The sequence below is a fragment of the Polaribacter sp. 2305UL8-11 genome (assembly GCF_058147165.1).
In genome coordinates, this window is the sequence record NZ_JBYVJW010000012.1 from 57672 (window position 1) to 152078 (window position 94407).

The window sequence follows — 94407 nt, forward strand, 5'->3', positions numbered from 1 at the left end:
CTGACTATTTGAATAATAGTTAACCTCTATTTTATAATCGCCTTTAATAGCATCTTTTAAAACAAATTGTTCAGGACCAAAACCATCAGTCATGTCATCAGAAATACGACCTCCAATTTTTGTTTTCTTATGGCTGTAGAAACACTTTTCTTTATTTGGGTCTGTTACCCACAAATCAATATCTGTGTCATTATGATTCCAATCTATTAAAACTCTGACATCTGTTTCTATTTTTTTGATATACTTTTTATCAATATGATTTAAATTTAGCTTATCTCCATATAAAGTTATTATCCTATTTAATTCTACTAATGCAATTTCTTCTATTCCAGAAAAACGTCTTTGTTTATCTTTAAGCAACAACTCTCCATTTACAATTTTGTACAACATATCTATTGCTTCTTGATATGCTCCTGTTTGCTCATATCCCAAAGCTAAATCTCTATAAGATTGTATGTCTTCTGGTCTTAGTTTAAGAATTTCTTCATAAATAAAAACAGCATAATTGTAAAGTTTGTATGCTTCAAATTTATAAGCTAGTGCTTTTAGTAATTCAAAATTATCTAGCTCTATTTCTGCAACATTGGTAAGAATTTGAAATGCGATTTCTTTCTCTTTTTTGTTTTTGAAAAAGTCTGCAACATCAATGTAAAAAGAAGGTGACTTTTCATATTTATTTCTAAGATTTAAATACACAGCATAAGCTTCTTCTGTTGTTTTTGTTTTATTTAAAACTTTCAAATATGGTGTTTTAGGATTCCATCCTTTTAATTCAAGTTTTTCAGAAACAAACTCTTCAAAATCTTCAATTTTATCTAAGCTATTTCTGTTTCCTTTTTTAGTAATTACAACAACTACCCCATTTTTACCTCTATTACCATAAATTAGTTCTCCTTGTTTGGGTTTTAAAACATAGATAGCATGTACTTTTTTAGGATTTAAATTCGGTTTATCAACTAAAACACCATCTACAACAAACAAAGGATTGTTGGCAATTTTAGTTGATGATGAATTATTAGTATCATTTAAAGCATCACCTCTTATAGTAACTCCAGAAACTCTACCCATTAAAGCATTACTAATACTACTTGAACCTCTTATTGCTACTGAAGATGTTGTTAGATTAGTTGTTGTGCCTCTAGCATAACCTACAACAACAATTTCCTCTAAAACACTATCATCTTCTTGTAAAATAACCCTTAAATTTCTACTATTTCCTACTGATTTTTCTACAGAAATATATCCTAAATAACTAAAAGATAAAACATCTGTAGACCTTACATTGATAGAAAATTTACCATCAAAATCTGTTTCAGTACCTCTACTTTTTCCTTTTACAGAGATAGAAACTCCTGGTAAAGCACCACTTGCATCTTTTACAACACCAGAAACTATAAATTCTCCTTGAGCAAGGTTTATATTTGTTGTTGTAGGATTATTATTTACAACAGATGCATTCCTTTTTATAGTGTCTAAAACCCTCTTGGATACAATAACTTTTGATGTGTAATTTTTATCTGTCCATTTAAAAAATTCTTCATATTTTTTAAAAAGTTGATTTTGTAATCTTGCAACACTTTCTTTTTCATTATCTATTCTTTGTAATGACAATGCATCATATCTTTCTTTTAATTCTTTTGGTGGTTCTATTTGATGTGTTACATAATCTTGTACTCTATCTAATATTAGCATGGATGTAAAAGAACTAATAATTTGATGTTTTTTACTTAAAGCAATAATTTCTTTTTCATTTAATTTAGAATTTCCTTCTAAAAAGTTAAGTTTTCTTTGTGCCCAAATCTTTGATAAAAACGGACTCTCATTTCCTTTTTTATTGATAGCAAATGATATTGTTTGTAAAGTATCTTTACCATAACCTATATAACACTCTAATTTTTTTTGAAATAGATTTGTTTTACCAGAAATTGTAAAATTTTGATGAATTGGCGCTCCTTTTTTTGGATATATCTCTAAATGAGTATCAGAAATATTTGTTCCTAATAACTGAAGTTGTTGACTAGTTATTTTTTCAAAAGCTTTATTTATAGATATCTGTTTAAAGTTTATGTATTTCCCTCCAGAAATCTGAGCTGCATTTTTTAATACAAGATGATTTGCAGATACTGCACTATTTACGATGTGTGTTTTATTATTTAAAATCAATTTTTTATTGCTTAGAGTACTCAACCCATCTGTAAATAAAAAACTTACCTTAGGTGTATTTTTATAGTTTGATAAAAATTCAAAATTAGAAGCTCCATCATAAATTACACTTCTAATCGCTTTTTTTAGTGCAACCCAGTTCCCATTTTTTACTGTAAAATTTTTCTCTGAACGAATCTCAGTATTAAATTGAACAAATTTTACATTTGCATATTGTACTTTTTTAAAATAGGTGTCTAAAAAAGAAATTTCGGTTTCAATTTTCTTGTTTTGTTGCGATTTCGATTTATCCCAAAAAATTGTAATCTCTTTTTCTAAGGCTACTTTTCTTGGTTTTATATTTAAATTTTTTAAAGCGTAAAAATAAGTATCATTACTTATTATTTTTTCTGTGTTTGCAGGGATTTTTATAAATATAGATTGGTTTACTTTAGATTTATTCCTCTCAATTTTCATATAATAAGCATCCTTTTTCTTATTGTATAAAAACTTACTAGCTAAGCCTTTTTCTGAAATTGGTTTTTGCTTCTGATTTAAAACCTCTAAGTAAAATGAGAAATTTTCTAGTCTTTTTGTAAACTTAAAAGGCAATTTGTAGTAGTAATTACCTTTATTTATTAATAACTTTTGTTGAAATCCAACTACCACTCTCTTATATCCTTTTGCAGGAATAGGATATACTCTTGCTTTGTAATTATTTCCTCTGGTTTTTTCTAATAAAGCTGGATCAATTTTAGTTCTAACTGTAGTTTCAAAAGCAACTCTTGCTTTTTCTCTTTCTATTACAACAGCTTCTCTTAAATTACCATTTATATCTAAAGCAAACCTATTTACAGACTGATTTTCTCCTAAAGGAAAAGACAACTCACCTTCTAAAACGCTGTTATTGGGGTTATAAAAATACATATCAAAAGTAGTTATTGCAATATCTCCTAAAACAGTAACTTTTACATTTAACCTTTTTACAGAAATAGTTTTTTTACCAGCTTTGATAATAGGAATATCTTGAGCATAAATAGTAGTAGAAAAAATAAAAATATATAATACAAATAATAGCTTAGTTTTCATAAGTTAATTTTTAAAGTTGATATAAAACTAATCAACCTTAAAAATTTACAAAATCAATAATTAGTATACTGTGCTACTTTAGACGTAAACTAAACATTTTAGTTAGGATTCATTTTAAATACTATAATAAATCCTATATTTATTGCTTATAATAATGAAACAAAAAACATGATTTTTTACGGAACAAAAGGATCTTTAATTCATACTAAAAAAACAAATCCTATAAAATGTGATAACTGTAATGAAATAGTACCACACACTATTTCTGTTTTCGGTAAATACGGATATTTGTATTGGGTGCCTGTTTTTCCAATGTCTAAAAAAGCATTTTCAGAATGTAATAATTGTAAAATTACTTCAGATTTTAAAATGATGAATGAAAAATTACGTCATACATCTGCAGATGCAAAAAGAAATGCCAAAACACCTCTTTGGTATTGGTCTGGCTTAGGCATAATTGCCATTTTAATTTCAATAATAATTTATACTACACAACAACATAATAAAGAGGTGATAAATTACATTAAAACTCCAAAAGTTGGAGATGTAATCAAATTTAAAAATGTGGATACCAATTTTTATTCCACACTAAAAATTTCTTCGGTTACCAAAGATTCTATTTTTGTGATACAGAATAATTTTGAAACTGATAAAATGGGTGGTGTTTATAAAATTAATAAATCTAAAAATTATACAACTAAACCTTTTGGTTTAGGAAAAAATCAAATTCAGAAAATGTTTGATGATAACATTTTTTATGATATTATTAGATAAAATTTAGAACGAAATCAAACTCAATGTTTTGGTACGCTGGATTTTTTTTGTGGTAGTTTCTACAAATTTATCTATAAAGTAAATTTCCTTCGGTTTTTCGAATTTAGATAAATTACTTTTTTCAAAATTGATGTTTTGTGCTTTACCTTCAATAATTAAAACTAATTTTTGCCCCAACTTTTCATCAGTAATACCAGTAACAAAAAAACGGTTTTTTATAATTTTCGATAATTTTTCTTCAATCTTTTCTGGATGTAATTTAATTCCACCAGAATTTATAACATTGTCAAAACGTCCTAACCATTCAAACTGAGTATCAGAAACTAAATTGATTATATCGTTTGTAAAAACGATTTCTTTGGCAACTTTTGGAGCATTGATAACCAAACAATCTCTAGAATCTTTATAAATTTTTACGTTTGGTAAAGTTTGGTAAAAAGATTTCTCAACTGTACTAAAAATGACCTTTGAAAAATTATTCAACTTTTTAACAGCTATATGTGTAATAGTTTCTGTCATCCCATAAGTTGCAAAAACTCTGGTTTTTAGGCTTTGTAGTTTTTCTTGAAGTTGTACTGAAACTACACCCCCTCCAACAATGAGTTTCTTAATAAGGTGCAGTTTATCTAAAGCGTTTTCTACTTGCAAAGGAACCATTGCTGCAAAACCGTACACTTTTGTAACATTTTTAAGAGGATTTAGATTAGGTTCTACAACATCTAAATGCCATCCTAAAACAATGGCTCTTACCAACATCATTTTACCAGCTATGTAATCTGAAGATAAACATAAAAGTACTTTCGAGTTTTCTTTTATGTTAAAAAATTCGCCAGTTGCTTTTGCAGAATTAATCATCAATTCTTTTTGTAATAGAATTGGTTTTGGTTTTCCTGTAGAACCAGAAGTTTGCACAGTAATGCAATTATTATTAGAAAACCATTCTTTTAGAAATAGATAAATTTGTGTAGAAAAAGTAGAAGAATACGCTAATAACTCATCAACAGAATGAAAAGAATTATCGTTTAATTTAAAGTTGGTATGTAATTTATTCTTGACCAATATCTTCTAATCTACCATAATTTTCTTTCAACTGAATAGGTTTCTCAATCTTACCTGTTAATTTTTCTAACCAATTTTGCCAGCCGTATTTTTTAGAAAAAATAAATAACATTAAAGGATATAAAACCAAAACTGGAAAAAACATTTCCCAACCTACAGAAGGCTCTGAAGTATCTATGTACAAGGCTTCTGTTTGAAAAACTGTCCAATCTGTAGTCACAAAAAATGCAGCTACAATATTATTAATGGCATGTAAACCCAAAGCAAGTTCAGTACCTTCGTCCATTAAAGTTGTAATTCCGTAAAAAAGTCCTGTACCAATATAAAACACCATAGAAATATATCCTAATTTTTCTACTTCTGGATTTGCTCCATGTAAAAGACCGAAAAATACAGAGGTAAATAATAAAGGAAACCATCTGTTTTTAGTTAAAATACCTAAACCTTGCATAAAGTACCCTCTAAACAAGAGCTCTTCAAAACTTGTTTGAAAAGGTAAAAACAGAAAAGAAATAGCAACTAATGTAAAAAATGGAGTGGCATTAAAGTTCCAAACATAGTTTTCTGGAGCTAATAAAATACCTACGTAAATAGCTACAACTGCAATACAGCCCCAAACCAAAAAACCATATCTAAAACGTTTCCAATCGATACTTTTTCTACTGGTTACTAAAGAAGTAATGCTTCTTTTATGAATGTATTTTACACCTATAAAAAGAAAAATAAGCCCTACTAAAAACATTAAAATCATTAAAAATAATAGTAGGTTTTTATCTATACCTGCATTCATAAAACTTGTTTCTGCAAACTTTAAGAATTCATTTACATCTTTAGATTTGGCAGCACCAGCCATAGCAATAGGAATTACTCCAATAATTTGCCAACCAATAAAAACTAAAACAATAGTTATTACCCAATGATACCACTCATTTTTACCTTTATATGCTTGTTGTATATAATTCATTTTCTATTTATATTTTATAATAAATTTTAAACCAAGTTAAAATTCCAATCTTTTTGTGAGTTGTAGTGTAGTGCTCCATTTTTAATTGCTAACGGACTTTTAAAATTGTTCGTAAACAAAGAGCCTGTACCCAAACCTTGTGGCATTTTGTTTTGTAATGTATATGTAAACTGGGCAATTGCATTTAAGCCTACATTGCTTTCTAAGGCAGAAGTAATCCACCAACCACAATTGTGTTGTGCTGCAAATTTAATCCATTCTTTACTCCCTGCAAAGCCACCAACCAAACTTGGTTTTAAAATAATGTATTGTGGCTTAATCTTTTTTAGCAACTCTTCTTTTTTTATTGATGAAAAAACACCAATCAATTCTTCGTCTAAAGCAATTGGTAAAGGTGTTGAAGCACATAATTGCGCCATTTCATAAATTTGACCTTGTTTAATTGGCTGCTCTATAGAATGAAGTTCTAAATCTGATAAAATCTTTAGTTTTTCTAAAGCTTCATTAGGAGTAAAAGCACCATTTGCATCAACTCTTAATTCAATTTCTTTAGATGAAAAATCTTTTCTAATTGATTTTAACAACTCTATTTCTGCGTGAAAATCAATCGCACCAATTTTCATTTTTATACAAGAAAAACCATTTTTTAGTTTCTCTTTTATTTGCGATTTCATAAACGCTTTATCTCCCATCCAAACCAATCCATTAATTTCTATAGATGCTTTTCCTTGTGTAAATTCTGAAGGAAATAAATCATAAGAAGTATTGCTTTGAAGCGATAAAAAAGCTTGTTCTAACCCAAATTGAATGGAAGGAAAATGTGCAACTTCTGGCAATAGTTTTTCTAAACCAGCATTAATATTTTTACAAACCCATTTTAATTTTTCTTCGTAATTAGGAACATCATCAATACTTAAACCTCTAAACAAACCTGTTTCTCCAATACCGATTTTATCATCCTTTTTTAAAATGATAAACCAAGTTTCTTTGGTTTTTAAAATTCCACGAGAAGTACCACTAGGGTTTTTAAAGTTTAATATATATTTTTTGTAAGTAGCTTTTATCAACTTTATTTTTTTATAAGATTTCTCGATTCTATTTTTCTTCCTCTGTCAGAAAAATAACTCGAAAAGACATTGCATATTAGTTTTGTTCTAAATAAGATTTAAAATTATTTAAATAAGCTTGGTCTTGTTCTCTAAATGTACTTTTAAAATAAGGAAACATACAAGCCATTATGTAAGAATCGCTTTGGCAGCTAGAGTTAAGAGTTACTGTAGTTACACCCTCATTTTCTGTAAAAATATAATCATCTTTTTTTAACATATTTTCGGCATCAAAAAAAAGTGTTACTTTTTCGTTAGGCACATAAGCCAAGACTTTTTCTGTCATTGTAATGTCTTGACCTTGATTGTTTACTACAATTCTAAATTCACTTCCTGTAAAACCTGGGTTTAAGTTTAAGGTGTCTATCGATTTTATTTCTGGAATCCATTTTTGTACATTTCCTGGTTGATTAAATGTTTTAAAAACTTCAGAAATTGGTTTATTTACAGAAATTTGAGCAGAGTAATTGGTTTCTTTCACTACTAATCCTGTTAAGAAAAAAGCTAGTACTAAAACTGAAATGATTCCTAAAATAATTTTTATTGTTTTCATAATATTCTTAAAATATGGTATTTGTAATCCCGAAAAGAATCGCAAATAAAAATGTACTTAATGCTACTTTTTTAAGTTCGCTATCTAATTCTGCTGGAATTTTATTTTTCGCGACAGTATTTATATTTTTAATTAAAGGAATAAAGGCTACTAAAAAAATAAGTTGATATACATTTCTAAAATCTAAAAAAACATACATTAAGGCAGTAATTAGTGCTCCAATTATTAAAAAATAATGATATTTTTTTGCATTTGCAGCACCTAATTTAACAACTAAAGTATTTTTACTATTTTTTTTATCCTCTTCTCTATCTCTTAAGTTATTTAGATTTAAAACAGCTGTACTTAGCAAACCTATAGAAATTGCTGGTAAAAAAATTTTAAAATTAATCTGTTTTGTATACAAAAAATAGCTTCCAACAACACTTAACAAACCAAAAAAAAGAAATACAAAAATATCTCCAAAACCAGAATATCCATAAGCAGAATTACCAACTGTATATTTTATAGCTGCAGCAATTGAAGCAATTCCTAATCCAAAAAACAGGATTGAATATCCAAAATTCTCACTTCCAAAAGCAACGTAAATTAATAATAAAGCAATAATTAAAGTGATAATTGTTGTAATTATCATCGCTAATTTCATTTGTTTGGGAGAAATTGCACCAGAAGCTACCATTCTTGCTTCTCCAGTTCTGTTTTTATCTGAACCTTTTAGCCCATCTCCATAATCATTGGCAAAATTTGATAATACCTGAAAACCAATTGTGGTTAGGATTGCTAACCAGAAAATGGCTGTTAACCAAACTGGTTTTTGGTCACTCAAATTATTATCAAGAATAACAAAATCACTTCCTATATATGACCCCACAATAATACCAGAAACAGATAAAGGAAGTGTTCTTAAACGTGCAGCTTTTATGTAGTTTTTAAGCATTTCTGTGTACCAATTCTAATTAATTAAAGCTTTTTTAATATGGATTGGTTTTCCATTTTTTAACGCTTGAACAAAAGCATCTGGATATGTTTTTAAAAGTAAAGCTCTAGTTTTTCGGGCTTCTTTGTAGGTAACAAATTCTCCAAATCTGTATTTTATTAAATCATTTTCTATATAAGTTTTAATGCCTTGAATATTATTAAGTGTGGTATTTTCATTTTTTAAAGCAGCTATTTGAACTGTAAAAATAATTTCAACATCATCATTAACAGGATCATTAATTGTTTCTTCTATTTCTGGCTCAACAACTTTAATTGGGATTTTTTTTTCTTCTTTTTTACTACAAGAAAATATCAACATAAAAGTTAAAAAAAAGGCATGAAAATTTTTCATCATTATAGTTTATTTGCCTCTGCAATTAATTCTGCAATGTCTTTAACAATTACTTCTGTTTCTTTTTCTTTAAATTTTATACCATCTGTAAGCATTGTGTTACAATATGGACAACCAGTAGCAATTATGTTTGGCTGCGTTTCTAAAGCATCTTCTGTTCTTAAAACATTTACTTCTTTGTCTCCAGGTTCTGCGTCTTTAAACATTTGTGCTCCTCCTGCTCCACAGCACAAAGCAGTTTGTTTATGGCGTTTCATTTCTGTTAAATTAACACCCAATCTTTTTATTAAATCTCTTGGAGATTCGTAAACTTCGTTTGCTCTTCCTAAATAACAAGGGTCATGAAAAGTAACTTTTTTTCCTTTTAATGTAGCATCGTCTATTTTTAAACGCCCTTCTGTTATTAAATTTTGTATGAATTGTGTATGATGAAAAACTTCATATTTTCCTCCTAAAGATGGATATTCATTTTTTAAAGTATTGAATGAATGAGGATCGCAAGTCACAATTTTTTTTATTTCGTAACCATTTAAAACCTCTATATTCATCATTGCTTGCATTTGAAACAAAAACTCGTTTCCAGCTCTTTTTGCTGCATCTCCTGTAGAAGATTCTTCTGTACCTAAAACAGCAAAATCTACATTAGCTTGATGTAATATTTTTACAAATGCTCTTGATATTTTTTTTGCTCTATCATCATAACTTCCTGCTGCTCCTACCCAAAACAACACTTCTGGTTGTTTGCCCTGAGCCATCATATCTGCCATTGTTGGTACTATCATCTTTTGTAATTTTTATTTTAGTTCTCAGTATTTCGTCTTGAATTAGCAATCTTCAGTTGGCAGTTTGTAGCTGACTTATTACTGCTGACTGAAGACTGTAGACTAATTTTTACTCTTCTTTAGCCCAATTTAACCTGTCTTGCTGACTGTATTGCCAAGGAGCACCATTGTTTTCAATATTTGTCATCATCATATTTAATTCTTGTGGTGCAGTACTTTGTTCCATTACCAAATACCTTCTCATATCCATAATAATTGATAGTGGGTCTATGTTTACTGGACATTCTTCTACACAAGCATTGCAACTTGTACACGCCCATAATTCTTCTGGTGTTATGTAATCATTTAATAACTGCTTACCATCATCTACAAAAGTTCCTTTGTTGGCATCTATGTTTCTTCCTACTTCTTCTAAACGATCTCTTGTATCCATCATAATTTTTCTGGGAGATAGTTTTTTTCCTGTTAAGTTTGCAGGACAAGAAGAAGTACATCTACCACATTCTGTGCAGGTATAAGCGTTTAATAATTGCACCCAATTTAAATCTGTCACTTCTGATGCTCCAAATTTTTCTGGGACTGCTTCTTCTGAACCAGGTTCTGGAGCAGCATAAGGATCTGCACTTGGATCCATCATTAATTTTACTTCATTAGTAACCGATTGTAAATTATTAAACTTTCCTTTTGGATCTAAATTTGCAAAATAGGTGTTTGGAAAAGCCAATAATATGTGTAAATGTTTAGAGTAGTACAAGTAGTTTAAGAAAACTAAGATTCCTAAAATATGAACCCACCAAGCAGCTCTTTCTATAGTGTGCAAAGTTGTATCTGAAAAGCCCTCAAAAAGTGGTGCTACAAATTGGCTTATTGGGTTTCCTATACCAGCATCTTGAAATGGAATATCTGTAGCATTCATTACAATAAAAAGCGTCATTAATACCATTTCAAAATATAGAATAAGGTTTCCATCTTTTTTAGGCCAACCTTTCATTTCTCTACTTAAAAATCTTTTGATGTTTGCAATATTTCTTCGTGTCCAAAAAATAATGACAGCTACAAAAACTAGTGCTGCTAAAATTTCGAAAGTACCGATTAAAAAGCCATAAAAAGCATCACCTAAAAAACCTTGAAAAACTCTATGTGTTCCAAATAAACCATCTACAATAATTTCTAGAACTTCTATATTTATAATAACAAAACCTATGTAAACGATAATATGCAAAAAGCCTGAAAATGGTCTTTTTACCATTTTAGATTGCCCCAAAGCAATCATCATCATGTTTTTTAGCCTTTCAGATTTTCTATCTTTTCTATCTATATCTTTTCCTAAATTAATGTTTCTTGATAATTTGCGAATATTCATCACAAAAAAACCAATTCCGACAGCTAAAATAATTGCAAATATAATGTTGGGTAAGTATTGCATATTAAATAAGTATATTAAAATTATTTATTTTTTTTCTCCTCTAACTCTTTGTCTTTATTTGGGGTGTAAGGTTTTGCTCTCTTACCAAATAAAGAAAAATGTACAAATCTTTTAGGATTTAATTTCATTTCCTTTAAGAGTTCTTCCAGCTCTTTAGACATTGTTGTTAGGTTATTGTACAGCTGTTCATCTGTAACTAACTTACCTAAAGTACCTTTTCCACTATTAATACCATCTAATAAAGTGTTAGAAGAATTTAAAGTAATTTCTGCTTTTCTAATAATTGCACCAATGTTTGAATTGGCTAATGTATCTGATACTTTAGAAAAGTTTTCGGTAATGTTTTTAGTATTTTGTAAACTTTCTTTTAAATCTGTTGATGTAGAATTGATAACCCCATTCATAGCTACAACCGTTTTTCTTACCTCTTTAATAGTTACTTCTAGATTTTTTACGGTAGATTTTAAGCTGTTTCTTGTATTGTTATCTAGTACATCATTAACGTTTTTAAACAGTAAATCTGCACTTATTAATACTTTTTCTAGTTTTGCTTGAAGCGGATCTAACCTTTCTCCAATAGAGGTAAATAAACTAGATTCTGCTTCTCCTATTAAAGTGTCTCCAGAAACCGCCATTTCTCCTTCATAACTTGGCACTATAGCTAAATTTGAAGCACTTAAAGGGTTGGGTGAATAAATTTTAACAACACTTTTATTAGAGAATTGAAAATCATCATCTACTGCAAAACGAACAATTAAATGACCTCTTTTTTCTGGTGATTGATCAAATTTAATGCTCTCTACTTTACCTACTTTAAGACCATTAATGGTTACAAAACTAGACCTTGTTAAACCACCAATCTTTTTATATTCGACATTAAAGTATCTCGTGTCTCCATCAAATAAATTTTGACCTTTTAAAAAATTAAAACCCCATACAAATAGTACGATTATAATTAAAGCAACAATACCTGTTTTTAACTCTCTAGACATAAATAGAAATTTAATAACAATATTACTAATTATTTTTGGGAGAAACGATTAAAATCACTGCATTTTAACAGCATCTTTTACAGAGATTTTAACACCGTTTTTAAAAGCCACAATAAACGCAGAAGTATATCCTTTAGATTTGGCTGTTTTTAAAGATTTTTTTACCTGATTATAATCTGATGTATTTGCATAATAATACTTGTAAAATTTATTTATTTTAAGTCTCTCTACTCCTTTTAAACCTTTAAAATTATAAGATTTTGTTGCGATTTTATTTTTTCCAGAAGCAATTTGAATTTTAAAAACAACATCATTAACTTCTTTATTATGTACAACTTTATCTACAACTGTATTTAACTTTAAATTAGAAATATAATTATTTATAGCATCTGCAATTGCAACTGCCATTTGGTTTTGTCCCTTTTTAGAATTTAAGAATCTGCCTTCTTTTTTGTTGGTTAAAAAACCTAATTCTACCAAAACACTTGGCATTATTGTTTCTCTTAAAACTTGAAAATTATTTTGTTTTACTTTTCTATTATTTCTTTTTAGTTTAAAGGCAAAGTTATTCTGAATTAAACTTGCTATCTCTAAACTTTTATCTAGATTTTCTTCTTGAAGTAAGGACAAACCTATTACAGATTCTGCAGAGTTTGGGTTAAAACCTTCATAGCGCTTTTCATAATTATCCTCTAATAAAATGGCAGCATTTTCTTTTTTTGCAATTTCTAAATTCTTTTTGTTACCACTTAAGCCCAAAACAAAAGTACCTGCTCCATAGGCATTAGTAGTATGAGAATCGCAATGAATAGACACAAATAAATCTGCTTTTGCTTCATTTGCAATACCTCCTCTTTTCCATAATTCTATAAAAACATCTTTTTTACGTGTGTAAATAACTTTAATATCCTTTTTCTTAGCTAGTTTTTTTCCAACTGCTAACGCTACTTTTAGTGCTATATTTTTTTCTTTATAACCATTTCCTAAATTACCAGGGTCTTTACCTCCATGACCTGCATCTATAACAATAACATATTTTTTTTGAGCATTTAACGTAGTTATGTTCAAAAAAAACAGCATTGTACATGTTAAAATAAATACTATTTTAAACTTGGTATTAAATTTGTTGTTTTGTTGGAAATGCATCAATAAAATTTAACTAATTTTGGCAACTTAAATTTGGTGCTTCAAATATTGAGCCATACTTTTACCTTAATACAAAAATAGTATTTATAGCATTGCAATCAAACCAATTATACATACTTTTATTTTGTTCTTTCTTTTTGATAGAAATGTCTTATGCCCAAGATATTAAACCTGATAAAAAGATAGCAACTCCTATTGTTAAAAAAGACACTTTACCTACCAAAGTAAAAAAATCTTTTTTAAAGAGTAAAAATGATACTTTACGCAATGTAAAAAAGGACTCTATTGCAAAAGATTCTTTAAAACCAAAAGAAACAATAGAAGACATAATTACCCATACTGCATTAGATTATACCATACAAAATGCTAAAAATAAAACTGTTACTTTATATAATGAAGCTCAAATAACCTACACAGATATCGATTTAAAAGCAGGTATTATTATTGTAGATTATAAAAAAAATACATTATTTGCAAAGGGGATTAAAGATAGCACTGGCTACACACAACGTCCTGTTTTTAAACAAGGTAGCCAAGAATCTGAGCAAGACTCTATCATTTACAATTTTAAAAGTAAACGTGCTTTAATTTATGGTTTAAAAACAAAACAAGGAGAAATGTTTACTTATGGCGAAAAAACCAAACGTGTAAACGACTCTACAATCTATGTAAGAAAAATTAGATTTACCACTTCAGAAAAAGACAACCCAGATTATTACATTGCTACAAACAAAGCAAAGTTAGTTCCAGGCAAGAAAATTATTGTAGGTGCTAGTAATTTAGTTTTAGCAGATGTACCAACACCACTATTTTTACCTTTTGCATATTTTCCTTTAAGTGAAACAAGTGTTTCTGGTTTTTTAATACCCGCTTTTGATACTGGAAGTAGTCCAAGAGGTATTGGTTTTCAAAATGGAGGGTACTATTTTGCAATTAGCGATTATGTAGATTTAGCTGTACGAGGAGATGCTTATTCTAATGGTAGTTGGGGATTAAGATTTAACTCTAACTACAGAAAAAGATATCGATTTAGTGGAAGTTTTATTTTTAATTTTGAGAACAACATTAGTGGTATTAGAGGATTTAGTAGTTTTAGTAGGAGTAACAATTTTAATGTTAGATGGTCTCATAATCAAGATGCAAAAGCAAGTCCTAATTCTAGATTTACAGCTTCTGTTAACTTGGGAAGTAGTCGGTTTTTTAGAGAATCTCAAAATCAATTTAATGTTTCGCAAACACAAACAAACACCTTTAATTCATCTATAAATTATAGCAAAACATTTGTTGGCACTCCTTTTAATATGAATTTGACTGCCACTCATCAACAAAACACAAATACAGAAAAAATTACAATGACATTACCTTCTTTAACAGTAAATATGAATAGGATTTATCCGTTTGCTAAAGGTGGTGTTAAGAAAAACCCGATTCAAAAACTTGGATTTAACTATACAATGCAAGGTCAGTATTTAATTAACACTAATGATGACGAGTTTTTTACTAGCAAAATGTTTAAAACTGCTACAGCAGGTGTACAACATAAAACCGGAACAAATACCAATATAAAAGCTTTTAAATATTTTACACTATCTCCTAGTGCTAATTTTGAAGAAACTTGGAATTTTAATCATATCAAAAAAAGTTATGACCCTGTTAAAAATGAAGTTGTGATTGATTCTTTAACCGGTTTCAAAGCATTTAGGACTTACAATTTAGGGGTTAGCTTAAGTACAAATATTTATGGAACATTTAACTTTACAAAAGGAAGGTTAAAAGCCATTAGACATACATTTAGACCTTCTATTTCTTATTCATATAGACCAGATTTTGGAACCAAATTTATAAAACAAGTACAACAAAGTGCAGACCCCTTAGACTTAGCTAATTACACTATTTTTGATTCTAGTTTATACAGAGCTCCTGGAGTTGGTTTAAGTAATTCTATTGGAATAACTTTAAATAACGTTTTAGAGGCTAAAGTTGCTCCAAAAGATCCTGATAGTGATGAGGAAGATGAAAAAATTACACTTTTAAACAACTTAAATTTTAGTAGCTCCTATAATATTGCTGCAGATAGTTTACGTTGGTCTCAAGTGAATTTTTCTGCTGGTACTCGTTTATTTAAAGACAAATTAGCTATAAATCTAAGTGGCTCTATGGATCCATATCAGGTAAATGATGCTGGACAGAGAATTAACAAATTCAACCCAGGTATTTTTAGAGTTACCAATGCAAGTTTAACTGCCAATTATTCTATTTCTAGTGCAGATTTTAAAAAGGATGCAAAAGGAAATCAAAATAATCAGAATAATGACCCTAACAACTCACAAGATGTTATTGGAGCTGATATAAACCCAAATGATAGATTTGGACAAAGAAAACCTATTAATTCTAGTAAAAAAGATAAAAATAAGACTGCAAATTTATACAAGGCAGATATACCTTGGTCTATTAATTTTGCTTATGCAACCAATTATATAAATAACGGAATTGACCCAGGAAAAATTGGTGTTCACAGTTTAATGTTTAGTGGTAATGTAGAATTGACACCTAAATGGAAATTAGGTTACTCTTCTGGATATGATATAAAATCTGGCGCATTTACTTTTTCTAGATTTAATTTTAGTAGAGATTTAGACAGTTGGCAATTCAACTTTAACTGGGTTCCTTTTGGCACAAACTCTTCTTACACCTTTTTTATTGGAGTAAAATCTTCTGTTTTGCAAGATTTAAAATGGGATAAAAACAAACCACCAGATAGAAGGTTGTTTTAGGAGTTAGGAGTTAGGAAAAATGAACCTTTTTTAAAATTAATAAACATACAATGAAAAAAATAATCACAACATTAAAAGCACCTGCACCAATTGGACCATACAATCAAGCAGTTTTAAGCGGAAATACACTTTACACTTCTGGACAAATTGCTATTAATCCAGAAAATGGCGAATTGGTTTTATCATCTATAAAAGAAGAAACCACTCAAGTTATGGAGAATTTAAAAGAGGTTTTAGCTGCAGCTGAAATGACTTTTGAGAATGTTATTAAAACAACTATCTTTATTTCTGATATGCATAATTTTGCAGAGATAAATGCAGTTTATGGTAATTATTTTAATGAAGAAACTGCACCTGCAAGAGAGACTGTAGAAGTTGCCAATTTACCAAAATTTGTAAACGTAGAAATTAGTGCAATTGCTGTGAAGTGAGCAGTGTGAAGTAAACTAAAAAAACCTGATAGATTAATTTCTATCAGTTTTTTTTAATGGCTTAATAGCTAAATTATTAAATTTTAAGAAGAGGCTGTCTGGAAAGTCAAAAAAATAATTACTTGTCATATTAAGTTTGTTAAAACACAACTGATAATCAATGAGTCACAAAGATTCGACAAAGCTGTCTTGAGCAAAGATGAAAAGCTCAGTTTGACATACTTAACTACTTTTTAGACAGCCTCTTCTTTGTCTTCTTCTTTATATACTAATGGATGATCTTCTTCACCTAAACCTACAATTTTAATAATACTAGAAACCGCATTAAATAACATTAAAACAACACTTATTAAACCTCCACTAAGTAAGGATGAAACCCCTAAACTTATATAGTAAAAATAAGAATACCACTCTGTTGGAACATTTTCAGCTTCAGTTACCGGAAAATTTAACAGTTGAAAAGCAATCATTGCTGTAATAAAAACGGTTGTATCTATTTTTGCAATTAATAATACATGCCTGTAATGACTTTCATTTAGTTTAGATTTTGTACTAGAACTAACACTTAATAGGGTTAAAAGTAACGCCAAAATTGTTGCTGATGCTAACACTATAGTATTGCATAAAATATTAATTCCTGGCAAAGAAGATTTTATGAGCTGTTTTGCTTCATAACCGCTTACGCTCCCTAAAGTAAAAGCTGCTAAACCTGTAAAAACAGCAGCTATTAAACCTCCAAAAAGAGCTCTTTTGTTATAGTTAGAAAGTTTTAAAAAATTTATCACTTACTAGCAAATAATTTAATATCATTTGCAGAAACTTCTTTTTCTCCTAATATAATTAAACGTTCTACAACATTTCTTAATTCACGAATATTACCTGTCCAGTCATATTCTTGTAAAAGCTTAATAGCAGCAGAAGAAAATTCTTTTTTAGGAGTTCCTTGTTCATCAGATATTTTTTTTGTGAAAAAATCTACTAGTAAAGGAATGTCTTCTCTTCTATCATTTAATGCAGGAACTTTAATTAAAATTACAGCCAACCTATGATACAAATCTTCTCTAAAACGCCCTTCTGCAATTTCTACTTTTAAATTCTTATTGGTTGCTGCAACTATACGTACATTTACTTTAATATCTTTATCAGAACCTACTCTTTGAATTTTATTTTCTTGCAAAGCACGTAAAACTTTTGCTTGTGCAGATAGGCTCATATCTCCAATTTCATCTAAAAAAATGGTTCCTCCATTTGCAGCTTCAAATTTACCTGCTCTGTCTTTATTTGCTCCAGTAAAAGATCCTTTTACATGACCAAACAACTCACTTTCTATTAATTCTGATGGAATTGCTGCACAGTTTACCTCAATCATTGGTGCTTTTACTCTTTCAGATTTTTCGTGTAACCAATGTGCTACTAGTTCTTTTCCTGTTCCATTTGGCCCCGTAATTAAAACTCTTGCATCTGTAGCTGCTACTTTTTCTATAATTTCTTTAATATGAGAAATGGCATCACTTTCTCCAACCATTTCATAATTTTTACTTACTTTTTTCTTTAAACGTTTGTTTTCTACTATTAACACTTTTTTTTCTAAAGCGTTTCTAACTGTGTTTAACAAACGGTTTAAATCTGGTGGTTTAGAAATGTAATCAAAAGCCCCTAAACGCATCGTATTTACAGCAGTATCTAAATCTCCATGACCAGATATCATTACAATAGGTACTTCTGGTTTTATTTTTTTTGCTTTTTCCAGCACCTCTACTCCATCCATCTTTGGCATTTTTATATCACAAAGAACCAAATCGTAATCGTTATTTTTAATCATTTCAATACCTAACAATCCATCTTCTGCTTCTTCTACATTATATGCACTACTTTCTTCTGATATAATTTTTGTTAAGACTCTTCTAATAGCAGCTTCGTCTTCGATAATTAATATTTTTGACATGTTTTTTATATTCTAAATTTAATTCCTGTTCTTAAATAAAATGAGTTTAGATTGTCTAAAGTATAAACATTATCTCTATTATCACTTCTTAAAACGTTATTTAATCTTAATGTGTAACCTGCGTAAGCATACCAAACTAAATGTTTATTTAATAAATACTCATAACCTAAACCAGCTGCCACAACTGATAAAGAAATATTATCAATATTTTTTCCTAAAACTGAAGTTGGTCTTTGTAAATGAGCAAAATATCCATCTAGTGCTGTAAATGCTTGGATATTGTTTTTAGTATTGATGTTGTATTTTAAATTCATCTTGGGCACACCAACTGTATAAGACCATTTATTGTTTACTTCTCTGTAATAACTTATTAAAGGAAGAGGAAATGGAATACCTGCTGTTGTATTATAAGTTAGTCCTAAAATTAATCTGTATGGATGTACGTCTTTTACATTAGTTCTATCTTTTATAAAAAAAGCTCCTCCATTTATAAATAAATCTTTTCCTGTAATTTTTCCATTCAATGTTGATGCTAATCTTGGTGTAATTTTAAAAGCAGCTCTCCATTTAGTATTCATTTTATAGGTATAAGCTAAATTTAAATCTAACACAGTAATTGTTTCTACCAAAGATTTATCAAAAGGGTAATTGTCTCTTAAATTTAAGTAAATACGATTGTACTGTGTACCTACAACAAAATAGGTATCTTTTTTTAATTGAATTGGATAATTAAATAAAGCTCGTATTCTTGTATATTGATCTCCTGAGTTTTTTTTGGGGATAAAAGAATACTCTAGTCTTGCTAAATCTGTAAGTTGTGAATGAGTTACAGAACAATATAGTAGTGTAACTATTAATAAAATTTTCTTTAGCATAAATTTTTTGACTTATATTATTACTTATTTCATTCTGATACTTTTTCTTTTGTAGAATAAAAATGAACATCTCTTTGTGGAAAAGGAATTGTTACATTATTTTCTCTGAATAATTTATCTATTTCAAATCGAATATCACTTTGTACAAAAGGTGTTTCAAAACTATTATTAAGAGAAAAAACAACTTTAAAATTTAAAGAACTGTCTCCAAAATCTGTAAATAAAATTTTTGGTGCTGGTATTTTTAAAACTTTATCATGACTTTTAGCTGCTTGGGTAAGTAATTTTTTTACTTTATCTACATCACTTCCATACGCTACTCCAACACTAACAGACTCTCTTGTTTCTACTCCATTTTCTGTCCAATTAAATAAAATATTGGTTAAATATAAATGATTTGGTATTACCAAAACTTTATTATCTATTGTTACTGCTCTAGTAGTTCTTAACCTAATTTCTATAACTCTACCTACTTTTCCATCCAATTCTATAATATCTCCAACATGAACAGATTGATCCATCAATATAAAAATTCCAGAAAAAATATCCTGAAACAGCGTTTGTAAAGCCAGACCAACACCAATTAAAAGTGCTGCAGATGCTGCAAACACAGCTGTTACATTAACGCCAGCAGCATTTACTCCTATTAAGAAAATAACCAAATACACAAACCAACGTATGTAACTAAAAACGGTTACAAATTTTTGTTTGTCATTTTCTGGTAGTTTTCTTGTTAAAAAATTTCTTACAAATTTAAGTACTATAGAAGTTAATATTAATGCAATCGCTATAATTAGTAATCCTTTTACAGAAATACTAATTTCTTTAGTAAATGTAAAAGTATAATCTAAAACAGAATTTGCTTCTTCTACAATAGTATCTTGAAGTTGTTCTAACTTATCTTGCATTAACCTTTGTATTTAATCCATTTATATAAATCTTTATAAGTAGGTTTTTTACCATACATTAAAATACCTACTCTATAAATTTTGGCAGCTAGCCAAACCATAAATATAAAGGTAATTACTAATAAAGTCATAGAAATTGCCAATTCATACCAAGAAACTCCAAAAGGAACTCTCATTAACATAACTATAGGACTTGTAAATGGTATGTAAGAAAACAACACAGCAATAGATCCATGAGGATCATTAATAACCGTTGCAAAACCAACATAAACAGCTAATATTAATGGCAACATTATTGGCAACATAAATTGTTGCGTATCTGTTTCATTATCTACTGCTGCACCCACTGCTGCAAATAATGAGCTGTATAACATATAACCACCTAAAAAGTAGAAAATAAAAAGTACAAATAACTTTAAGATTGGTAACCTTAAAATTTCTTGAATAACTAATTGCCCTTTATCTCCAGATGCTGCTTGTTTTGCAACTTCCATTTGTTCTGCAGGCACTCTTGATGATTGCATTTCTACAACATCTACTCCAAAAACCGATGATGCTACAGTAATTATGGCAAACAATATAATACCCCAAATAAAGAATTGTAGTAAACCAGCAGAAGCATTACCAATAATTTTACCCAACATTAACTGAAAAGGTTTTACTGATGATACTATAACTTCTATAATTCTACTTGTTTTTTCTTCGATAACACTTCTCATTACAGAGGTTCCGTAAATCATAACAAACATCATTAAAAAGTAACCTGCAATCGCCCCAACTCCAATTTTTAATCCGTTTATTAATTTTGATGATTCTTCTCCAGAAAAATTAAACATTTTAATATCTGATTGAATTCTTGATGCATTGATTTTATCGATGTCAATCCCAAAAGTATTTAGTTTTTGATTTCTTAATTTTCTTTCTATTTTATTCTCTATAGAATTCATCACAGACATACCTGGAGAGTCTTTTGAGTAAAATTCAATAGATTTTGCTAATATTTCTAAGCTATCTTTTTGCGGAATAATTAAAGCTCCATAATAATTCCCTGCTTCTACTTTTTTCTTAGTTTCTTCAATTCCAAGAGCTGTATAATCTGAATAATGAATGGTTTTAGAATCTTTAAAATCTTCTTTAGAAAACAGCCCAGAATTGTCTACATAAACTATTTTCTTAACTTTTTCGTCATTTTTTTGCATCAAAAAATAAACCAAAGCACCCATTCCTACCATAATTAGCGGACTTAAAAAAGTCATCACTATAAATGATTTATTACGAACTTTCGCAATAAACTCTCTCTGTATAATTAGTTTTAACTTGCTCATTTTTTAACTGTTTTTATTTACTGCTTGAATAAAAATATCGTTCGCACTTGGTATTAATTCTACAAAATGTTGCACTTCTCCTCTATTGGTTAAAAATGACAATAAGTCGTTTGCAGAATTTGTTTCATTTAGCTTTACATTTAAAGTCAATTCATTTCCAAGCAACTTAAAATCAGCTGGAAAAACTTTAAAATTTTCTTTTAATTGATTTTCCACTTCGTCTGGATTGCTTGTGTTTAGTCCTACTTGAAAAGTATGTGTTCTAAACTTACGTTTGATATCATCTAACTTTCCATCTAAAATCTTGTTCGATTTATCAATCAGCGCAATTTCGTCACACATTTCTTCTACAGATTCCATTCTATGAGTAGAGAAAATGATAGTTGCACCTTCATCTCTTAATTGTAAAATTTCTTTAGCAATTAATTGTGCGTTTATGGGGTCGAAACCAGAAAAAGGCTCATCAAAAATTAATAACTTAGGATTGTGCATCACTGTAACAATAAACTGCACTTTCTGCGCCATTCCTTTTGAAAGTTCTTCTATTTTCTTTCCCCACCAAGCAGAAATATCAAATTTATCAAACCAATATTTTAAACGTTTTTTAGCTTCATTTTTAGACAATCCTTTTAATTGTGCCAAATACAAAGCCTGCTCGCCTACTTTCATAGATTTATATAAACCACGTTCTTCTGGCAAATAACCAATTTGAGCTGTATGTTTTGGTGCCAATACTTCTCCATCTAAAAAAATAGAACCAGCATCTGGCATTGTAATTTGGTTGATAATTCTAATTAACGATGTTTTTCCTGCTCCATTTGGACCTAATAATCCAAAAACACTTCCTTTAGGAATATGTAATGAAACATCATTTAATGCTGTAAAATCTCCATATTTTTTTACAACATTATTAATTTCTAATAAATTCTCCATTGATTATTGTTGATTTTTATTGAAAGCTTTCAGTAGATACAAACTTACATATTTTCTAAGTATTAGTATTCATTAGAATTAAAACGTTACAATAAATATTTTGTTAAAATTTACTATGCATGCATAACTTTTTCGCAATTTACTATGCGTGCATAATAAATTTTTATATATTTGGCACAATGGATAAATATAAATCAATAGATCATCAATTAAGAGCAACTTGGCAAGCTGTTGCAAAGATGTATAATGAGCAGGCTGCAAAGCATGATAGTACAATGGCTACAGCCTTTGTTTTATTAAATATTGATAAAGAAAAAGGAACTCCTTCTACAGCTTTAGGACCACTAATGGGAATGGAACCTACAAGTCTTTCTAGAATTTTAAAAAACATGGAAGATAAAGGTGCTATTTGTAGAGAGAGAAACCCAGATGATGGTAGAAGTGTAATTATTAAATTGACTGATTTCGGAAAAGAAATGCGAAAAGTTTCTAAAGGTCATGTTATCCAATTTAACGATGCAATTAGAGAGCATGTTTCAGAAAAAGATTTAGAAGGTTTTTTTAATGTAACATCAACAATTAATAAATTAATTGCTGACAAAGATATTTATGTAGAAGTTAGTAATAAAGCAGTATAAACAAACAAACTAATGACAAGAAGAATTAAAAAAGTAGCAATAATTGGTTCTGGAATAATGGGTAGTGGAATTGCCTGTCATTTTGCCAATATTGGTGTAGAAGTTCTTTTGTTGGACATAGTTCCAAGAGAATTAACTGACAAAGAAAAAGCAAAAGGATTAACTTTAGAAGATAAAGTGGTTCGCAATCGTTTGGTAAATGACGCCTTAACAGCTTCATTAAAATCAAAACCTTCTCCTATTTATAATCAAAAATTTGCAAACAGAATTACCACTGGTAATTTAGAAGATGATATTGCAAAAGTGGCTGATGTAGATTGGATTATGGAGGTTGTTGTAGAAAGATTAGACATCAAAAAAATAGTTTTCGAAAAACTAGAAAAATACAGAACTCCTGGTACTATAATCTCTTCTAATACTTCAGGAATTCCTATCAAATTTATGAACGAAGGAAGAAGTGAAGATTTTCAGCAACATTTTGCAGTTACACACTTTTTTAATCCTCCAAGATATTTAAAACTTTTTGAAGTGGTTCCTGGACCCAATTGTAAACAAGAAGTTACAGATTTCTTAATGATGTATGGAGAAAAATTTTTAGGTAAAACATCTGTTTTAGCTAAAGATACGCCTGCATTTATCGGAAATAGAATTGGAATTTTCGGAATTCAATCTTTATTTCATCAAGTAAAAGAATTAGGATTAACAGTTGAAGAAGTTGATAAATTAACAGGCCCAGTAATTGGTCGTCCAAAATCGGCTACTTTTAGAACCGTTGATGTAGTTGGGTTAGATACATTGGTACATGTTGCAAACGGAATTTATGAGAACTGTCCTAATGATGAAGCGCACGATTTATTCAAATTACCAGATTTCATCAATACAATGATGGAAAACAAATGGTTAGGAAGCAAAACAGGACAAGGTTTTTACAAAAAAGCTGTGGTAGATGGTAAGAAAGAAATTCTAACGTTAGATTTAGATACGATGGAATATCGTTCTAAAAAACGCGCAAAATTTGCCACTTTAGAATTGACAAAAACCATTGATAAACCAATTGATAGATTTAAAGTTTTAATTAACGGAAAAGACAAAGCTGGCGAGTTTTACAGAAAAAACTTTGCAGCAATGTTTGCGTATGTACAAAATAGAATTCCAGAAATATCTGACGAATTGTATAAGATTGATGATGCCATGAAAGCTGGTTTTGGCTGGGAGAATGGACCTTTCGAAATTTGGGATGCTGTTGGTGTAGAAAAAGGAATCGAATTAATGAAAGCAGAAGGTAATGAACCTGCAACTTGGGTTACAGGAATGTTGGCTGCTGGTTCTAAATCTTTTTATTCAGTGAAAGAAGGAGCAACTTATTATTATGATATTCCTTCTAAATCACAAACCAAAAAACCAGGACAAGATGGATTTATCATCTTAGATAATATTAGAAAATCTAACGAAGTTTTCAAAAACTCTGGTGTTGTAATTGAAGATATTGGAGATGGAATTTTAAATATAGAATTCCAATCTAAAATGAACACAATTGGTGGTGATGTTTTAGCAGGAATTAATAAAGGAATAGATTTAGCAGAAAAGAATTTCCAAGGATTGGTTGTTGGAAATCAAGCAGCAAACTTCTCTGTAGGTGCAAATATTGGTATGATTTTTATGATGGCTGTAGAGCAAGAATATGATGAGTTAAATTATGCTATCAAATATTTCCAAGACACCATGATGCGTATGCGTTATTCTTCAATTCCAACTATTTCTGCACCTCATGGAATGGCATTAGGTGGTGGTTGCGAAATTTCTTTGCATGCAGACAAAGTAGTTGCAGCTGCAGAAACGTATATGGGATTAGTTGAGTTTGGAGTTGGTGTAATTCCAGGTGGTGGAGGTTCTAAAGAAATGGCTTTAAGAGCATCAGACTCTTTTAGTAAAGGAGATGTAGAGTTAAACATTTTACAAGAAAACTTCTTAACTATTGGAATGGCAAAAGTATCTACTTCTGCTTATGAAGCGTTCGATTTAGGCTTAATGCAAAAAGGAAAAGATGTTGTAGTTGTAAATAAAGACAGACAAATTGCTACTGCAAAAGCACACGCAAAATTAATGGCAGAAAGTGGTTATACACAGCCTGTAAAAAGAAAAGATGTAAAGGTTTTAGGAAAACAAGCCTTAGGTATGTTCTTAGTAGGAACAGATTCTATGGAACATTCTAAATACATCTCTGAACACGATCAAAAAATAGCCAATAAGTTAGCTTATGTAATGGCTGGAGGAGATTTATCTGAACCAACTTTAGTTACAGAGCAATATTTATTAGATTTAGAAAGAGAAGCATTTTTATCGCTTTGTACAGAACGTAAAACGTTGGAAAGAATTCAACAGATGTTAAAAACTGGAAAACCACTTAGGAATTAAGATTTTAGTAGATAGTATTAAGTATAAAGACAACAAAAACAAAATATAAACTTAATATCCGATACTAAAATCTAAATACTATTATTATGCACAGATTCGAAGAGTTGAAAATATGGCAAAAAGCAATGGACATTACAGAAAAATGTTACAGAGCTTCAGAAAATTTCCCTAAAGAGGAAAAATATGGTTTGACATCACAACTTAGAAGAAGTGCTGTTTCTATTCCTTCGAACATATCTGAAGGAGCAGGAAGAAATACAAATGGAGAATTCAAACAATTTTTAGGAATTGCAAATGGTTCTTCTTATGAATTATTAACTCAATTATATTTATCAAAAAGATTAAATCTAATTAATGAAGAAAATGTAAGACCTATAATTAATGAAATTATTGAAGTAACCAAAATGAACTATTCGCTTCAAAAATCACTTACAAAGTCTTAATTCTTTATACTAAAATCTTAATACAACTATGAGCAAAACAGCATATATAGTAAAAGCATACAGAACTGCAGTTGGCAAAGCTCCAAAAGGTGTTTTCCGCTTTAAACGTGCAGACGAGTTGGGTGCAGAAACCATTCAACATATGATGAAAGAATTACCAAATTTAGACGTAAAACGTATAGATGATGTAATTGTAGGAAATGCAATGCCAGAAGGTTCTCAAGGATTAAATATGGCTCGCTTTATTTCTTTAATAGGATTAAATTCTGTGGATGTTCCTGGGGTTACTGTCAATCGTTTTTGTTCTTCAGGATTGGAAACTATTGCAATGGCAGCAGCTAAAATTCAAGCAGGAATGGCAGATTGTATTATTGCAGGTGGAGCAGAAAGTATGAGTTCTGTTCCGATGACAGGTTTTAAACCAGAATTAAATTACGATACCATAAAATCTGGTCACGCAGATTATTATTGGGGAATGGGAAATACAGCAGAAGCTGTAGCAAATCAGTTTAAAGTTTCGAGAGAAGATCAAGATGAATTTGCATACAATTCTCACGTTAAAGCTTTAAGAGCACAGGCCGAAAATCGTTTTCAAGACCAAATAGCTCCGATTGAAGTTGAACAAACGTATTTGGATGCAAACGGAAAAAAGCAAACTAAAAAATATACAGTTACTAAAGATGAAGGACCAAGAGCAGGAACCTCAACAGCTGTTTTAAATAAATTAAGAGCTGTTTTTGCAGCTAATGGAAGTGTAACAGCAGGAAACTCATCGCAAATGAGTGATGGTGCTGCTTTTGTTATGGTAATGAGCGAGGAAATGGTTAAGGAACTAAACCTAGAACCTATAGCAAGAGTCGTAAATTATGCTGCTGCTGGTGTAGAACCAAGAATTATGGGAATTGGACCTGTAGCTGCAATACCAAAAGCTTTAAAACAAGCAGGTTTACAACAAAATGATATTGAATTAATTGAATTAAATGAAGCTTTTGCATCACAATCTTTAGCAGTGATGCGTGAATTAAACTTAAATCAAGAAATTGTAAATGTAAATGGTGGAGCGATTGCTTTAGGGCATCCATTAGGTTGTACAGGAGCTAAACTATCTGTGCAACTATTTGATGAAATGCGCAAAAGAAACATGAAAAACAAATTCGGAATGGTAACAATGTGTGTAGGAACTGGACAAGGTGCTGCTGGTATATTTGAATTTCTTTCTTAAAAAAGAAAAGAGAAAATAGAGAAAAGAAAATAGACGAATGTGCGCTAAACAAAGACATAATTATAAAAACCTGAAAATCTGGATTCTCGGATTAGAGATAACAAATGACATTTCAGATATTTTAGTAAACTTTCCAAAGCACGAAAGATTTGATTTAAGTTCACAAATGAGTAGATGTTCTGTTTCTATGCCAAGTAACATTGCAGAAGGATCCTCAAGAACAGATAAGTCTTTTAGTCATTTTCTTGATATTTCTTTGGGTTCTTCATTCGAATTAGGAACTCAATTACTAGTAGCAAAATATAGAAATTATATTAATAACGAAACTTTAAATAAAATTGAAGAAAAAATAGAAGAATTCCAAAGGATGACAATGGGATTTCAAAATAGCCTTAAATAAGGTCTATTTTCTATATTCTTTCTTCTATAATCTTATAAAAACAAACAAAAAATGGCAGAATTATTAAGAGGTGGTCAATTTCTTGTAAAAGAAACAAACTGTGAAGACGTTTTTACTCCTGAAGATTTTACTGAGGAGCAACAAATGATGAAAGAAGCTGTGATGGAATTTAATGATAGAGAAATCATTCCACATAAAGCTCGTTTTGAAGCAAAAGATTATGCATTAACTGAAGAAGTAATGCGTAAAGCTGGAGAATTAGGCTTCTTAGGAGTTGCTGTTCCTGAAGCGTATGGTGGTTTAGGAATGGGATTTGTTTCTACTTTATTAACTTGTGACTACATTTCAAGTGGAACTGGTTCTTTTAGTACTGCTTTTGGTGCACATACAGGAATTGGAACCATGCCAATTACTTTATATGGAACTGAAGAACAAAAGCAAAAATACGTACCTAAATTAGCTACTGGAGAGTGGTTTGGGGCTTATTGTTTAACAGAACCAGGCGCTGGATCTGATGCAAATTCTGGTAAAACTACTGCAGAATTATCTGCAGATGGAAAATCATACAAAATTAACGGACAAAAAATGTGGATTTCTAATGCAGGTTTTTGTCGATTAATGATTGTTTTTGCACGTATTGAAAACGATAAAAATATTACAGGATTTATTGTAGAATATGATGAAAAAAATCCAAATGGAATTACATTAGGAGAAGAAGAACATAAATTAGGAATTAGAGCATCATCAACAAGACAAGTATTTTTTAACGACACAGTTGTTCCTGTAGAAAACATGTTAGCTGGACGTGGAGAAGGATTTAAAATTGCAATGAATGCTTTAAATGTTGGTCGTATAAAATTGGCTGGTGCTTGTTTAGACTCTCAACGTAGAATTATTTCTTATGCTGTAGATTATGCTAATGAGCGTAAACAATTTAAAACTCCAATTTCAGATTTTGGTGCTATTAAAGTAAAATTAGCAGAAATGGCAACCAACACCTATGTTGGTGAATCTGCAACTTACAGAGCTGCTAAAGATATTGAAGATAGAATTGCATTAAGAGTAGAAGCAGGAAACACTCACCAAGAAGCAGAATTAAAAGGTGTAGAAGAATATGCTATAGAATGCTCAATCTTAAAAGTTGCTGTTTCTGAAGATGTACAAAATTGTGCAGATGAAGGAATTCAAATTTTTGGTGGAATGGGATTCTCTGAAGAAACACCTATGGAATCTGCTTGGAGAGATGCAAGAATTGCTCGTATTTACGAAGGAACCAACGAAATTAACAGGATGCTTTCTGTTGGAATGTTGATTAAAAAAGCAATGAAAGGTCATGTAGATTTATTAGGCCCAGCAACAGAAGTTGCCAATAGTTTAATGGGAATACCTTCTTTTGAAACTCCAGATTTTTCTGAATTATTTTCTGAAGAAAAAGTAATAATTTCTAAATTAAAAAAGACTTTTTTAATGGTTGCTGGTGCAGCATTGCAAAAATATGGCCCAGAAATTGAAAAGCATCAACAGTTATTAATTGCGGCTTCAGATATTTTAATTGAGATTTATATGGCAGAATCTGCAATTTTAAGAACCGAGAAAAATGCAAAACGTTTTGGTGAAGATTCTCAATCTGCACAAATTGCAATGTCTAAATTATATTTATATCATGCAGTAGATATTATTGAAGAAAAAGGAAAAGAAAGCATTATTTCTTTTGCAGAAGGTGATGAACAACGTATGATGTTAATGGGGTTAAAGCGTTTTACAAAGTACGCAAACTATCCAGACATTGTAGATTTACGAAACGAAATCGCAGAAAAAGTAAAAGCAGAAAATAAATACTGCTTCTAAAAATCTCTTGATGTCAAATTGAGTTTGTTGAAAGCCAATAATTTCTTCAGACTCAACTGACAATCAAAAAAATATAAAAATTTAATTTAAAACATCAAGTTTTAGGTTATAGTTAGTTGTTTGTTTAAAAACCATCATTTATTTGATGGTTTTTTTTGTATTAAATTGATGTTAACAACCTCATATCAAATTAAATTAGTCCTTTTTATCGTAAATTAGTATTTTCTAAAATATTAAGATGAAACGAATGATGAATATTTACACACCAATTATTTGCAGCTTTTTATTGCTATTTTGTGCAAAACCTGCATCAGAAAAAGAAAAAATTACAGCAAAAATAACCACTATAAAAACTGTTAAAAAACACCCGAAATTTAATGCCTATTGGTATGCAGGAAAAGCAGAGATAACCTCGTACAAATTATCACAAGTTAGGTATGGAGAAATTCACGAAGGAACTGCAGTAAACATTTTTGTAACTGAAGATTTCTTGCCTAAAAAACAAGTAAAAGCAGATACTCAAAATAAGAAAAACATTCCTGTTTTAAAATTGAATAGCACCAAAAAATTTACCACAGGAATTTACCCATACTCTATAATGACAAGTACCTTTTCTCCTGTTGATGATAACAAAAAAGCGATTAAAATTTCTTTTTCAGCACAAGAATGGTGTGGAAACACCTTTGTTCAACTAAATAATAAAGCTAATTTTCAAATTGATTTTCATTCCTATTTTGAGAGTAATGCTGATAGACAAAAAACCCTTAAAAAAGATGTTTTAGAAAATGAACTTTGGAATAAAATTAGAATAAATCCTTATGGAGTTCCAAAAGGTAGGTATAAAGTAATCCCCTCTTTTGAGTTTTTAGCATTGAATCATCAAAAAATTAAAGCCTATGATGCAGAAATCAATTTGATAGAAAAAGAAGGTTTTATTTATTTTTCTGTTTTCTATCCAGGGTTAAAAAGAAAACTAACAATAAAATTAACCAAAGAATTTCCTTATACTATTGAAGGTTGGGAAGAAATCATCAGTTCTCTTGGAAAAACATTAACTACAAAAGCTACAAAAATAAAAACCATTAAATCTGCTTATTGGAGTAAAAATGGAGTGAACAATATTGAAGAAAGAAAAGAATTGGGTTTAGAGTAAAATCTATAATTTTAACTTAAAAGCACATTTAAAATGAAAAAATATATATGCTATTTTCTAACTATTACTATACTTGCTTTTGGTTGTCAATCAAAAAAAACAATACAAATTGATGAAAATACATTATTAGAAAATATAAAAATTCTTTCTCACGATTCTTTAGAAGGAAGAGGTTTTTCGAAAAAAGGAAATTACAAAGCCCAAAAATTTATTGCAAATCAGTTTGAGAAAATTGGCTTAGAAAAAATAAATGGAGATAAATTTATTCAAGAATTTCCGTATACTTTTTCTGGAAAAAGAAGACAACGAATGTTTCCTGTTAAAAATGCTGCTGAAGATTTTTCTAATGTAAAAGACACCACTGTTATTGGTGGAAATGTAATTGGAAAAATATCAGGAAAAACAAATAAAACTATTGTAATTACAGGACATTTAGATCATCTAGGCATCAGAAATGGACAAATTTATAATGGTGCAGATGATGATGCTTCTGGAACTGCTGCGCTTTTTGCAATTGCAGAATATTTTTTAAAAAACAAACCAAAACACACCTTAGTTTTTGCTGCTGTAGATGCAGAAGAAATAGGTTCTTTAGGTGCTGATTATTTCTTGAAAAATTACTCCTCTAAAGAAAACATTGTCTTAAATATAAATATGGATATGATTGCTCATAACGATTCCTTACAATTGTACGCTTGTGGATTGTATCATTATCCACAGTTAAAAAAACCTATAGAAAATATAGAATCTCCTATCAATTTATTATTTGGGCATGACAATCCTAATGACAAAACCAAAGACGATTGGACGTTTTCTTCTGACCACAGAATCTTTCATAAAGAGAAAATTCCGTTTATATATTTTGGTGTAGAAGATCATAAAGATTATCATAAAGCAACAGATACTTTTGAGAACATCAATAAACAATTCTATATAGATGCTGTAAAACTCATAATAAATGCCATTAAAAATTATGATGAATTTTTAGAGTAAATACAATTATAATCCATTTAATATCAATACTTTTGCACGCAATTTGAAAACAGTGTAAATGAAACGTATTAAACAATATAAAAAGCTTTTTAACGTAGAAGGTGCTATAGATTTAAAAGATCTTAAAAAAACTTACAGGAGTTTGGTTAAAGAGTGGCACCCAGATAAATTTACTGACGAAGTAAAAAAAGAAGAAGCAGATGTTATGAGTACTCAAATTATTGATGGATATCATTTTTTGGTAAGCATTGCTCCAGAAACCAAAGAAGCTAATTTAGAAGCTTATAAAAAAACAATTACAGAGTTTCAAGTTGTAGATTGGCATCATAAAAGCATGTTGCTAGAAGTTACTTTTACAGACGGAAATAAATATGAATATTTTGGTGTAAACAAAATTCTTTTTGGGAAATTTGTAAACGCAAAATCGATGAATAATTTTGGAAAAAGAAATATCTTTAACAAATTTACTTACAGAAAATCGATGAAAGCATCAGTTATGGCTTAGTTGATAAACTAATTATTAATATTCATGTTTTCTCAGGAAAAATAAAAAAAGAGATTACACATCCTGTAATCTCTTTTCTATTTTCTTTCTTCTATTTTCTAAAAACTATTTCGCTCTAATAATTACATCACCATTAAAATTTTTAAAGAGTATTTCTGCTCCACCTCCATTAATAGATCCAGTAATCCATTTTTCAACTTTTACGCTGTATGCATTTCCTTTTCTATCATTGCCTTTGGTAATTTTTGCTTGAGATGGTTTTGCTTTTAAATCGAAATCTGTATAAATTTCTCCTCTATCAGATTTTACTTTTATATTTGCTTTTAACGTTTTAGGAAACGTAATATCAATATCTCCATTCATACTACTAAAAGCCATTGCTACATTGGGTGTTACCTTTATAAAATTAACAATAATATCTCTATTTAAAGCGTCTGCACTTACAGAACCACTAATATCTTTTAAGGTTATTTTTCCATTAATATTGCTAATATCCATAGTTCCGTTTACATTTTCTACATAAATTTCACCTCTATTTATGGTAGATATTTTTAACGAAAAGTTCTTAGGAACCTGAATTTCAAAATCTGTTGTTCCATGAACAGAACCTTTAACATGTACTATATTCTCATATTCTTCTGCACTAAACTCCAAAGAATTATTAGAAATTCTTTTTAAACCATTTATTTCATTTTTACTGGTTTTTCTTCCACTATAATACTTTTTATCTTCTCTTTTTGTTCCTGTAATAATTACCTCTTTTCCATTGGTTCCTTTAACAGAAATAGAACCGTTGATAATTCCCATTTTTAAAGAACCAGGTTTGGATGGGCTGCTTAACGGAATTGTAATTGTTTCTTGTGCAAATAAATTAGCAGTAAGTAGAAATACAAAACTTACTATGATTGATTTTATATATTTAGTTTTCATTTTATGATGTTTTTGTTGTCTATAATTATTTTTCTTTTCTATTTTTTTACAATTGCATCTCCATTTAATTGATTAAAATGCAAGTGTACTTTTCCATTTCCTATTTTAAAATGTCTGTTAGAATCTACTTTAAATTTTGTTTTTTTATCTCTGTACTCTTTAGTAGACTTTAATTTTGGTATGGTTTTAGTCACCTCAAAATTGGTGTAAAAACTTCCATTCATTGTTTTATAACTAATGCTTGCATCTAAATTATCTTTAAATTTTATATTGATATCTCCGTTTAAAGAATTGTAAAAACTCTCTTCTTTTGGATTTTCACTATACACAATATTAATGTCTTTATTCAGTGCATTTACATCTGTTGTTCCAGATACATTTTTCATATCAATAGCACCATTTATATTACGAACAATTAATAATTTTCCGTGTACATTTTCTACAGTAATATTACCATTATTTACTGCTTTTATATCTACACTTGCATTTTTTGGTACTTTAATTTTAAAATCCAATCTATATTTGTACATACGTTTACTTCTGTGCTTATAATTTCTTCGGTAATTGTAACTAAATTCTCTATGATCAAACTGACCTGTTTTTAGATCGAAAGTTGAATATGGAGAATCTAAATACACATAAACAGCATCGTCTTTTTTAGCAGATTTAATTCCGATTTCTTCTTTGCCAGTTTGTAAATCTTTTTCAGTATCTGCTGATATTGTTTTTGTAACCTCAACTTGAATAGTTTTTCCATTATAACCTTCTACATCTATAGAACCATAAACATTGTCTACTACTAAAATGTTATCTGGAGAATTTCTATTAAATTGATATTCTCTGCTTATTTTTTCTGTTGTTTTTAGTTTTTTATCTTTTTGATTTCTTTGCGCAGATATTGTAATGGCACAAGCAAAAAGTACAATTATTGTAAGTGATTTTAAAAATTTCATAATTCTGGGTTTTGATGAATGACTATTGTTTCTCTCTGTAAAAAGCGACCTAGGATTTGCCAGTTACATCAAATTTTATTTGTTGTCAATTCGAGTGAATTTCACGATTGAAATGAGTGAAATTTGTATCGAGAATAATTTTCTTGATAAAGAGCTCTCAAACTGACATATTATTTATATAATACTCTGTATACTTTCTTTCATTTTTTCTTTGGCAGTTGTATTTACGTCTTTCTCTTTGATGAGTTTTTCAAACGATTTTACAGCTTTTTTTTCTTGCAAAACCACCATTAAATCTGCCAATTCCATCTGTACCATTGGTGATGTTTGATGAGTAATTGACTTTACCAACCCTTCTCTAACTAAAGGAATGTGCGTATATTTTTTTAAAGCTTCTATTGCAGATAAACGAACGTTTACATTATCATCATTATTTAAAGTAGAAAACAGTGCTTTTAATATGGTTTCTGTAACATCATTTAATTTATTCACTTCATTTACAGCTTGTAATCTTTTATTTGCTGATGGTTGATCTAATAAAGTTAACACCAATTGAGAACGAACATTTTCGGTTTCCTTTTGTGCCACTTCAATTGTTTCTGCATTTACTGCTTTGTTAGAGTTAAATCCATTTCCTATAAAAAACCCAACAGTTAATATTGCCAAAGTATATGCTAATTGCTTTGGAAAGCTTCCAATAAAAAAGTTTTCTATCTTTTGGATGAAAGAAATTTTATTAACTCTCTTTTCTTCTGCATTTAACATCGAATAAAACTTTACATCCATTGCTGTTGTTGGTTCTGGAATTTCTTCTGAAGCATTCCAAAAAGTTTTTATTGCCTCAAATTCTTTTTGATGTTCTGGATTTTCTAGTAAAAACTGCTCAAATTCTTGTTGTTTTTCATCAGATAAATTTCCTGATAAATAATCAATCATTATTTCTTTAAATTCTACTGTTTTCATATTATTGTTTTTCTAAGGTTAGAAAAATAGTTTTTAATTCGTTAATGGCTCTGTGTACTTTTGTCCTTGCATTTCCTTCTGTACACCCTATAATTTCGCCTACTTCTTTGTATTTTAATTCTTTAAATTTGCTCAACACCAATAATTCTTTCTTTTCTGGCGATAATAAATGCAATGCCTTTTTTAAGGTTGATGTGTTTTCTAAAACTTCAATTTCTATATCAATAGAATCATTTTCAGATATTGCATAACTCACTTCATCTATATCTTGATGTTGGTTTTTTTTCTGTTTTTTAAATTCGTCATACATTTCATTTCTAGCAATTTGAAAAATCCACGTAATAAATTTACTTTCTTGATGAAACGTGTGTTTGTATTTTAATACTCTTATAAATACATTTTGCACTAAATCTTCACTTAAACTTGCATCTTTATTCATTTTATAAAAGAAGCCAAACAATCTTTTTTTGTAACGCTCATATAATAAGCCTAAATTATGATTTTGACCTTCTTTTACTTTTAGCATCAATGCATTATCTGATAATGTATTCAACTTATTTGGGTTTGGTTGGTTTTCTGAACAGATATACTGTTCATTTTTTAAAACGTTACAAATTAATCAATTTTATTTTCAGAAAAATGTAAAACAAAAAAGAGATTGTATTTCTACAACCTCTTTTTTTATACTTAAGTAACTGTGTTACTTATTCTAAAGCACCTAGATAACGTTCTGCATCTAAAGCTGCCATACATCCTGTACCTGCTGCTGTAACTGCTTGTCTGTATTCTTTATCTTGAATATCTCCAGCTGCAAAAACTCCTGGTAAATTTGTTTTGGTGGTTTTTCCTTTGGTAATTAAATAGCCTGTTTCATCCATATCTAAAACCCCTTTAAACAAGTCTGAATTTGGTTTGTGACCAATTGCAATAAAAACTCCTGTTACAGGAATTTCAAAAGTTTCTTTTGTTTGATTGTTGATGGCTCTTACACCTTCAACAACATTAGCTCCTAAAACCTCATCTATTTCTGTATTGTATAAAACTTCTATGTTTTCAGTTTTATTAACTCTATGTTGCATCGCTTTAGAAGCCCTCATAAAATCTTTACGCACTAACATAGTTACTTTATTACAAATATTTGATAAATAAGTAGCTTCTTCTGCTGCAGTATCTCCTGCTCCAACCACAACTACATCTTGACCTTTGTAGAAAAACCCATCGCAAGTTGCGCAAGCAGAAACTCCACCACCAATTAAACGTTGCTCGCTTTCTATTCCTAAATACTTTGCAGTAGCTCCAGTACAAATAATAATGGTTTCTGCTTCTATATGTTTAGATTCATCAACAATAATTTTATGAATTCCGCCAACTTCTTCATTTAAATCAACAGAAGTAACCAAACCAAAACGCACTTCAGTTCCAAAACGTTCTGCTTGATGTTTCAAATCTTCCATCATTGCAGTTCCATCAGTTCCATCTTTATAACCCGGAAAATTATCAACCTCTGTAGTAGTTGTTAATTGCCCACCCATTTGCATTCCTGTATACATTATCGGTTTCATATCTGCTCTTGCTGCATAAATAGCGGCTGTGTAACCTGCAGGACCAGAACCAATAATTAAACATTTTATTTTTTCTGTAGTATCTGACATAATCTTTATTTCTATAATTATAGAGAACAAAAATATTGTTTTTTACTCCTTATAAAAACGATTGTTTATAAGTTTTTATAATGAAAAAATAAAGGAAAAGAATGGTGCTTTTGTAAGTAAATGAATTATTGAGGAAGTAAATGAATTATTGAGGAAGTAAACGAACAATTCCTAAATTTTCTACACCAACGTAGATATAACCATCTAAACCTTGCTCTACAGACCTTACTCTACCTACATTTTTTAGCATTTTCACTTCTTTAAAAACCTTATTATCTTTTAAAATACATCTGCTTAAATATTGGAACTTTAAAGACCCTACTAACAAATTTCCTTTCCATTTTCCATACTTATTACTGTTTATAAACGCCATTCCACTTGGAGCTATGGAGGGTGTCCAATAATGAATAGGAGATTCCATAGTTGGTAAATAAGTTTTATCGGTAAATTTTGTGCCATTATAATTGATACCATAACTCACTTTTGGCCAACCATAGTTTTTTCCTTTTAAAATGATATTGATTTCATCTCCTCCTTTTGGACCATGCTCATGAGCCCAAATTTGATTGGTAAAAGGATTGATTTCCATACCTTGTGGATTTCTATGACCATAACTATAAATGGCTTTTTTAGCATTTTTAGTATTTACAAATGGATTGTCTTTAGGTATTGATCCATCATCATTTAATCGATAAATTTTACCACAATCTTTGGTAATATCTTGTGGATTTTTGTCCCTATTCCCTCTATCACCAATACTAAAATATACATGATTCTCTTTGTCAAAAGCTATTCTAGAACCAAAATGTTGTCCTCTTTTAGAATTCGGACTCGCTTTATACAAAACTTCTTGATTAATTAATTGCCTACCTTTTAATTTAGCTCTCATTAAGGCTGTATTTCCTCCATTTCCTTTACCTTCTGATGAAACGTACGTAAAATAAATCCAGCCATTTTTTTTGTAGTTAGGATGCAACTCAATATCCATAAATCCACCTTGACCACGAACATAAACATCTGGAACGCCACTTACTTCTGTTTTAACTCCATTTTTAAAATGGATTAATTTTCCTTCTTTCTCCGTAATTAATATTGAATTATCAGGCAGAAAAGTAAATCCCCAAGGATTGGTTAAATCTGGCACAACAATCTCATATTCTTTACTTTGAGAAAAACCTGATAAAACCAAACTAAAAAACAGTATTAAAAAAGAAAGATGTTGCTTCATAATCGAATAAATTTAATTATTAAAATTAATACAATATATAAATATTATTCTATCTTTGCAGTCCTTAAATGAGCAATCATTTTCGGGGTGTAGCGTAGCCCGGTCATCGCGCCTCGTTTGGGACGAGGAGGTCGCAGGTTCGAATCCTGCCACCCCGACTAAAATGAATACCAACAGAAACTAAAACCTTGTAAATCGTACGATTTACAAGGTTTTGTGGTTTTTAGGTCATCATAAGAATTGAATTAATATAGTTTAGTTTGGTTCACAATTCGGTTCACAGTTTCAAAATAAAGAAAGTGTGAACCAAATTAAACCTTAATAAACTGTAATTGAAATAGTTGATTTGACTTTCGTCTAGAAGAATATTTAATTAAAAGACGACAACTATGCAATCACAAATTAACTTTACCTTATCTTTTTGGGTAAACGCAACACGTATTAAAAACAATGAAGTTTCTGTGTATGGCAGGATAACTGTAAATGGTAAAAGAGCTAATATAAGCTTACAACGAAAAGTTATCTTATCTGAATGGGATTCTAAAAGAGGAAGAGCAAAAGGTAACAAACAAGAGTCACGTTTACTTAACAGGTATTTAGACCAAGTAAAAAATAGAATTTATATAGCTTATGATGAGCTTATTAAAGAAAAAGCATTTATCTGTTCTCAATCTATTAAGTCCCGTTTTTTAGGTGAAGATAATGAAGAGTATTCACTACTAACTTTAATCGATTATCATAATACTCAAATGAGCGAATCATTATCTTATGGTACTTTAAAGAATTATTTCACAACTCAAAAATATATCAAGATATTTCTAAATAAAAAGAAAATTCAAGATATATATTTATCACAATTAACTTTTCGGTTTTTAGTTGATTTTGAAAAATTCCTACGTTGTTATACCCCAGAAGACCATCAAAAGAAAATGGAGAATAACACAGTGATGAAGCATATTCAAAGACTTCGCAAAATGGTTACCTTGGCTTATAAAATGGAATGGATTGATAAAGACCCTTTTATAAAGTTTAAACCTTCATATATCAAAAATGAACGTGAATTTTTAAGAAAAGATGAATTGCAAGATATCATAGAAAAAGAATTTAAAATAGAGAGATTAATACTGGTCAAAGATTTGTTTATTTTTAGTTGTTATACTGGCTTATCATATATTGATGTTATGCACTTAAATGAAGATAATATTGCTTTAGGAATAGATGGTGGTAGATGGCTTATTACGAATAGACAAAAAACACATAATAAAGTTAAAATACCACTACTACCAATAGCTGAAGCGCTAATAAAGAAATATACCAATCATATTAAAACAAAGAAAACGAAAACCTTATTTCCTAACATTTCTAATCAAAAATTGAACTCATACTTAAAAGAAATCGCAGATTTATGTGCTATCAAAAAGAATCTAACATTCCATATAGCTAGACATACTTTTGCAACAACAATAACCTTAAGTAATGGAGTACCAATAGAAACGGTTTCAAAATTATTAGGTCATACTAAAATTGCTACAACTCAAATCTATGCAAAAGTTATAGAAAGAAAAGTAAGTGATGATATGTCAATATTAAGAAGAAAGTTATCAAAAAATATTTTAAAAACTAATATCAGTTAGGGTTATTAAAACTTCACACGTTATTAAAATAGTTGTATCTCATTGGCGGATTACAACAAAATGAAATGGTGGTTAATTTTTAAGCACCATTTCTATTTATTAATTGAAAGATGTATATTTCTACCAAATAATAAAAATAAAATACCGTCAACTTTATCTCCAATTACTTTTCTTAAAATACTAAAGGCTTTTGTAATATGAGCTTCAACAGATTTTATAGAAACGTTTAAATATTCTGCAATTTCTATATTGGTAAGCCCTTCTTGTTTACTTAATAAAAACGTTTGTTTACATTTTGGAGGTAAATTTTCAATCTCATTCTTTACAAGCCTCATAAGTCTGTCAATTGATTTCTCGTCCTCCTCTTCCACAATATAGGTCAAAGCATCTATATATTTCTTTTCGAGAGTTAAAACAGTTTTCTTTTTCCTGTACTGATCAATAAATTCATTGTAGACAGATCGATATAGATAACTTCTAACAACAAATTCTTTTTTAAGTTTATTTCTATTTTTCCAAATACTCATAAAAACATTCTGAACAATATCTTCAGCCAAATCAGAATCATTGGCCAAGCTAAAAGCATAAGTACATAACTTTTGATGATAAGAAGTTACTAGAAATTTATAACCACTAGAATCCCCTCTTTTTAAGGAACTTATCAATTCTACATCATTTAAAAAAATTGATTTCATTTTAGAATATCATAAAATTTGAGGTTATTTAATACGAATGTAGAAAAAAAGTTGCTATAAAAGTTAGGGTTAGACAAATTTATAACGTTTTGTTAGTATATAGCTAACATTAATGGTTTCCAAAAAAATACAAAATATACTAGTAAAGTATTTAAACAATCAAGCTTCTATTATAGAAATAGAAGAAATAGATGACTGGTTAAACAATGAGACGAATAAGAAAATCTTTATAGAATATGTTAAGGTTAATTATTTAATTGACTTAAACTTAAAAAAGTTTAATACATCTAGCTCTCAGAAAAAAATATTAGAATTTATTTCTCAACAAAAAAGAGTTAAAAGAATTAGAAGCATTAGAGTTTTCTCAAAATATGCTGCAGCTATTTTAGTTTTTTTAGGCATATTTTATTTTGTTAAAAACGATATAATTACGAAACCTACTATTGAAAAAACACCAACAGAAAGTATAACTTTAAAAATGAGTGATGGAACTGTGAAAGTGATTGATGAGAAAGGGAATTTTAAAATAAAAGATAAAGATGGTAATGAGTTAGGTACTCAAAATGGAAATGCAATTGTTTACAGTAATAAGAGTAAATTAGAAAAATTAGTTTACAACACATTAACGGTTCCTAATGGTAAACGATTTGCTTTAAAGCTGTCCGATGGTACCAAAGTAAATTTAAATGCAGGTACATCTTTAAGATATCCTGTTAAGTTTATAGAGGGGCAAAACAGACAAGTATATGTTGAAAACGGAGAAGCTTATTTTAATGTTACCAAAGATACAAAGCACCCATTTATAGTAACAAATAACAAAGTAAACGTTAGAGTTTTAGGTACTCAATTTAACATAAGCTCGTATCCAGAAGATTCCAGTGTTTCTACTGTATTAGTTGAAGGTAGTATAAGCTTATATAATGTTGGTGATGCTTATGATACTAAAAAAGCTACACTATTAAAACCTGGATATCTTGCAGACTGGAACAAAACTAATAAATTTATCAAAATAGAAAAGGCAGATATAGAAGTTCATACAGCTTGGATTAACGGTAGAATTATTCTGAAGCATATGAAGTTTAATGATATTATTAAAAAATTAGAGCGTCATTACAATGTCAAGATATTTAATAATAATAAATCTTTAGGAGAGGACTTTATTACTGCAACATTTGACATTGAAACAATAGAGCAAGTCTTTGAGGTAATCAGTGAAATACATCCTATCAAATTCAAAATAAATAATAATCAAATAACAATTAACTAAAAACATTCCAAAATAGCTTAGCCAATGAAATAAACATTTCTATTAATCTAAAATAAAGTCATCATTATTTAAAATAAAAATCGAAAGATGCTGTAACATCTTCCGATTATAAAATGTGACTAAAATTAATTAATCACTTAATACACAACAAAAATATGAAAAAAGTAATTAGGCTAAGAACAAAATGTTCTTTACCAATAAAACTCAATTTAAAAATGAGGATTACTACGTTATTATTATTATTATCTCTTTTCCAACTTCAGGCAAATGAGTCTTATGCACAAAAAACAAAAGTTACATTAAATTATAATAATGTTACCCTCGAAACTGTGTTCAATAAAATTGAATCCATTACAGATTTTAAGTTTATTTACAAAGACAAAGAGATAGATTACAATCAAAAAGTAACTATAAAAGCAAAAAAGGAACAACTTTCCAAGGTTTTAAAAAAATTACTTACCAATTCAAAAATATCTTATTTGGTAAATGGTAAACAAATTATCTTAAAACCTCTTAAAATTACTGCTAATACCAAACAAGTAATTAAAAAAGTAGAACTTCAAAAAAAAGCTATTACTGGAAGTGTAGTTGACAAAGAAGGAAATCTATTGCCAGGAGCTAGTATTATAGAAAAAGGAACAACAAATGGAACTGAAACAGATTTTGATGGTAATTTTAAAATTTCTGTAAAAGATGAAAATGCAATTCTAATAATACAATACTTAGGATATACTTCACAAGAAATTGCTATCAAAGGCAAAACTAATATTAAAATTATATTAATTGAAGAGGCTGGTGTTTTAGACGAAATTGTAGTTGTAGGATATGGATCAGTAAAAAAAGAAAATTTAACAGGAGCAGTTGAATCTATAGGTTCTAAACAAATAGAAAATAATATTGGCCCGAATACCAGTCAAATATTACAAGGTGTTGCTCCAAACTTAAACATTACTTTAGATAATGGAGGTATAAATGAAGAAGCTAATATAGATATTAGGGGTATTGGTTCTATAAATGGAGGTAACCCTTTAATACTTATTGACGGTGTTCAAGGAAATTTAAACCGTATAAACCCTAGAGATATAAAATCTATATCTGTATTAAAAGATGCAGCTTCCGCATCTATTTACGGAGCTAGAGCAGCATTTGGAGTAATTTTAGTAACTACTAAAAATGCTCGTTCTGGTGATATAAAAATTAATTATAATACTAATTATGGCTGGAGTTCACCAACTATTAGAACAGACAACTTTATTACTGATGGATTAGACTGGGCAAGATTAAGTGATAAATTAAGCTTGCTAGAAAACACCAGTACTTACTTAGGATATACAGATGAAGATTATGCTTATTTAGAAGCAAGAAGAAAGGACCCGTCTCTACCATCTGTATTAATTAAAACAGTTAATGGAGCCGAACGTTATGTACATTATGGAAACACCGATTGGTGGAATACACTTTTCAGTAATCAACAATTATCGACTGAACATAATTTAAGTTTGTCTGGAGGTACTGATAAAATGAATTTTTATTTATCTGGAAGGTTTTATAAAAGAGATGGAATTTATAAAATTAATAAAGACAAACTTAAAACCTATACTCTACGAGCTAAAATACAGGCTAAACCTTATGAATGGTTAGATGTAACTAATTCAATTAATGTTTATAAGAAAAAATATTCTGAACCAGCAACTAATACACGTAGAGTTAACGGATCAAATAATAGTGAAGATTGGCGTAAATATACCTTTCATGCTTCACCATTATATTTACCAAGAAATCCAGACGGTTCACTAATTATAAAAGGTGCTTATACAAATAATAGAGATATAGCTGATGGTACTTTTGCTGATATCTTAAATGGAAAAAGTAGAGCTGTAGAGGATGATTTTGAAGTATTTAATACCACTTCTATTTCCATGAAAATAATAGATGGTTTAGAAGTAAAAGGAGATTATAGTTTTAGGAAAAGACAACAAAGTGAATGGGTACGAATCATATCTTCTCCTTTTACAAACCAACCTAATGGAGAAGGTGTTTCATTTTTTAAAGAAAATAAACAACTTTATAAAGAATTAGAAAGAAATTCATTATACCAATCTATAAATGCATATGTAGATTACTCATTTAACCCTATAGAAAACCATACATTTTCTGCTTTGGTAGGCTATAATCAAGAATGGAATAGTTTTAAAAGAAATATAGCAAGTAGAAACGGAAACCTTTCTCAAAATTTAAACTCATTTAATCTAGCAACTGGAGAAAACATATTCTTAACCTCTTTAGAAGAAGAATGGGCTATTAGAGCCGGTTTTTTTAGAGTAAAATACAACCTTTTAGACAAGTACTTAATAGAATTTAATGGAAGATTTGACTTATCTTCAAGATTTCCAGTTGATAATAGATTGGGGCTATTCCCATCAACATCTATTGCATGGAAAATAAGTGAAGAAAATTTTTGGAGTAAATTAAAACCGTATGTTGGAACCTTAAAACTAAGAGGATCTTTTGGTTCTTTAGGTAATCAAAATATTGGAGCTTATGATTATATCTCTACATTAGATATTAGACAAAGCAAATATATAGTTGGTGGTAATAGAATTAATTATTTTTCTTCACCAGAACCTGTATCTTCAAATTTTACTTGGGAAACTTCAGAAACACTTGATTTTGGTTTTGATTTATCAGCATTTAAGAATCGTTTTACAACAAGTTTTGACTGGTATAGACGTGATGTTAAAGACATGCTTACTCAAGGCAAACAATTACCATCCGTTTTTGGAGCTAATGAACCTGAAGAAAATGCAGCTGACTTGCGTACTAAAGGTTTTGAAATCTCTCTAAAATGGAAAGATCAGTTTGAATTAGGAAACAAACCTTTTAGATACAATTTAGGCTTTACTTTAGGAGATAGTAAAACACATATAACAAAGTTTGACAACCCTAATGGAGATATAGAACAATTTTATGTAGGACAAGAAGTTGGAGAAATTTGGGGTTATACTGTTGAAGGTTTTTTTCAAACAGATAATGAATATTTAAATCATGCAGATCAAACATTAGTGAATGAGCGAATTCAAAATAATTATCTAATCAATCATCCAGTAGCGGGAGATATTAAATTTGCAGATTTAGATGGTGATGGTAAGATTACCCCTGGTAATAGAACTTTAAAAAATCATGGAGACTTAAAACGAATTGGTAATACAAACCCAAGATACAATTATGGAATAAACCTTGGTGCAGATTATAGAGGTTTTGATTTGAATATCTTTGCTCAAGGTGTTATGCAACGAGATTGGGATCCAGGTAAAGACAATGGTTTTTTCTTTGGACCTTTTGCTAGACAATACCAAACTTTCTACCCTAAAAGTATAGAAAGTAACTCTTGGACTCCAGAAAACCCTAATGCTTATTTTCCAAGACTCGCTGTTTATGCAGATAGAGGTGGTAAGTACAATGGAGCTCAATTAGGAGTAAATTCTGATAAATATCTTCAAAATGCTGCTTATTTAAGAATTAAAAATATAACTCTTGGTTATACATTGCCTGAAAAACTATCAAATAAATTACATATTAGTAGTTTACGATTGTATGCAACTGGTACTAACCTTTTTACTTTCTCTCCTTTATATAAAAATAATCCTGATCGTACAGTAGACCCAGAGCAATTGGGCAATGGTAATGCTTATCCTTTTACCAAGACTTACGTATTTGGATTAGACATAAAACTCTAAAAATAAAAAAAATGAAAAAAATAACAGTTATTATATTACTAACAATTTTATTTTCTGGGTGCAATGATGAGTTTTTGGATAGACAACCATTATCAGAAATAGCTCCTGAAAACTCATTTAATACAGCTTCCGATTTAGAACTTTACACCAATAGTTTTTATAATGATTTACCAGGAATTGGCGGAATTATTGAAAGTGATAACAGAAGTGACAATGTTCTATTTAACGGTGTACCTAATGAACAATCTGGAAACAGAATTATTCCTGCTACAGCTGGGAGCAGTGACTGGAGTTGGGGAGATTTAAGAAAAATCAATATTTTCTTTGAAAATTTTGAACGTTCTAATGATGACGCTGCAAAAAAAGAATTTAGTGGAGTTGCTTACTTTTTTAGAGCCTTATTTTATTATAATAAAGTAAAACGTTTTGGTGACGTACCTTGGTATAATACTGTAATTGGAAGTCAAGACAAAGAATTATTATTAAAACCAAGAGATTCTAGAGAGTTTGTCATTCAAAAAATCATAGAAGATTTAGACAAAGCCGTTGAAAATTTAAATTCAAAAAAATCTTCAGATAGAGTAAACAAGTGGACAGCACTTGCTTTAAAATCTAGAGTGTGCCTATTTGAAGGAACATATAGAAAATATCATAAAAAACAAGATGCAGACCAATTACTTAACTTAGCTCAACAAGCAGCAAAAAAAGTTATAGATGAAGGTCCGTATAAACTGTACACAACAGGTAGCCCAAATACCGATTATCGAGATTTATTTGCATCTAACGATGCTATAGAAGATGAAATAATGCTAACCAGAAGATACAGTAATGTGTTAGACGTTATTAATAGTATTAACTATTCTTTTACATCTCCAACACAAAAAGATGTAGGATTAACAAAATCTATTGTTAATACCTACTTACTAAAAGATGGAACCCCCTTTACAAGTCAAAATGGTTTTGAAACGTTTAACTTTTCTCAAGAATCTAAGAATCGTGATCCGAGATTAGAGCAAACTATACGTACACCAGGCTATATTAGAATTGGAGGTAATACTTCTGTTTTACCAGATTTCTCTGCATCTATTAGCGGATATCAAATCTCAAAATATGTAAATGATGAATCGCAAGATGGTTTTCAAACAGGTTATCAAGATATCCCTATTTTTAGATATGCTGAGGTTTTACTAAACTTTGCCGAAGCTAAAGCAGAATTAGGAACTTTAACACAAGCAGATTTAGATGTGTCTATTGGTTTATTAAGAACTCGTGTAGGTATGCCTGCATTAAATATTACCAATGCCAATACAACACCAGACCCAATATTACAAGCACGTTATTCAAATGTTACTGGATCTAATGCAGGAATCATTTTAGAAATAAGAAGAGAAAGAAGAATCGAACTTGTTTTAGAAGGATTTAGGTATGATGATTTAATGCGTTGGAAAAATGGAAAACTTTTAGAACAACATTTTAAAGGTATGTATTTTTCTGGCTTAGGACAATTTGATTTAGATGAAAATGGCTCTTTAGATTTAGAATTATTTCAAGGTTCTTCAAATTCAAATGCACCACAAAAATTAGAAATTGGCGGTGTTATTTCATTATCAAATGGTCAAAATGGAAACTTAGTGCCATTTGCTAATAGAAGTAAAAGTTTTGATGAAAACAAAGACTATTTATACCCAATACCTTTAGGAGATATTCAATTAAATCCAAACTTGATTCAAAACCCTGGGTGGAAATAAGTAGAACTTTAAAATCATAATAATGAAGCGTAAATTTACTTTTTATAAGTTAAATATAATTATCTTAATTTTATTTCTATCAATAGAATCATGTTCAAAAAACGAACTTGAAAGTAACGATGATTTAAAAGAAATTGTAGCTGCTTTTAATATTCCAGAAATACCTTTTTTAGTTGGAGAAACAATACAGTTTACAAATAAATCAATGGGTATTGATAGTAGCACCAAGTATTTATGGGATTTTGGTGATGGCACATCATCAACTTTAAAAAACCCAATACATACATACAAAAAAATAGGCAATTATATTATTACGCTAACTGTAACAAGAGATGCATTAGAAAAGGCAATCTCTAAGGAGATTGCTATTTCTCTTTCTAATAACATTGTTGGTAGAAAATCATTAATAACAACATTAAATGATTTAAATGGTAAAATTATGATCTGTGCACATCGTGCAAATCATATTAATGCCCCAGAAAATTCTTTAAAATCCATTTCTGATGCTATTAATTACAATGTTGGCATGATAGAATTGGACGTTCGTCAAACCAAAGATGGAGAATTGGTGCTAATGCACGATAAAACTATAGATAGAACAACAAATGGTTCTGGTGAGATAAGCAATTTTTTATTAGAAGAACTCAAACAGTTTAATCTATATAAAAAAAATGGAACATTAACTAACGAAAAAATTCCAACTTTAAAAGAAGCTTTAATACTCTCAAGGGGTAAAATTTTTATCGATTTAGATGTTAAAATTGAAAGTTATGCAAAAATATATAATGTAATCAATCAATATGGAATGCTTGGACAAGTAATGTTTACTATTAATAATGTAACAGATGGAAAAACACTTGTAGATTTAAATAAAGAAAGCATAATTTTTCCAATTGTTAGAAGTCAGTCAGATTATAATAAATATACAAATGCAAATTTAAACATATCTGTCATGCAGTTCAATTCTAATGCACTAAATAATGCATCACTCGTTGAAACAGCAAAAAAAGCTACTATTTCAATTTTTGGGAACATTTATATCAATACAACTATTACTCCTAAATCAGATCATTATAGACAAGTAAACAATTTTATTGGCCTTAAAGGATCAATTATACAAACGGACCATCCAATAAAGATTAAAAATTATTTAAAATCTAAAAATTTAAATTAAAATGAAAAAATTAACAATTTTTATAAAAATGATATTAATTCTGGGGTTTACCTCATTAATATCATGTAGCGAAGATGATTTAGTAATTGACACAAAACCAGTAGCCGCATTTAAGATAGCAGAACCAATTGTAGATAAAGGTACTCCCATAGATTTTACAGATTTGTCTTTTGATCAAAATGGAGAGATAGTATCTTGGAATTGGGATTTTGGAAATGGAGATACCTCTACAGAAAAATCTCCAGTGTACACCTACTTAACAGCTGGCGACTATGAAGTTAAATTACAAGTAACAGATAATACAGGTAATACAAACGTTAATGAATTTTCAAAAAAAATATCTGTAATTATACCATCTACAGCCAGCATAAACCCTACAGTTTTATGGACTTACACAATACCCTATTATTCTACCAATACCTCTATAGCAGTAGCAGATAATGGTACAGTTTATTTAAATACAGATGGTAAATCAAGTGATCCATCAAGAGGCGATTATAATATTTTTGCAATAAAAAATGGAACTTTATCCTGGGGATATGTTACAGATGAAGTCGTTAGAGCATCACCTGCAGTTGCAGATGATGGAACAATATATTTTGCTGATTATCATGGGAAATTAGTTGCTATGAATCCAGACGGAACAAATAAATGGGTCGTAGATTTAGGAAAAAGAGTAAAATATTCATCTCCAGCAATTGGAAAAGATGGAACTATATATGTAGGAATGGAAGATGATGATATTCTTCATGCAGTTAATCCAAGTGATGGAACTATCAAGTGGTCATTTCCTGTAGGGCACGATATTAGAGCAACTCCAGTTGTAGATAGTAAAGGTGTTGTATATGTAGCATCCGCAGATGATTATTTTTATGCAATTAATCCGGACGGATCTGAAAAATGGAAAACAATTTATGGTGATTACACTGCTGGTGCTCCTGCAATTGTAGAAAGTATTAATACCATTTATTTATCTGGAAAAACTTCCGATAATACAGGACATTTAATAGCTTTTAATATGAACGATGGTAGTATTAAATGGGATAATGGTTCGCGTTTATTAGCCAAAACAGAACAAGGAGGTCCAGTGGTTGCTAAAGATGGCACTATATATTTGGGAGGAGAAGACAAAAAAATGGTAGCATATAACCCAGATGGATCTGAAAAATGGAGTTTCGAAACTATTGATAGAATTTTAGCAGCTCCTGCATTAGATAATGATGGGAATCTATATTTCGGAGATGTTACTGGAACTTTTTATGTAGTAGATAAAGAAGGCAATACCAAATGGAAAGCATCAAAGTTAGACGAAAATATTAGATCTTCTGCAGCTATAGGAAAAGATGGAGTTATATATATATTAACTCGTAACAATACAGATAAGAAAGGAACTCTATATGCCTTAAAGACTAATGCTACTGGTCTTATGGATAGCGAGTGGCCAATGCTATCTAAAAATGCTAAACATACAGGAAGATAAATAACTGTTGCCTTATAATTATTAATTAGGACAGTTCAAAATTTGAACTGTCCTAACAATTATCATCTAAAAAAATGAACAAAATAAATTTCTTATTTATATTAATAGCAATTCTTTTTTTGAATTGTAAAAATAACATCCCTAAAAAAGGCAAAGTAGATTCTTTTAAAACGCTCTCCATTCAAGAGAAAATAGCAAATCTGAAGGATTCTAAAAACAATCAAGTCATTGTAGTTTCTCATCGTGGTGATTGGAGAAACGCCCCTGAAAACTCTTTACAAGCTATTAAAAACTGTATAAAAATGGGGGTTGACATGGTTGAAATTGATGTTAGAGAAACTAAAGACGGTCATCTAGTTTTAATGCACGACAAAACAATAGATAGAACAACCAATGGGAAAGGTAAAATACGTGAATGGACATTAGATTCATTAAAAACCTTAAACCTTGTAGATGGCTTAGGTGTTGCAACAAAACACAAAATACCAACACTTAAAGAAGCATTACAAACATCAAAAGATAAAATTTTAGTAAACCTAGATAAAAGTTATAAGATTTTTGATAAATGTTATCAAATTATCTTAGAAACTGGTACAGAAAACCAAGTAATCATTAAAGGTGGTAAAGATTATGTTACCGTAAAAAAAGAATTTGGTAAGTATTTAAACAAAGTACACTTTATGCCAATTTTAGGGTTGCCTAATAGTAATGCCGAAAAATTTGTGAATGAGTACTTAGATTCTGAAAACCCTCCTATAGCTTTTGAATTTACAATTAAAACAGACTCCATAAAATTTTTAAAAGATTTCAAAAAAATCAGAGCAAAAGGAGCAAGTATTTGGGTAAATGCTTTATGGCCAAAACACAATGCAGGTCATGATGATGAAAAAGCAGTAAATAATTTAGAAATTTATGATTGGTATATAAATAATAACATTGATATTATTCAAACTGATCGTCCACAATTATTACTTACCTATTTAAGAGATAGAGGTTTGCACAAATAAAACCTTAAACTATTTAATTTGAATTAGTTAATTAAAGGGCATAGCATAATATGTTATGCCCTTTTTAAATTCTTATCTAAAAACAAACAACACAAATGATAAAATATTTTAAGAAGTCATCTCCTTCTCCAGTAACAAAGTCAGAAAGTGACCAAAAATCATATTATAAAAAATTAAAATGGCAAGTATTTATATCTGCCACTTTAGGCTATGGACTGTATTATGTATGTAGATTGAGTTTAAACGTCATTAAAAAGCCAATAGTAGATGCAGGAGTTTTAACAGAATCGGAATTAGGTATTATTGGTTCTACGTTATTTTTTGCTTATGCAATTGGTAAGTTTACCAATGGATTTTTAGCAGATCATAGTAATATAAAAAGATTTATGTCCATAGGTCTTTTAGTCTCTGCTTTAGCAAATTTAATAATGGGCTTTACAAGTACTTTTTTGTTTTTTGCTGTTTGTTGGGGCGTAAATGGATGGGTACAATCTATGGGAGCTCCTTCAAGTGTTGTTTCCCTTTCAAGATGGTATAAAGACTCAGAACGAGGTAGTTTTTATGGTTTTTGGAGCACAAGTCATAATATAGGTGAAGCTTTAACCTACATTTTAACAGCTGTGGTGGTTTCTTATTTTGGTTGGCAATGGGGCTTTAGAGCAGCTGCTATTATAGGTCTTTTAGGAGCTTTTATCATTTCTTTATTTTTTCACGACACTCCTGAAAGCAAAGGATTACCACCGGTAAATAAAGACTTTACTAAAAAGAAAACCTCAACTTGGCAAGAACAAAGAGGTGTTTTAAAGAATCCTTATGTATGGTTATTAGCGTTGTCAAGTGCTTTTATGTACATCTCAAGATATGCAGTAAACAGTTGGGGACCTTATTATTTTGAAGCAGCTAAAGGATATACATTAACACAAGCAAATAGCTTAGTTGCTATTAGTGCAGTTTGTGGGATTTTAGGAACAGCATCATCGGGTTTTGTATCTGATAAATTTTTTAAAGGTAGGAGAAATGCCCCTGCTTTAATATTTGGATTAATGAATGTTTTTGCACTTTGTCTTTTCTTGTTAGGTCCTAAAGATACTTGGTGGTTAGATGCTATGAGTATGGTGATTTTTGGATTAGGCATTGGAGCACTAATTTGCTACTTAGGAGGTTTAATGGCTGTTGATATAGCTTCAAAAAAAGCATCAGGTGCTGCATTAGGAATTGTAGGGATTATGAGTTATGCTGCTGCTGGTATTCAAGATATTGCAAGTGGATATTTAATAGAAAATAACAAAACCATTGCAAATGGTGAAACCATATATAATTTTGATACGATTACATTTTTTTGGATTGGAGCTGCAGTCCTATCTGTTGTTTTAGCATTATTCGTTTGGAAAAAAACTTAAAAAATGAAGAAAATAAAAAACATCATTTTTGATTTAGGAGGCGTCATTATGAACTTAAATGTTCCAAGAACAATTAAAGCTTTTGATGAAATAGGAATCAATAACATTGTAAATGATACAGGACATCATTATCAACACTCCTTTTTTTATGATTTTGAAGTTGGTCATATTTCAGAAGATATATTTCTACAATCGCTTTCCAATCTATCAAATCAATCAAACAGTTATTTGGAAATAAAACAAGCTTGGAATTCAATGATATTAGATATTCCAGAAAATAGAATTGATTTTATAAAAAGCTTAAAAGAAAGCTATAACTTATTCTTATTGAGTAATACAAATAGCATTCATCAATTAAAATATTTAAATGATTTTGAAAAAAAATATAAATATTCTTTTAATAATCTGTTTCAAAAAGCCTATTACTCTCACGAAATTGGTATAAGAAAACCAGATAAAGAAATATTCAATTTTGTTTTAAATGATAGTAATTTAATTGCTGAAGAAACATTATTTGTTGATGATGCTATAAGTAATACCAAATCAGCAGAGCTATGTAAATTAAAAAGTCTTTGCATAATAGATAACGATATTTTTGAAACAAATAAATATTTATGCAACTACTAACATTTATAGGATTTACAGTTTTAGTAGCAGTAATTTCTTATCTAAAAACTAGAAAAATAGAAGAGACTTCTTCAGATGGTTATTTTTTAGGAGGAAGGAGTCTAACTGCAGGTGTTATTGCTGGGTCTTTATTACTAACTAATTTATCTACAGAACAAATAGTTGGCTTAAATGGTTCAGCTTATCAAAGTGGTTTATCAGTAATGGTATGGGAAACTTTAGCAGCAATTGCTATGGTAGTTACTGCTATCTTTTTACTGCCTAGATACTTAAAAGGAGGCTTAACAACCGTTCCGGGTTTTTTAGCAAAAAGGTTTGATACAACCACAAAAACACTTACTTCTATTTTATTTCTTTCAGGCTATACTATTGTGTTACTTCCAGTAATTTTATATTCTGGATCACTAGCTATAAGTGGGATGTTTAATATTCCTGAACTATTAGGAGTATCACATTCACAATCTATTTGGGTTTGTGTTTGGGGTATTGGAATTATAGGTTCAATTTATGCTGTTTTTGGTGGATTAAAAGCTGTTGCTATTTCTGATTCAATTAATGCCATTGGTTTATTAATTGGCGGAATTTTAATTCCCATTTTTGGTTTGATGTTAATCGGAGATGGAAATATTTTAGATGGATTATCAATTCTAACAACTGAGAACCCTGAGAAGTTTAAATCTATGGGTACTGCAAAAGATCCTGTTCCCTTTTACACCATTTTTACTGGTATGATGTTGGTACAACTATTCTACTGGGGAACCAATCAACAAATTATACAAAGAGCTTTAGGAGCAAAAAATTTAAAAGAAGGTCAAAAAGGATTATTACTAGCCTCCTTTATAAAGATATTGGGGCCAATTATTGTGGTATTACCTGGTTTAATTGCCTATCATCTTTTTCAAGGAAATTTAGAAAATACAGATAGTGCTTATCCAATGTTGGTAAATAAAGTACTCCCAAAAACTTGGGTTGGCTTTTTTGCAGCTGTTTTATTTGGCGCAATTTTAAGTTCTTTTAATAGTGTTTTAAATAGTTCAGTAACTTTATTTGGAATTGATGTTTACAAACAGCATATTAATAAAGGAGCTGATGAAAAAACAATTGTGAAATATGGTAAAATTTTTGGAATAATTTTAGCTATTACTGCGATGATCATTGCGCCTTTAATTGCAAATGCAGGAAGCTTATTCGCTTATCTTCAAGAAATAAATGGTATTTATAGTATTCCTATTTTAACAATAATAGTAGTAGGATATTTAACAAAGAGAGTACCAGCCATTGCAGCAAAAATCGGATTATTTACTGGTTGTTTTTTATACATTATAAGTCAATTTTTTATGCAACCTTATTATATTAAGAGAGCATTAGAAAATGCAAATACTTTAGGAATTAAAGACCAAACTGCTTTAGCATTAGTTGAAGCACAAGCATACCCGCACTTTCTTGATATAATGGCTATTTTATTTGTTCTAAATGTAGGTATTATGTTATTGATTGGTAAACTAAAACCTAGGAAAGAACCTTTTGTACAAGATTTCACGAAACAAGTAGAGATTACACCTTGGAAATATGTTAAACAAGCTGGTATTGCTATTTGTGCCATTGTGATTGGTGTCTATATTTATTTTGCATAATGATTATGAATAAAAAATTAGTTAAAGCTGTTAAAAAGAGTTTTAAAAAGCATTATAAAACCAAACCTCTTATGATTTTTTCCCCTGGAAGAATAAATTTAATTGGCGAACATACAGATTATAACGATGGTTTGGTATTCCCTGCAGCAATAAACAAAGGAATCGTATTGGCTATTCAAAAAAGTGATTCAAATAAAAGTCAAGTTTATGCTTTAAATAAAGAAGAAATGTATGAATTTGATTTGCAAAACATAAAACCTTTAGTTAGTGGTAGTTGGCAAAATTATATTTTAGGTGTTATTGCCGAAATTCAAAAATCAGGAAGTTTACTAACTAATTTCAATATAACTTTTGCAGGTAATATTCCTGGTGGTGCAGGTATGTCTTCATCTGCTGCTCTAGAAAACAGTATAGTATTCGGATTAAACGAACTCTTTAATTTAAAACTTTCAAAAGAGGAAATGATTATAATTTCCCAAAAAGCAGAACATAATTATGTTGGAGTCAAATGCGGTATTATGGATCAATACGCAAGTATGTTTGGCAAAAAAGGAAGCGCTTTATTATTAGATTGTAGAACGATAAAATCTCAGTCATATAAAATTGACTTAAAAAAATATAGACTCCTCTTAATAAATACAAATGTAAAACACGATTTATCTGAAAGTGCTTACAATGACAGAAGACAAGTTTGTGAAAGTATTTCAAAAAAATTAAACATTTCAGCTTTAAGAGATGCTTCAAAAGAAAGTCTTCAAAAAATTAAAAATAAAATTTCAGAAGAAGACTTTCAAAAAGCATTATATGTTATTGAGGAAAATGAGCGTGTACTATTATTTTCAAAAGCAATTCAAGAGGAAAACATTAACGTATTAGGAACACTTTTATATCAATCTCATCAAGGTTTAAGTGAGTTTTATAGAGTAAGTTGTAAAGAATTAGATTTTTTAGTGGAAAAAACAAAAGAAAGTCCGAATATTTTAGGAGCAAGAATGATGGGTGGAGGTTTTGGTGGATGCACAATTAATTTGGTGCATAAAAACTTTAAAAACAAAGTAAAGAAAATAGCAAAAGAATACGAATTGAAATTTAAAATAAAACCATCTGTTTATTCAGTTAAATTAGAAGATGGAGTTAAAATAATTTAAAAATGAAAAAAAAGATACTAGTTACTGGTGGCTGTGGCTATATTGGCTCCCATACTGTTGTTCGTTTAATTGAAAACAATTTTGAAGTTACTATAATAGATGACCTCTCTAACTCTCAAGAAGATGTAATCGACAGCATTAAAGAAATCACTGGTATAAAACCTTATTTCATAAAATGTGATTTAAAAAATAAAGACCATATAGATAATATTCTAAAGTATCATAAAGGTTTTGAAGCAATTATTCATTTTGCGGCTCATAAAGCTGTTGGTGAATCTGTACAAAATCCATTAATGTACTATCAAAATAATCTAACAGGTTTAATTAATTTATTAGTTTGTGCTCAAAAATACAATATAAATAATCTTATTTTTTCTTCATCTGCAACGGTTTATGGTAATCCAGAATCTTTACCAATATCAGAAAAAAATAAAACAGAAAAACCATTCTCTCCGTATGGAAATTCAAAAAAAGTAGCAGAAGAAATTATAGAAGATCTTTCTGTAGCTTCTAGAGACTTTTCTGCAATATCACTACGTTACTTCAATCCTATTGGAGCACATAAATCTGGACTAATTGGAGAACTACCTACGGGTATCCCAAATAATTTAATGCCATACATTACACAAACAGCAATTGGTTTAAGAGAAAAACTAATGGTCTATGGAGATGACTATCCTACCAAAGACGGCACACCAATAAGAGATTATATTCACGTAGAAGACTTAGCAGATGCACACGTAAAAGCGTTAAGTAGATTGTTAAATAAAAGTCAAGAAACAAATTTTGAAGTAATAAATTTAGGTACTGGTAACGGGTTTTCAGTTTTAGAAGTAATTAAAACTTTTGAAGAAGTAACACAACAAAAATTAAATTATGAGATTACTCAAAGAAGAGCTGGAGATGTACCAAAATTATACGCTGATGCAAAACTAGCAGAAGAAAAACTAAATTGGAAGGCAGAAAGAACCATAGATGAAATGATTAAATCATCTTGGGTATGGGAACAAAAAGCAAGAAAAAATCTTAAAAAACAAATATGAATTCATTGTTAGACAAAACACATATTAGGAAAAACATTTTAACTGGTGAAGAGGTTTTGGTATCACCACATAGAACCAAAAGGCCATGGCAAGGTAAAGTAGAAGAAAATGAAGTTAAAAATAAAACTACTTATGATGAAAATTGTTATTTATGCCCAACAAATAAAAGAGCAGGTGGTCAGATAACTCCTGATTATAAAAGTACCTATGTTTTTGAAAACGATTTTGCGGCAATACTCCCTGAGTCAAATACCCAAAAACTAAAAAACGGATTGTTAGAAGCACATTCAGAAAAAGGTATCTGCAAAGTTATTTGTTTTTCTCCAAATCACTCTTTAACATTAGCAAAAATGACAATTGATGAAATTGTTCAAGTCATTAAAACTTGGCAAAGAGAATTCAAAGAATTATCAGAAAAGAAATTTATCAATTCTGTGCAAATATTTGAAAACAGAGGTGAAATTATGGGCTGTAGCAATCCCCATCCTCACGGACAAATATGGGCACAAGAAACGATTCCAGTTGAAATCAAAAAGAAAACATCAAATTTCTTAAACTACTATAAAAAAAATAATACGTCTATTTTAGAAGACTATAGCAAGCAAGAACAGTCTTTAGATAAAAGAGTTGTTTATGAAAACACAGATTTTCTAGTGGCAGTTCCTTTTTGGGCTGTTTGGCCATATGAAACAATGATAATTCCAAAACAGAAAGCAAAGAATATTTTACAAATGGATGAAAGTAAGATTGTAAATTACGCAAAAGCTATAAAGAAAATTACTGCTATTTATGATAAAGTCTTTGATGTCTCTTTTCCTTATTCTGCAGGAATTCATCAATCACCAACTGACAATAAAAACTATGATAGTTGGCATTGGCATATGAGTTTTTACCCTCCCCTATTACGTTCTGCTTCAGTAAAAAAATTTATGGTAGGTTATGAAATGTTTGCAATGCCACAAAGAGATATAACTCCAGAAATGGCTGCTAATTTATTAAAAGAGATTGCTCATAGAATGCAATAAACTCATTTAATATTAAAATATAAATCAAAAGATGTAGCTCAGGTTACGTCTTTTTTTTTGCAAAAGAAATAAGAATAATGAAAATATAAAAGAGAACACAAAATAATTGCAAGAAAATGAAAAAATACATCCCTCTAGTTGAACAATATTATAATCAACAAAAAGAACTCTCACTAAAAAAAAACACTAAAATTGTAAAATTAAAACTCCATATAAAACAAGCGAAAGAGATTCTTCAAGATTTAAGAGTCAATATTAGAAATAGAAAATTCAAAGACTATAATGATGAAATTCATTTCTTTAAACAAGTAAAACCAAGTATTTATGCTGATTTTATTTTTTATAATAATCAATTAAAATATCAAGTAGGTAAGCCAAATTCTACTAATTCAATTTTGAAAAATTATTTGAAGAACGAGTTAAAGAAATTAGAAGCAAAAAAGCATAAGAATTTAGAGTTCTATAGATATTACAAGCATAAAAGTACTTTTTTAGATCATATATATTTTCTTCGAGAAAATAAACAATTAGAATTATTTTCTACAGATATATCAGTGCATTTAGATTCAGAATTTTACACAAGTCACGATACATTAGCTGCAGAAGTATTAGCCTATGATTTACTAACAAACTTTTACAAAAAAGAAATCAATACTTTAAAAAATATTTCTACTGGTATTTTTGATGATAATAATAAGAAGTTGAAGGCATCATTAAACTGGACAGCATCAAAAACTGATTTCGTTGAATTGATGTATGCATTAAAAGTGTCAGGTGCAATCAATACAGGTAATATCAATACAAAAGAATTGATAATTAAGCTCTCTAAAGTTTTTAATTTAGAGATTTCAAATTCTTATAAAACCTATTCAGAGATAAAAAATAGAAGTTTAGAAAGAACAAAGTTTCTAAATAAACTGACATCTAACTTACAAGAAAAATTAGATTATGATGATGGAATCTAAACTCGTAACCTCTTCGTAACTACGAAAACAATATTCTCAGAATAGTAAAGTATCATTTCTTACCAAAATGCAACAAAAAATAAGATAATAATGCTAGAAAAAGGCAAATAAAAAACTTTTCGTAGTTACGAACAACTACCGAAATCAACCTAAAAATTCTTCTGAAATTTGCCAACGAAAGTCAAATCAATTGAAGGGGACTGTATGAAATGTGGGAGGAATTTCAGCAGTTTCTTTTTTAACTTTTTGAAATTAAAATATTTTTAGGCGTTTTGTCCTATTTTCATTTTAGTAGAATTCAATTTTTATGAAATACAGAGAACCCAAAGAGTTTACGGTCTGGGTTCGAATATGAAATAAAAAGTAGAATTCAAGACTACCAAGACCAAAATATATTTTGGTTGCAGGTAACTCGCGTAGCGAAAAAGTGTGACCTAATTTTTTGTTTCGTTTTTTATCAAGAAAAAATAAAAGAATAAAAATAATTTAAAACTAATTAAAATGCCAACATCAATTATTACTACAGAAGATTTAAGAGAATTCAAAGAAGAATTATTAGAAGACATCAAAGCAATGATCAATCATCAATCTGGCTTTGCTCCTAAAAAGTGGTTAAAGTCACCAGAAGTTAGAGATTTATTAAGTATTTCTCCAGGTACTTTACAAAATTTAAGAATCAATGGTACATTACCTTATACCAAAGTCGGTGGTGTTATTTATTACGATTATGAAGAAATTGTAAAAGTATTAGAAGAAAACAGAGTTCACAACAAGATCTAACTGTCATTTCAAGCGCAGTCGAGAAATCTCATTTTATGCAAAACGTAAACTATATAAAACAATTAAAAGGTGTGTTTATTCAATTTTCAAAAGACAACCGTTTAAACCCAACACATATAAGCTTGTATGTAGGGTTATTCCAAATCTGGAATAATAATCGATTTCCTGAAGAATTTTATATCAATCGTGAAGAGGTAATGCGTTTTTCTAAAATAGGTTCAAAATCTACATATCATAAGTGTATTAAAGAATTAAGTCATTGGAAATACATCATTTATTTCCCTTCTCACAATCCATTTAAAGGTAGTAAAATCAAGATGTTCAAATTCGAGACAAGTACTGGACAAGCTCTGGTACACAGCAGTACCAAAATAGAGACAAGCAGTGGACAAGCACTGGTATCTATTAATAAACATATTCAAACTAATAGAAACAATAAAAACAGTATTAAACTTGACAAGCCCAAAAATGAAAATGAAGTTATCGGTTTTTTCAAAAAAGAAAATTGGCCAATAATTGAAGCTCAAAAATTCTTCAACCATTACCAAGGTATTGGTTGGAAAGTTGGCGGTAAAACAAAAATTGTCAATTGGCAGGCAACAGCAAAAAACTGGTTAATAAAAGCAGAAGAAATAAAAAACAAAGAAACACAAAAATCAGTTAGCCAAAATCAAGACAACCTAAAGACAAGTAAAAACAAGAATTATAATGAACCTTTATGATATTCGGCTTGTGGTTCCGAGTGTCTATGAAACAAAATTTATAATCTAAAGGTTAATCTGTCATTCCTGCGAAGGCAGGAATCTATAAAAAATGAAAATTAAAACACCTCACATCATCCAAGAAGGAAGCGTCCAATACCAATTAGGTGAACAAAAAGGAAATCTAATAATATACGATTTTCCAAAAATGTTAATTTATTTAGAAGCAAAAGGAAAATTATTGTTTGGTAAGAACTTCAAAATTTATTCAGAAGATGAATCTGTTTTATATAAATTATGTCTTTATTTTATTCGTGATTTTGAAACTTGCAAAAAAATAGGAATAGATCCAAATAAAGGAGTTTTACTATCAGGACCAGTAGGTTGTGGTAAAACAAGTTTAATGAAATTATTACCACACATTGTACCTCATCAAATCAAACATATAGTTTTACCAGCAAGAAATATTACATTTAGTTTTAATAAAAACGGATTCAAAATTATTGAAGATTTTGGTAGTAATGGATTTTATTGTTTTGATGATTTAGGTGTAGAAACCACAGGAAGATATTTTGGAAAGGATTGCAATGTAATGGGAGAAATACTATTATCTCGCTATGATTTATTTTTAAAAAGAAAATTGAGAACTCACGCAACAACCAATTTAAATGCACAGGAATTAGAAAATAGATATGGTAACCGTGTTCGTTCACGTATGCGTCAGCTCTTCAATTTGATAGCTTTTGATAAAGAAAGTAAAGATAAAAGATTATAACTCTGATATTAAAAGTCAAAATACGGCAATCCGTGTTAAAAAAGATTAAATTTTCTTACATTTATGTCATTGAAAAAGTGTGAGAGAAAAAGAATTAATGAAAGTCCCCTATTCATCTATAAATTCTTTCTTTATGTAAATAATCCCTCACTATATATAAGATATAGTCATTTATGAGCATAATAGAAAATGATGCTAACAAAAAAATAGAGTTCAACTTCTTTGATGAAATAAGAGAAAGTAAAACTTATGCTCAACTATTTCCTAATCGTGAGATAGGGTTAGCTATCATTTATTTATATGAGCAAATTACAGAAGAAAACTTCATAGATAAGCAGTTTACTGAAAAAGACATTCATAATGCTTTCGTTAAAATTTTTCAACCACAAATCAGGCATCAAACAGAAGATTACAGCGGTTATATTTATGAATTACAAGAATACTTTTTAGATTATGACCAAGAAACACAGAAATATGTATTTAAAGATTATGCATATAAATTTTGTGAACATGCAAAAACAACACTTAAAGGTGCTTTCAGTCCTACTAAAATAAAGGTGTTATGTAACGATATTATTTCTTTATTAAAAATGGTTAAAGATGATGATATTGAAAGTTTGAAAAATTGGTTAGAAATTCATTATAATAACTTCGAGCCTAAATTAAGAGAGCAAATAGATTTTCTTGAAAAACAAATTGCAAATTCAGTTGAACAATTAAAAAAAGACTCTGATTTTTCTGAACTAAAGTTTATAGATGTATTAAGAGGAGTCGAAAATAGTTTAGACAATGCCAAAGAACAAAACAAAGAATTAAGGTCTGCATATGAACAAACAAAAGTTATCAGAACACTTTTAGAAAAAAGAAAAATTGAAGACCCTTATATCAATGATTTAATATCAGATGTAAACTCTTTTATAAGTTATACTAATATTCGTTTAAATACTATTGACAAAAAATTAGAGAGAATACAACCAAGGATTAGGCAATTATTTACTGCTTTAAATAGACCAAGATTTAATTCAAAAGTTCAAAAATTCACGAGATATATTTTAAATAACAGTACTATAGAATATGTAGAAAGTAGAAAAGAAATTGTTTTCCCAAATCAGCTTCAAACCCCTAAAATTCATTTGGATGTACCAAGCTTTACAATCTTAAAAAGAGATGTTGAGCTTTTTCCTTCTAAACCTCGTAAGGTTCAAGTATACAAGCAAAACAAAAGCTTGATGAAAAAGAACCAAGAAAAAGTAGAAAATAGAATATCTCAACAGAAGAAAATAATGAATTGGGAAACATTTATTCTATCTGAAATTGAGTTAGGGCAAAAAGTAAACTTAAGCCAAATGTTTTTCAAAATACTAAATACAGAAGATGATGTACAAGTGGCAATTTCTGCTTTGTATAATGTTATTAAAACTGTACGGAACAAAAATAAAATGTCTGTATTGATGAATAATGAATTAGAAAAAAATAGCAAATTTAAAGACATTACGTTATGGAAGATGGAAGTGCAAAAGATACAATAGATAGCTTTCTATACAATAGAGAGACAAAACAACTCTTTGCTAAAATTGACTACAAGCTAAAAGATGGAGTTCATATTCAACAATACGGTAGGCAACTAGAGTTGTACAATTATATTGTTGAAAATGAAGAAAGCTTAAAACTTTATTATAAAGAACTATTTGATGTTAGTTTATCTTCTGGTGGTGAATATCCAGATAAATATTATTATCTCGATTTTGATGACCCAAATAGTAGAGGTGACATTAGTAAAAATCATAGACACTATCTAAAGAATGAACATATTATAATAGGTTTCATCATTAATGAGATAATAAATATCCATAGAGAAGTTGATTTGAATTCGGTTTCTGAATTGAAGAGGAAAATACGTATTGACTATGATGATATTAAACCAGGTTTATATCGATTGATAGGTAAATCTAAAAATATTAATCCTGGAAAATTAAATGATAACGCTATTGATAGTACAGTTAAGTCTGCTTTAAATGAGTTTAACAAAATTGGTTGGATAAAATTAATTGATGATGAATTTGAACTCTTACCTGCTTTTGACAGGTTGGTAACATTTTATGAAAAAGAAATTCTATCTATAGATGAAATATTTAAGGAATTAAAATGAAAAAGTATCCAAAAATAAAAAGGTTGTCTACTCTAAATATTATTCATCATCAAGGGTTTGATTATGAGTTTAATTCTTTCAGAACAGATTTTGTTGGCGAAGGAGGTTCTGGAAAAAGTTTAGTTTCAGATTTACTACAATTAATCTTTGTTGGAACAAGTTCTTTTCATTCACCTACACAAAGTGCAGATGATAGATTGCCAAAAACAATGGTATTAAAAACTGATGGCAGAGGAACAGATTTTGGCTATGCTTTTTTAAACATTGAAATACAAGAAAATCAATATATAGTTATAGGGATATATTTAGAAAGTACAGGCGCATATCAAATGTTTATAATTCAAAATGGGAATGATTTTTCTGAACAAACTAAATTAATTCCTTTTAACAAATTAGTAAGTGTTAATGATTTTATTGATAATGATAATACATTACCCATTGAACAATTAAAAGAGCATATTTTTAATACTTTAGACTACACATGTACTTCTTGGGCAACCACAAAGATGTATCACAAAATACTTTGCAACAATGAGAATAATATTATTCCAGTAGATGTTTCAAAAAACGAAAAAGTACTAAAAAATTATTCTAAAATAATTCAAGCCTTTTCAAGAGAATCGTTAGATATTTCTAAAAGTGATAAATTAAAAAATTTCCTATTTGGTGATGAGGCTGAAAACAGATTTGAAAGGCTGTTTAAAGAAGCTGTTAAAGATTTAAGTTCAGATGTTGAGAAATTCAAAGACAATTCCAACGAAATTGAAATGCTTAACAACAAACACAATGATTTAGTTGAATTGTTAGCTAAAAAAGATGAAAAGGAGAGTTTTGAAAAAGAGTTCTTATTAGCTGAATATACTTATCTAAAGAGGGAATTGATTTCTGAAAAAAAAGAGATTACCAATGCTATTAGTAGTTTTTATAGAAGTGAATCTAATCTTTCATTTTTGGCAACGTTAGCCAAAGCAAAAATTGATGAACTCAATAAAAGTATTGAAAGGATAGAAACGGAATTTAAAACAGCCTTTAAACTTCAAGAAGATTTAAAAATAAAAAATGAAGTAATTGTTAAATTACATAGCTGGATGAAACAATTAAATTGTAGTAAAGATGCTATCTTAAATAAGTACATATCTTACCATAAATCAAAAGATAAAATTGATAAGATTAATGTCTTAAAACAAGAGTTAAAGACAAGAGAATTATTTCCTTTTTTTAGTAGTAAAACTTGGGATAAAGGCATTATACTTAAACTGCAAAAAGAAAAGGAAGAAATAAGCGAAGAGATATCTAGCAAAGAAAAATTGAATAGAATCAATGATATTGAGAATAAAAAGTCTTTAGCATATTGGGCTTTAAATTTAGATAGAGAATTATCTATTGAAGAAGAAAGTGTTCTTCATAAATATCAAAATGAAAATCTTATAGTAGAAGAACCAAGCAATATTAAGCACAGATATATCCCTACACCTGAAGAATTAATAGAGAACTTTAGTGTTTATAAAAAAACTGAAAATGGGTTTTGGTTAAACCTAAACGGAATAAAAGAGTTTATTCCATTAATTCAAGAGCGAGATAGAGTTTTTAATACTTTGAAAAAAGAAGAGATTATAGAGTTTTTTAAGAATGAAAGTATAAGTCTGAATGCTAATATTGAAAAATTAAAATCTAAAAAGGTAAAATTAATTGAACTTCAAGGAGTCTTTGAAAACCTAGATAATCCAAAGGAATATATTGAAGCTTGGAATTCTAAAAATGATTATGATGATTTAGATAGTTATGATTTTTATAATCTTGAATTAAAAGAACTTAATGAGTTTGCTTCATTGTTTGAAAAATCAACAAAGATGTCAGACGATTTTATAGTTGCGAAGAAAAAATATAATGAAATAGACACTAGAAGAACCAATTTAAAAACTTTAAAAAATAATCTTGAAACACAACTGGAGGACTTACCTAAAGTTATACATCCTGAAAATTTAAATGAATTAGAAAAAAAGTACAAATACAAAAAAGAGGTTACTAATAATAGTAATCAAATATTAGACACTCTATCTAACTCTGAAGGTAATTATTACAAAACATTTTTAGTCTTTTTACAAGAACAAAGAAAACATATTAATCCAACAGAATTATTAAAAGAATTAGATGAAAGAATATCTCGCTTTGAAGAAAAGACAAAAGAACTTTCAAGTAAATATTTTACAGTTTTTGAAAAAGATATCAATGAAGTTGAATATTCTAAAGAAGAGTTAAACGAGTCCATAATTAAAAAATCACAAGATGAGTTTGATAATAAGAAGAATTCTTTTTCAGGTTTCTACAATACAGTCGCAGGAAGATATATGGAAAATAATTATTCTCGATATGAAAATACAGGTGACTTTATTGGATTATGTGAAGAAATTTTACCTTCAGAAATATTTAATGATGGTGAAACTTTAGATAAAGATATTATTGAAAAAATCAATAAACGATTAAAGGACATCAATATTAAAAATCAAGAACTGAATGGAAGAAAACTTCAAAGATTAAATACTATAATAGATGAGGTAAATGCAGAGGTAAGTAATCAATTAGATTATATTAGAAGAGTTAGGCAGTTCTTACGTGATGATGATAAAGTTATTACAGGCAATCATAAAGCTCATTTAAGAGATGAAATAAATAAATCTTACCCAAGAGAATGGATGCAAGATTTTATTGATAAAATTAATGAAGAATCAGCTTTAGGGATTGGCAATAATCTTTTAGACGATTTAAAAGAATTCAGTAAGGGGTTAGAAAGCTTTGTTTCATTAGAAGAGAAAATGATTGAAGCATTTCATAGATGTGGAGGTCCAAAAAATATAAAACCATCATATAAGCAATTATTAAACCCTAAATCATATTATGACTTAAGCTTCACTATTGAGTCTAATAAAGGTAAAAATGCTGGAAGTACAAGTCAAACTTATTCTGCTATAGCATTGCTTTGTATTGCAAGATTATCATTGATTGAAAACGAAAAATCAAGTTCTAAAAAAGTTAGACCAGGTGTTCGTTTTATGCCAATAGATGAAGCAGAAGGTTTAGGAAGTAATTTCGATATGCTATATGAAATAGCAAAAAATAATGACTATCAATTACTATCTCTCTCTATATCACCAAATAAAGTGAGTACAACCAATCAAAATATATACTTACTTCAAAATAATTTGGAAGAAGATAGAAAAGTAAATTATCCACCTATTCCTGTATTTATAGATTCTAATTAAATATAACATTTGTGATTTTGAGAGACATAGAATGGAGATATCTTAAAGGATTAAATCAATTATACGAGAAGAAGAAAACTCGTTTAAAAATATTAAATGATGATTTTATAAATCAAGTTTTGTATAGACAAAAAAAGTTGATGAAATATCAAGTTGGGAATCATAATATTATTGTTCCAACGTTAAGATATGATACTTTTTATGAGCAACATTTTAAAGAGGTTTTTGAATACTATAATAATTTTTTTGAGCTATCAGGAATAGATAATAATGCGCATAAAAGATATGATAAATCAGATTTAGAATCATTAATTTTTATATTCAACAATAAAGAGAAGTTAAGCAAAACCCTAACTACAGAATATACTTTTTCGAGTAGAGTTTTCAAAAGAAAAGGTGCTAAATATTTATCAAATAAACCAGGCTTAAAGAAAGATGTTTTAAAACTTTTGAGGATTGATGAATTTCCAGAAAAAGACCCAAGGAATAATTTATGGCGAATAGTGGTAGATTGTATAAATCCTAAAGTCATAGTTATTTGTGAAAATATTGCCTGTTTAAAAGTGCCTATTGAGTATAAAAAAAGAGGAATTGAATTATGGTATGTTGGAGGTAATAACACAAAACCATTGTTAGACTTGCCTTTAGAAAAATTAAACCATCCTGTATTATATTTTTGTGATTGGGATTACCACGGATTAAAAATTTTCTCAAGGATAAAAGAGATTTTCAATAATAAAAATGTTAGTATTAGTCTTATCGAACCCAAAGATTTGTCTAATGCACTTCCAACAAACTCTCCACATCATAATAGCAAATGGAAAAAAGAAGAATTTTCAAAACTAAAGAAGGGAGATTATACAGAAATTCAAATTGAAATAATTAATAACCTAATTGACGAAGATGAATGGGTTGAAGAAGAATCAATGGATTTAATTGAATTATTAGAGAGTATAAAAGCTATTTAACTCCCCACACAAACCAAAATCCAGTTTTCTCGTTCCTCAAAACCCTCTTTTTTTTGGTTTGTTCCGCGCGCCAACGCAAGTATAGCGTTTTAATATTCTAAAGGTACTTGCATTTTAGAGTTTGTTGCATTCGTAAACTCATTTCACAACTCTAAAAAGCAAAGCTTTTATATTTTTTTCATAAAACACAAAACTCCTCAAAGCTATATTAACATAATGCGCAGTTATATTCACATTCATTCACTTTCTGGTCTATAACGCCATTATGTAAAATAGCCGCTCTTACATCGCGCAAATCCGTTATCAACAATAAAATTTAGTTATTTTAAAATCATTCCGTAATTGTTGCATTGTTTTTATAAGTGCTTATTTGTAATTTTAAATTAACATTACTAAAACTATTATAATTTCAGTTTATATTACAATTATAAAGCACCCATAAAATCAAAAAAAGCCAATAAGATTATTGTTTTTTATTTGCTATAAAATGTAGTAAATATTGGTTTTACTAAAAGCAAATGCAAATAGTGTTTTATTAAAATCGAGTATAAAATCTCAACATCAAGTCTTGCAAAAAAAATATAAAGCATTCACTTTTAACAAAACCAATCAAGGAAATTGGTACAAAACAAATAAATAACAACACACTTATTCTCGCTGCTGCCCACGCACTAGGTATTTTATTTTTTTTATAATTCCTTACCTCATCCAACTGCACAAAACCATCGCTAAGTCCAAGTATTCCTTATCTCAAATCTTTGTTTGTTTCATTTCGTTAAGTAATCACAAAAAAATCCAGATAAAATCTATCATTTAGATATAATAAAAAGTAAAGGATAAAAAGTAAAGGATAAAAAGCAAAACAAAAAAAAGACAGCAAAACAAATGGTTCCCTTAATGTTACAATACTTTCAGCATCTATTTCATTCAAGAAAAAATGTAATTGTATAAAATTTGTCATTTAAAAGCCTCCGCTTTTAGCCTATAAAGGTCAAGCCCTTTGGGTTTTTAAAAAAATCTCCACCAAAAAACAACTTAATACTTAAAATTCAACACTCAGTAGTTGGTAGTATTTTTTTCAAAAACCTTGATAGTCTATCCTCTCCATTTAGAAACAGCTTTCTTTTTGTTGTTTTCCTTTCCAAAATTTTATGGGCAAAAAAATAGCAAAAGAATCTAAACCTAAAAATGGATACTTATGCAAATTTTTGAAATCAAAACCCACAAAATTGGACGCACTTACCCAAACCCACATTTTTTTATTTTGAATAAAGGATTAAATTCTGGAAAACCATTAGACAAACCTTGTCCAAACTGCTTTGTAATTTCCACAACTTCTAGAGCAAATAGAGAGTCTTTGTATTACTTGTGTTTATCCTTAAAAGTTGGTCAATACTTTGGGTATTATTTAAAAGGTTCTGTCATTCCATTTATTGGTATTTCAGACGTAAAAAAAGTAATCAATACTGCACTTCAGAACTATGAAGAACAACAATGGCAATTGAAAATTGAAAAACTCAAAAAAATAACTGCTTTCGAAGTAAACTTACAACAACAATTGTCAACTATTTCAAAACTAAAAATAGCCTTAATAAGATCTTAACAAATTAAACTATGAAAATAATTATTGCTGGGAGCAGAAACTTCACCAACTATCAAAAATTAAAACAAGAATGTGATAAATTCCTCCAGGATTATAAAAATATCGAGATTGTATCTGGAGCTCATTACAAAGGTGCAGACAAATTAGGAGAGCAATACGCGTCTGAAAAAAAAATCAAAATCATAAAATTTCCGGCTGATTGGATAAAATACGGAAAAGCTGCTGGTCCAAAAAGAAATAATCAAATGGCAATATATGCAGACGCATTAATTGCTTTTTGGGATGGAAAAAGTAAAGGAATAAAAAACATAATTCAACTTGCTAAACAAAGAAATTTAAAAACTAGAATAATTCTCTTTGAAAACGAAATTCTGTCTATCTAGTCAATCAAAGCAAAAGAATACCCAGTACTAAAACTAGGTATTCTTTTTTTGCTTTCTAAAAAACAACCACTTTAATAATGTAGAAACAGAAAAACTAACAATTGCTCCAATAACAGCCATAATAACAGTAAAAAGGATATCGTCTAAACTAATAGTAAAAACTGTTGAAAGTAATGTTCCCCCAACAACACCTGACTTTATTTGAATATCGTTCTGAAACATATTTTATTCATCCTTTTTTTCGTCAGAAACAACGGCTTGACTAACTGCTGTAGCTACAGTTCCTGCAACAGTCATATAGGTTGCCACAGTAATTATTGCAGCAGGTATACTAACAGGAGCTGCAATAATTGCTCCTCCTGCAGTAGCCAATGAAATGCCTATATTTCTTAATACTCTAAAAAATTTCGGAGTTGGTTTTTTATAACGTTCTATAATTTTCATAATTCTGTGATTTAATTTTTAATACTATTTTTTCTTTTCGGTCTTTAGCTTGATAAACTAATGATAATAGTTTCTGTAGCGCATCCTTGGAATATACACCTCTACCAATACCATTTAAGTAAGTTACAGGAGCAATACAGCCTTGTAAATCTTTTAAGGCATTATTTGCTGGATGAAATAAAATATAGCTTCTCCCTTTGACATTTTTCAAAATCAAATGATGTTGAAATCGTTTCGAAAATCTAGGAACAACTTCATAGGCTCCTTCAGGAATACAAGAAACATTTCTCTTATTATTTAACCAGGGTAACTCAATGGTATGACAAAGAAAATTATCAGAAGAAAAGAGAGTACCGTTAGTACCCTCTTTAAAATAAGCTCTTTGAAGTACTAACTCCATTATTATGGAGTATCAATTGTAACAACAGATAGCGCATTGTAAGCACCATTTTTAAGGGCATACATTTCTCCATTTACTTCTTGATAAAACTCTACACCTAAAACCTGTACTACTGGAAATGTAGAATTAGCAGTAATTGTCGCAGATAATGCAATTGCAGCAGTATTTGCAGCAGTATAAGGCAAAATTGCTGTTTCATCATTTTCAAATGTTGAGGTTTCATTTACAAAATCTAATTCTGAAGCCCCCATTACTACTTTAAAATGGGTAGTTCCTGCAGGTGCAGCAATTCTAACAGTTGGTGAAAATGCAGCCAAGTCTAAAGTTGCATCTCCAGAAACTCTGTCAAATGCTTTTGTATATGCAGCAAATAAAGTTGCTCCCAACTTTCCATTCAAATTGAATTCAAAACCCTCTAAAAGGCTTAAATTTCCATCCTGTAAAGTTCTATCTCCTCTTTCATTAACAACATCGGTTTTAGTAACTGCTACTAAAATTTTTGTCAAACGAGAGACAACTCTTTTGTCTTTTGCATTTTGCAAAAGCACACGAATTGCATTTCGCAATACTTTACCACCTTTACCAGCTCTTCCAAATTCAGAACCATTTTCACGAGTTCTTTGAAACGCAGGATCATTCTGAATTCTGCTTTTATCCACACCTCCTTTTTCACGTGCAAGGTGTCCATCACTTGTTTTATAAAAAGAAATACCTCCGATAGTTCCTTTTAGTTTAATAATTCCTGTTTGTTTTGCCATAATTTTACATTTTTTATGATTAATCTTTCAAATCACGTAACTTTATGACTTACATAAGAAAAAGTGAAACCGATTAAAACCATTCTTACCGATTAAACCTAAATACTCCTAAAATGATACTACTGGTTTTAAGTATGGTTAAAGCATAGATAAAGTATGATGATTACAAAAAGAGCTTGTATATACCCAAAGGACATTCAACGTATTACAGGACGAAGTGAGCGTTATTGTCGTAAGCTTATTAACATCATAAAAGAATATTTAGACAAAGAACCTCATCAATTTATAACAGTAAAGGATTTTGCTATTTATAGTGGTATTGAAGAAGAAATTATAAATAAATACTTAATAGATTAATCATAATATTTGACGCTATTTATCTGGTTTTAATGAAGTTAAATTCGTAAATTTGTTAAAGACGTTCTATCAAAATATACTATTTCAATTTAACTAATAGGTCAACAATTCGGTTCACACTGTTTTAGTATTTTACCTAAAGTATTGATTTTACTGCATAGTGGAGAATGAGTTATCATCCTGCCACCCCGACTTTTATAGGTTACATACAAACCAATAAACAATTAATCAAATGGAAATCAGTAAATAAATTTTTACTATTTCCATTTTTTGATTTTGAGAGTATGTTTATAAGGTATCCTAATCACTGTCCAGTTTAAACCCTTAAAAAATTAGTGTACCTACTCCCAATCGTGCATTTGACTTTTCCATGTCGATTTGGGGCTTTCTTTTTAAAAATTATTTTATTAAAAACGAAAGAAAAATCCTAATCTTTTTTTTCTTAATGTATAAAGTCTATTTTGTCACTAATAAGTTACTCTTCAGCAATGCTTATATCCTTTTCAAATTAACTTGAATAATATAAATGTTTTTTATTTAAAATTTACTAATTATTTTTGACATAAATACCAAAAACCTGATAGAAATTAATCTATCAGGTTTTTTAAATTCAAATAATATTATATACTACAAAGTAGCAGCGTATTCAATTAAATCTACAATTTTAGTTGAATATCCCATTTCATTATCGTACCAAGAAACCACTTTTACAAAGTTGTCATTTAAAGCAATACCTGCTTTTGCATCAAATATTGATGTTCTTGTGTCTCCAACAAAATCTTGAGAAACTACCATATCTTCTGTGTATCCTAAAATACCTTTCATAGGACCACTTTCTGATGCAGATTTCATTGCTGCACAAATTTCATCATAAGATGCAGCTTTATCTAACTTTACAGTTAAGTCTACTACAGAAACATCCATAGTTGGTATTCTAAAAGCCATACCTGTTAACTTACCATTCATTGCAGGAATTACTTTACCTACTGCTTTTGCAGCTCCTGTAGAAGAAGGAATTACGTTACCTATTGCAGAACGTCCACCTCTCCAATCTTTCATAGAAGGGCCATCAACTGTTTTTTGAGTTGCTGTTGCTGCATGAACTGTTGTCATTAAACCTTCTACAATACCAAAGTTATCGTTTAAAACCTTAGTAATTGGTGCTAAACAGTTGGTTGTACAAGATGCATTTGAAAATATTTTCTGATCTGCTTTTAACTCTGTATTGTTTACACCCATTACAAACATTGGTGTATGGTCTTTAGATGGTGCAGATAAAACTACTTTTTTAGCTCCAGCTTCTAAATGTTTTCCTGCTGTTTCTTCTGTTAAGAAAAATCCTGTAGATTCGATTACATATTCTGCTCCTACTTGATCCCACTTTAAGTTTGCTGGATCTCTTTCTGCAGTAATTCTAATTTCATTTCCGTTTACAATTAACTTACCATCTTTTACATCAACAGTTCCATCAAATTTACCATGTACTGAATCGTATTTTAACATATATGCTAAATAATCTACATCTAATAAATCATTAATTGCTACTACTTGTACATTATCTCTTAATACTGAAGATCTGAATGCTAATCTTCCAATTCGTCCAAATCCGTTAATTCCTATTTTAATCATTTTATCAATCTTTAATTTATTAATTTTTTATGTTGTTATTATATCTGATATTCTAAGTAATTCGTAATTTATAGAATGACCACCAGAAATTGCTTCTTTTATATCTGTACTAATTACTTGGTTATCTTTTAGTCCTACCATTAAATTGGTGTTACCATCTAAAAGTAACTCTACTGCTTTTACTCCTAACCTACTTGCTAAAACTCTATCAAAACAAGAAGGAGAACCTCCTCTTTGCATGTGTCCTAAAATACTTACTCTAACATCGTATTCTGGTAAATTTTCTTCTACGTAAGCCGCTAATTCGTAAACATTTTTACCTGACTTATCTCCTTCTGCAACAACAACAATACTTGATGATTTACCTGCTCTTCTACTTCTTTCTAAAGACTCTAACATTCTATCTAACCCTAAATCTTCTTCAGGAACTAAAATTTCTTCTGCACCTGCACCAACTCCAGCATTTAAGGCAATAAAACCTGCATCACGTCCCATAACTTCTACAAAAAATAAACGGTTGTGAGAAGAGGCTGTATCTCTAATTTTATCAATTGCTTCTACAGCTGTGTTTAAGGCTGTGTCATAACCTAACGTGTGTGAAGTACCAAAAATATCATTGTCTATTGTACCTGGAATACCAATTACTGGAAAATTAAATTCTTCATTAAAAATTACTGCTCCTGTAAAAGAACCATCACCACCAATTACAACCATTGCATCAATTTCGCGTTCTTTTAAGTTTTCGTAAGCTTTTTGCCTACCTTCTTTGGTTCTAAACTCTGTAGACCTTGCAGATTTTAAAATTGTACCTCCTTTGTTAATTATGTTATGAACACTTCTTGCAGTTAAATCTACAAGATCATCTTCAATTAATCCTTCATAACCTCTATATATACCTACACAACTTAAACTATAATAAGCACAAGATCTTACTACTGCTCTAATTGCTGCATTCATTCCTGGAGCATCTCCTCCAGAAGTCATGACTGCTATTTTTTTTATATTCTTCATAATATTCTGATGTAAAATTAACGTTTTATAACCACTTAAAATAAAAAAACTACGAAATCGTTTTAGGCTGTTTCGTCCATTTTTAAAGGCAAAATTAACATTTTCTATATGTTAAATTTTGTTTTTTTAAAGGTGCTATTTTAATCTGTTTTTAAGACTTAGTTTCCTTCAAAATTATCAAATTCTTTCTTTGATTTTTTTATGGTATCTTTTTGAATTGACTTCTTTTTCTTTGACTTTTTCTTTTTTAGTCCAATTTTTCTTAATAAGTCTGACAGTGTATTAAAGTTTACTTGATAAGATAAACCAATACCTTGTGTATACCCTTCTTCTTGCTGAGAATATTGAATTTCGTTTTGACGATTAAAAATAACGCCTCTAAAATTACCTTCTTTATTTAAAAGCACCTCTACTTTTACTTCTCCAACAACGCTAGATTGTGTTTGTGCACCAACTGGTACTCCTACTTTTCCGTTAATTATTACACGATCACTAACTTGGGTGCTCACAGAAAAATCAAACTGATTATCAATATTTAAACGATCTAAATCATTTCCTCTTTCTCCTTGTTGATAATCTAAATTTAATTGAAACTTACTGTCTGGATTATTTAATAGTCCTGAAAAAGCAGCAGCAACCGCATTTGAAGCTGTACTTGTAAGTGTTGCATTGGCATCAAAATCTGCTCTGTCTGGATTTGCAAAATTACCAAATGCTAATAAAGAAATAAATTGTGTTGTTTTTTGATTAACATTATTGTCATTCAAAATAAATTCTAACTCTCCTGCAATTGTAGGATCTACATTTGTTAATAGTATGTCTAATTCTTGTTTAGAGCTAAATAAACCTCCTGTAATTCTTGTAACCAAATCAACTTCTATTTTTCGGTTAGAATTAAAATTTTCTAATAAAACTCCTGGGTTGGCTTTGGCTTTGTAAACTGCAGTTACATCTAAATTGGCTTCTGTTGGGTTACCATTCCAAGAAACAACACCTCCTTTTTGAATTACAAAAGGTCTGCTTACGATACCTCCATATTTAAAATCGTACACTCCATTTTCTATGGTATAATCTCCATACATATTAAATTTACCACGTGTGTCTATTTCTATTCTAAGGTTTCCATTACCACTTCCTGTTAATTGGCTACCATAAACCTCATCTATAACAACTTGAGCAACAGCATCTTTTGTCACTTCTAAATCGATGTTTAAAGACAACCCTTTTAAAGATTCTCTTGCGATTTCTTTTTGCTTATCACCTATTTTTGTTTCTTTATTTTTAAAGTGAATTAAACGATAACTGTCTACAGTTTCTATATCTTTTAAAGGAACTACAAAAACGGTTCCTGGCATTGTTTTCGCATTAACATCTATTGTTAATTGGTCTGTTAAACCTGTTATGCTTGCATTACCATTTATATATGCAGCACCATAGTACAAAGCTTCTTCTGTATCTTTTGTATCTAAAACCAATAAATTATCTCCTTCTAACTCTATGTTTAAGAACCATTTATCAAAATTTAGATGTGTTATATCTCCTTGTAATTTTCCTTTAGTTTTATGTTTAGAATCTAAGATTGAAAAGTTTTCTAAGATAAAAGATTGTTGTTGTAGCGTAATTTGTGGTTCTCCTACAAAATCATAATCTACATTTAAATAAGGAAATTTTAAACCTGCATTTTTTAAGGTCAAAACCCCATCCATTTCTGGATTTCCTAAAAAACCTCTTAGGTTAAAATTACCTGATGCTGTTCCTCTTATAGAGGATAAAACGTCTTGCCCAAGTGGACTAAAAGCATCCAAACCAAATTCTTCTAAATAAACTTCTAAATCTATTAACGGTTTTTTTGTAGAAAAATCTAAATCTCCTGTAGCAGCAATACTTTTTACACTTTTATTTTCTATAGATAAATCTACCTTGTATTTCTCGTAAGAATTATCTCCAACAACATTTAAAGCTAAATTACCTTGTTTAAAATTATTAACTTCAAAATCTTTTATTGCTAATGTAGCTTCTGGGCTATACTCCCCTTCTTTTTGAACAAAATCTAAATTACCAGATAATTCTCCTTTTAGTGCCAAACTATCTATTTCTGGCAAGAAACTTTGCAGCCTCACTTTTGTAAAATCTGCTAATAATATTTTTTCTTGATCTCCTTTTAAACTCCCTGTAAATTCAATTTTTTGTTCTCCTGAGACTATTTTAAATTGACTAAAATTAAATTCGTCTGTTTTTAAATCGAACGTAATTTTATCTGTATTTAATTTATCTGGATTTATATTCCACACATTATCTTTAAACTTAAAAGAAGAATCTTCGAAACCTATAACCGATTTTCCTTCTTCGTTAAATGTGTAGAAAAAATCTAAATTAAAATCTTTATTTTTATTTATGCCTCCTTTAAAAATAGATTTAAAAAACAAGGTATCATTCTGTGTTCTGTTTAATAAGTTAAATTTAGATACTTTATAATATTCTGTATTTATCTCATCTGCAGTTAAACTTGTATTATATAGCGGATTTTGATTGTTGGTAATGAGTTTGATGTTTTTAATTTCGTTATCATAAATGGTAAGCTTGGGCGAATCAAAATTTACTCTTAATAAGCTTTTGTTAGAGTCTACTCTACCTCTTAATCTGGTATTATTATCAATCTTTATTTTCGGAAAAAAAACACGAACAACTTGGTTGTAAATAGAAAAATTAAAATCTATAAATTGATTGGGTTCTACTTGGTAAGGTTTGTAATTTGTGTAAATACTACCCAATGCATTTTGTGCAACTAAAGGAAATTCTGAAAAAGAAAACTTCCCAGAAACATATCCTTTTACAATGTCTTTAGAGTCTACTTCAATCCTTTTTATACTATCTTTTAAAGAAGAGGTAACAACAAATTCTTTAAACTCGAACTCTTCTTTTTCATTAGTATACAAAATATTATTAAAGGTGGCTTTTCCTGTAATATCATCAAAAGTATTCCCTTCAATATCTAGTTCTATGTTTCCTTTTAATAAAGAAATACTGTCTCTTACAAAAAGGTTGGTTTTTTTTAAATTGATGAATGTAATATCAGATTTAAAATCGAACTTATTTACTTTTTTAGATAAATCTGCCAAACCATTAAATTTCATTTTAACGTTTTCATCATCAATGTCTAAAAATCCATCAAATTTATTGTTTTGATATTGGCCATTTGCTTTGATGTTTTTGTAAGCATATCCATTAAAATTTAATTCTGAAACTTCACCAAGAAAAGATGTATTTATACTTTCTAACTTAAAACCACTTCCGTTAACATCTCCTTTTAAACTTACTTTTCCAAAAATAGGGTCGTTAAAAAGAACTCCAACATCAAAGCCTTTTAATTCTATTTTCCCATCATAAGAAGCGTAATCTATATTGTCTAAGTTTGCTATTTGTAAATCGGAAATAGCACCACCAATTTCTGAATTTAAATTAACATTAGCACTCATTTGCTCTGGTGTTACTCTAACATTTCCTTTAATTTGAAACCTACCAAACTTATTAAATTCTGAGGGCAATGTTTTACCCAAAACGTTTGGCAAAATACTTTTTAAACCTTTATAAGTAGCTGTTAAATTTTTTAAATCTCCTTCAAAAACAAATCCATTTTCGTTATTTACAGCATTTACAAAAGCTAGGTCTCCTATTATTTTTATCCCTTTTCTAGATTGAAGATTTAAGCGATTTAAAGAAAAGTTATTTAAAGGTCCTTTTACGTTTCCAGAAAAACGAATTACATCATTACCTGCTAACTCGTTATAATATTTTTTTAAATCTTGAACCGCCAATTTACTTTTATCAAAATTAGCAACAATATTTACTTTATTAGTAAAATCTGACAAGTCATTTTTCTTATAAATAAAATCAATATTTGCATTTATTTTAGATTTTTCAGTTTGTAAAACTGTATTTTTAAAATGCATTGCCTTGTTTGTTAAAGAAAAGTCTGTTGTTAAATTCGTAACCTCTAGACCTCTATTATCAACAAAAAATAAACCCCTTACTTTTGTAGAAAAATCAGTCCCATTAACCAACATATCTTGTAAATTACCTCCAATGTTTTTTGCAGAAAAATTTAAAGAATCTTTATTATTTGCATTTATTAATCTATAATTTAAGTTATCTGCATATACATTAGAAGACCTTAATACAAATGGCTTTGCAAGCGAATCTTTTGGAGTATTACTACCAAAACTGCCATAAAATATAGACATGTTATCTTTTTTTTCTCCTTTGTAAGTTTTTGTGTAGTAGTAAACATCTTCTAAATAAATATCTCCTAAATTAAACTCACTATCTAAAGCACTTTTAGCACTTAAAATTGAAGTGTTTAATTTTTTAACAAAAATTAAAGTATCTTGATGATGGTCTCTTATTTCGACTCCTTTTAACACTACTTTTCCTAAAAAAGAAAAATCTATCTTTTTTATAGTAATATTGGTATTGTATTCTTTATTTAATCTTTTAGCAAAATAGTCTCCTAATTTTGTTTGAACAACTGGTAAAGAAAGTAAAATACTAATCAATACTAAAAAGAGCACAATGTACCCAATCCATTTTAGTATTTTTTTACCGGCTTTTTTGATGACGAAGTAGTTTTAGTAGTATTAATTATTATCAATAATAATCAATAATATTGCCATTTATTACAAAGTTCGTGTAATTTTAACAAACAATTAAATTTCTGCTCTTAAAATATAGATTGAAAGATAAAATTATGATTAGTTTTGTAATCATTTATTTTTTGTATGAATAAACCTGTTTATATTTTAGGGATAGAATCTTCTTGTGATGATACAAGTGCATCTGTAATTTGCAACTCAAAAATTTTAAGTAATGTAATTGCTAACCAAGAAGTACATTCTAAATACGGAGGAGTTGTGCCAGAACTAGCTTCTAGAGCCCATCAACAAAACATTGTACCTGTTGTACAACAGGCATTAGAACAAGCAAATATTACAAAAAAAGAACTTTCTGCAATCGCGTTTACAAAAGGTCCAGGGTTAATGGGGTCTTTATTAGTAGGTACTTCTTTTGCAAAATCTTTGGCATTGGGTCTACAAATACCTTTAATAGATGTCAATCACATGCAAGCACATATTTTAGCTCATTTTATTAAAGAAGAAGCAACTACTAAAACACCTCCTTTTCCTTTTTTATGCTTAACCATAAGTGGAGGACACACGCAAATTGTAAAAATTACCAACTATTTTGAAATGGAAATCCTTGGAGAAACCATAGATGATGCTGTTGGAGAGGCTTTTGATAAATCTGCTAAAATTTTAGGATTACCATATCCTGGAGGGCCATTAATAGATAAATATGCCAAATTAGGAAACCCCAAAGCATACCATTTTACCAAACCAAAAGTGGGCGATTTAGATTTTAGTTTTAGTGGTTTAAAAACAGGTATTTTATATTTTATTCAAAAACAGCAGCGTATAAATCCTGATTTTATTAAGGAAAATTTGCATGATATTTGTGCATCTATACAGTTTACAATTGTAGAAATTTTAATTGACAAAATTAAAAATGCTGTTAAGCAAACTAACATCAAGCACATTGCAATTGCTGGTGGTGTTTCTGCAAACTCAGAAATAAGAAAACGTTTACAACTGGCAGAAAAACATTTTGGCTGGACAACCTACATTCCAAAATTTGAGTACACTACAGACAATGCAGCAATGATTGCAATTACTGGATATCTAAAATATTTAAACAATAATTATGCAGGTATATCTGTAACTGCTAAAGCACGATTAAAAGTAACAGAATAGCTAATGAAAGGTTTTAAAAGTAGATTTATTTTTATCATTTATTATTACCTATTTTGGGTTTTCTACTTTGTTTTTGCAAGGATTTTTTTCTTAGTTTATTATTTTGAAAAAACACAAGATTTAGGTTTTTTAACTTCTCTTAAAACATTTTTATATGGGCTGCAATTAGATGCTTCTTTTGCTGCGTATTTATCTATATTTCCTTTTTTATGCATTAGCATTTCTACACTTGTATCCTTAAAAAAAATATGGGCAATTTTAAAATGGTATACTTTTTTAATTTTACTTATTATTAATCTTTTTTTATTGATTGATGCTGGCCTGTATCAAGCTTGGGGTGTAAGAATAGACAGTTCTTTATTGCCATATCTAAACACACCAAAATTAATGATTGCTTCAGTTTCTAGTTTGCATTTATTTTTGGGAATCTGTGCTTGGCTTCTATTAACATTCTTATTTTTTAAACTTTACAGAAAATACATTCATTTAAAAACAAAAAATATTGATTACAGAAACTGGTTATTAACCCCAGTTTTTTTATTGATTACTGCAGCATTAATCATTCCTGTTAGAGGTGGGTTCCAAACTATTCCTGTAAACCAAAGCAATGTGTATTTTTCTAATAAAATGTTTGCAAATCATGCTGCAACAAATTTTATTTGGAACTTTTTTAATACCATAACCCACAAAACCGATGGTAAAAACCCGTATATAAATTTTGATGATGAAAAAGCTACAAAAATTATTAACAAAACAAAAAATAAACTTTTAAAAGCACATACAGATAGTATTTTAAACACCCAAAAACCTAATATAGTTTTAATTCTTTGGGAAAGTTTGTCTGCAAAAGTAGTAGGTTCTTTAGGAGGAGAAACCAATGTAACTCCTAATTTAAATAGCCTTTCTAAAGAAGGCATTTTATTTACCAATTTTTATGGTAATGGAGATAGAACAGATAAAGGAATTCCTGCAATTTTAAGCGGATACTATCCACAACCTATAAAAAGAATAATGCGAATGCCCAACAAAACACGAAGTTTACCAATGTTACCCAAAAAAATGGAAGCAATTGGCTACAAAACTTCTTTTTATTATGGAGGAGATTTAAATTTTGGAAATATGAATACCTATTTACGAAATGCAGGTATCAACCAAATTTTTGATGGGAGTGAATTTGAAAAAAAAGATTGGAATTCTAAATGGGGCGCTTATGATGATGTTTTCATGGAAAGATTTTTAAAAAACATTACAAAAAAACAGCAAGAGCCATTTTTTAAAATTGCACTTACCCTTTCTAGTCATGAACCCTATGAAATAAAAGGTGAATATAAATTTGGCAAAGATGGAGAAGATAATCTTTATAGAAGCGCACATGTTTATACAGATAAAGTAATTGGAAATTTTATAGCTTCTGCAAAAAAGCAAGATTGGTATAAAAATACTTTAATCATAATTATGGCAGATCATGGGCATAGTTCTCCAAAACATAAAGGACCATATTTTTCTCCCAAAAAATTTAAAATTCCGATGTTATGGTTAGGTGGAGCATTGCAGCAAAAAGGAATAGAAATTAATAATTTTTCTAGTCAAGTAGATTTTTCTTTTACTTTATTAGATTTATTAGGTGGAGACAATAAAGAGTTTGTTTTTAGTAAAAATATTTTTAATACATCAGAGAGTCAATATGCATATTATATTTTTAATAAAGGGTTTGGTATTGTAACCAAAAAGGACACACTTGTTTATGATTATATAAGTAAAAAGCCAATTTTAAAAACTGGCAAAAACACCAAAAAGCTAGACTCTTTAGGAAAAGCAATTATGCAAATGTCTTATCAAGATTTTTTGAAAAGAAAATAGCTTTAGACTAAATGATTATTCTTATTATTACACTTTAATTAAATTTCTATGAATACTAAATTAGCAATACACGAAAAAGTAATTACTAAATTATTTAACAAAAATAAAGAATTAATCTTTTTTGATATTGGTGCTTGTGAAGGTTTAAGTAGTGTTAGGTATCTCTCTTTATTTCCTAAAAGCTCCATATTTGCTTTTGAGCCTGTTCCAAATAATTTTGCACAAGTTTTGAACAACAAAAAACATCATAATTTAAAAAATTTACATGTATTTGAACTAGGTCTATCATCAGAAAAAGGAGAAGCTACATTTTATGTTTCTTCAGGCAAACCACCAAATAAAGATACACCTACAGACAACTCTACTAGTTTCGGAAATAAAAGCTCCTCTTTATATAAACCAGGAAAAACCAAAGAAGTACACCCCTGGTTAGAATTTAAGGAATCTATAACAATTAAAACCGAAACTTTAGAAAACTTCTGTAACCATAATAAAATAAATATTATAGATTTTATTCACATGGATGTGCAAGGTGCAGAATTAATGGTTCTTGAAGGTGCAAAAAAGATGATAGATAATATAAAATCAATATGGTTAGAAGTAGAAAAAATTCCTTTATATGAAGGACAAGCACTTAAAAAAGATATTGAAGAATTTTTATTAAAAAATAATTTTATTTGTATTTTAAATAAAGTAAACCATATTGCTGGAGATCAACTTTGGGTGAAAGAATCTTACTACAATAATCTTTCTAATGATACAAAATCATCATTAAATAAAATTTCAAAAAAAACAGCATTAAAATCAAAAATCTCTACTGTATTTGGAAGTACAAAGGATAATTTAAAGAACATATTTAAATCTAAAAAAAAGTCCTAAGTTTTAAAACTTAGGACTTTTTTTGATAGAAGAAAATCTGTTTAATCATCTGTAGTTTGTACTTTTATAGAGCACCCAATAGCTCTAGTTTCAGTTTTTTCTATTTTTTTCCCAGCTAATAAAGCATCTACAGCATTTTCTACATATTTTTCTGTTACCTTGTCTGGATTTCTAGAACTATTATCTATAGCTCCAATATATTGCACTTTCATATCTTTTTTTGTTACAATAAAAACATGAGGTGTTTTTGTAGCTCCAAATTTTGGATATACTTTTTGACCAGCATCAAATAAATAAGGGAAATTAAATCCTTTTTCTTTGGCTCTTACTTTCATATCTGCAAAACTATCTCCTTTAGAAGCTTCAGGATCATTAGGGTTTATAGCTATTACAGGAAATCCTTTACTTTCGTATTTTTTATTTAGAGCAATAATCCTGTCTTCATTTGCTACAGAATATGGACACATATTGCAAGTAAAAATAATGATGAAACCTTTTGCAGAATTATAATCTGCCATTGAAACCATTTTGTTGTCTATGTTTTTTAAAGAAAAATCTTGGACAACATCTCCTATTTCATAGCCAGATTTATCTGTCTTAATTGTAAAAGCAGCAGTTATAGTTATAACAAATAACAATAATAAATATTTAAATTTTTTCATTTTTATAGTTTTAAAAAGGTTTGTAATTCGTTTTCTAAGGCTTTATAATCAAAAGATTGTTCATAAAACTTTCTGTTATTTTTATTATAAATTAAAGTAGCTGGTATTGCTCCTGTCCATTTTTTATCAATCGCTTTAATCCAATAGTCTTCATTCACATCATCTAACAAAACAACTTTAGATTTCAATTTTTTCTTGTTGATAAACGGAATTAGCCTTTTGTCTAGTTGTTTCGGAAAATCTAAACTCACCAAAATTACCTCCACATTTTTATCTGCATATTCTTGATTAATTTTCTCAAAATAAGGCAACTCTTTTACACAAGGTCCACACCAAGTTGCCCAAAAGTTTATGATGTAAGTTTTATCATCATTCTTTTCTAGTAAAGGTTTTAACTCTTTGTAAGTATAAGACTTTACTGCTGTAGTTTGGTCTACAACTACATTTTCAGCTTTTTTAACTTCTTCTTTTTTACAAGAAAAAATTAACGTTAATAATAAAAAGAAAAAAATTGGTTTTTTCATTTTATAAAATTACATTTTTTATTGTTGTAAAATCAATAATTAACTGATTCTTAACAAATAAGAAATATTCCATACTTTTATACTGAGTATTCTTTTTACACAGTTTTCACAAACAAAAGTACAGATTAATCAAAAATATCATTTAAAACTTTAGCCAAACGAATACCTCCTTTTTGTAATTGATTTCTAACAGTACCAAAATGATCATAAGAATATCTATAGCGTAAATTCTCGCCAACTTTTACAGACTTATATACCTTTTTTGTTAATTCATGTACTTCATCTACCCATTCTATGATAGAGCCTTTTTGGATTGCTTTTATTTGTTTCTTAGATAAGTCTTTTGCATTATTTGCCAACTCTAAATAACTCATTTCCCAGTCATCAATCATATTCTCATCCCAAACTCTGTGTAAATTTGTACCACGTCCAAACCATTGTACTTGTATTGTATTTCCTCCTTTATCTTCTCTTCTACCAATATGCATAGGTTGATGTAAATCTCCAATAAAATGAACCAACATTTTTAAGAAAAACTCTTTGTCTTTATCAGAACTTTTCTTGTCTTTTAAAACAGTTATACATTTTTTGATTCCTGTTACTAAATCGCCCTGCGGATTTTTTTGAGCAGTTTTATAAGTTTCATCAAAATCCATGTTTATGTAGTGCCAAGAATAGTATTTGTTATACTTTCTATCCGATTTTATTTCGTCTGCAAAAGTAGATACAAAAGCCAAACTTTGTCCTTTTAGAATCTTATCAATACATTTTTTTGCCTTTCTTGTTAAATGTTTTTCTGCAATTTGACCTGTAGCTCTATGTCCGTTTTTACCCCAAACCAAGGCTTCTTCACTTTTATCATTAGAAAAAAACAGTAAGGATATTATTAACAATATTTTAATTTTCATTGGTAATCATTTAATATTAGTTCTTAGCGAATGTATAAAATAAATCTCTAAAAATTTGGAAATATCAAAAAAAATACGATATATTTGTGATATCATTTTAATATCATTTTTAAATCAACTATAATGAAAGCAGAAAAAATCATCAAACCAGCAAACGGTTATTTAATGTTAGCCGTAATTTTTCTCTTATTTTTCGGAGGAATTACAATGTCAATAATTCATGAAACTCCAATGTATATTCCTTTAATCATTATTGGATTCATTGGCTTTTTTGGTTTTATTTTAGTAAACCCAAACACATCAAAAGTTATATTACTGTTTGGTAAGTATGTGGGAACTATCAAAGAGAATGGTTTGTATTGGGCAAACCCATTATTTAGAAAAAAGACTATTTCCTTACGTGCAAGTAATTTTGATAGCGAACGTTTAAAAGTAAACGATAAGCTTGGAAACCCAGTAATGATCTCAACAATTTTAGTTTGGAGAGTAACAAATACTTATAAAGCTGCTTTTGATGTAGATAATTATGAAAATTTTGTGCGCGTGCAAACGGATGCTGCTGTAAGAAAATTAGCAAGTATGTATCCTTATGACAATTTCGCAGACGAAGGTCATGATGAAGATATTACCCTACGTTCTAGTGTTAATGAAGTTTCTGAAGCTTTAGAAAAAGAAATCGACGAACGTTTAACAATTGCTGGAATTGAAGTTTTAGAGGCTAGAATCGGATATTTAGCCTATGCAAATGAAATTGCATCTGCCATGTTAAAAAGGCAACAAGCAACTGCAATTGTAGCTGCAAGACATAAAATTGTTCAAGGAGCAGTAGAAATGGTAGAAATGGCTTTAGACGAATTAAATAAAAAGGATATTGTAGAGCTAGATGAAGAAAGAAAAGCAGCAATGGTTAGTAATTTATTAGTAATTTTATGTGGAGATAAAGAAGCTTCTCCTGTTGTAAATGCTGGGACTTTGAGTCATTAATTGAAAATCAAATAATTGATATGAAGAAATTTGTCTTGGTTGATGGTTATGTATCTATGAATAACGAACAATTATTTATAGACATAAACAACCTAAAAAAAGATATAAAATCTAGAGGCGGTTGGTTGGGTGTTTTTCTAGCTTTTTTATTAATAAGTGTTTTACACAATCTTCGAGATATCAATTATTTTAATTCTTTTTTTCACTATTTAGATTTTGGATTGAGAACTTTAGGAATAATAGTAATAATTGGAGTATTCTACTATTTGATATTCTATAAAAAATCTAAGAATAAATTAATTATTAATGAAATAAAAAAAATAGAAATCGAAAAGGATGAATTTGAAACAGAAGTTACTTTGGTCTTCCTAAATAAAAGAGCACAAGATTTAAGTTTTAGAAACCTCGAAAATCAATTAGAACCCTTTTTAGAAGAAGTTCAAAAAAGGAATACTAGGATAGTAATTAATAAAATTTAAAATGAAAAGTAGTAATCATTTCAAATTAATTAATGGAGAGTTATATATCAATAATTCTGAAATTAAAATTGTTTATAGAAAACTTAAATATTTTATAGAATTATTTAAGTTTTTTGGAGCCATTTCTTTAATTGGATCATTTATAAAAAAGTTTAATAATTTTCAGAGTTTAAATGGTACTTATGAAATGGTAAAATTTGGAATTTTTGGTTTTGCTACATTATTTATAATTTATTTTTTTATTAGAATGATTTTTAAGAAAATTTGGATAAATAAAATCTCAATTAATGACTTGGTTTCACTGGAAGTTAGTGATGAAGAAAAAGATGACATTGATGTAGATAGTGAAATCGAAGTTACTTTTAAGAAGAATAATGGTAGAGAAAAGGTTATTAAATTAAGAAAAGATAAAAATCAATTAGAACCCTTTTTAGAAGAAGTTCAAAAAAGGAATACAAGAATTAAAATTGAATACATATAAAATGAAAGAATATAAAGTAGTTACTTTAAAATTAGGGCTTAGAAATAGAAATCAAAAATTAGAAGATTTACTAAATCTATATGCAAGAGAAGGTTGGGTTTTAAAAGAAGTACCTACAAACTGGAATGCAATTTTATTAGAAAGAGATAAAAACAGATAAATGAAAGTTTTTAAAGAAGAACAACGTTTTACACAAACTTGGTTAGTTTTAGTAATGGCAGTAAGTTTAATTGTCCCTATTGCTTTAATCATACAAGAGTTTTTAAAAGAAAGTACAAAAATGACAACTACTTCATTTGTACTATCACTAACAGGTATTGTTGCTTCTGCGCTTTTTATTTTTGCCTTTAAACTAAAAACAAGAATAGATGAAAAAGGAATTCACTATCAATTTTTTCCTTTTCATTTAAAATATAGACTTATTCAATGGAATGAACTAGCAAAAGCTTATGTAAGAACCTATGATCCAATTGGTGAGTTTGGTGGTTGGGGCTTAAAAGGTGGTGCTTTTTGGAATAGTGGAAAAGGGAAAGCTATTAATGTTTCTGGAGATATTGGTATTCAACTAGAATTAAAACAAGGTAAAAAACTGTTAATTGGTACTCAAAAAGAACTCGAAGCTAAAAGAGTATTAGAAACTTATAAAAATAAAATATAATGATTCGAATTGTAATTTACTTAGCTATCTATACACTAGGGGTTTCTGCTTCTTTTGCGCAAATAAAATCCGAAGAAATTATTGTAAACAATCAAGCCATTCAACTTCCTGGAACACTTACTTATACTTCCAAAAAAACACCTTTAATTATTTGGGTACATGGTTCTGGTGCTGTAAATAGAAATGGAAATAAACCTGAATATATAAAGCAATTTGGACAGGCTATTATAAAAAATGAAATTGCTTTTTTTAGCTATGATAAAAGAATTACAAATCCTAAAAATGCGGCTTTCTTACAAGATGGAGTTTTTATAAATGATTTTATTTTTGATGCACAAGAAGTTGTAAACTATTTTAAAAAAGATAAACGTTTTTCAAAAATTATTTTAGCAGGACATAGCCAAGGTTCTTTGGTAGCAATGAGGGCTTTAAACAATGTAGATAAGTACATTTCTATTGCTGGTCCAGGAGAAACTATAGATAAGACTCTAATTAGACAACTATCTGCACAAAGCCCTATTTTTGGAGCATTAACAAAAAAATATGTAAACGAATTAAAAGAAACTGGAGAAATTAAAGAAGTAGACCCTAATTTGCTAACCTTGTTTGCAAAACCAAACCAGCCTTTTTTAATTTCTTGGATAAAATTAGACCCCACAGAAGAAATAAAAAAAATAAAAATACCAACTCTAATTATTAATGGTGATAAAGATTTTCAAGTTCTAATTAAAGATGCAGAAAATTTAAAAAAAGCAAAAAAAGATGCTGAACTTGTAATTATTAAAAATATGAATCACCTGTTAAAAGACATACAAAAGGATGAAGATAATTTTAAATCTTACAATGATCCAAATTTTCCAATTTCAAAAAAACTCATAGAAACAATTGTTTCTTTCGTAAAAAAATAAAATGGCTAAGAAAAAAGCTTTCGCATTGCGAGTTAATGAAGATATGATTAAAGCTATAGAAAAATGGGCTGCAGATGAATTTCGCTCTACAAATGGGCAAATAGAATGGATGCTTATGCAAGCTTTAAAAGACGCTAAAAGAGAACCTAAAAAGAAAGAAGAATAATATTTTTATTTTTACAACTGTTAAATAAACGCTCAATTTTTATTGAGCGTTTTCTATTTTGTATATTGTTCTCCTTAAAAAAACTAATCAAAATCTTCATAATGAAAAAATTACTCACACTTGTCTTTCTGTGTACCACTTCTCTACTCTTTTCGCAAGAGTTTTCTATGGATTTGGTAAAGAATATGAAACCAAGAAATATTGGTCCAGGAGGAATGTCTGGACGTGTAACATCTATAGATGTTGTAGCATCTAATCCAGAAATTATGTATGTAGGAACTGCTTCTGGAGGAATTTGGAAATCGACTTCTGGAGGCACAACTTGGAAACCAATTTTTGAAAAAGAACTAACAGCTTCTATTGGTGCAGTTGCCATACAACAATCAAACCCTAGTGTAATTTGGGCTGGAACTGGCGAAGGAAATCCTAGAAATAGCTTAAATGGTGGTTTTGGTATTTATAAATCTTTAGATGCAGGTAAGACTTGGAAATCTATGGGTTTAGAAAAAACACGTCATATACATAGAGTAATTATAGACCCAACAAATCCAAATGTAGTTTATGTAGGTGCAATTGGATCTCCTTGGGGAGAACACAAAGAACGTGGAGTTTATAAAACTATAGATGGTGGAAAAACTTGGAAACAAATTTTGTTTACCAACATAAAATCTGGAACTGCAGATTTAATTATGGATCCTAAAAACCCTAATAAATTAATCGCTGCAATGTGGGAACACAAACGCGACCCATGGTTTTTTAAATCTGGTGGAAAAGGAAGTGGCTTATACATTACACATGATGGAGGAGAAAATTGGAAAAAAATTACCGAAAAAGAAGGGTTTCCAAAAGGTGAATTAGGTAGAATAGGTGTCGCAATTGCTCCAAGTGAGCCTAATGTAATATATGCATTGGTAGAAGCTAAGAAAAATGCGCTTTATAAAAGTGAAGATGGTGGTTTTAAATGGAAAAAAATAAATGATAAATCTGGTATTGGAAACAGACCTTTTTATTATTCAGAAATTTATGTAGACCCTCAAAATGAAAACAGGTTGTATACCATTTTTACTTACGTAAACGTTTCTCAAGATGGTGGTAAATCTTTTAAACAATTAATGCCTGCTTATGGTGTAGATAATGGTGTGCATCCAGATCATCATGCTTGGTGGATTCACCCTAAAAATGGTAAATTTATGATTGATGGAAATGATGGAGGCTTAAACATCACAAAAGATGGAGGTAATTCTTGGCAATTTATTGGCAATATTCCTGTAGCTCAGTTTTATCATATAAATGTAGATAATGAATACCCATATAATGTGTATGGAGGTATGCAAGATAATGGTTCTTGGAGAGGACCTGCTTATGTTTGGAAAGCACAAGGAATTAGAAATAGTTATTGGCAAGAAATTAGCTTTGGAGATGGTTTTGATGTTGTCCCAGATAAAGACAATTCTAGATATGGTTGGTCTATGAGCCAACAAGGTTTTGTAAGTAGGTACGATTATTTAACAGGAAATAATTATGTTGTAAAACCTACTCATAAAGATGCGAATGTAAAACTGCGTTTTAATTGGAATGCTGCAATCAATATCGATCCTTTTGATAATTCTACCTTATATTTTGGAAGCCAATTTGTGCATAAATCTACAGATAAGGGATTAACTTGGTCTGTAATTTCACCAGATTTATCTACCAATAATCCAGAAAAATTAAAGCAATCTGAAAGTGGTGGATTAACTATGGATGCTACTGGCGCAGAAAACCACTGTACAGTTTTAGTTATAGAACCAACTCCTTTAGAAAAAGATGTTTTATGGGCTGCCACTGATGATGGTCAAGTTCACATCACAAAAAATGGTGGAAAAAATTGGACAAATGTCGCAAAAAACATTAAAGGTTTACCAGAATTTAGTTGGATTACTCAAATAAAAGCATCTAACAAGAATAAAGGAGAAGCTCTTTTAGTAGCTAACGATTACAGACGTTTTAATTATACTCCTTATGCATATAGAACTAAAAATTATGGGCAAACTTGGGAGCGTATTGTAGACCAAAATGACGTACAAAGTTATGCTTTGTGTATTATTGAAGATCCAAAAAATAAAAATTTGTTGTTTTTAGGAACTGATGATGGTTTATACGTCTCTATAAATGCTGGTGATAAATGGACAAAATGGACGGAAGGTTTTCCAACTGTACCTGTTAAAGATTTAGTAATTCAAGAAAGAGAAGACGATTTAGTAATAGGAACTTTTGGAAGAGCTGCTTGGGTATTAGATGATATAAAACCATTAAGAGCAATAGCAAATGGCAATATAATTTCTAAAAAATTAGAATTATTTACTCCTCCTACTGCATATCAAGCAGCTAACCAACAACCTACAGGTAGTAGGTTTGGTGCAGATGCAATGTATCAAGGAGAAAATAGAAAACGTGGTGCAATTATTTCTTATTACATTAACAAACCTGTTCAAGAAAAAACAGACAAAAAAGGGAATAAAAAAGAAAAGAGTAGAAAGAAAAGTAATGAGAGTTTGAAACAAGCTCAGAGTGATACAAAAAAGATTAAATACGATTCTATAAAATTAGAAATTTTTGATGGGACAAGAAAAATTAGAACTTTAAAAATGAAAGCTCCAAAAGAAAATGGAGTGCATAAAACTACTTGGTATTTAAGAGAAAAAGGAGTTGCAAGAGCTTCTAGAAGAATTAGAAAATCTACTAGAGAACCAGCAGGAGTTACTGTAAAACCAGGCAATTATAAGTTAAAAATGACTTTTGGAGATGTTGTTTCTGAAGCTAACATAAAAGTTGAATTTGATCCAAGATTACAAATTTCTAATGCAACTATCAATCAAAAATACAATGCTAGTAAAGCACTTGAAAAATATCAAGAAAAAATTGCAAACGTTGTAAAACAATTGGTAGAAAGTAAAAATACAGCAACAGCTATGAAAGCAAAATTATCTAAAGAAGATGCTTCATCTAGCTCTGCAAACAAGAAATACAAAGCAGAAATAAAATCATCAAAAAAAATTATAAAATCTATAGACTCTTTAATAGCAATGTATTTAGGTACTATTGATAAAAGGCAAGGTATTACCAGAAATCCAGAAATTACAGTAAACCAACGTTTCTTCGCTGCAAATAGTTATATTCGCTCTCGTTTTGGAGAGCAAACTGCTACAGAAACTCAATTGATGAATCAATTTAAAGAAGAATTTAAAAAAGCGTTAAGTAAAACAAATACCTTTTTTAATAATGATTGGATTAATTATAAAAAAAGTGTAGAAAATATTTCTATATCTCCTTTTAAAGAAACTAAAATTTACTCAGTAGACTAAATATAAAGAATGAAAAAAACGAGTATACTTCTGTTTATAAGTTTTATAAGCATAAAAACAATTTCACAAAACGCAGCAGAAGATAAATTAGGAACTTGGTATATGTATAATGGCTCTCATAAAATTTCCGAAAAATATTCTTTAAAAACGATGGCTCACTTTCGGTATTTTGAATTGGCCAGCGAGTTTCAACAAGAAATTTATAGACTTGGTGTTAATTATACTTTTAATCCGAAAACAAATTTAACAATTGGAGCAAGTTATGCTACAGGAGATTTGGCTTACAATACAGCCTCTCCATTTTTATATGAATGGCGTTTGTACGAAGATTTAAATCTAAAATCTAAATGGGGGAAATTTAATGCCAAACATCGTATTCGTTTAGAACACAGGTTTATCCATAAGAATATTTTTACTGATGAAACTCAAAATTGGATTCGTTATGACTTAAATGTGAGCTATCCACTTTCTAAAACATGGAATGTGTATGTTTTTAATGAATTATTTTTGAACTTAGATAGAGGCAAGAGGTTTGCTCAAAATTGGACAGGAGCTGGATTTTTGCATCAACTTAGCAAAAATATTAAACTAAAAATGGGGTATTTTCAAATTAAATTACCTTCTAAAACCTTAAAAAGGTTGCAACTAGGTGTTATATTAAATACCGATTTTTCTAAAAAAACAATATAAATTTTAGGTTATGAGTATTTCAGAAATAAATAATGACATTCCTTTATTTGCAAACGATACCATTATTTTTGGGGTATTGTGTGTTATTCTTGCTGGGATTTTTTACACCTCAAATCTAAAATCTTTTAGCAAGTTTTACAAAGTAGTTCCAGCATTATTGTTGTGTTATTTTATTCCATCTATATTTAGTTCTTTAGGTATTATTGCTGATAAATGGATAGATGTACAAGCTACAATTAGCCACTTAAGTTCTTTATATGGCAATCTGGAAGGAGTCACAGATTTGGCTTCTCTAAAGGCATATATTGTTACAAATAAGATAGACAGTTCTATATATTCTCAATTTACAGGAGGCAGTAAATTATACTATGTTTCCTCTCGATTTTTACTACCAGCTTCATTGGTTTTACTAACATTAAGTATCGATTTAAAAGGTGTTTTTAAATTAGGCCCCAAAGCATTAATTATGTTTTTAACTGCAACTATTGGAGTAATGGTTGGTGGTCCTTTAGCTATTATTTTCTTTAAATATGTTGCCCCAGATATTTTAGTACAAGTAGAGGGCACAGAACTTTGGAAAGGTTTATCTACAGTTGCTGGAAGTTGGATTGGTGGTGGTGCAAACCAATTGGCTATGAAAGAACAGTGGGAAGTTTCTGACAGTTTATTTAGTATTATGGCTGTAGTAGATGTGCTTGTTGCAGAAGTTTGGATGGCATTTTTACTAATTGGAGTTGCAAAATCTGATGCTATAGACAGATGGTTTAAAGCGGATAATTCTTCAATCACAGAATTGAAAAATAAGATGGAAAAATTTACTTTAGAAACAGCTAGAATTCCTTCTTTTAATGATTTAATAATCCTATTAGGAATTGCATTTGGTGTTACATCACTTGGACATATAGTTGGAGATAATTTAGGAAGCTACATCACTAATAACGTTCCTTTTTTAGTAGATTTTGGTTTGGGTAGCTCTTTCTTTTGGTTGATAATTTCTGCAACAACTGTAGGTATTTTCTTATCATTTACAAAAGCAAAAAGTTATGAAGGTGCAGGAGCAAGTAAAATAGGTACTGTATTTATTTATATTTTAGTAGCCTCTATAGGTATGAAAATGAATTTGAATGCTATTGTAGAAAATATCAGTTTATTTGCTATTGGTTTTGTTTGGATGATTATTCATGTTGGCTTATTATTCTTAGTTGCAAAAATTATTAAAGCACCCTACTTCTTTTTAGCAGTTGGCTCTAAAGCAAATATTGGTGGTGCAGCTTCAGCTCCTGTTGTTGCTGGTGCTTTTCATCCATCTTTAGCACCAGTTGGAGTTTTATTGGCAGTTTTAGGATACGCTTTAGGTACTTATGGTGCTTTCTTTTGTGCGCTAATGATGAAATGGGTAAGTTAATTTTAAACTTTTTTATAGCCATTATCTTAATTAAAATGCATATTTGCAAAATCAAATTATTATAATAAAATGAAGAAAATTTTCGCACTTATAGTCCTATCAATTTTACTAACAGCTTGCTCTTCTAAAAAAGAAGGTAATATGATTGTAACAGGACAAATTAAAGGTCTTAAAAAAGGAACTTTGTATTTGCAAAAAATGAAAGATACAGTTTTAGTCTCTATTGATTCTGTAAGCTTAATGGGAGATGATAAATTTACTTTAACAGATAATGTAGACTCTCCTGTGTTGTATTATTTAACTTTTGATGGCAACACAACTGAAAAAAGAATTTTATTTTTTGGCGAAAAAGGCACCATTACTATTAATGATAAAGTTGAACAATTTGGTTTAAATCCTATAATTTCTGGTTCTAAAAATCAAGAAATTTTAGAAAGCTATAATAAAATTAAAACACAGTTTCAAAATGAACGTTTAGAGTTTATAAAAAAAGATTTTGAAGCTAAAAAAGACAATAACAAAGCATTAATTGAACAGTTAGAAAAAGATTATAAAAAGCTAACAAAAAAGAGGGTTTTATTTACAACAAATTTTGCTTTAAATAATGCAGATACCGAAGTTGCTCCTTACATTGGACTTACAGAAATGTATGATGCTAGTTTAAAAATGTTAGATACCGTAAATAACTCTTTATCTGAAAGAATTAAAAAATCTGATTACGGAAAGCGTTTTCAAGATTATATAAATACTATTAAAAAGAACGAAGATAATTAGTTTTAACTATTATTTTTAAGTACAAAAAAAGGCTGTCTAAAAAGTTGATTTAGCTATCATTTTGAGCCTTTCGTCTTCGCTCAAGACAGACTTTGTAAAAAAATCTGGCTTAATGGCAAAAAATGGTTGGTAAAAACCTCTGAATCCCTTTGTAATACTGATTAAATTAAAAGTTTATTGAA

Annotated in this window: 84 protein-coding genes and 1 tRNA gene (1 of these 85 cut by a window edge); 51 read left to right on the forward strand and 34 right to left on the reverse strand. The window is 29.2% G+C overall.

Translation table 11 applies throughout. The features are described 5' to 3' along the window. Positions 1–3231 carry the 5' portion of a DUF2135 domain-containing protein gene (locus ACY2RW_RS11745; RefSeq protein ID WP_490122919.1) on the reverse strand. Its footprint begins 138 nt before the window's first position, so only the first 3231 of its 3369 coding nucleotides appear in the window; it begins with the start codon at positions 3229–3231; the stop codon falls past the left edge of the window. A 168-nt stretch (positions 3232–3399) separates the two neighbouring features. Here ACY2RW_RS11745 and ACY2RW_RS11750 point away from each other — a divergent pair, with 168 nt between their 5' ends. After that, on the forward strand, positions 3400–4005 hold the full coding sequence (locus ACY2RW_RS11750) for a hypothetical protein (protein WP_490122920.1): 606 nt from the start codon (positions 3400–3402) through the stop codon (positions 4003–4005). A gap of 3 nt (positions 4006–4008) precedes the next feature. Here ACY2RW_RS11750 and ACY2RW_RS11755 read toward each other — a convergent pair whose 3' ends face one another. The 10 genes from ACY2RW_RS11755 to ACY2RW_RS11800 form a co-directional block, all read right to left on the reverse strand. Next, the gene (locus ACY2RW_RS11755) at positions 4009–5064 is read right to left on the reverse strand and encodes an AMP-binding protein (RefSeq protein WP_490122921.1); all 1056 of its coding nucleotides are present in this window, start codon (positions 5062–5064) and stop codon (positions 4009–4011) included. Next, positions 5051–6028: a CPBP family intramembrane glutamic endopeptidase gene (locus ACY2RW_RS11760; RefSeq protein WP_490122922.1), complete on the reverse strand. Its 978-nt coding sequence runs from the start codon at positions 6026–6028 to the stop codon at positions 5051–5053. Before ACY2RW_RS11760 ends, ACY2RW_RS11755 begins: the two co-directional genes overlap by 14 nt. Before the next feature lie 26 nt (positions 6029–6054). After that, positions 6055–7095, reverse strand: coding sequence for an o-succinylbenzoate synthase (locus ACY2RW_RS11765; protein WP_490122923.1), 1041 nt, complete (start codon positions 7093–7095; stop codon positions 6055–6057). Between the two features lie 76 nt (positions 7096–7171). Next, complete coding sequence (locus tag ACY2RW_RS11770) at positions 7172–7687, reverse strand: SRPBCC family protein (RefSeq protein ID WP_490122924.1); 516 nt, start codon at positions 7685–7687, stop codon at positions 7172–7174. Between the two features lie 7 nt (positions 7688–7694). After that, positions 7695–8624, reverse strand: coding sequence for a 1,4-dihydroxy-2-naphthoate octaprenyltransferase (menA, locus tag ACY2RW_RS11775; RefSeq protein WP_490122925.1), 930 nt, complete (start codon positions 8622–8624; stop codon positions 7695–7697). Positions 8625–8639: 15 nt separating this feature from the next. After that, on the reverse strand, positions 8640–9020 hold the full coding sequence (locus tag ACY2RW_RS11780) for an SPOR domain-containing protein (protein ID WP_490122926.1): 381 nt from the start codon (positions 9018–9020) through the stop codon (positions 8640–8642). Further along, positions 9020–9799 carry a (Fe-S)-binding protein gene (locus tag ACY2RW_RS11785; RefSeq protein ID WP_490122927.1) on the reverse strand — a complete coding sequence of 260 codons (780 nt, stop codon included), beginning with the start codon at positions 9797–9799 and terminating at the stop codon, positions 9020–9022. The genes ACY2RW_RS11780 and ACY2RW_RS11785 overlap by 1 nt, the downstream gene beginning before the upstream one ends. 109 nt (positions 9800–9908) lie before the next feature. Further along, a complete protein-coding gene (locus tag ACY2RW_RS11790; protein WP_490122928.1) occupies positions 9909–11225 on the reverse strand; it encodes a 4Fe-4S dicluster domain-containing protein in 1317 nt (438 codons plus the stop codon). Between the two features lie 20 nt (positions 11226–11245). Then, on the reverse strand, positions 11246–12217 hold the full coding sequence (locus tag ACY2RW_RS11795; RefSeq protein ID WP_490122929.1) for an MlaD family protein: 972 nt from the start codon (positions 12215–12217) through the stop codon (positions 11246–11248). Positions 12218–12271: 54 nt separating this feature from the next. Continuing rightward, a complete protein-coding gene (locus ACY2RW_RS11800) occupies positions 12272–13363 on the reverse strand; it encodes an N-acetylmuramoyl-L-alanine amidase family protein (protein ID WP_490122930.1) in 1092 nt (363 codons plus the stop codon). Positions 13364–13509: 146 nt separating this feature from the next. Between ACY2RW_RS11800 and ACY2RW_RS11805 the strand changes: the two genes are divergently transcribed. Both ACY2RW_RS11805 and ACY2RW_RS11810 read left to right on the forward strand, forming a co-directional pair. After that, positions 13510–16137, forward strand: coding sequence for a putative LPS assembly protein LptD (locus ACY2RW_RS11805; protein WP_490122931.1), 2628 nt, complete (start codon positions 13510–13512; stop codon positions 16135–16137). A 50-nt stretch (positions 16138–16187) separates the two neighbouring features. Continuing rightward, complete coding sequence (locus ACY2RW_RS11810) at positions 16188–16568, forward strand: RidA family protein (RefSeq protein ID WP_490122932.1); 381 nt, start codon at positions 16188–16190, stop codon at positions 16566–16568. A gap of 233 nt (positions 16569–16801) precedes the next feature. On the opposite strand, the gene ACY2RW_RS11815 is transcribed toward ACY2RW_RS11810, so the two are convergent. The 6 genes from ACY2RW_RS11815 to ACY2RW_RS11840 are packed head-to-tail and all read right to left on the reverse strand — an operon-like array spanning position 16802 to position 22554. Then, positions 16802–17353, reverse strand: coding sequence for a hypothetical protein (locus ACY2RW_RS11815; protein ID WP_490122933.1), 552 nt, complete (start codon positions 17351–17353; stop codon positions 16802–16804). Then, on the reverse strand, positions 17350–18513 hold the full coding sequence (locus ACY2RW_RS11820) for a sigma-54-dependent transcriptional regulator (protein WP_490122934.1): 1164 nt from the start codon (positions 18511–18513) through the stop codon (positions 17350–17352). Before ACY2RW_RS11820 ends, ACY2RW_RS11815 begins: the two co-directional genes overlap by 4 nt. Before the next feature lie 5 nt (positions 18514–18518). Further along, positions 18519–19388: a DUF6268 family outer membrane beta-barrel protein gene (locus ACY2RW_RS11825; protein WP_490122935.1), complete on the reverse strand. Its 870-nt coding sequence runs from the start codon at positions 19386–19388 to the stop codon at positions 18519–18521. 29 nt (positions 19389–19417) lie between these two features. Then, the gene (locus ACY2RW_RS11830; RefSeq protein WP_490122936.1) at positions 19418–20296 is read right to left on the reverse strand and encodes a mechanosensitive ion channel family protein; all 879 of its coding nucleotides are present in this window, start codon (positions 20294–20296) and stop codon (positions 19418–19420) included. After that, on the reverse strand, positions 20296–21621 hold the full coding sequence (locus ACY2RW_RS11835; RefSeq protein WP_490122937.1) for an ABC transporter permease: 1326 nt from the start codon (positions 21619–21621) through the stop codon (positions 20296–20298). Before ACY2RW_RS11835 ends, ACY2RW_RS11830 begins: the two co-directional genes overlap by 1 nt. A 3-nt stretch (positions 21622–21624) precedes the next feature. Beyond that, positions 21625–22554, reverse strand: coding sequence for an ABC transporter ATP-binding protein (locus ACY2RW_RS11840; protein ID WP_490122938.1), 930 nt, complete (start codon positions 22552–22554; stop codon positions 21625–21627). 179 nt (positions 22555–22733) lie between these two features. On the opposite strand from ACY2RW_RS11840, the gene ACY2RW_RS11845 reads away from it, so the two are divergent. The 9 genes from ACY2RW_RS11845 (at position 22734) to ACY2RW_RS11885 (ending at position 32171) form a co-directional block, all read left to right on the forward strand. After that, positions 22734–23192: a MarR family winged helix-turn-helix transcriptional regulator gene (locus ACY2RW_RS11845; RefSeq protein WP_490122939.1), complete on the forward strand. Its 459-nt coding sequence runs from the start codon at positions 22734–22736 to the stop codon at positions 23190–23192. A gap of 12 nt (positions 23193–23204) precedes the next feature. Next, entirely contained in the window at positions 23205–25607 is a 2403-nt protein-coding gene (locus ACY2RW_RS11850; RefSeq protein WP_490122940.1) for a 3-hydroxyacyl-CoA dehydrogenase/enoyl-CoA hydratase family protein, read from the forward strand. A gap of 86 nt (positions 25608–25693) precedes the next feature. Beyond that, positions 25694–26050, forward strand: coding sequence for a four helix bundle protein (locus ACY2RW_RS11855; protein WP_138536772.1), 357 nt, complete (start codon positions 25694–25696; stop codon positions 26048–26050). Positions 26051–26078: 28 nt separating this feature from the next. Next, positions 26079–27272 (forward strand): acetyl-CoA C-acyltransferase, encoded by a 1194-nt coding sequence (locus ACY2RW_RS11860; protein ID WP_490122941.1) that lies wholly within the window; start codon positions 26079–26081, stop codon positions 27270–27272. Between the two features lie 37 nt (positions 27273–27309). Continuing rightward, positions 27310–27672: a four helix bundle protein gene (locus ACY2RW_RS11865; protein WP_490122942.1), complete on the forward strand. Its 363-nt coding sequence runs from the start codon at positions 27310–27312 to the stop codon at positions 27670–27672. 51 nt (positions 27673–27723) lie between these two features. Next, positions 27724–29520 carry an acyl-CoA dehydrogenase FadE gene (locus ACY2RW_RS11870; RefSeq protein WP_490122943.1) on the forward strand — a complete coding sequence of 599 codons (1797 nt, stop codon included), beginning with the start codon at positions 27724–27726 and terminating at the stop codon, positions 29518–29520. A gap of 247 nt (positions 29521–29767) precedes the next feature. Continuing rightward, the gene (locus ACY2RW_RS11875; protein ID WP_490122944.1) at positions 29768–30673 is read left to right on the forward strand and encodes a septum formation inhibitor Maf; all 906 of its coding nucleotides are present in this window, start codon (positions 29768–29770) and stop codon (positions 30671–30673) included. A gap of 33 nt (positions 30674–30706) precedes the next feature. After that, the gene (locus ACY2RW_RS11880; RefSeq protein ID WP_490122945.1) at positions 30707–31666 is read left to right on the forward strand and encodes a M20/M25/M40 family metallo-hydrolase; all 960 of its coding nucleotides are present in this window, start codon (positions 30707–30709) and stop codon (positions 31664–31666) included. Positions 31667–31724: 58 nt separating this feature from the next. Continuing rightward, positions 31725–32171, forward strand: coding sequence for a KTSC domain-containing protein (locus ACY2RW_RS11885; protein WP_490122946.1), 447 nt, complete (start codon positions 31725–31727; stop codon positions 32169–32171). Positions 32172–32276: 105 nt separating this feature from the next. On the opposite strand, the gene ACY2RW_RS11890 is transcribed toward ACY2RW_RS11885, so the two are convergent. The 6 genes from ACY2RW_RS11890 to ACY2RW_RS11915 form a co-directional block, all read right to left on the reverse strand. Continuing rightward, complete coding sequence (locus ACY2RW_RS11890; protein ID WP_490122947.1) at positions 32277–33101, reverse strand: DUF4097 family beta strand repeat-containing protein; 825 nt, start codon at positions 33099–33101, stop codon at positions 32277–32279. 38 nt (positions 33102–33139) lie between these two features. After that, complete coding sequence (locus tag ACY2RW_RS11895; protein ID WP_490122948.1) at positions 33140–34054, reverse strand: DUF4097 family beta strand repeat-containing protein; 915 nt, start codon at positions 34052–34054, stop codon at positions 33140–33142. A 174-nt stretch (positions 34055–34228) separates the two neighbouring features. Continuing rightward, positions 34229–35017: a hypothetical protein gene (locus tag ACY2RW_RS11900; protein WP_490122949.1), complete on the reverse strand. Its 789-nt coding sequence runs from the start codon at positions 35015–35017 to the stop codon at positions 34229–34231. A gap of 1 nt (position 35018) precedes the next feature. Next, positions 35019–35570, reverse strand: coding sequence for an RNA polymerase sigma factor (locus tag ACY2RW_RS11905; protein ID WP_490122950.1), 552 nt, complete (start codon positions 35568–35570; stop codon positions 35019–35021). A gap of 151 nt (positions 35571–35721) precedes the next feature. Further along, positions 35722–36669, reverse strand: coding sequence for a thioredoxin-disulfide reductase (gene trxB, locus ACY2RW_RS11910; RefSeq protein ID WP_490122951.1), 948 nt, complete (start codon positions 36667–36669; stop codon positions 35722–35724). 145 nt (positions 36670–36814) lie between these two features. Beyond that, entirely contained in the window at positions 36815–37897 is a 1083-nt protein-coding gene (locus tag ACY2RW_RS11915) for a PQQ-dependent sugar dehydrogenase (protein WP_490122952.1), read from the reverse strand. Positions 37898–37980: 83 nt separating this feature from the next. On the opposite strand from ACY2RW_RS11915, the gene ACY2RW_RS11920 reads away from it, so the two are divergent. Then, positions 37981–38055: transfer RNA gene (locus tag ACY2RW_RS11920), tRNA-Pro, on the forward strand. A gap of 231 nt (positions 38056–38286) precedes the next feature. After that, complete coding sequence (locus ACY2RW_RS11925; RefSeq protein WP_490122953.1) at positions 38287–39531, forward strand: site-specific integrase; 1245 nt, start codon at positions 38287–38289, stop codon at positions 39529–39531. A gap of 92 nt (positions 39532–39623) precedes the next feature. On the opposite strand, the gene ACY2RW_RS11930 is transcribed toward ACY2RW_RS11925, so the two are convergent. Continuing rightward, a complete protein-coding gene (locus ACY2RW_RS11930; protein ID WP_490122954.1) occupies positions 39624–40226 on the reverse strand; it encodes an RNA polymerase sigma factor in 603 nt (200 codons plus the stop codon). A gap of 112 nt (positions 40227–40338) precedes the next feature. Here ACY2RW_RS11930 and ACY2RW_RS11935 point away from each other — a divergent pair, with 112 nt between their 5' ends. From ACY2RW_RS11935 to ACY2RW_RS12040, 22 genes are all read left to right on the forward strand, one after another. Next, a complete protein-coding gene (locus tag ACY2RW_RS11935; RefSeq protein WP_490122955.1) occupies positions 40339–41493 on the forward strand; it encodes a FecR family protein in 1155 nt (384 codons plus the stop codon). 155 nt (positions 41494–41648) lie between these two features. Then, positions 41649–45230: a SusC/RagA family TonB-linked outer membrane protein gene (locus ACY2RW_RS11940; protein ID WP_490122956.1), complete on the forward strand. Its 3582-nt coding sequence runs from the start codon at positions 41649–41651 to the stop codon at positions 45228–45230. 11 nt (positions 45231–45241) lie between these two features. After that, positions 45242–46978 (forward strand): RagB/SusD family nutrient uptake outer membrane protein, encoded by a 1737-nt coding sequence (locus ACY2RW_RS11945; protein ID WP_490122957.1) that lies wholly within the window; start codon positions 45242–45244, stop codon positions 46976–46978. 22 nt (positions 46979–47000) lie between these two features. Beyond that, a complete protein-coding gene (locus ACY2RW_RS11950; protein WP_490122958.1) occupies positions 47001–48152 on the forward strand; it encodes a glycerophosphodiester phosphodiesterase family protein in 1152 nt (383 codons plus the stop codon). Between the two features lies 1 nt (position 48153). Then, positions 48154–49632, forward strand: a complete 1479-nt coding sequence (locus ACY2RW_RS11955) for an outer membrane protein assembly factor BamB family protein (protein ID WP_490122959.1) — start codon at positions 48154–48156, stop codon at positions 49630–49632. 74 nt (positions 49633–49706) lie between these two features. Next, complete coding sequence (locus ACY2RW_RS11960; RefSeq protein WP_490122960.1) at positions 49707–50639, forward strand: glycerophosphodiester phosphodiesterase family protein; 933 nt, start codon at positions 49707–49709, stop codon at positions 50637–50639. Between the two features lie 95 nt (positions 50640–50734). Then, positions 50735–52039 carry an MFS transporter gene (locus ACY2RW_RS11965; RefSeq protein WP_490122961.1) on the forward strand — a complete coding sequence of 435 codons (1305 nt, stop codon included), beginning with the start codon at positions 50735–50737 and terminating at the stop codon, positions 52037–52039. 3 nt (positions 52040–52042) lie between these two features. Continuing rightward, the gene (locus ACY2RW_RS11970) at positions 52043–52666 is read left to right on the forward strand and encodes an HAD family hydrolase (RefSeq protein WP_490122962.1); all 624 of its coding nucleotides are present in this window, start codon (positions 52043–52045) and stop codon (positions 52664–52666) included. Continuing rightward, complete coding sequence (locus ACY2RW_RS11975; RefSeq protein ID WP_490122963.1) at positions 52654–54300, forward strand: solute:sodium symporter family transporter; 1647 nt, start codon at positions 52654–52656, stop codon at positions 54298–54300. The genes ACY2RW_RS11970 and ACY2RW_RS11975 overlap by 13 nt, the downstream gene beginning before the upstream one ends. A gap of 5 nt (positions 54301–54305) precedes the next feature. Then, positions 54306–55448: a galactokinase gene (gene galK / locus ACY2RW_RS11980; RefSeq protein WP_490122964.1), complete on the forward strand. Its 1143-nt coding sequence runs from the start codon at positions 54306–54308 to the stop codon at positions 55446–55448. A gap of 2 nt (positions 55449–55450) precedes the next feature. Beyond that, complete coding sequence (gene galE / locus ACY2RW_RS11985) at positions 55451–56491, forward strand: UDP-glucose 4-epimerase GalE (RefSeq protein WP_490122965.1); 1041 nt, start codon at positions 55451–55453, stop codon at positions 56489–56491. Beyond that, a complete protein-coding gene (locus ACY2RW_RS11990; protein ID WP_490122966.1) occupies positions 56488–57516 on the forward strand; it encodes a UDP-glucose--hexose-1-phosphate uridylyltransferase in 1029 nt (342 codons plus the stop codon). Before galE ends, ACY2RW_RS11990 begins: the two co-directional genes overlap by 4 nt. Positions 57517–57632: 116 nt before the next feature. Continuing rightward, positions 57633–58481 carry an RteC domain-containing protein gene (locus ACY2RW_RS11995; protein ID WP_490122967.1) on the forward strand — a complete coding sequence of 283 codons (849 nt, stop codon included), beginning with the start codon at positions 57633–57635 and terminating at the stop codon, positions 58479–58481. Between the two features lie 501 nt (positions 58482–58982). Continuing rightward, on the forward strand, positions 58983–59261 hold the full coding sequence (locus ACY2RW_RS12000) for a helix-turn-helix domain-containing protein (RefSeq protein WP_490122968.1): 279 nt from the start codon (positions 58983–58985) through the stop codon (positions 59259–59261). A 35-nt stretch (positions 59262–59296) separates the two neighbouring features. Beyond that, the gene (locus tag ACY2RW_RS12005) at positions 59297–59983 is read left to right on the forward strand and encodes a hypothetical protein (RefSeq protein ID WP_490122969.1); all 687 of its coding nucleotides are present in this window, start codon (positions 59297–59299) and stop codon (positions 59981–59983) included. Positions 59984–60074: 91 nt separating this feature from the next. Further along, positions 60075–60737, forward strand: a complete 663-nt coding sequence (locus tag ACY2RW_RS12010; RefSeq protein WP_490122970.1) for a P-loop NTPase family protein — start codon at positions 60075–60077, stop codon at positions 60735–60737. Between the two features lie 173 nt (positions 60738–60910). Then, complete coding sequence (locus ACY2RW_RS12015; protein WP_490122971.1) at positions 60911–62266, forward strand: hypothetical protein; 1356 nt, start codon at positions 60911–60913, stop codon at positions 62264–62266. Beyond that, positions 62236–62886: a condensin complex protein MksE gene (locus tag ACY2RW_RS12020; protein ID WP_490122972.1), complete on the forward strand. Its 651-nt coding sequence runs from the start codon at positions 62236–62238 to the stop codon at positions 62884–62886. The genes ACY2RW_RS12015 and ACY2RW_RS12020 overlap by 31 nt, the downstream gene beginning before the upstream one ends. Next, positions 62883–66146 carry a V-type ATP synthase subunit I domain-containing protein gene (locus ACY2RW_RS12025; protein WP_490122973.1) on the forward strand — a complete coding sequence of 1088 codons (3264 nt, stop codon included), beginning with the start codon at positions 62883–62885 and terminating at the stop codon, positions 66144–66146. The genes ACY2RW_RS12020 and ACY2RW_RS12025 overlap by 4 nt, the downstream gene beginning before the upstream one ends. An 11-nt stretch (positions 66147–66157) precedes the next feature. Next, a complete protein-coding gene (locus tag ACY2RW_RS12030) occupies positions 66158–67114 on the forward strand; it encodes a hypothetical protein (RefSeq protein ID WP_490122974.1) in 957 nt (318 codons plus the stop codon). Between the two features lie 1198 nt (positions 67115–68312). After that, a complete protein-coding gene (locus tag ACY2RW_RS12035; protein WP_490122975.1) occupies positions 68313–68717 on the forward strand; it encodes a DUF6943 family protein in 405 nt (134 codons plus the stop codon). Positions 68718–68728: 11 nt separating this feature from the next. Beyond that, positions 68729–69100, forward strand: coding sequence for a DUF2493 domain-containing protein (locus tag ACY2RW_RS12040; protein ID WP_490122976.1), 372 nt, complete (start codon positions 68729–68731; stop codon positions 69098–69100). A gap of 33 nt (positions 69101–69133) precedes the next feature. Here the strand turns inward: ACY2RW_RS12040 and ACY2RW_RS12045 are convergent, their stop codons facing one another. The 4 genes from ACY2RW_RS12045 to ACY2RW_RS12060 are packed head-to-tail and all read right to left on the reverse strand — an operon-like array spanning position 69134 to position 70702. Beyond that, positions 69134–69322, reverse strand: coding sequence for a hypothetical protein (locus ACY2RW_RS12045; protein WP_068704837.1), 189 nt, complete (start codon positions 69320–69322; stop codon positions 69134–69136). A gap of 3 nt (positions 69323–69325) precedes the next feature. After that, entirely contained in the window at positions 69326–69544 is a 219-nt protein-coding gene (locus ACY2RW_RS12050) for a hypothetical protein (RefSeq protein ID WP_490122977.1), read from the reverse strand. Continuing rightward, a complete protein-coding gene (locus tag ACY2RW_RS12055) occupies positions 69522–69944 on the reverse strand; it encodes a DUF5675 family protein (protein ID WP_490122978.1) in 423 nt (140 codons plus the stop codon). The genes ACY2RW_RS12050 and ACY2RW_RS12055 overlap by 23 nt, the downstream gene beginning before the upstream one ends. Before the next feature lie 2 nt (positions 69945–69946). Further along, positions 69947–70702, reverse strand: coding sequence for a hypothetical protein (locus tag ACY2RW_RS12060; RefSeq protein ID WP_490122979.1), 756 nt, complete (start codon positions 70700–70702; stop codon positions 69947–69949). 159 nt (positions 70703–70861) lie between these two features. Here ACY2RW_RS12060 and ACY2RW_RS12065 point away from each other — a divergent pair, with 159 nt between their 5' ends. Then, the gene (locus ACY2RW_RS12065; RefSeq protein ID WP_088353037.1) at positions 70862–71059 is read left to right on the forward strand and encodes a hypothetical protein; all 198 of its coding nucleotides are present in this window, start codon (positions 70862–70864) and stop codon (positions 71057–71059) included. A gap of 627 nt (positions 71060–71686) precedes the next feature. On the opposite strand, the gene gap is transcribed toward ACY2RW_RS12065, so the two are convergent. The 3 genes from gap to ACY2RW_RS12080 all read right to left on the reverse strand — a co-directional run bounded on the left by gap (position 71687) and on the right by ACY2RW_RS12080 (position 78252). Further along, positions 71687–72688: a type I glyceraldehyde-3-phosphate dehydrogenase gene (gene gap / locus ACY2RW_RS12070; protein WP_490122980.1), complete on the reverse strand. Its 1002-nt coding sequence runs from the start codon at positions 72686–72688 to the stop codon at positions 71687–71689. Between the two features lie 27 nt (positions 72689–72715). Beyond that, on the reverse strand, positions 72716–73702 hold the full coding sequence (gene pfkA / locus ACY2RW_RS12075) for a 6-phosphofructokinase (protein WP_490122998.1): 987 nt from the start codon (positions 73700–73702) through the stop codon (positions 72716–72718). Between the two features lie 155 nt (positions 73703–73857). Further along, complete coding sequence (locus tag ACY2RW_RS12080; RefSeq protein WP_490122981.1) at positions 73858–78252, reverse strand: translocation/assembly module TamB domain-containing protein; 4395 nt, start codon at positions 78250–78252, stop codon at positions 73858–73860. 222 nt (positions 78253–78474) lie between these two features. Between ACY2RW_RS12080 and tsaD the strand changes: the two genes are divergently transcribed. From tsaD to ACY2RW_RS12095, 3 genes are read left to right on the forward strand one after another with little or no spacing between them, the layout of a single operon-like run. Then, a complete protein-coding gene (tsaD, locus tag ACY2RW_RS12085; RefSeq protein ID WP_490122982.1) occupies positions 78475–79503 on the forward strand; it encodes a tRNA (adenosine(37)-N6)-threonylcarbamoyltransferase complex transferase subunit TsaD in 1029 nt (342 codons plus the stop codon). A gap of 3 nt (positions 79504–79506) precedes the next feature. Further along, entirely contained in the window at positions 79507–81363 is a 1857-nt protein-coding gene (locus ACY2RW_RS12090; RefSeq protein WP_490122983.1) for an LTA synthase family protein, read from the forward strand. Positions 81364–81411: 48 nt separating this feature from the next. Next, a complete protein-coding gene (locus ACY2RW_RS12095; protein WP_490122984.1) occupies positions 81412–82242 on the forward strand; it encodes an FkbM family methyltransferase in 831 nt (276 codons plus the stop codon). Between the two features lie 41 nt (positions 82243–82283). Here the strand turns inward: ACY2RW_RS12095 and ACY2RW_RS12100 are convergent, their stop codons facing one another. From ACY2RW_RS12100 to ACY2RW_RS12110, 3 genes are all read right to left on the reverse strand, one after another. Next, positions 82284–82904, reverse strand: a complete 621-nt coding sequence (locus tag ACY2RW_RS12100) for a thioredoxin family protein (RefSeq protein WP_490122985.1) — start codon at positions 82902–82904, stop codon at positions 82284–82286. 2 nt (positions 82905–82906) lie between these two features. Continuing rightward, positions 82907–83428, reverse strand: coding sequence for a TlpA disulfide reductase family protein (locus ACY2RW_RS12105; protein WP_490122986.1), 522 nt, complete (start codon positions 83426–83428; stop codon positions 82907–82909). Between the two features lie 125 nt (positions 83429–83553). Further along, the gene (locus ACY2RW_RS12110; protein ID WP_490122987.1) at positions 83554–84336 is read right to left on the reverse strand and encodes a S1/P1 nuclease; all 783 of its coding nucleotides are present in this window, start codon (positions 84334–84336) and stop codon (positions 83554–83556) included. A 123-nt stretch (positions 84337–84459) separates the two neighbouring features. Between ACY2RW_RS12110 and ACY2RW_RS12115 the strand changes: the two genes are divergently transcribed. The 11 genes from ACY2RW_RS12115 to ACY2RW_RS12165 all read left to right on the forward strand — a co-directional run bounded on the left by ACY2RW_RS12115 (position 84460) and on the right by ACY2RW_RS12165 (position 94225). After that, positions 84460–85320 carry an SPFH domain-containing protein gene (locus ACY2RW_RS12115; RefSeq protein ID WP_490122988.1) on the forward strand — a complete coding sequence of 287 codons (861 nt, stop codon included), beginning with the start codon at positions 84460–84462 and terminating at the stop codon, positions 85318–85320. A 20-nt stretch (positions 85321–85340) separates the two neighbouring features. Next, positions 85341–85799, forward strand: a complete 459-nt coding sequence (locus ACY2RW_RS12120) for a hypothetical protein (RefSeq protein ID WP_490122989.1) — start codon at positions 85341–85343, stop codon at positions 85797–85799. A gap of 1 nt (position 85800) precedes the next feature. Continuing rightward, on the forward strand, positions 85801–86280 hold the full coding sequence (locus tag ACY2RW_RS12125) for a hypothetical protein (protein WP_490122990.1): 480 nt from the start codon (positions 85801–85803) through the stop codon (positions 86278–86280). A gap of 1 nt (position 86281) precedes the next feature. After that, positions 86282–86440, forward strand: a complete 159-nt coding sequence (locus tag ACY2RW_RS12130; protein ID WP_490122991.1) for a DUF4177 domain-containing protein — start codon at positions 86282–86284, stop codon at positions 86438–86440. Beyond that, a complete protein-coding gene (locus ACY2RW_RS12135) occupies positions 86441–86938 on the forward strand; it encodes a hypothetical protein (protein WP_490122992.1) in 498 nt (165 codons plus the stop codon). It abuts the gene before it with no gap. Continuing rightward, positions 86938–87846, forward strand: a complete 909-nt coding sequence (locus ACY2RW_RS12140) for an alpha/beta hydrolase family protein (RefSeq protein ID WP_490122993.1) — start codon at positions 86938–86940, stop codon at positions 87844–87846. Before ACY2RW_RS12135 ends, ACY2RW_RS12140 begins: the two co-directional genes overlap by 1 nt. A 1-nt stretch (position 87847) precedes the next feature. Next, on the forward strand, positions 87848–88012 hold the full coding sequence (locus tag ACY2RW_RS12145; RefSeq protein ID WP_081817061.1) for a type II toxin-antitoxin system antitoxin: 165 nt from the start codon (positions 87848–87850) through the stop codon (positions 88010–88012). Positions 88013–88113: 101 nt separating this feature from the next. Next, positions 88114–91356 carry a WD40/YVTN/BNR-like repeat-containing protein gene (locus tag ACY2RW_RS12150; RefSeq protein ID WP_490122994.1) on the forward strand — a complete coding sequence of 1081 codons (3243 nt, stop codon included), beginning with the start codon at positions 88114–88116 and terminating at the stop codon, positions 91354–91356. Positions 91357–91365: 9 nt separating this feature from the next. Beyond that, a complete protein-coding gene (locus tag ACY2RW_RS12155) occupies positions 91366–92046 on the forward strand; it encodes a DUF2490 domain-containing protein (protein ID WP_490122995.1) in 681 nt (226 codons plus the stop codon). A 10-nt stretch (positions 92047–92056) separates the two neighbouring features. Further along, the gene (locus ACY2RW_RS12160; RefSeq protein ID WP_490122996.1) at positions 92057–93451 is read left to right on the forward strand and encodes a DUF819 family protein; all 1395 of its coding nucleotides are present in this window, start codon (positions 92057–92059) and stop codon (positions 93449–93451) included. Positions 93452–93520: 69 nt separating this feature from the next. After that, complete coding sequence (locus tag ACY2RW_RS12165) at positions 93521–94225, forward strand: DUF4369 domain-containing protein (RefSeq protein ID WP_490122997.1); 705 nt, start codon at positions 93521–93523, stop codon at positions 94223–94225. Positions 94226–94407: the final 182 nt, after the last annotated feature.

What these genes read in the sequence shown, in the direction of transcription:
- ACY2RW_RS11810 (WP_490122932.1), top strand. Translation starts at nt 16,188, where the DNA reads ATGAAAAAAATAATCACAACATTAAAAGCACCTGCACCAATTGGACCA.
- ACY2RW_RS12060 (WP_490122979.1), bottom strand. Translation starts at nt 70,702, where the DNA reads ATGGCAAAACAAACAGGAATTATTAAACTAAAAGGAACTATCGGAGGT.
- tsaD (WP_490122982.1), top strand. Translation starts at nt 78,475, where the DNA reads ATGAATAAACCTGTTTATATTTTAGGGATAGAATCTTCTTGTGATGAT.
- ACY2RW_RS12140 (WP_490122993.1), top strand. Translation starts at nt 86,938, where the DNA reads ATGATTCGAATTGTAATTTACTTAGCTATCTATACACTAGGGGTTTCT.
- ACY2RW_RS12125 (WP_490122990.1), top strand. Translation starts at nt 85,801, where the DNA reads ATGAAAAGTAGTAATCATTTCAAATTAATTAATGGAGAGTTATATATC.
- ACY2RW_RS11770 (WP_490122924.1), bottom strand. Translation starts at nt 7,687, where the DNA reads ATGAAAACAATAAAAATTATTTTAGGAATCATTTCAGTTTTAGTACTA.
- ACY2RW_RS12025 (WP_490122973.1), top strand. Translation starts at nt 62,883, where the DNA reads ATGAAAAAGTATCCAAAAATAAAAAGGTTGTCTACTCTAAATATTATT.
- ACY2RW_RS11890 (WP_490122947.1), bottom strand. Translation starts at nt 33,101, where the DNA reads ATGAAAACTAAATATATAAAATCAATCATAGTAAGTTTTGTATTTCTA.
- ACY2RW_RS11860 (WP_490122941.1), top strand. Translation starts at nt 26,079, where the DNA reads ATGAGCAAAACAGCATATATAGTAAAAGCATACAGAACTGCAGTTGGC.
- ACY2RW_RS11995 (WP_490122967.1), top strand. Translation starts at nt 57,633, where the DNA reads ATGAAAAAATACATCCCTCTAGTTGAACAATATTATAATCAACAAAAA.
- ACY2RW_RS12130 (WP_490122991.1), top strand. Translation starts at nt 86,282, where the DNA reads ATGAAAGAATATAAAGTAGTTACTTTAAAATTAGGGCTTAGAAATAGA.
- ACY2RW_RS11975 (WP_490122963.1), top strand. Translation starts at nt 52,654, where the DNA reads ATGCAACTACTAACATTTATAGGATTTACAGTTTTAGTAGCAGTAATT.
- ACY2RW_RS12055 (WP_490122978.1), bottom strand. Translation starts at nt 69,944, where the DNA reads ATGGAGTTAGTACTTCAAAGAGCTTATTTTAAAGAGGGTACTAACGGT.
- ACY2RW_RS11965 (WP_490122961.1), top strand. Translation starts at nt 50,735, where the DNA reads ATGATAAAATATTTTAAGAAGTCATCTCCTTCTCCAGTAACAAAGTCA.
- ACY2RW_RS12135 (WP_490122992.1), top strand. Translation starts at nt 86,441, where the DNA reads ATGAAAGTTTTTAAAGAAGAACAACGTTTTACACAAACTTGGTTAGTT.
- ACY2RW_RS12095 (WP_490122984.1), top strand. Translation starts at nt 81,412, where the DNA reads ATGAATACTAAATTAGCAATACACGAAAAAGTAATTACTAAATTATTT.
- ACY2RW_RS12110 (WP_490122987.1), bottom strand. Translation starts at nt 84,336, where the DNA reads ATGAAAATTAAAATATTGTTAATAATATCCTTACTGTTTTTTTCTAAT.
- ACY2RW_RS11830 (WP_490122936.1), bottom strand. Translation starts at nt 20,296, where the DNA reads ATGCAAGATAAGTTAGAACAACTTCAAGATACTATTGTAGAAGAAGCA.
- ACY2RW_RS11940 (WP_490122956.1), top strand. Translation starts at nt 41,649, where the DNA reads ATGAAAAAAGTAATTAGGCTAAGAACAAAATGTTCTTTACCAATAAAA.
- ACY2RW_RS12035 (WP_490122975.1), top strand. Translation starts at nt 68,313, where the DNA reads ATGCAAATTTTTGAAATCAAAACCCACAAAATTGGACGCACTTACCCA.
- ACY2RW_RS12115 (WP_490122988.1), top strand. Translation starts at nt 84,460, where the DNA reads ATGAAAGCAGAAAAAATCATCAAACCAGCAAACGGTTATTTAATGTTA.
- ACY2RW_RS12165 (WP_490122997.1), top strand. Translation starts at nt 93,521, where the DNA reads ATGAAGAAAATTTTCGCACTTATAGTCCTATCAATTTTACTAACAGCT.
- ACY2RW_RS12065 (WP_088353037.1), top strand. Translation starts at nt 70,862, where the DNA reads ATGATTACAAAAAGAGCTTGTATATACCCAAAGGACATTCAACGTATT.
- ACY2RW_RS11950 (WP_490122958.1), top strand. Translation starts at nt 47,001, where the DNA reads ATGAAGCGTAAATTTACTTTTTATAAGTTAAATATAATTATCTTAATT.
- ACY2RW_RS11955 (WP_490122959.1), top strand. Translation starts at nt 48,154, where the DNA reads ATGAAAAAATTAACAATTTTTATAAAAATGATATTAATTCTGGGGTTT.
- ACY2RW_RS11825 (WP_490122935.1), bottom strand. Translation starts at nt 19,388, where the DNA reads ATGCTAAAGAAAATTTTATTAATAGTTACACTACTATATTGTTCTGTA.
- ACY2RW_RS12045 (WP_068704837.1), bottom strand. Translation starts at nt 69,322, where the DNA reads ATGTTTCAGAACGATATTCAAATAAAGTCAGGTGTTGTTGGGGGAACA.
- ACY2RW_RS11795 (WP_490122929.1), bottom strand. Translation starts at nt 12,217, where the DNA reads ATGTCTAGAGAGTTAAAAACAGGTATTGTTGCTTTAATTATAATCGTA.
- ACY2RW_RS11760 (WP_490122922.1), bottom strand. Translation starts at nt 6,028, where the DNA reads ATGAATTATATACAACAAGCATATAAAGGTAAAAATGAGTGGTATCAT.
- ACY2RW_RS11750 (WP_490122920.1), top strand. Translation starts at nt 3,400, where the DNA reads ATGATTTTTTACGGAACAAAAGGATCTTTAATTCATACTAAAAAAACA.
- ACY2RW_RS11880 (WP_490122945.1), top strand. Translation starts at nt 30,707, where the DNA reads ATGAAAAAATATATATGCTATTTTCTAACTATTACTATACTTGCTTTT.
- ACY2RW_RS11805 (WP_490122931.1), top strand. Translation starts at nt 13,510, where the DNA reads ATGTCTTATGCCCAAGATATTAAACCTGATAAAAAGATAGCAACTCCT.
- ACY2RW_RS11930 (WP_490122954.1), bottom strand. Translation starts at nt 40,226, where the DNA reads ATGAAATCAATTTTTTTAAATGATGTAGAATTGATAAGTTCCTTAAAA.
- ACY2RW_RS11845 (WP_490122939.1), top strand. Translation starts at nt 22,734, where the DNA reads ATGGATAAATATAAATCAATAGATCATCAATTAAGAGCAACTTGGCAA.
- ACY2RW_RS11870 (WP_490122943.1), top strand. Translation starts at nt 27,724, where the DNA reads ATGGCAGAATTATTAAGAGGTGGTCAATTTCTTGTAAAAGAAACAAAC.
- ACY2RW_RS11915 (WP_490122952.1), bottom strand. Translation starts at nt 37,897, where the DNA reads ATGAAGCAACATCTTTCTTTTTTAATACTGTTTTTTAGTTTGGTTTTA.
- ACY2RW_RS11900 (WP_490122949.1), bottom strand. Translation starts at nt 35,017, where the DNA reads ATGAAAACAGTAGAATTTAAAGAAATAATGATTGATTATTTATCAGGA.
- ACY2RW_RS11935 (WP_490122955.1), top strand. Translation starts at nt 40,339, where the DNA reads ATGGTTTCCAAAAAAATACAAAATATACTAGTAAAGTATTTAAACAAT.
- ACY2RW_RS11820 (WP_490122934.1), bottom strand. Translation starts at nt 18,513, where the DNA reads ATGTCAAAAATATTAATTATCGAAGACGAAGCTGCTATTAGAAGAGTC.
- ACY2RW_RS11960 (WP_490122960.1), top strand. Translation starts at nt 49,707, where the DNA reads ATGAACAAAATAAATTTCTTATTTATATTAATAGCAATTCTTTTTTTG.
- ACY2RW_RS12145 (WP_081817061.1), top strand. Translation starts at nt 87,848, where the DNA reads ATGGCTAAGAAAAAAGCTTTCGCATTGCGAGTTAATGAAGATATGATT.
- galK (WP_490122964.1), top strand. Translation starts at nt 54,306, where the DNA reads ATGAATAAAAAATTAGTTAAAGCTGTTAAAAAGAGTTTTAAAAAGCAT.
- ACY2RW_RS11945 (WP_490122957.1), top strand. Translation starts at nt 45,242, where the DNA reads ATGAAAAAAATAACAGTTATTATATTACTAACAATTTTATTTTCTGGG.
- ACY2RW_RS11885 (WP_490122946.1), top strand. Translation starts at nt 31,725, where the DNA reads ATGAAACGTATTAAACAATATAAAAAGCTTTTTAACGTAGAAGGTGCT.
- ACY2RW_RS12100 (WP_490122985.1), bottom strand. Translation starts at nt 82,904, where the DNA reads ATGAAAAAATTTAAATATTTATTATTGTTATTTGTTATAACTATAACT.
- ACY2RW_RS11835 (WP_490122937.1), bottom strand. Translation starts at nt 21,621, where the DNA reads ATGAGCAAGTTAAAACTAATTATACAGAGAGAGTTTATTGCGAAAGTT.
- ACY2RW_RS12090 (WP_490122983.1), top strand. Translation starts at nt 79,507, where the DNA reads ATGAAAGGTTTTAAAAGTAGATTTATTTTTATCATTTATTATTACCTA.
- ACY2RW_RS12105 (WP_490122986.1), bottom strand. Translation starts at nt 83,428, where the DNA reads ATGAAAAAACCAATTTTTTTCTTTTTATTATTAACGTTAATTTTTTCT.
- ACY2RW_RS11850 (WP_490122940.1), top strand. Translation starts at nt 23,205, where the DNA reads ATGACAAGAAGAATTAAAAAAGTAGCAATAATTGGTTCTGGAATAATG.
- ACY2RW_RS11875 (WP_490122944.1), top strand. Translation starts at nt 29,768, where the DNA reads ATGATGAATATTTACACACCAATTATTTGCAGCTTTTTATTGCTATTT.
- ACY2RW_RS11990 (WP_490122966.1), top strand. Translation starts at nt 56,488, where the DNA reads ATGAATTCATTGTTAGACAAAACACATATTAGGAAAAACATTTTAACT.
- ACY2RW_RS11800 (WP_490122930.1), bottom strand. Translation starts at nt 13,363, where the DNA reads ATGCATTTCCAACAAAACAACAAATTTAATACCAAGTTTAAAATAGTA.
- ACY2RW_RS11840 (WP_490122938.1), bottom strand. Translation starts at nt 22,554, where the DNA reads ATGGAGAATTTATTAGAAATTAATAATGTTGTAAAAAAATATGGAGAT.
- menA (WP_490122925.1), bottom strand. Translation starts at nt 8,624, where the DNA reads ATGCTTAAAAACTACATAAAAGCTGCACGTTTAAGAACACTTCCTTTA.
- ACY2RW_RS11970 (WP_490122962.1), top strand. Translation starts at nt 52,043, where the DNA reads ATGAAGAAAATAAAAAACATCATTTTTGATTTAGGAGGCGTCATTATG.
- ACY2RW_RS11785 (WP_490122927.1), bottom strand. Translation starts at nt 9,799, where the DNA reads ATGATAGTACCAACAATGGCAGATATGATGGCTCAGGGCAAACAACCA.
- ACY2RW_RS11855 (WP_138536772.1), top strand. Translation starts at nt 25,694, where the DNA reads ATGCACAGATTCGAAGAGTTGAAAATATGGCAAAAAGCAATGGACATT.
- galE (WP_490122965.1), top strand. Translation starts at nt 55,451, where the DNA reads ATGAAAAAAAAGATACTAGTTACTGGTGGCTGTGGCTATATTGGCTCC.
- trxB (WP_490122951.1), bottom strand. Translation starts at nt 36,669, where the DNA reads ATGTCAGATACTACAGAAAAAATAAAATGTTTAATTATTGGTTCTGGT.
- ACY2RW_RS11780 (WP_490122926.1), bottom strand. Translation starts at nt 9,020, where the DNA reads ATGATGAAAAATTTTCATGCCTTTTTTTTAACTTTTATGTTGATATTT.
- gap (WP_490122980.1), bottom strand. Translation starts at nt 72,688, where the DNA reads ATGATTAAAATAGGAATTAACGGATTTGGACGAATTGGAAGATTAGCA.
- ACY2RW_RS12000 (WP_490122968.1), top strand. Translation starts at nt 58,983, where the DNA reads ATGCCAACATCAATTATTACTACAGAAGATTTAAGAGAATTCAAAGAA.
- ACY2RW_RS11925 (WP_490122953.1), top strand. Translation starts at nt 38,287, where the DNA reads ATGCAATCACAAATTAACTTTACCTTATCTTTTTGGGTAAACGCAACA.
- ACY2RW_RS11895 (WP_490122948.1), bottom strand. Translation starts at nt 34,054, where the DNA reads ATGAAATTTTTAAAATCACTTACAATAATTGTACTTTTTGCTTGTGCC.
- ACY2RW_RS12020 (WP_490122972.1), top strand. Translation starts at nt 62,236, where the DNA reads ATGGAAGATGGAAGTGCAAAAGATACAATAGATAGCTTTCTATACAAT.
- ACY2RW_RS11790 (WP_490122928.1), bottom strand. Translation starts at nt 11,225, where the DNA reads ATGCAATACTTACCCAACATTATATTTGCAATTATTTTAGCTGTCGGA.
- ACY2RW_RS12050 (WP_490122977.1), bottom strand. Translation starts at nt 69,544, where the DNA reads ATGAAAATTATAGAACGTTATAAAAAACCAACTCCGAAATTTTTTAGA.
- ACY2RW_RS12005 (WP_490122969.1), top strand. Translation starts at nt 59,297, where the DNA reads ATGCAAAACGTAAACTATATAAAACAATTAAAAGGTGTGTTTATTCAA.
- ACY2RW_RS12150 (WP_490122994.1), top strand. Translation starts at nt 88,114, where the DNA reads ATGAAAAAATTACTCACACTTGTCTTTCTGTGTACCACTTCTCTACTC.
- ACY2RW_RS11865 (WP_490122942.1), top strand. Translation starts at nt 27,310, where the DNA reads ATGTGCGCTAAACAAAGACATAATTATAAAAACCTGAAAATCTGGATT.
- ACY2RW_RS12040 (WP_490122976.1), top strand. Translation starts at nt 68,729, where the DNA reads ATGAAAATAATTATTGCTGGGAGCAGAAACTTCACCAACTATCAAAAA.
- ACY2RW_RS12155 (WP_490122995.1), top strand. Translation starts at nt 91,366, where the DNA reads ATGAAAAAAACGAGTATACTTCTGTTTATAAGTTTTATAAGCATAAAA.
- ACY2RW_RS12120 (WP_490122989.1), top strand. Translation starts at nt 85,341, where the DNA reads ATGAAGAAATTTGTCTTGGTTGATGGTTATGTATCTATGAATAACGAA.
- ACY2RW_RS12010 (WP_490122970.1), top strand. Translation starts at nt 60,075, where the DNA reads ATGAAAATTAAAACACCTCACATCATCCAAGAAGGAAGCGTCCAATAC.
- ACY2RW_RS12160 (WP_490122996.1), top strand. Translation starts at nt 92,057, where the DNA reads ATGAGTATTTCAGAAATAAATAATGACATTCCTTTATTTGCAAACGAT.
- ACY2RW_RS12015 (WP_490122971.1), top strand. Translation starts at nt 60,911, where the DNA reads ATGAGCATAATAGAAAATGATGCTAACAAAAAAATAGAGTTCAACTTC.